The sequence below is a fragment of the Streptomyces sp. NPDC051822 genome, from assembly GCF_044452745.1.
Classification (GTDB): Bacteria; Actinomycetota; Actinomycetes; order Streptomycetales; family Streptomycetaceae; genus Streptomyces.
The window spans coordinates 1-114,485 of the sequence record NZ_JBITBZ010000011.1 but is presented as its reverse complement, the minus strand read 5'-3'; the positions used below and the strand labels follow the sequence as shown (position 1 = coordinate 114,485).

Here is a 114,485-nt window from a genome sequence, read left to right as displayed (position 1 = left end):
GGGCGCTCGTCATCGACGACATCACCCGCCTCAAACTGCACCGGGAAGCCGACCAGGACGTCCTCGACCTGATCCGCGAAATGATGAGCATGCCCGTCACGCTTATTCTCGTCGGCGTCGGCATCCCCACCTCCGGCCTGCTGCGCGAGGGCCGCCGCGACCCCCGGACCCTGGAGTGGATCTACCAGCCGATCAAGGACCGCGGCCGCAGCCCGAACGATCACGCCGCCGGCCAGCACGAACGGCGCTTCCAGATCGTCGACCTCGACCCGTTCCGCTACACCGATGGGGCGGAGATGGCCGCCTGGCTGGACCACCTGGCCCGCCTGGAAGGGCACCTGCGGTTACTGAACGACACCGAGGGGATGCTGACCGGCGGCAACATGCCCGAGTACCTGTTCCACCGCACCGGCGGCGTGGTCGGCGTACTGGAGAAGCTCATCCAGCACGGCTGCCGGCGGGCCATCGAGGACAAGAGCGAGCGGCTGACAAAGGAACTGTTCAACCAGTTCACCGTCACTCCCGGCGACATGCCCGACCTGGACGCGGAGTCCGGCGAGCAGCCCAAGATCCCCCCGCACAAGCCCAGCGACGGGAAGAAGAAACCGAAGGGCCGCAACACCGTCTTCGACGATGACGGGCCCGCCGCAGCCGGCGAGGCGGGCTGACACAGGTGACCGCCCGGCCGCTGGCCCGCGCTCTACGTCCGCTCCCCGAGGAATCACTGCCCGGCCTGCTCCTGCGACTGGCGTACCGCACGGAACGCTCACCCGCCAGGGTTGCCCACCTGTGCGGACTGATCCATCGCCACAACCGGCTCCCGGGCGAGTACCTGCTCGCGCTGCCCGACGATCGGATCGGGCCGTTTGCCACGGCTGCCCGCTTAAACGCGCAGGAGGCCAACGCCCTGACACTGTCGTCCTTTGCCGCCGTCTACCCGCCCCTGGCGTCGGCCCGGATGGACGGCAGCCGCAACACCACGGCCGTGCGGAAGTCATGGGCTGCCAGCATGTCCAGCCGATACTGCGCCGCCTGTCTCTCGGGGGACGGAAGCCCCGTCCAGACTCTCTACGGCGGTCCCTGGAAACTGCGCTGGCATCTGCCCGTCTCCTACGCCTGCCTCACCCACCGCACCCTGCTCTCCCACACCTGCCCGAACTGCGAGGAAACACCGAACCAGCCGACGAATACAGAGCGCCAAGGGCTGATCACTCATCGCACCATCAGCGGGTTGCACCCTGCCCAATGCCGGCGCCTGCTGCCTGAAGGCCACGGTGATCCGGCCGCTCCTTGCGCTACCCGCCTGGACCACAACCGCCGGGCCGAGCCCATACCCGAGGCCGACATGGCCCTGATGCTTGCCCTGCAGCACCGCATCGATCAGCGCCTGATGCCTGTCCGATCCAACGCCGATGCAGGCCACGCCGGCTCGGATCCCTGCTACTTTCCCGATCTCATCGTCGCTGCACATCTCATCCGGCTCAGCTGGCCGGACAGCGTGCCATACGCAGTCTCGACGTCAATGGCCGACCTGATCGACGGCCACGTCTCTTCCGCTGTCGCTCACCGCCGCACCCCTGAGCCCGGCCGGCGCACACCCACCGTCTGGGATGCACCCGAGGACCCAGCCCAGTGCGCCGCGGTGCTTCTTGCCGCCGACAACATCCTCGGCCGCGAGGAGCGTGATGACGCCGAGATGGCCGAACGCGTCCGGCCGCTCGCCGCGTCCGCGTTCGGCCGTCATCCAGCCAACACCGGCGCCGCATTGCGGCGCATGCACGTCTCCCCCTCGCTGGCGTGTGCCCTGCTGGGCCGCACCCAGGGGTTCTACCGTGCAGGTGGCCACCGGCACGCGCGACAGAGCCTTCCCTCTCGCGAGAGCCGCTTCCGGGTCGGGAATGTGCCGGCTCTCCTGCCGCAGGAGTGGCTCGCCGCCCACTTCGGCGACCTGTTGTCCCATTGGACGCACCTCACTGATTGGTGGGTACGGCACCTGCGGCGCGTTGCAGCACTCAAGCTCGCGGAGATGAGTGGCGGCGGCACCTGGCCCGACTGCGCGAACGCTCTCGGCATCCCGTGGAACACCGCACAGCAGTCCCTCAAAGTCATCAGGCAGGAGCTGAATTCACGGGAACTGTGGCCGGAGTTCGAACGGTCCGTCGAAAGCGTGGCCATCCACATGGACCAGCACACGGATCGCGTTCACTACGGGCGACGCCGAGAGCTCCTCTCGTCCTGGCAGATTCCGGCTGACGACTGGACCGAACTGTGCCGCGGCCTTCCGCGGTTCCGCCAAGGGGCCACCTCCCCCTCCCGTGACACCGCGACCGTGCTGATCTGGACCCATGTCACCCAGGGCGATCACCTTCACAGCCCTCTACTCGGCACCCTGAGGGAATCGGGCCGCAGCACCCAGCGCCTGGTCGCATCGATCAACCAACTCCGCACCCCAGCCAACCGCAAGGGCGGCAAGCAGGAGCTCCTGCACCGCCTCGGAACATACTCCGGCCTTCTGTCCGCCGCCTGCGACCAGCCGTCTGCCGCGCTGCACATCGCAGCCCCGGCGTCCAGGCGACGAGCAGCCGGACACACATCGGATGAGATCACGCTCCCACCGCCCCAGCTCCACGCTCCGCAAAACCCCGCCCCTACAGCGCCCAGGTTGCTGCCGTGACCGACATGAGCGACCGGCGTCGCCCACTTGCCCGAAGCCTCTCACCACTACCAGAAGAGTCCCTGTCCGGCTTCCTTCTCCGTCTCTCCCACAGGCTGGACCGACCACCGCTCCGCATCGCACAACGCCTCGGCCTCACCACGAGGCACCACCGGCTCCCCTACGCCCACCTTCACTCCCTGCCCGATGACCTGGTACTGCCTTTCGCTGCGATGACACACCTCACAGCCCAGGAGACTCAGGCACTGACACTGCGACGCTTTTCCACGACATACCCAGACCTGCTCACGATCCGAGCGGGCACGCATCGGGCCAGGGGACCGGCGACGGTCGGCTGGAATATGACACCGTCCAGCCGCTACTGCCCCCCATGCCTAATACTCCAGCCGTAGATCGTGACCTTGCTTGTGAACGGGACCGCTGCTGAGCGGCCTGCATACCCCGAGGTGGCCGTCCCGGCAGATCACTGGCTGGGGCGGGTGATGGTGATGTCGATGGCGCCGGCGTCCGGCCCCGGCGAGTCCACTGCGACACGCACGTTGCACTCGCCGCGGTCGCCCACTCGATGCACGAAGCGGGTCAGTTGCTCGACATCGCCGACTGCGATGCGGCCGTCAGGCAGCAGGAGGGAGCCGTCGAAGACGGTGGTGAAATCCGGGTCGGGCCCTTCGGCCTCCTGCGCTTGGGGCTGTGTGAAGAGACGCACTTTGATGAGTCCCCTCTGAGCTCGAACCCGAACAGCCACGTGGGTGTCGCAGCTGGCCGCGGGCGCAGACTCCAGAGCGAGGGAGACTGGAACCCAGTCGGTCGCTCCCAGGTGCAGCACCGGGTGATTCACGTAAATGTCGACTCCGGCGACCTGCATGGTGCTCCTCGTGCTCGCAATAGGTGCGGCCACCGTTGATCATCGGCGTGTGAAGACAAACAATCATGCGGTGGCCGCAGGTCACAGCGTAGACCCGGCCCGTTGGCAGGAAGCGTTCGAGGCCCTTATGGGTCGCATAGCCGGCCGGTTCGCCCGGGTTGAACCCCGGCGCCGGACCGGGCGGCTTGTGCTCGGGCTACTGTCGGATCTGCCGCGCAAGAACTGCTGGAGCATCGCCGAGTGGGCCGGGGAGGCCAGCCCGCACGGCATGCAGCATCTGCTGTCCCGGGCCGTCTGGGACGCCGACGCCGTCCGCGACGACGTGCGCGAATACGTCGTCGAACACCTCCACGACGAAGCAGCGGTGCTGGTCGTCGACGAGACCGGCGACGTGAAGAAGGGCACCCGCACTGTCGCCGTCCAGCGCCAGTACACCGGCACCGCTGGCAGGATCGAGAACGCCCAGGTCGCCGTCTATCTCGTCTACGCGGGCGAGCGGGGACACGCGGCGGTGGACCGGGAGTTGTACATCCCGCGCTCCTGGACGTGCGACCCGGACCGCTGCCGGGCAGCAGGGCTCGGCGAGGACACCGTCTTTGCGACCAAGCCGGAACTGGCCCGCACCATGATCGAACGGTTCCTTAACACCGGACACCGCGTCGAGTGGGTCACAGGTGACGAGGTCTACGGCGGCAACCCGACACTGCGGTCCGCACTGGAAGAGCGCGGCGTCGGCTACGTGCTCGCCGTCGCCTGCTCCCACGAAGTCACCACCGGTGCAGGGAAGTTCCGCGCGAATGCCCTGGCCGCGAAGGTGCCGAAGCGGGCCTGGCAGAAGCTGTCGGCAGGGGCTGGCGCCAAGGGACACCGCTTCTACGACTGGGCGGTCATCGACCTGGCCGACCCCCGCCCGGGCCGCCACCAGATGCTGATCCGCCGCAACCGCGGCACCGGCGAACTCGCCTACTACCGCTGCTTCTCACACCAGCCGGTTCCGCTGACCGAGCTGGTGCGGGTCGCCGGATCCAGATGGCGGGTGGAAGAGACCTTCCAGACCGAAAAGGGGCTGGCGGGACTCGATGAGCACCAGGTCCGCCGCTACCCCTCCTGGAGCCGCTGGGTCACCCTCGCCATGCTCGCCCACGCCTTCCTCACCGTCGTCCGTGCCGACGAACACACCCGCCGCCCCGGGCCGACTGACCTGGTCCCGCTGTCCTGCAACGAGATCCAGCGCCTGTTCATCACGCTCATCGTCCGACCGGTCCACGACACAGCCCACCGGCTCGGCTGGTCCGACTGGCGCCGCCGCCATCAAGCCCGCTCCCGCACCAGCCATTACCGACAACAAGCCGCATCCCAGACATGAAGATCACGATCTACAGCTGGAGTACTAAGCGGTAACGGCAGCCCCATCCAGAACACCCTCGGAGGCGCATGGCAACTGCGCTGGCACCTCCCCATCGTGTTCGCATGCACCCGGCACAAACTCCTCCTCGAGCACGAATGCCCGTCCTGCCTCCTTCCCCTCAACAACCCCGAGCGGCGGCGCGTCGCACTGATCAAGCAACCGAACATCGAAGGCTTGCACCCACTTCAGTGCCGAAACTCCGAAGTCCCGCCAGGCGACAACCCCACACCCAGCACCGGACCCGTCTGTGGTGCCCGCCTGGACCACATAAACAGCCACAGAAACTCACCCCTCACACCGGAAGACCTCCAACTGCTACTCGAACTCCAAAAGCGCATCGACGGACGACTGAATCCGCCTGCCAACAGCGCTAACACTTCCCCCACAGCCGACACCTACTTCCCCGACCTCATCACAGCCACACGCCTCATCAAATTCAGCTGGCCAACCGGGAACCGCCTTTTGCCCACCAGCACTCTGGCCGCGATCGTCGATGCACACATCGCACCGTTCCTCTCCACCTATTCACAGGACCGAAAGCAACAATCGCAGGAGTTCGGACCGCCCCGACGGATCCTGCAACATCCGGCGCACTACTCCTCGCCGCCGACAATCTCATCGCAGACCGCGACATGTGGACCCTCACCGAAAAGGTAGGCACCCTCTCCACCGAGACATACAGGCGTTCAAAGCCGTACGCGATTAGGATCGCCCAAGAACCAGGCATCTCCAAGGAATTCGCACGGGCAATGTCACCACGCGACCCAAATTCACGCAAAAACAATATTCTCTACCGAAAACTGCGGCACAACTACACCTTCACCATCGCCCAAGTCCCGGCATACCTGCCACGCTCCTGGTATCTTATGCACTTCGCAAAGCTCCGCGCACAGCTCCCCAACATCACATATCGTGACGACCGGCTCCTGCGTCGCGGAGCCACATTCCGGCTCGCAGAACTCGCGTCGGGGCAGACATGGTGGGATTGCGCAATGTCCCTGGGTGTCTCTCCAGGAGTGGGAGCCAACGCACAACGCATGCTCGGGCACAGACTCACCGACGCGCGGCTGTGGCCGCTCTTCACTCACATCGTCGAGGAAATCGCGGACGGCCTCGACGCCCAGAAGAACCGAATCGACTACGCCAACCGCCGACACAGAATGGGAAGCTGGTGCATGCCCGACACCGACCGCGACCGCCTCTTCGACAACCTCCACCGGCTCGAGCGCCTGCGGACCCAGATGGATCCGCGCTTCATGTCGATCGTCGTGTGGAGCGATGTCACGCGGGGTGAACCATCGCGGTCCCCCTTCGCGGTCGCGGTACGCAGCGCCGGCGGCTCCCAAGCCCTCACCACACTGATAGGCCACTTCCACGAGGCCAACCTCGGCCACGGCCAGCGATTCCGACTGCGGCAGCGCCTGGCTCTATATGCGACGTACCTGGCAAGGTCCTGCGACCAAGACGAGGAACTGTCCGTCGACACGGACGTCGTAGTAGCGCAAGAAGCGGACGCGTACAGCCCGAGGGCCCCCGACCCGCTTGCCTGAAGCTGCAGGTCAGCGCCCTCTGCCGTCAAAGCCCAGCGGGTACACGTCGTACTGACTGTCGGCAGCAGTCAGTGCCAACTATCCCACTTTTATGCCAACTAAAACGCCTCGTCACAATGCGCAGAGGGGTGGACAAGCAGCACGGCGCATATCTACTCTCCGACACACCTAGTCAACTAATTGAGTGAAGGCGTTGTCGTGCATCCGTTCCGCAAGGCGGTCGAGAACCGTGACGAGGCCGCCATCGAGGCGCTCCTCGCCCAGAACGTCGTGTTCACCAGTCCTGTCGCCTTCAAGCCGTACGCGGGCCGGGCGATCACCGCAGCCGTCCTGCGCGGGGTGATGCGGGTCTTCGAGGACTTCACCTACGTCCGCGAGATCGCGAACCCCGACGGCCGCGACCACGCCCTCGTCTTCACCGCCACCGTCGACGGGCGGCAGATCCAGGGCTGCGACTTCCTCCACTTCGACGAGGAGGGGAAGATCGACGACTTCACCGTCATGGTCCGGCCGCTCTCCGCCGCCAAGGCGCTCGCCGAGGCGATGGGCGCTCAGTTCGACCGGATCGCCGCCGAGGCCGCCGAGGCCGCGGAAGCTGCGGCGGTCAGACGGGAGGCATCAGATCGCTCTCGCTGAGGGTGTACGTCAGCGATGGGTAGATGAAGTCCGTTTCGCTGTTCTCGCGGCGCCGCAGTCGGTAGAACTCGCGCCTCTGCTCATCGTCGGCCGGAGTGAGGCGTGCACCCTGTGGGAGATACGCATGGCCGTCGCGAAACCGAACGAAGGTCTTCGACGTCCGGAAGGTCACGCCCAGCCAGGGGTTGTCCGCCGCCGGGACGGGCTTCTCCAAGACGATCTTGTGCCTGAGCCGACGATTCGATGCGACGGAAAACGCGACGATGCTGTTGTGGACGAGAGGGATCTCGAACCTCTCGCCGTCGGATCCCTTGGATTCGAACATGAGCTTCCTCGGCGGGCCCGCCTCGGGATGCTCGTAGCAGGAGAAGACGGCGATGAACGAACCGTCGGCCAGGTCGAGGGCTTGGTCGGAATGGCTGCCCATGGTGGTGTAGGCGTTCGTGTAGCTCTCGATGAGAGCGTTGTCGAACCCGACCGCAAGCGCCGCACGTTCTTGTACTTGTCGCGCCAGCCGTTCGTGTACCGCCCGGAAGCGCAGTGCGGGGCTGCCGTAGCGAGTGGTGGTACGCACGAGAGGCACACCGTCCGCCTCGTCGGTTCTGGTGAGTACGGCGCCTCGCCGGCCTTTACCCAGGTCTTCCCAGTGAGTGGCCGAGGACAGTTCCGCGAAGAGGTTCTCCTCGGTCGGCAAGGTGAAGGTGAGGACCTCGTCCGAGAACCTAGACTCGGGGCGCAACATAGTCTCCCGTGTTCATGCTGAAAAGAAACTTCCCGCCGTAGTCGATGAAGGACGAGGTCCTGTTCTCCTCGGCGTACAGTCTGCGCAGCTCGTCCATACCGTCCGAAGTGGGTGGCCCCAGCTCCACCGACTCTCCGGCCACTTTGAGGAACGTCTGGCCGCCCCTGTGAACGGCTTCGGTGCTCGAACAGCGCACCACGTATCCCAAGCGGGTCGGGAGCAGCTCGGCGGCCAGCGACGAGGGCCGGATTTCATGCGTGTACAGGCGATTGACGGACAGCGGCATGAAGAAGACGGACCCGGGATACAGAGTCAGCGTGAACTGCGCGGGGAGCGCGACCTCGTCGCGTTCTCCGGTCGACTCCTTGAGGCGGAAGTGGAGTCTGGTCAGCCCGCTGGCACTCTTCACGCCGTGGTCGAAGGGGTCTTCGGCCATGGGTCGCAGTCCGTCGAGCCGGTCGTAGAAGGTGCAGAAGGCCATGATGCCGTTGACGGGCATGTCCTTGGTCTTGTCGGCGTGCGCCGAGATCCTGGCCTTGGACTGCTTGCGCTCCGCCGTGGCCAAGGTGTTGCGGTAGATCTGGGCGAGGACGTGATTCAGCGGCGCCTGGTTCCGGAAGATGGCGGCGGCCTCGCGGTTCAGCGCCTCGACGATGGCCGTGTCGGTCGGACGGAAGTTCTCGGTCGGCCCCGAGAGGTTCGTCGAGCACCGGAGCAGGCGGAAGTGCAGTTCGTCACCGCTCTGTGTGACCGGCGTCAGATAGATTCCGCTGCGATGGGCCGTTCCGGGCTTGGTGGACTCCGTCAGGGACTGGAACTCGTGCTCCGAACTGATCCGTCCGAAGTGATCGGAGCCGAGTTCGAAAAAGCGGCGGTAGTACACGCCGACGCCGTGTACGCGAAGGGGGACTCGGCCCAGGTCGACGAGCGTCCAAGGGTCGCCGACGTCTGCGTGGTAACCGTGTGACAGTTCCCGCACCACGAACACCCGTGTGGCGTGCCGTAGTTGACGAACGCTGATGCCGGACGTATCGCCGCACAGGTAGACCGACTTCTGCGCGAGATCGGGCGAACCGGCAGCAAGCTCCTCCGGCGTGATCACGGACCCGAAGAAGTCCCGGACCAGGTCATCGTCTTGCAGCGTCGAAGGCGCAACCAGGATGTTGCTCGTAGCGTCGATGTCGGCTTCTGTCAGCTCTGTCGTATACATCTAGCGGTACCTGTCGTTCGCGGATCTGCGTGAGGCGTGCCGGCGCCACGCTCAGTTGCTCGTTGTGGCGAGCTTCGCCGCGAAGCCGAGGAACAGTGCTCCCGCCCCCGTCGTGAGGCCCGCCGACAGCTTACGGCGGCGGCGGAACTGTGCGGCGAGGTATGTACCGCCGAGGATCAACGCGGTCACGTACGCAACGCTGATGACTTGGTACACGAATGCGAGCAGCGCGAAGGACAGCCCCGGGTACGCGTGATGGGGGTCGACGAACTGTACGAAGAACGAGATGAAGAACAAGATCGCCTTCGGGTTCAGAACGGTGATCACCAACGAACGCCGGAACAGCCGCCCGCCCGTCGGCGAGTCGGGGGCGGCGGACGTGTCCTCCGCGGTCTTCTCGTCACGGCGTCGCCACATCGACCAGGCCGCCCGGATCATGCCCACCGCGATCCAGGTCAAGTAGCCGGCTCCGGCGTACTTCACGATGGCGAACAGCAGCTCGTTGGTCTGCAGCAGCGAAGCGAGCCCTGCCGCCGTCGCCACCATGAGGAGGGTCTCGCCCAGGAACACCCCTGCCGCGGCGCGATAGCCGGCCCTGACTCCGAGCCGTGCGGCGACCGACAGCGTGAACAGAGAACTCGGCCCCGGCAGCAGAATGATCAGCAGCGCGCCCACGGCATAGGTCAGCAGATTCTCCACTCCCAGCATTCCGGCACCCTTCTCTTTGCCCGCCGGGGCCCGGTCGACCGGCCGGGCCCCGGCGGTACCGCTATCCGACGTCGTTTCCCGTGCGCACGTGGTGCGCGCTCACCGTCTCATCCACCTCGCCGATGCGCTCCAGGGCGTACTTCTCGCTGATGTGGGTGAAGTCGTCCGCCCAGAAAGCGCCCAGCTCGTCGATGTCAAGCAGGTCCTGATCACCGAACCTACCTCGCCCAGCATCTGCCGGATCCCGGCGATGGTGCGGTCCAACGTCTCCGGCCCAGAGCGGCCAGATAGCTGTCGATCTCGGGCCGAGCGCGCCGCGGCCGAATCGAAGGCAGCTCTGTAAGGGGGCGGGGGACCGTGTCCGCCGGGGTGGCCTCAACCCCTGAGGTGCGAGGCGCCGTTGAGGTCGAGAATCGTGCCCGAGGACCACTCGGCGGCGGGGGAGGCGAGCCACAGCACCGCCGCCGCGATCTCCTCGGCGGAGCCCACCCGCCCGAACGGGCTCTGTGCCCGGATCGCCTCGCCCTCCGGCCCCGTGACCCGCGGTGCGACCCGTTCCGTCGCGAAGAACCCGGGCGCGACCGAGGCGACGGCGATCCCGTACGGAGCGAGCGACACCGCGAGCGACTGGCCCAGCGCGTGCACGGCGGCCTTCGTCGCTCCGTACGCCGGATGGTCCGGCTCACCCCGGAAGGCGCCACGGGAACCGATGTTCACGATCCGGCCGCCCCCGCCCTGGTCGATCATCCGCCGCGCCGCGAGATGGCTCAGATTGGCCGTCGCGAGCAGGTTCACGGCCACGTGCTGCTGCCACACCGCCGCCCACTCCTCGTACGGGGTCTCCGCGAGCGGGTGACGGATGTTCACCGCCGCGTTGTTCACCAGCACGTCGATCCCGCCGAGCGCCTCCGCCGCCGCGTCCACCACGGCCACCGCCCCCGCCGGCTCCGCGAGATCGCCGCCGACGAGGGTGTGCCCGCTGCCCTCCAGGGAGGCGAGCGTCGTACGGGCCTCCTGCTCGCGCGTACCGAAGTGGACGGCCACATGGTCGCCGTTGGACGCGAACGCCCGGGCGACCGCGCGACCGAGGCCTCGTGACGCGCCGCTGACGAGCACGCGCCGACCGGATGCCGTGACGTTCATGGAGGGTGCCTCTCGCTGATCGGAGTGATCGGAGTGATCGGAGTGATCGGTGGTGAACGGGCGTTGCGCCCCGCGGTGACGATACGGGCCCTGTTCCTCCGCCGTAGAGAGCGGTAGTGCTAGGCAACTAGGTAAATGGAGGAACCGGTGATTGAGTTTCACTTGAACACCCTGTCCGGCCTGCCCACGTACCAGCAGCTCGTACAGCAGGTCCGCACGCCCTGCGGCTCGGCCTGTTGCGCCGCTGATCGCCCGCGAGCTGGAGACCGGCACCCACTACCTCGTGTGGAACCAGGGCGTCACCCGCACCCACTGGGTGGCGGCCAAACTGGGCCTCGGCGCCGCGGCCGCCGTCACGGCCGCCGGAGTGGCCTCGCTCGCGGTGAGCCGGTGGAGCAGCCCCATCGACCGGGCCGTCAACGGCGGCGGCGCGACGGACACGTACTTCCCGCGGCTCGACCCGGTGGCCTTCGCCGCACGGGGTGTCGTCCCCATGGGCCATGCCGCCTTCGCCTTCGTCCTGGGCGTCGCCCTCGGCCTCGTCATCCGCCGGACCCTGCCCGCGATGGCCACCACGTTCGCCCTCTACACGGCCGTCCAGATCGCCGTGCCGATGTGGATCCGGTCCCAGCTGGCGGCCGTGGACCGCACCATTGTGCCGATCGAGCCCGGCGGCGCCCCGATCAGCATCCAGGACGGCGCCAAGGAGATCGTCGCGCACCTCGAAGAAGTGCCCGGGGCCTGGGTCACCTCCCAGCAGACGCTGGACGCCGCCGGCCGGCCGGCGCCCGTGCCGTCGTCCTTCGCCGACTGCCTGCGCACCGAGTCGGGTCCGCCCACCCTGCGGCAGGTCGAAGGCTGCGTCGCCGATCTCGGCGCCCTGGGCTACAAGCAGCAGGTGACGTACCAGCCCGCCGGCAACTTCTGGGCCCTTCAATGGGCCGAGACCGGGCTCTACTTCGGCCTCGCCCTGGCCCTGACCGGATTCTGTGCCCGGTGGATCCGCCGCCGGGTCACCTGACAGGCGTACGGACCAGGATCGCGGATCGGCATCACGGGCCGGCGGGTTCGCGGGTGCACGGGTGCATGGCGCGGCTTCAGGCGTAGCCTGGGCGGCATGAGGCAGGACGCCGATCCCGGGCTCTTCGGGCCCCGTTCCGTCACCTGGCAGGTGCACAGCGACCCCGTGATGTGGCTCGCGGGTATCCGGGCCCTCTGGCTGCAGGCGCTGCACCCCGTCGCCGTCCGCGGCGTCATGATCAACAGCGGTTTCCGGCAGGACCCCTGGGGCCGGCTCATGCGGACCGCGGACTTCGTCGGGACACTGAGTTACGGGACCGCCGAGGCAGCCGAGGCGGCCGGCGCCCGGGTGCGCCGGATCCACCGGCTGCTCGGCGTGGACGACCCCGAACTGCTCCTCTGGGTGCACTGCGCCGAGACCGACTCGTACCTCTCGGTCGCCCGCCGCTCCGGCATCCCGCTCACCGACGCCCAGGCCGACCGGTACGTCGACGAACACCGCACCTCGGCGCGGCTCGTCGGGCTCGACCCGGCCGCCGTTCCGGGCACCACCGCCGAACTCGCCGCCTACTTCGACGCCGTACGTCCCCGGCTCGCCGCCGGGCCCGATGCCCGCACCGTCGAGGAGTTCCTCCGCCGCCCGCCCGTCAAACCCGTCCTCGTACCGGCGCGCGAGGTGATCTGGCGGCGCGTCGCGGCGCTCGCGTACGACACGCTGCCCCCCTACGCCCACGCGCTCTACGGCCGCCCCGCCCCGCCGCCCGAGGACGTCACCCACCGGCTCCGCGCGACGGCCAACCTGCTGCGGTGCGTCCCCGCCCGCCTGCGGTGGCGGCTGCCGCCCCGGCACATCCTCCGCGCCATGGACCGGCTCGGGCCGCAGACGCGACCCGACCCGTACACGTACGCGTACCCCGCCCCGTACCCACTGTCCGAACCGGCGTCCATACTGGAGGAGCCGGGGAAGGCGCAGGAGAACGACGGGGGCGGCAGCACACGATGGGGGACTCCAGACTGATCCACGGCCGGTACCGGCTGCACGAGGTCATCGGTCGCGGCGGCATGGGCGAGGTGTGGCGCGCCACCGACGAGGCGCTCGGCCGCGGGGTCGCCGTGAAGTGCCTCAAACCGCTCGGGCCGCAGCAGGACCCCCAGATCCTCTCCGTGGTGCGCGAGCGGTTCCGGCGCGAGGCCCGGGTGGCCGCCGCGCTCCAGCACCGGGGCATCACCGTCGTGCACGACTTCGGCGAGTACGACGGCGTGCTCTTCCTCGTCATGGAGCTCCTGGAGGGGCACAACCTCAGTCAGCTCCTCGCCGACAACGCCCAGCACCCGCTGCCCGTCCATGACGTCGTCGAGATCGCCGACCAGGTCGCCGACGCCCTCGCCTACACCCACCGCCAGGGGATCGTGCACCGCGACCTGAAGCCCGCGAACATCATGCGGCTGCGCGACGGGACGGTGAAGATCTGCGACTTCGGAATAGCGCGCCTGGGCGCCGACATGGGCTTCACGTCCCGCCTCACCGGGACCGGCATCGCCATGGGCACGCCCCACTACATGTCGCCCGAGCAGATCGGCGGCGGCGACGTCGACCACCGCAGCGACCTCTACTCGCTGGGGTGCGTGCTGTACGAACTCGCCACCGGCGCCCCGCCCTTCGACATGGGTGACTCCTGGGCGATCCTCATCGGACACCGGGACACCGTGCCGCGCCCGCCACGCACCCACCGCGCCGAGCTGCCCGACTACTTCGACCGGATCGTGGTCGACCTGCTCGCCAAGGTGCCCGAGGAACGCCCTGTGGACGCGGGAGACCTGCGCCGCCGGATCTTCTCCGGGCGCGTCCCGCCGTCGCCGGTCGGGGGCGTTCCGGCGGCCCTCGCGGTGCCCGCGCCCGCCTGGATCCGGGGCATCACCGGCGGGCACCGGCCCGCCGACGCCGGCACCGGCCCGCGCACCGTGGCCCACGATCCCGCCGCGGCCGTGCTCACCACCGAGTGGACCACCTCGGGCCCGGCACCGGCAGGCCTCGAACCGGCAGCCATCGAGCCGGCAGGCCTCGAACCGAGCCGGCCCGCCCCGACCGACCCGTCCGCCGGAGGCCCCGCGCCGGCCGCTCCCTCCACGGAGCTGATCGCCGTGCTCGCCGGCCGGTACCGGGCCGGGATGGGCCTCGGCCGTCTCGGCCGCTGGGAGGAGGCCGAGTCCGTGCACCGCTCCGTCGCCGAACACCGCGCGGCAGCCCTCGGCGAGGACCACCCCGACACCCTGGCCAGCCACTACGAACTGGGCTTCGCCCTCGCCAGGCTCCACCGCCCGGCCGACGCCCTGGCCGTCTTCGACCGGGTCGCCGCCGCCCGCGCCCGCGTGCTCGGCGAGGACCATCCCGACACCCTGGCGGCCCGGCACGAGCGGGCGTACGCACTCGGGCGCCTCGGACGGCACCCCGAGGCGTACGAGGTGTACGTCACCGTGCTCGCCGCACGCGAGCGCACCGTGGGCCCCGACCACCCCGACACCCTGCTCTGCCGGCACAACCTGGCCTTCACGCTCGCCCGCCTCGGCCGCCTGGAGGAGTCGTACCGTACGGCGCACGAGGTCGCGCGGGCCCGGGCCCGGCTGCTCGGCGAGGACCATCCCGACACCCTCGTGACCCGGCACGAGGTGGCGTACACCCTGGGACGCCTGGGCCGGGCGGAGGAGGCACTCGCCGAGTACCGCGCGGTCGCCGATGCGCGCGCCGCCGCCCTCGGGCCCGAGCATCCGGACACCCTCGCCGCCCGCTACGAGACCGGAGTCTGCCTCGGCCGGCTCGGCCAGGCCGCCGACGCCCTGGCCGTCTGCCGTGACCTCGTCGCGGCCCGCACCCGCGCCCAGGGCGCCGACGGGCCCGAGACGCTGCGCGCCCGCCACGCCCTCGCCGTCAACCTCGGGCGGCTCGGCCGCTGGCCGGAGGCGCTCGACGAGTCCGAGCGCGTCCACGCCGACCGGAAGCGGGTCCTGGGGCCGGACCATCCGGAGACCCTGCTGAGCCGGCGTGAGACCGCGGTCGCCCTCGGCAGGCTCGGCCGCTGGGGAGAGGCGCTGGAGGCCCAGCGTGCCGTCGCGGCGACCCGTACCCGCCTCCTCGGCCCCGCCCACCCGGACACCCTCGCCGCTCTCGACGACGAGGCGCACTGTCTGGAGCGTCTCGGCCGCCACGCCGAAGCGGCCGCCCTCCTCCTGAGGGCGGCCACCCCGCCCGGCGCCTGACCGGGCCCCCGCAGGCCTGTCACGCCGAAGAGGTGTCCACGCCCGGTCGCGGAGTCCACGCCCGACGCGGTGTCTACGCGCGACGCAGTGCGGAGCGGCCCGCGTAGCGCGCCGAGTCGCCCAACTCCTCCTCGATCCTGATCAGTTGGTTGTACTTCGCCGTGCGGTCGGAGCGCGAGAGCGAGCCGGTCTTGATCTGACCGCAGCCGGTCGCCACGGCCAGGTCCGCGATGGTGGTGTCCTCCGTCTCGCCCGAGCGGTGCGACATGACGGCCGTCCAACCCGCCTGGCGGGCGGTGGCCACCGCGGCCAGCGCCTCCGTCAGGGTCCCGATCTGATTGACCTTGACCAGGACCGAGTTGCCGACGCCGGTGCGGATGCCCTCCCGCAGCAGCGTCTCGTCGGTGCAGAACACGTCGTCGCCGGTGAGCTGGCAGCGGTCGCCGACGCGGGCGGTCAGCTCGCGCCAGCCGTCCAGGTCGTTCTCCGCCATCGGGTCCTCGATGGAGACGATCGGGTAGGCGTCGATGAGCTTGGCCAGGTAGTCGGCGTGCTCGGAGGGAGTGCGGCGCACCCCCTCGCCCGCGTAGTCGTACACCCCGTCGCGGAAGAACTCCGACGTCGCCGGGTCCATGACCAGGCCGATGTCCGTGCCGGGGCGGTAGCCGGTGCGCTCGATGGCGGCCATCACGAAGTCGAGCGCCTCCTCGGCGGTCCGCAGCGCGGGGGCGAAGCCGCCCTCGTCGCCGACGCCCGTGGAGTGCCCGGCGGCCAGCAGGTCGCGGCGCAGGGTGTGGAAGACCTCGCTGCCCATGCGGACGGCCTCGGCGAAGGTGTCCGCGCCCACAGGCGCGATCATGAACTCCTGGAAGTCCAGCGGATTGTCGGCGTGGGCGCCGCCGTTGACGATGTTCATCATCGGCAGCGGCAGGAGGTGGGCGTCGGTTCCCCCGAGGTAGCGGTAGAGCGGCAGGCCGTGGGCCGCGGCGGCGGCCTTGGCGGAGGCGAGGGAGACGCCGAGGATCGCGTTGGCGCCGAGCCGGGACTTCGTGGCCGTGCCGTCGAGGGCGACGAGCGCGGCGTCGAGGCCCGCCTGGTCCGCCGCGGCACGGCCGCGGACGGATGCCGCGATCTCCCCGTTGACGTGGGCCACCGCGCGGTCGACGCCCTTGCCGTGCCAGCGCGCGGAGTCCCCGTCGCGCAGTTCCACGGCCTCCCGGGCGCCGGTGGAGGCGCCGGAGGGAACGGCCGCGCGTCCCAGTGAACCGTCCGCCAGGACGACGTCGACCTCGACCGTGGGGTTGCCCCGGCTGTCGATGATCCGGCGGGCGGTGACGCTCTTGATGGTGGCGTCGACCGTTCCGGCCGTGTTCCCGGAGTTCTCGGACATGGGAGGTCCTTCCCTTTGTCGTGTGCCGGACCCCGGCTGCGACCACGCTGGCGCTGAGCCCGACAACCGAAACCCTACAGCAATGCTGTTCAGTGTTGCTGTTCAGTATGGCTGTTCAGCATTGCTGTGCACTGTATGGGCACAGCGTTGCCGTGCAGGTCAGCTGCACCGCTCTGCCGGCCGACGGGCTAAAGTGCCCTATGCCCACCCCGGAAGCCGCCGCCATCGCCGCCGAACTGCGCACCGCGATGGGCAAGCTCACCCGACGCGTCAAGCACGAGGACCGCATCCCGCTGGGCCAGGTCGCCGTCCTGGGCGCACTCGACCGCCACGGCGCCATGACCACCAGCGACCTCGCCGCCGACCAGCAGGTGCGGCCCCAGTCGATGGCCCGGGCGGTGGGACTGCTCATGGAGCAGGACCTCATCACGCGCAGGGCGCACCCCACGGACGGCCGCAAGTCGCTGGTCGAGCTGTCCGACGCGGGCCGGGCCGCGCTCGAAGCGGAGCGCGGCCGCAGGGTCGGCTGGCTCGCACGGGCCATCGAGGCCGAACTGACCGCCGAAGAGCGGGCCTTGCTGGCGCAGAGCGCCGCCCTCCTGGAGCGGCTCGCCTCGCGCTAGCGGCCTTGCCCGCGATCCGCGCTCTTCCTCGCCCGGCGCCCCCGTGTGAGCATGAGCCATGACGCATCCCGCACCGCTCCACGGCGCCCCGGCCCCCGCCCGCTCCTACGACGCCGTCGTCGTCGGAGGCGGTCACAACGGACTCGTCGCCGCCGCCTACCTGGCCCGCGCGGGCCGTTCCGTGCTCGTCCTCGAGCGGCTCGGTTCCACCGGCGGGGCGGCCGTCTCCACCCGGCCCTTCGCCGGGGTCGACGCGCGGCTCTCCCGGTACTCGTACCTCGTCTCGCTCCTTCCCGAGAAGATCGTGCGCGAGCTGGGGCTGCGGTTCGCCGTGCGGAAGCGGTCCGTCTCCTCGTACACCCCGAAGGGCGACCGGGGCCTCCTCGTCGGCGGCGGCCCCGAGCGCACACGGGCCTCCTTCGCCGCGCTCACCGGATCCGACCGCGAGTACGAGGCCTGGCAGGCCTTCTACGCCCGCACCGGCCGGGCCGCCCGCCGCATCTTCCCCACCCTCACCGAGCCCCTCCCGACCCGCGCCGCACTGCGCGCCCGCGTCGACGACGCCGACACCTGGCGGATGCTCTTCGAGGAGCCCCTCGGCGTCACCGTCGAGCGGACCTTCACCGACGACCTCGTCCGCGGCGTCGTGCTCACCGACGCCCTCATCGGCACCTTCGCCGACGCCCACGACCCGACGCTCGTCCAGAACCGCTGCTTCCTCTACCACGTCATCGGCGGCGGTACCGGCGACTGGGACGTGCCCGTGGGCGGCATGGGCGCCCTCACCGACGCCCTCGCCGAAGCGGCCCGGGCCGCGGGCGCCGACCTGCGTACCGGCCACGAGGTCACCCGGATCGAGACCGACGGGCACCGCGCCGCGATCACCTACCGCACGGACGGCGGCGAGGGAACGGTCGAGGCGGGCCACGTCCTCGTCAACGCCTCGCCCAGCGACCTCGCCACCCTCCTCGGCGACACGCCCCCGCCCGCCCCGGAGGGCGCCCAGCTCAAGGTCAACATGCTGCTCACCCGGCTGCCGAAGCTCCGCGACCGCTCCGTCGACCCGCACGAGGCCTTCGCCGGCACCTTCCACATCGCCGAGGGGTACGGGCAGCTGGCCACCGCCCACGCCGAGGCCACCGCCGGCCGGCTGCCCTCCGCCCCGCCCTCCGAGATCTACTGCCACTCGCTCACCGACCCGACGATCCTGGGCCGGGACCTGGCCGCCACCGGCCACCAGACCCTCACCCTGTTCGGGCTCCACACCCCCGCCCGGCTGTTCACCGACGACAACGAGGCAACCAGGGCCGCGCTCCTCGCGGAGACCCTCGACCAGCTCGACGCCCACCTGGACGAGCCGATCGCCGACTGCCTCGCCCTCGACGCCGACGGCCGGCCCTGTATCGAGGCCAAGACCCCGCTCGACCTCGAACGCGAACTGCGCCTGCCCGGCGGCCACATCTTCCACCGCGACCTCTCCTTCCCGTACACGGACGACGGCCTCGGCGCGGAGGACGACGGCGGGGGCCGCTGGGGCGTCGGGACCCGGCACGCCAACGTGCTGCTGTGCGGAGCCGGCGCCGTCCGGGGCGGGGGAGTGAGCGGCATCCCCGGCCACAACGCGGCGATGGCGGCCCTCGGCCGGTGACCGCGAGCGCGCCTTCGCACGCGGCCTCTCCGTTCGGCCGTGTCGACTGCGCTCCGCCCCCGCCCGTGGTGTGAAGCTGATCTGCGAGCGCGCTTAAGAAATCCTCGATGGACCGCGAGCGCTCCGTACGGAAGATTCTCTTCCAGGGATCTTGGGCACACCGTCGTGCCCGCGCCCCCACATCACAGGACACGCACGTCGGGAGCCGTTGCATTGAAGGCGCTGGTCAAGCTGAAGTCGGAGCCGGGACTCTGGCTCACGGACGTGCCCGAGCCGGAGACCGGCCCCGGAGACGTACTCATCAAGGTCAAGCGGACCGGTATCTGCGGGACCGACCTGCACATCCGCTCCTGGGACGGCTGGGCGCAGAAGACGATCGCCACGCCGCTGACCATCGGCCACGAGTTCGTCGGCGAGGTCGTCTCCGTCGGCCGTGACGTCTCCGACATCGCCGTCGGCGACCTGGTCAGCGGCGAGGGCCACCTCGTCTGCGGCAAGTGCCGCAACTGTCTGGCCGGCCGCCGCCACCTCTGCCGCGCCACCGTCGGCCTCGGCGTCGGCCGGGACGGCGCCTTCGCCGAGTACGTGGCGCTGCCCGCCTCCAACGTGTGGGTGCACCGTGTCGCCGTCGACCTCGACGTCGCCGCGATCTTCGACCCGTTCGGCAACGCCGTGCACACGGCGCTCTCCTTCCCGCTCGTCGGCGAGGACGTCCTCGTCACGGGCGCGGGACCGATCGGCATCATGGCCGCCGCCGTCGCCAAGCACGCCGGCGCCCGCAGCGTCATGATCACCGACGTCAGCGAGGAGCGCCTCGCCCTGGCCCGCAAGACGGGCGTCACGCTCGCCCTCAACGTCGCCGAGCAGACCATCGCCGACGGCCAGCGGACCCTCGGGCTCAAGGAGGGCTTCGACGTCGGCCTGGAGATGTCCGGCAACCCGCACGCCATGCGGGACATGGTCGCCAACATGACCAACGGCGGCAGGATCGCCATGCTGGGCCTGCCCAGTGAGGACTTCGCCGTCGACTGGGCGAAGATCGTCACCTCCATGATCACCGTCAAGGGCATCTACGGCCGTGAGATGTTCGAGACCTGGTACGCGATGTCGGTGCTCCTGGAGGGCGGCCTCGACCTCGCCCCCGTCATCACCGGGCGCTACGCCTACACCGACTTCGAGGCCGCCTTCGACGACGCGGCCTCCGGCAAGAGCGGCAAGATCATCCTCGACTGGACTGCGGGAGCCTGACCCATGTTCGATTCCGTACGCGACGACATCCGTGCCACCCTCGAAGAGATCCGCCAGGCCGGGCTGCACAAGCCCGAGCGCGTGATCGGCACCCCCCAGTCGGCCACCGTCGCCGTCACCGCGGGCGGTCGTCCCGGCGAGGTGCTCAACTTCTGCGCCAACAACTACCTGGGCCTCGCCGACCACCCCGAGGTGATCGCCGCCGCCCACGAGGCGCTCGACCGCTGGGGCTACGGCATGGCCTCCGTCCGCTTCATCTGCGGCACGCAGGAGGTGCACAAGGAGCTGGAGGCGCGCCTCTCCTCCTTCCTCGGCCAGGAGGACACGATCCTCTACTCCTCCTGCTTCGACGCCAACGGCGGCGTCTTCGAGACGATCCTCGGCTCCGAGGACGCCGTCATCTCCGACGCGCTCAACCACGCGAGCATCATCGACGGCATCCGCCTCTCCAAGGCCCGCCGCTTCCGCTACGCCAACCGCGATATGGCCGACCTGGAGCAGCAGCTCAAGGAGGCCACCGAGGGCGGCGCCCGGCGCAAGCTCATCGTCACCGACGGCGTCTTCTCCATGGACGGCTACGTCGCCCCCCTCGACGAGATCTGCGACCTGGCCGAGCGCTACGACGCCATGGTGATGGTCGACGACTCGCACGCGGTCGGCTTCGTCGGCCCCGGCGGCCGCGGCACCCCCGAGCTGCACGGCGTCATGGACCGCGTCGACATCATCACCGGCACCCTCGGCAAGGCCCTCGGCGGCGCCTCGGGCGGCTACGTCGCCGCCCGCGCCGAGATCGTCGCCCTGCTGCGTCAGCGTTCCCGCCCGTACCTCTTCTCGAACACCCTCGCCCCGGTGATCGCCGCCGCGTCCCTCAAGGTCCTCGACCTCCTGGAGTCGGCCGGCGACCTGCGCGACCGGCTGCGCGCCAACACGGAGCTGTTCAGGACCCGTATGACGGCGGAGGGCTTCGACATCCTCCCCGGCGACCACGCCATCGCCCCCGTCATGATCGGCGACGCGTCCGAGGCGGGCCGCATGGCCGAGCTGCTCCTGGAGCGCGGCGTGTACGTGATCGGCTTCTCGTACCCGGTCGTGCCGCAGGGCCAGGCCCGGATCCGCGTCCAGCTCTCCGCCGCCCACTCCACGGACGACGTGAACCGTGCCGTGGACGCCTTCGTCGAGGCCCGCGCCGCCCTGCGTGGGTAGTCCGGGAATCCTGCGAGACTAGGGGCATGATCGAAGCGCGGCGGTTGCACATCCTCCGTGCGGTGGCCGACCACCGCACGGTCACGGCGGCGGCCGCCGCGCTCTATCTCACCCCCTCCGCCGTCTCCCAGCAGCTCGCCGCCCTGGAGCAGGAGACCGGTCACCGCCTGGTCGACCGCAGTGCGCGCGGCGCCCGCCTCACCCCGGCCGGCGAGATCCTGCTCAGCCACGCCAACGCCGTCCTCGCCCAGTTGGAGCGCGCCGAGTCCGAACTCGCCGCCTACAGCTCCGGCGCGGCCGGCACGGTCACGGTCGCCGCCTTCGCGACCGGCATCGGGCTCGTGGTCGCCCCGGCCCTCACGGCCCTGGCCCGTACCGCGCCCGGCATCCGGGTCCGCGTGCGGGACGCCGAGGGCGACGAGAGCCTGCTCATGGTCCTCGACCGGCAGGTCGACGTGGCCGTCGCGGTCGAGTACCGGGGTGCTCCGGGCGAGGACGACGCCCGCCTCACCCGGGTACCGCTCTACGCGGAGCCCTTCGACGCGGTCCTGCCGCCCGGCCACCCGCTCGCGCACCTGGAGCGGGTGGCGCTCGCGGACCTCGGCAAGGACACCTGGATCGGGCAGTCCACCGGCAACCCCTGTCACGACGTGACCGTCCTGGCCTGCGAATACGCCGGGTTCGCCCCCCGCTTCGCGCATGTGTCGGACGACTTCCGGGCCGTCGTCGCGCTGGCCTCAGCGTCTGCCGGTGTGGCCCTGGTGCCGCGCTCGGCGCTGCGCGGCATGGACCTCACCGATGTCGCGATCCGCCCCGTGGACGGCGTCGCCCCCACCCGCCGGGTCTTCGCGGCGGTACGGCGAGGGGCAGAGGACCATCCGCTGATCAGCACGCTGCTCGCGGAACTGCGCGCGGCGGCGGAACCGGAACGGGTGGAAGCGGGCTCCTGACGGAAGCGGGGTCCCGACTGAAGCGGGCTCCTGACGGAAGCGGGGTCCTGACTGAGGCCCGCCCGCCCTTCCGACGGGCAGTGGCAGGTCAGTCCGTCGAGGGGCTCCACCCCACCGTCTCGATCCGGGCCCCGTCCGCCGGCCGCGCCTCGTCGAAGAGCGGCCGCCCGGCCGCGTCCAGGAGCCGCATCCCGTCCACGTACACCCCGCGTCCGACGTACCGCCGGTCGGTCGTGTACCGCCAGCGCAGCCGTAGGGGGCCGGTGCCCCGCTCCGGCACCTCGGCCGTCAGCCGGTGCCAGACCCGGCCCGACCAGCCGCTCACCGCTCCCGACGGGTGCGGCAGCGGCTCCTGCCCCGCGCGTACGGTGTCGAACGGCACCGCCTCCCAGGTCGCCCCGCCGTCCGCGGAGGCCTCCAGCCGGGCGGCGTCCGCGGACGGCTCGGTGTCCCACCACAGGGCGCACTCGAACCGTGCCGCACCCGGCACCGGGGGCAGCGTGAGCGTGGCGGTGGTGCCGCTCTCCATGCCGGAGAACCAGGCCGTGCGGCCTCTGGCCGGCCGTACGGGCACGGCTCTCGCCAGCTGGTTCGCGGTGGCGACGCGCGGTGCGGAGCCGGAGCGCCAGGAACGCACGGGGTGCACGGAGTTGCCGAGGACGATCAGGAACGCGTTGGTCGTCGGGTCCAGGACGAGGCTGGTGCCGGTGAAGCCGGTGTGCCCGGCCGTCCGGGGCGTGGCCATGGCGCCCATGTACCAGTGCTGGTGGAGTTCGAAGCCGAGCCCGTGCTCGTCGCCGGGGAAGGCGGTGTTGAAGTCGGTGAACATCAGCTCCACCGAGGCGGGGGAGAGGATGCGGTCCCGGCCGTACGCCCCGCCGTTGAGGAGCGTACGGGCGAGGATCGCGAGGTCCCAGGCGCGGGAGAAGATCCCGGCGTGGCCCGCGACGCCGCCCAGGCTGTGGGCGTTCTCGTCGTGCACCTCGCCCCACACCATGCCCCGGTCGAGGCCGGACCACGGCGGTCGGGCGTCCTCGGTGGCGGCGATCCCCGGCCGCCAGGAGAGCGGCGGATTGAAACGCGTGCGGTGCATCCCGAGCGGAGCGGTGATCTCGTCGTGGAGCAGGACATCCAGACCGAGACCGGTGATCTCCTCCAGGACGAGCTGGAGCGTGATCAGGTTCAGGTCGGAGTAGAGATACGCGGAGCCCGGCGGGTTCGCCAGGGTCTCGTTCCAGAGCAGCCGCAGCTTCCCCTCCCGCGTCGGCTCCCGGTACAGCGGGATCCACGACCGGAACCCGGAGGTATGGGTGAGCAGCTGCCGGACGGTGACGGCGCCCTTCCCCCCGCCGCCGAACGCCGGCAGGTACGCGGTGACCCTCGCCTCAAGGTCGAGGCGCCCGCGCTCGATCTGCTGCACCGCCAGGATCGAGGTGAACAGCTTGGAGACCGACGCCAGATCGAAGACGGTGTCCTCGGTCATCGGGAGCTGCCGCTCCGGCGGCAGCTCGATCCCGGTGTCCGTCTTCTCGTCGTACGCCGCGTACCGCACGGCCGAGCCGATCGCCCGGTGCAGGGCGACGGTCCCGCCCCGCCCCGCGAGCAGGACGGCTCCCGCGTACCAGGGGTGGGCGGGGGAGGGCGCGAGGAACCCCTCCGCCTCCGTGACCAGCCTGTCCAGAGATGCGGAGAGCAGCCCGGCGCGCTCGGGCGAACCGCGCCGCAGCGTGGTCCGCCGCGCCGCGGCTCCCGGGCCGGCCCCGCCGCCCCCGGCCCCCTCGCCGGGGTGCCCCGCCCCTGCCCCCGCCCCCGGCCCCGGCTCCGGGGAGGCCGCGGCCCCCGGCACCGCTCCGATCACCAGCGCACCTCCCAGGGCCAGTACTCCGCCGCCGAACGCACGGCGGCTCAGACTTCCGTCTCGTGTCGCGTCCTCCGTCATGCCCACCCTCTCCCACCGGGGACCGCGGTGAAACGTCGACGTGCCGCCCAGGAGGAACGCACACACGAATCTGACGAGGCATCAGAAAACCTCTTCCCTCCGACGCGCCGCTGAGGCATCCTGCCGCCCATGAAGACGGAGCTGAGTCGCACCCTGGGGATCGAGCACGCCATCTTCGGCTTCACGCCCTTCCCCGCGGTGGCCGCCGCACTCACCAGAGCCGGCGGGTTCGGCGTCCTCGGCGCGGTCCGCTACACCGCCCCCGAGGACCTCGCCCGCGACCTCGACTGGATGCAGGAGCACACCGACGGGCTGCCCTACGGCCTCGACGTCGTGATGCCCGCGAAGAAGGTCGAGGCCCCGGGGAACCAAGCGCTGACGGAGGCCCAGGTCGAGGCCATGATCCCGGAGGGGCACCGGGCGTTCGTCCGCTCCACCCTCGCCAAGCACGGCGTGCCCGAGCTCGCCGAGGGCGAGGTCTCCGGCTGGCGCATCACCGGCTGGATGGAGCAGGTCGCCCGCAACCAGCTCGACGTGGCCTTCGACTACCCGATCAGACTCCTCGCCAACGCCCTCGGTTCACCGCCCCCCGACGTCGTCGCCCGCGCCCACGACCACGGCGTCCTCGTCGCCGCCCTCGCCGGCAGCGCCCGCCACGCCCGCCACCACGCCGAGGCCGGCATCGACATCGTCGTCGCCCAGGGCTACGAGGCCGGCGGCCACACCGGCGAGATCGCCTCCATGGTCCTCACCCCCGAGGTCGTCGACGCCGTGTCCCCGCTGCCCGTGCTCGCCGCCGGCGGCATCGGCAGCGGCGAGCAGATCGCCGCCGGACTCGCCCTCGGCGCCCAGGGCGTCTGGCTCGGCTCGATCTGGCTCACCACCACCGAGGCCGACCTGCACTCCCGCGCCCTCACAGCCAAGCTGCTCGCCGCGGGATCCGGCGACACCGTCCGCTCCCGCGCCCTGACCGGCAAGCCCGCCCGGCAGCTCCGTACCGAGTGGACCGACGCCTGGGACGACCCGGCGGGACCCGGCACGCTGCCCATGCCGCTCCAGGGACTCCTGGTCGCCGAAGCCGTCTCCCGCATCCAGAAGTACGAGATCGATCCGCTCCTCGGCACCCCCGTCGGACAGATCGTCGGCCGGATGAACGCGGAGCGCAGCGTCCAGCAGGTCGTGGACGAGCTCACCCGCGGCTTCGAGAAGGCCGTCGACCGCATCAACCGCATCGCGGGACGGAGCGACGCATGAGCAGTCAGGGAGCCCCCACGGGATTCTGGGCCCAGGCAGCCGCCGACCCCGGCCGTACCGTCCTGGTCGCACCCGACGGAGAGGAGTGGACCGCCGGACGGCTGCTCACCGAGGCGAACCGCCTCGTCCACGGGCTGCGCGCGGCGGGACTCGAACGCGGCGACGCCTTCGCCGTCGTCCTGCCCAACGGCCCCGAGTTCTTCGCGGCCCATCTCGCCGCCACCCAGGCCGGGTTCTACCTCGTCCCCGTCAACCACCACTTCGTCGGTCCCGAGATCGCCTGGATCGTCGCCGACTCGGGCGCCAAGGTCCTCCTCGCCCACGAGCGGTTCGCCGAGGCGGTCACCCTCGCCGCCGACGAGGCCGGACTCGCGCCCACCCACCGGTACGCGGTCGGCACGGTGCCCGGCTTCCGCCCGTACGCCGAACTCCTCGAAGGCCGGGACGGGTCCGCGCCCGCCGACCGCACCCTCGGCTGGGTCATGAACTACACCTCGGGCACCACCGGACGGCCCCGCGGCATCCGCCGCCCGCTCCCCGGAAAGCTGCCCGAGGAGACCCATCTCGGCGGCTTCCTCGGCATCTTCGGCATCCGGCCGGGCGACGGCGACGTCCACCTCGTCTGCTCGCCGCTCTACCACACGGCCGTGCTCCAGTTCGCCGCCGCCGCTCTGCACATCGGGCACCCCCTCGTCCTGATGGACCGGTGGACGCCCGAGGAGATGCTCCGCCTGATCGACCGGTACGCCTGCACCCACACCCATATGGTCCCCACCCAGTTCCACCGGCTCCTCTCCCTCTCCGAGGAGGTACGGGAGCGGTACGACGTCTCCTCGATGCGCCACGCCATCCACGGCGCCGCGCCCTGCCCCGAGCACGTGAAGCGGGCGATGATCGACTGGTGGGGCCGCTGTGTGGAGGAGTACTACGCGGCGAGCGAGGGCGGCGGCGCCTTCGCCACGGCCGAGGAGTGGCTGAAGAAGCCCGGCACAGTCGGCAGGGCCTGGCCCATCAGCGAACTCGCCGTCTTCGACGACGACGGCGTACGGCTGCCGCCCGGCGAACTCGGCACCGTCTACCTGAAGATGAACACCGGCGGGTTCCAGTACCACAAGGACGACGCGAAGACGGCGAAGAACCGCATCGGCGACTTCTTCACCGTCGGGGACCTGGGCGTCCTCGACGAGGACGGCTATCTCTTCCTCCGCGACCGCAAGATCGACATGATCATCTCCGGCGGCGTCAACATCTACCCGGCCGAGATCGAGGCGGCGCTGCTCGCCCACCCCGCCGTCGCGGACGCCGCCGCCTTCGGCATCCCGCACGCCGACTGGGGCGAGGAGGTCAAGGCGGTCGTCGAGGCGGCCGAGGGGCACGCGCCGGGGCCCGCGCTCGCCACCGAGATCCTGGCCCACTGCGCCGGACGCCTCGCGGGCTTCAAGCGCCCGAAGTCGGTCGACTTCGTCCCGGCCATGCCCCGCGACCCCAACGGCAAGCTGTACAAGCGCCGCCTCCGCGACCCGTACTGGGAGGGCAGGGAGCGTTCCGTCTGACGGAAGGCCACAGGGGCCGAAAGGGGCCGAAAGGGCGCTTTGTGGCAGGATGCGGATCATGAGTTCGAGTACGGCGTCGACGGCACGGCAGTGGACCACCTGGGGGCCGGTGGTGGCCGCGCTCGCGCTGGGGGCGGCCTGGGGGCGCGACCTCCCGGGGTTCGCCGTCGGCCTCATCGCGCTCTGTCTCATGGCCGCCGTCCTCGCCGCGGTCCACCACGCCGAGGTCATCGCCCACCGCGTCGGCGAACCCTTCGGCTCGCTCGTCCTCGCCGTGGCGGTCACCGTCATCGAGGTCGGACTCATCGTCACCCTGATGGCGGGCGGCGGCGAGAAGACCTCGACCTACGCGCGCGACACCGTCTTCGCCGCCGTCATGATCACCTGCAACGGCATCGTCGGCCTGTCCCTCCTCGTCGGCGCGCTCCGCACCCGCGTCGCGGTCTTCAACGCCGAGGGCTCCGGCGGCGCACTCGCCACCGTCTGCACCCTGGCCACGATGACCCTGGTCCTGCCCAGCTTCACCACGAGCCACCGTGGCCCCGAGTTCTCCTCGGCGCAGCTCGCCTTCGCCGCCGTCGCCTCCCTCTGCCTGTACGGAGTGTTCGTCGGCGTCCAGACCGTACGGCACCGGGACTACTTCCTCCCGGTGCCCCGGCCGGGACACGAGTCGGAGGAGGAGCACGCCGAGCCGCCGACCCGGCGGGAGGCGCTGATCAGCCTCGGACTCCTCCTCCTGGCCCTCGTCGCCGTCGTCGGCAACGCCAAGCTGATCTCGCCGACGATCGAGGACGGCGTCGAGTCGGCCGGCCTCCCCAAGGCGGTCGTCGGTGTCGTCATCGCCCTGATGGTGCTGCTGCCGGAGACCCTCGCCGCCGTCCGCGCGGCCCGCAGGGACCGGATGCAGACGAGCCTCAACCTCGCGTACGGCTCCGCGATCGCCAGTATCGGACTGACGGTTCCGGCGATCGCGCTCGCCTCGATCTGGCTGTCCGGGCCCCTTCTGCTCGGTCTCGGTCCGCTCCACATGGTGCTGCTCGTCCTCACCGCTGTGGTGAGCGCCCTGACCGTGGTGCCCGGACGGGCCACCCTCCTCCAGGGCGGCGTCCATCTCGCGATCTTCGCCGCCTTCGTCTTCCTGTCGTTCAGCCCCTGACGACCACCACCCGCAGGGCCGGCGAACGCAGGATGTCCCGCTCGCAGAACCGTGACGTCACCCAGCGCTCGCCCGCGTACAGCCGGGTCTGGTCGCTGTGGTGCGGTGACGCCGGGTTCGACGACTGCGAGTAGGAGAGCAGGGTGCGGGCCACCGGGCACCGGCCGCCGTCCCAGCCCACCGCCTGCACATGGCTGGTGCCGTGCGCGACCTCCACGTAGCCGCCGCCCGCCGCGCTCCACACGGGTTCGGTCTTGTTCCAGATGCCGAGCGACTCGGTGCCGCCGCTCACCGGGATCCGCTCCCCGTTCCGTACGACGAACTGGTGGGCCCCGAGCGGCGCGTCCAGCGGGATCCCGGCGGCCCGCAGCTCCGCCGCCGCGTCGGTCAGCGCCTTCGCGAACCCGGGCGCCGCCGTGTTCAGGGTGTGCGGGGTGCGGACCGGGTCGGCCGCCGAGAACGGCACCTTCCAATGGTCGGCCGGCTTCACCGTGCCGGTGAACCTCCGCCAGAAGCGGTCGAAGAGCAGCGCGCCCCGGCTGTCGGTGTTCACCGTCCGGTCCCAGGCCCCGATGACCCGGCAGACCTCCGGGTCCCCGGGCAGTGCGGTCGCGCAGGCCTTCGCCGCGTCGGCCGCCGCCATGTCACCGGCAGGCGCCCGGTTGGCGAACTGCTGGCGCTGGAGGTCGGCCACCGTCAGGCCCCCGCGCTCCGCCATCGCCGCCACGTCCTCCACGCCGCCCCTGGTACGGAGGGACCGCTGGGTCGCGATCGTGCCGAAGATCCGCTCGTACCCGGTGAGCGGCCGGTCGGCGTTGGTCAGCCACGCACTGTCGTTGGAGTTCCCCACGTACGGGGTGTCCCGCAGCACCGGCATCCGCGCGGGGCCGAACACCCCCGGCTGCACCGCGTCCGGGTCGGAGCCGAGTGCGCAGTCGGACCGTGCGCCGTCGAGCACCGCGACGCCGGAGGAGGGATAGGTGGCCCGGCCGAGCGGGGTGGAGCAGCGCTCGGCGAGTTCGTCGGTGATCCGGGGGAGCACCTGGGACTGGCTGAAGAACGAGTGCCCCGCCGAGTCGGCCGCGATCGTGTTGACCCAGGGCAGCCCCTGGGTACGGCGGAGGGTGTCGGCGACGTCCCGCGTCGAGCGCGCCTTCGCGAAGCCGAGCGCTGTGTCGGAGCCGCGCAGGTTGACCGCGTTGGGGTCGTTGAGCGCGTACGCGGTGGTCGCGGTCCACGGCAGCGGGAGCTGCGCGCCGAGTCCGGCGACGACCGGGCCGTACCGGGTCCACCACTGGGTACGGGTGACCGGGGCACCGTCCTTGACCGGCACGGTCACGGTGCGCGGGGTCATCCGCTCCGGCTTCCCGTCCACCAGGTACGAGGTCGGGTCGCCGGCGGCGAGCGTCAGCTGGTGCAGGTTGAGCGGCACTCCGGTGGCGACGGTGTGGCTCCAGGCGACCTTGTCGTTGAAGCCGATGTTCACGATGGTCGTGCCGAGGAGCGAGGCGCCGGAGACGTTCAGCTCGCCGGGAATGGTCTGCTGCGACTGCCAGAAGCGGCGCCCGCCCTGCCAGGGGTAGTGCGGGTTTCCGAGGAGCAGCCCGCGGCCGTTCGCCGTGGTCGCCCCGGAGAACGCGACGGCGTTCGAGCCCATGGTGGCGTTCTCGGCGGCGAAGAGTTCCCTGGCCGCCGCCGCGGCGGCGGCCGAATCGGGGGCACCTTCGGACGGAGCGGCCGACGGGGGGGAGGCCGGCGGCCGGGCGCCCGTGATGCCGTCGGCGGCCCGGCCCTGTCCGCCGAGCACCGAGACGGCGTGGCCGCGCCGGGCCACGTCGAGCGCGGTCACCGGACGCACCCAGTCGGCGCCCGCGCAGGCGGGATCCGATATGCGGTTCTTCCGCACCCAGGCGTTGTAACCGGCCGCCCAGCCGCGCATGAGTTCCTTGAGATCGCCGCTCGGGCCGGCCGGTGCCGGTGTCGCGAGGAGCTTCTCGACCGACCCGGCGTCCTTCACGCCGCGGAAGTACAGATCGCTGGAGAGGTTCGTTCCGGCGGAGGACAGCGAGCCGTCCGTGCCGGCGTCCGGGCCGAAGTACCGGGAGCGCTCGCCGTTCACGGTCACGAAGCCGTCCGCGAGCGTGCAGACCTGGTCGGCGGCCTGGGCCCAGCCCGTACCGAAGCCGAGGTTCGCGTAGTCCTTGGCCACGATGTGCGGAATGCCGTACTCGGTGTACCGGATGACGGCCGACAGGCCGCGGTCGGACGGGTGGTGCCCCCGGCCCCCGGAGTCGGCCACCGCCGCGCCGGGCAGCGAGGCCGTGACGACGGCGAGGGCCGTGCCGGACAGAGCCAGGAATTTCAGGCGGGTACGGAGGTGCAACGTGTCTCCCAACGGGCGGATGGGACGTGCGGGTCGGACCATGCACCCAGGTGCGCGTCCCCTTGTCAACATCCCGTTCGGTATCCGAGGTCCGGGCATCTGCGGCGCGCCGCACGGTACTTGACCGCTCACCCGGCGCCCACCGAGGATCACCGCATGGATCGACTCCTCAGCCGTGCCGTCGACGGTGTCCTGCGCATGAGCGCCCAGCGCGCCCCCGACCGGATCGCCGTCCGCTACGCCGACCGGACCTGGACGTACGCCGAACTCGACGAGGCCGTCACCACCGCGGCCGCCGTCCTGCGGGAGCCGCACCACGGCCTCGGGCTGCCCGACCGTGCCCGCGTCGCCACCTACGGCCACAACTCGGACGCCTACCTCATCGCGTTCCTCGCCTGCTCCCGGGCCGACCTGATCCACGTGCCGGTCAACCACCACCTGACCGGTGACGATCTCACGTACATCCTTGAGCAGTCCGACACCGCCCTCGTCCTCGCCGACCCCGGCCTCGCGGACCGCGTCCCGGACGGTTTCGCGGTCAGGGCGCTGCGGGACGCGCCCGGGTCACTCCTGGACGCGCTCGCCGAACCGGAGGAGTACGACACCGACCGCGACGCCCGCGAGTACGTCCAGCTGCTCTATACCTCGGGCACCACCGCCCTGCCCAAGGGCGCCATGATGACCCACCAGGCACTCGTCCACGAGTACGCCAGCGCCGTCGAGGCCCTCGACCTGAGCGAGGACGACCGGCCGGTGCACGCGCTGCCGCTCTACCACTCGGCGCAGATGCACGTCTTCCTGCTGCCCTACCTCGCCGTCGGCGCCGAGAACACGATCATCGACGGACCCGACCCGGCCGTCCTGTTCGAGCTGATCGAGGCGGGCCGCGCCGACAGCCTCTTCGCCCCGCCGACCGTCTGGATCGGCCTCGTCAACCACCCGGACTTCGAGGGCCGCGACCTGTCGGCGCTGCGCAAGGCCTACTACGGGGCCTCGGTCATGCCCGTGCCCGTCCTGGAGCGGCTGCGCGCCCGCCTGCCGGACCTCGCCTTCTACAACTGCTTCGGCCAGTCGGAGATCGGCCCGCTCGCCACCGTCCTCGGCCCCGACGAGCACGAGGGCCGGATGGACTCCTGCGGCCGTCCGGTCCGCCACGTCGAGGCCCGCGTCGTCGACGAGAACGGCGACGACGTCCCCGACGGCACCCCCGGCGAGATCGTCTACCGCTCGCCCCAACTGTGCGACGGCTACTGGCGAAAGCCCGACGAGACCAAGGCGGCCTTCCGCGGCGGCTGGTTCCGCTCCGGCGACCTCGCCGTCCGCGACGCCGAGGGCTACTACACGATCGTCGACCGCGTGAAGGACGTCATCAACTCCGGGGGAGTGCTCGTCGCCTCCCGCCAGGTCGAGGACGTGCTCTACACGCACGCCGGCGTCGCCGAGGTGGCCGTGATCGGCCTCCCGGACGACCGCTGGATCGAGGCGGTCACGGCCGTCGTCGTCCCCCGCGGCGAGGTCACCGAAGCCGAACTGCTCGCCCACGCCAGGGAGAACCTCCCCCACTTCAAGGCGCCCAAGCGCGTCCACTTCACCCCCGAACTGCCCCGCAACGCGAGCGGCAAGATCCTCAAGCGCGAACTCCGCGACCGGTTCTCCGGCGCGTCCGCTACTCCTCCCGCAGGTCCACGATCCGCTTGATCTTGCCCACCGAGCGCTCCAGCGTCTCGGGGTCGACCACCTCGACCCCGACCGAGACGCCGATCCCGTCCTTGACCGCCCCGGCGATCGTCCGCGCGGCCTCCGACCGCTCCTCGGCGGTCGCTCCCGCGCGGGCCTCCGCCCGTACCGTCAGGGCGTCGAGACGGCCCTCCCTGGTCAGCCGCAGCTGGAAGTGCGGGGCCACCGCCGGAGTGCGCAGGACGATCTCCTCGATCTGGGTCGGGAAGAGGTTCACCCCACGCAGGATGATCATGTCGTCGCTGCGGCCCGTGACCTTCTCCATCCGCCGGAACACCCGCGCGGTCCCCGGCAGCAGCCGGGTCAGATCCCGCGTCCGGTAGCGGATCACCGGCATGGCCTCCTTGGTGAGCGAGGTGAAGACGAGCTCCCCCTCCTCCCCGTCGGGCAGCACCTCGCCCGTGAACGGGTCCACGACCTCCGGGTAGAAGTGGTCCTCCCAGATGTGCAGTCCGTCCTTGGTCTCCACGCACTCCTGGGCCACCCCCGGACCGATCACCTCCGACAGGCCGTATATGTCGACCGCGTCGATCGCGAACGCCTCCTCGATCTCCTTCCGCATGGCCTCCGTCCACGGCTCGGCGCCGAAGACGCCCACCTTCAGGGAGGTCGACCGGGGATCCACGCCCTGCCGTTGGAACTCGTCGAGCAGCGTGAGCATGTACGAGGGGGTCACCATGATGATCTCGGGGCGGAAGTCCTGGATGAGCTGCACCTGCCGGGCCGTCATGCCTCCCGAGGCCGGGATCACCGTGCACCCGAGCCGCTCCGCCCCGTAGTGCGCGCCGAGCCCTCCGGTGAACAGGCCGTATCCGTAGGCGACATGGACCTTGTCCCCCGGGCGGGCCCCGGCGGCGCGCAGGGAGCGGGCCACCACGTCCGCCCACATGTCGAGATCGCCCTCGGTGTAGCCGACGACGGTCGGCCGGCCGGTGGTGCCGCTGGAGGCGTGGACGCGGCGGATGCGGGACTGGTCGACGGCGAACATGCCGAAGGGGTAGTGGTCGCGCAGGTCCGCCTTGGTGGTGAAGGGGAAGCGCGGCAGGTCCGCGAGCGTACGGCAGTCGTCCGGGGTCACCCCGGCCGCGTCGAAGGAGCGCCGGTGGAAGTCCACGTTCTCGTACGCGTGGCGCAGGGTCGCGCGCAGCCGTTCCAGCTGGAGCGCCGCCAGCTCCTCCCGGCCGAGCCGTTCGCCGCCGTCCAGCAGTTCCCTCATCGCGCACTCCTCCACGGTCGTAAAACGGACGACCGATCATTCGGTTGATCCGCTCCGGCTCAGTAAAACCGGAGCGCCCCGGGGGTTGGCAAGAGGGGGGAAGGAGTTTCTCCGCAACGCCGGACCGCCGGTCGAAGGCGGCCCGTCACCCCTTGGGGTGTCTTTCGGCCGGATTCGGACAGGGAGCACCTCCGCCGCGGGGAGGGCTGGAGCAGCAGAGGTCCGCCCGGTCCCGGTTCGGTCGCCCCGGCCCCGGCCGGCGGCCCGCCCGCGTGCCCCGACGAAAGCGAACGTCATGCCCCACCCGCACCGCCCCGCCGCAGCCGGCCCCGAGGAGGTGGCCCCGTGACCACCACGGCCACCACCGACGCCGACCTCCCCCAGGTCCACTTCTGGGCCGTCCCCGACCTCACCGGCCTCGACTTCGACCCGCTGCTCGCCAAGCTGCTGCACGAGGACCCCGTCACCCGGGTCCGTCTGCCGCACGGCGAAGGACACGCCTGGCTCGTCACCCGGTACGAGGACGTCAAGTTCGTCTCCGTCGACCCCCGCTTCAGCCGCCAGGCCGTCTGGGGCCGCTCCATCACCCGGGTCGCCCCCCACTTCATCCCGATGGAGGGGGCCGTCGGCTTCGCCGACCCGCCGGACCACACCCGGATGCGGCGCGTCGTCGCCCGCGCCTTCAGCGCCCGCGCCCTGCGCGCCCTGCGCGACCACGCCCAGGACGTCATGGACCGGCTCCTCGACCGCGTCGAGGAACACGGCCCGCCCGCCGACCTCATGGAACTGGTCAACCGGCCCTTCCCGCTCGCCATGGTCAGCGAACTCATGGGCGTACCCGAGGGCGACCAGCCGCTGATGGCCCGCTGGTCCGACACGATCATCTCCGCCGCGGCCGGCCGGGAGGCCAGCGAGCAGGCCAAGGCCGACATGGGCCGCTACTTCACCGAACTCGTCGGCCGCAACCACGGCACCGGCAAGGAGACGCTCGCCGCCGTCCTCGCCGACGCCGTCGACGACGAGACCCTCACCGAGCACGAGGCCGTCGGCCTCGCCGTCCTCATCCAGATCGGCGGCGCCCACGCCGTCCGCAACAACAGCGCCAACATGGTGTACGCGCTGCTCACCCACCCCGAGCACCTCGCCCGGCTGCGCGCCGAACCCGCCCTGGTCCCGCAGGCCGTCGACGAGCTCCTCCGCTACATCCCGCACCGCAACGCCGTCGGCCTCTCCCGGATCGCCCTGGAGGACGTCGAGGTCGGCGGGGTCACCATCCCGGCCGGCGAACCGGTCTACGTGTCCTACCTGACCGCCAACCGCGACCCCGCCGTCTTCCCCGACCCGGACCGGCTCGACTTCGACCGCGGCTACAACCCGCACGTCGCCTTCGGCCACGGACCCCACTACTGCCCGGGCTCCGCCCTCGCCCGCATCGAGTCGGAGATCCTCGTCGAGTCCCTGTGGACCCGCTTCCCCGACCTCCGCCTCGCGGTGCCCGAGGACCAGCTGCGCTGGCAGCGCGGAGCCCTCATCCGCGGCCCCGAGACTCTTCCGGTCACCTGGTGAGAGGAGTCCGCACACCGTGACAGTCACCGCGATCGGACCGAAGGGCGGCCTCGTCGTGCCGCCTGGCCACGGCAAGACCCTCACCACCGCCGCCCAGCACGTCACCTTCAAGGTGACCGGCGAGCACTCCCGTACCGCCTCCACCTTCGAGGTCGTCGTACCACCGGGCTTCGACGTCGGCGCCCACGCCCACGGACACAGCGAGGAACTCTTCTACGTCCTGGAGGGCGAACTCGACGTCCTCGCCTTCGAACCCCTCGTCCGCACCCGCGACAGCTGGCGGGAGTGGGAGTCGTCCTCCGGGCAGCGCGCCGTGCGGGCGACCCGCGGCACCCTGATCCTGGTGCCGCCCGGCTGCCCGCACGCCTTCGCCAACCCCACGGGCGAACCGGCACGCATGCTCTTCCAGGCGTCCCCGCCGCCGGACCACGAGCGGTACTTCGAGGAACTCATGGAGATCCTCGGCTCGGGCGGAGAGGTCGACCACGCGGCCGTCGAACGCCTCAGGATCCGCTACGACATCGACCAGATCACCCCGCTGCGGCACGACGCGGGAAGGACCGAGGGGACACCGGAACCCGCCAAGGCGGCCCGCACCCCCTGAGCCGCCGGCCGAAACCCCGTTGCCCGGCGTCCGGCCCGGTGCTGAAGTGACCCCCATGGAGAACCAGCACGTCCGTGACCTGTACGACCGCCAGATCCGCCGCGAGGCCCGCCCCGACGGGCCGGGCTGCCGGGTCGAGCGGGTCGGCGACGTCGTCCGCCAGACCGGACCCGCGCATGCCTGGAACGGCGTGCTCTGGTCCGGTCTCGACGCGTCCGGCGCCGACGGGGCCATCGCCGGCCAGATCGCCCACTACCGCGCCGCCGGTGTGTCCTTCGAGTGGAAGCTGTACGCGCACGACACCCCCGCCGACCTCGGCGACCGGCTCCTCGCCGCCGGCTTCACCGCCGAGGACCCCGAGACCCTGATGGCCGCCGAAGCCGCCTCGCTGTCCCTGGACGTACCGCTTCCCGAGGGCGTCGAACTCCGCGCGGTGACGGACGAGGCCGGTGTACGCCAGGTGGTCGAGGTCCACGAGCGCGCCTTCGGCACCGACAGCGGCCACATCGGCCGTCAACTCCTCGACCACCTCGCCGCCGACCCGGGCACGGTCACCGCCGTCATCGCCCTCGCGGCCGGCGAACCCGTCAGCGCGGCCCGCCTCGAACTCTGCCCCGGCACCGACTTCGCCGGCCTCTGGGGCGGCGGCACCGTCGAGAGCTGGCGGGGCCGCGGCCTCTACCGCGCCCTCGTGGCCCACCGCACCCGCATCGCGGCCGAGCGCGGCCACCGGTACGTCCAGGTCGACGCCGCCGACACCAGCCGCCCCATCCTCCAGCGCCTCGGCTTCCGCGTCCTCTCCACCACGACCCCGTACATGTACACGGTGTAGACCCGGCGCGGTTCCGGCCGGGTGGTCCCGCAACGGTAGGGTGCCGTCCGGCAACAGCAGAGGTCAGCGTGGGGAGACATGAGTTGATGAGTGGTCAGCAGTCGGGCCGGGGCGGTACGGGCGAGATCTTCCGACCGCTCGCGGCGGACGACCCCACCACGGTCGCGGGATACCGGCTGGCCGCCAAGCTGGGAGCCGGCGGCATGGGCAAGGTGTACCTCTCGTACACGCCGGGCGGCCGGCCCGTGGCGATCAAGCTCATCCGCCCCGAGTTCGGCGAGGACGCCGAGTTCCGCCGCCGTTTCGCCCAGGAGGTGCGCTCCGCGCAGCGCGTGCAGGGACTCTTCACCGCGCCCGTCATCGACGCCGACCCGGAAGGCGCCCAGCCCTGGCTGGCCACCGCCTACGTGCCCGGACCCTCGCTCGCCGACGCGGTCGTCGCGCACGGAGCGCTGCCCGTGGAGACGGTGCTGCTGCTCGTCGCCGGCATGGCCGAGGCCCTGCACGTCATCCACGGCGCGGGGATCGTCCACCGCGACCTCAAGCCGTCCAACGTGCTGCTCGCCTCCGACGGCCCCCGCGTCATCGACTTCGGCATCGCCCACGCCGCCGACGCGACCTCGCTCACCGGCAGCGGCGTCACCATCGGCACCCCGTCGTTCATGGCTCCCGAGCAGGCCGCAGGGCGCAGGGTGACCCCGGCCACGGACATCTTCGCGCTCGGCCAGGTCGCGGCGTACGCGGCGACCGGCCTCCCGGCGTTCGGTGAGGGAACCTCGCACGGCGTGCTGTACCGGATCGTGCACGAGGAACCCGACCTGAGCGCGGTACCGGAGCGCCTGAGCGACCTGGTCAGCCGGTGCCTCGCGAAGGACCCAGAAGCGCGGCCGACGCTCGCCGAGGTCATCCGGCTGTGCCAGGAGGCGAACGCGGCGACGGTGCTCCGACGGCCCGAGGACTGGCTGCCGGGCGCGGTCTCCGCCGAGATCACGGCACGGGCGGCGGCCCCCGCGCCCGCGCAGACACCGCCGCCTCCGACGACCGCGCCCACGGCAGGCCACCCGCCCACCGCGCCGTCGGGCCCGCCCGCCCCCGCGGCCGGTTACGCGCCCACCGCTCCCGGCGCGGCCTACGCGCCCACCGCTCCGGCCAACCCGGCCCCGCCGGCCGCCCCGCCGGGGGCGTACGGGCCTCCCGCGGGTCAGCAGCCGCCCCCGCAGGCCGGGCCGTACGGTCCGCCGCCGCAGCACGGGGCGCCGGTCCACGGAGGGCCGGTCGTCCACGGGGCGCCCGTCCATGGGGCGCCGGTCCACGGAGGGCCGGCCCACGCCTACCCGCCCGTGCAGGGACCCGCCCCCACCCCGTACCAGCACCTCGGCGCCCCCGGCCGGCAGCAGCCCGCTGCCGGGCAGGGCCGGGGCGGGCGGGGGATTCTCGTCGCCGTCGCCGCCGTGCTCGCCTTCGGCCTCGTGGGCGGTCTGACGGCCTACAGCCTGCTGAAGGACAAGGGGCAGGAGACCACGTCGAACGGCGACAACGCGAACGGCGGCAAGCAGACCGGCGGAGGGGGAGGCAGCACGCCGACCACCGGCGGCACCGCCCCGAGTGCGAAGCCCTCGACCGTCACCGACCCGAAGCCCGCCGACTACAAGGCCATCAACCTCACCGCGGGCTACCACCTGACGCTCGGCGACGAGAACGTGCGGCCGCAGAGCGGTGAGGACGGCGGCTACGAACTCTCCTACGACACCGGCGGCTACCTCGACGCCGAGAGCAGCGATGGCAGCCTGGTGCTTCTCGACCCGGGGCAGCAGGGCTCCCTCGCCGTGTGCCGCGCGGAGACCCGGTTCACCCAGGAGGTCTACGTGAACAAGCTGACCACGGGCCGGCAGGTCTGCGTCACGACCGGCAGCGGCCACCTGGGCCTCGTCACCGTCAAGGGCATCTCCCCGGAGGACTCGCCCAGCACGTATCTGACGCTCGACGTGACGGTCTGGCGCAACGCGGTGACCTCCTCGTAGGACGGGGGCGTCAGGACGTCCAGTGCGCGGGGCGCTCGAAACCCTCCGGGAGGCGGGTGGCGGCGTCCCCGCGCGCCGCGTTCAGCTGGGGCTGCGTCAGGAACAGGGCCCCCGTGAGGTCGGCCCCCGACAGATCGGCGTCCCTCAGGTCGGCGCCGATCAGATCGGCCAGGGACAGGTCCGCCCCCGTGAGGTCGGCGGCGATCAGGAGCGCGCCGCGCAGATCGGCGCCACGCAGCTTCGCCCCGCGCAGCCGCTTGCCGACCAGGTCGGCTCCGCGCCGGCTCTTCGGCTTCCCGCCGGCCGTGGCGCGGACCAGCTCGCTCGTCCGCAGCAGCAGCCGGTTCGCGTCGGCGCGCACCTCGGGGACGCGCAACTGCTCCAGCGTGTCCGCCGAAGCCCGGGTGAACTCCTCGACCCGGGCGAGCGTCAGCCGCAGCTCGGGGTGGACCGGCCGGGCCGCGGGCCGGTCCAGCGCCTCCGTCAGGTACCGCAGCAGCTCGTACAGCTGGCGCATCACGTAGAACACGTCGAACATCCGGCTCGCGGTCTCCGGCGCCTCGCGCCAGGACACGCCGCCGAAGGTCACCTGTGAGACCTGCTGGCCGGCGCCGAAGCAGTCGTACACCGTGCAGCCCTGGAAACCGGTGGTCCGCAGCCGGGTGTGGACACCGCAGCGGAAGTCCTCCTGGAGGTTCCGGCAGGGCTCGCCCGGGGCCTTGTTCACGGCGAAGTCGGCCGACTTCGCGAAGGGCAGCGCCACACAGCACAGGCCGAAACAGTTCGCGCAGTCGCCGCGCAGCGCGGGTTGCCGGGTCTCGGGCACGATGGAACGGTTCCTTCGCTGATCGGGGACGGTCCGCCCACCGTATCGCGCGCCCGGACAAACCGATTGCGAAGATCGTCCCGGCCCGGTCAGGATCGGTGTCATGCCGCAATTCACGACGTACGACGGGACCGAACTCGCCTACCGGATCCACGGGGAGGGAGAACCCCTGGTGTGCCTGGCGGGCGGGCCGATGCGCGACGCCGCCTACCTCGGCGACCTCGGGGGACTCGCCGCCCACCGGACCCTGATCCTGCTCGACGCCCGCGGCACCGGGGCGAGCGCCGAGCCCGCCGACCCCGCCACGTACCGCTGCGACCGGCAGGTCGGCGACGTCGAGGCGCTCGCCCCGGTGCCGCGGGCGAGCGCCGAGCCCGCCGACCCCGCCACGTACCGCTGCGACCGGCAGGTCGGCGACGTCGAGGCGCTCCGCGCCCACCTCGGCCTCGACCGGATCGACCTTCTCGGCCACTCCGCCGGCGGGAACCTGGCCACCCTCTACGCCGCCGCCCACCCCGAGCGGATCCGCTCTCTCGTCCTCGTCACCTCCGCGGGCCGCGCGGTCGGCGTCGAGACCACCGACGAGGAGTGGGACAAGGCCGTCGAGATCCTCGCGGACCAGCCCTGGTACCCAGAGGCCCGAGCAGCCCTCGACACGATCGGACCGGACACCCCGCTCCCGCACGTCCTGGAGATCGTCGCGCCCTTCGCCTACGGCCGATGGGACGAAGCCGCCCAGGAGCACGCCGCCGCAGTGCAGCACCAAATGCGCTGGGAGGCCGCCTCCGCCTACCACGGCGAAGGGGCGTACGACCCGGAGCCGACCCGCCACGCGCTCACCCGGCTCGCCGCGCCGGTCCTCGTCCTCGCGGGGGAGTACGACGCGGGTCCCACCCCCGCCAAGGCGGCCGAGGCGGCCTCCTGCTTCCCGCACGCCGAACTCGTCGTCCTGCCCGGCGCCGGACACTTCCCCTGGGTGGACGACGCGGACGCCTTCGTCCGCCCGGTCGCGGCCTTCCTCGACCCGGAGGTCCGTACGGTCACGGTGGACGGCGTACGCCTCGCCTACCGGGTACGGGGCTCCCACGACGCCCCACCGGTCGTCCTGGTCCACGGGCGCGGCGAGAACAGCACCACGTGGACGCACGTCGTGGAGGACCTCGCCGCCGATCACCGGGTGTACGCGGTCGACCTGCGCGGCCACGGACTCAGCGACCGGCCCGGCCACTACGGCTTCGACGTCTTCCGCGACGAACTCGGCGGCTTCCTCAAGGCCCTCGGCCTCACCGGCGCCACGGTCGTCGCCCACTCGATGGGCGCCGGGGCCGCCTGCCTGCTCGCCCAGCGGCAGCCCGGTCTGATCGGCCGGCTCGTCCTGGAGGAGCCGCCGGCCTTCGTCCCCCTCGACCCGCCGCGCCCGCCGGCCGTGCGCCCCGAGGGCCCGCTCGGCTTCGACTGGGGGATCGTCCCGTCCACCGACGCCCAGCTGAACGCCCCCGACCCCGGCTGGCACGCGGGCCTCCCCGCGATCACGGCCCCCACCCTCGTCCTCGCGGGCGGCCCGTCCAGTCATGTCCCCCAGGACCACGTGTCCTCGCTGGCCGCGCGCGTTCCCGACGCCCGCCTCGTCACGATCGAGGCGGGGCATCTCCTCCACACGGACCGGCCCGACGCGTTCCTCGCGGCGGTGCGGGAGTTCGGGCTCTAGGCCCCCGTACGGCCTTCCGTATCCGTATCCGTATCCGTATCCGTATCCGTATCCGTATCCGTATCCGTATCCGCGTCCACGGCCACCGAGCGGGCCCAGCGGTAGTCCGCCTTGCCGCTGGGGGAGCGCTGGATGCGGTCGGTCAGGACCAGCTGGCGGGGGACCTTGTACCCGGCGAGGCGGGGGCGGCAGTGCGTCTGGAGGGACTCCAGGTCCAGCGGCGGGGCGTCGGGGCGGAGCTGGACGACCGCGGCGACGTGGTTGCCCCAGCGGGCGTCGGGGACTCCGGCCACCAGCGCGTCGTACACGTCGGGGTGCGACTTCAGGGCCTGTTCGACCTCTTCCGGGTAGACCTTCTCGCCGCCCGTGTTGATGCACTGGGAGCCGCGCCCGAGGACGGTGACGACGCCCTCCCCGTCCACGGTGGCCATGTCCCCGAGGAGCACCCACCGCACCCCGTCCCGCTCGAAGAAGGTCTCGGCCGTCTTGACGGGGTCGTTGTAGTAGCCGAGCGGCACGTGGCCCCGCTGGGCGAGCCGGCCGACCTCGCCGGGGGCGACCGGGGCACGGGTCGCCGGATCGACCACCTGGGTGCGTTCGTTGACGTGCAGCCGGAAGCCCTTGGCGGGGCCGGAGTCGTCGGTCGCCCGGCCGTTGGAACCCGACTCGGTGGAACCGAAGTTGTTGAGGAGCAGGACGTTCGGCATCAGCTCCTGGAGCTGGCACCGGACGGTGTCGGACATGATCGCGCCGGACGAGGAGAGGCTGAACAGGGCGGAGAGGTCCGTGCCCTCGAGCGGCCCGCGCAGCGCGTCCACCAGGGGACGCAGCATCGCGTCGCCGACCAGGGAGATGCTGGAGACCTTCTCCTTCTCCAGGGTGCGCAGGACTTCCTCGGGGACGTACTTGCGGTGCAGGACGACCCGTTGGCCGTAGTGGAAGGCGATGAACGCGGTCAGGGTGGAGGTGCCGTGCATGAGGGGCGGTGCGGGGAAGAACGTGAGGCCGGCTCCGCCCGCCGCGACCCGCTCGGACAGTTCCTCGGGCCGTTTCACGGGCTCGCCCGAGGGGTCGCCCCCGAAGAGTCCCGCGAAGAACAGGTCCTCCTGGCGCCACAGGACGCCCTTGGGCATCCCGGTCGTGCCGCCGGTGTAGATGATGAAGAGGTCGTCGGCCGAGCGGGGGCCGAAGCCCCGCTCGGGCGAGCCGGATGCCTCCGCCTCGGCGTACGGCACGCAGTCGAGCGGCCCCGCCCCCTCGGGCGGGTTTCCCACGCGTATGAGGTGCCGCAGCTTCTCCGTCTGCGGCAGCGCCGCCGCGACCCGGTCGGTGAACTCGGCGTCGAAGACGAGTGCGGCCAGGTCGGCGTCGCGGTAGAGGTAGACCAACTCCTCTTCCACGTAGCGGTAGTTCACGTTCACCGGCACGATCCGCGCCTTGAGGCAGGCGAGGACGGTCTGCAGGTACTCGACTCCGTTGTAGAGGTGCAGCCCGAGGTGCTCGCCGGGCCGGATCCCCGCGTCCGTGAGGTGGTGGGCGATCCGGTTGGCGGCGGCGTCCAGCCGGGCGTAGGTGAGCCGTCGTTCCGCACCCGTGCCGGGATGGTCGACGTACACCAGCGCCTCGCGGTCGGGAACCACGTCGACGACCGATTCGAACAGGTCGGCAAGGTTGTACTCCACCGTTCCTCCTGACCCCGGTTCGCGCTGACTCGTACGGGTGCGCAGTGACTCGGCGGTCATTAGAGCGCCGACCGGCGGCAGGGGGAAGGGGGTGCGCAGAAGAATCTGACTGAGTGTCAGAAAACTCTTGAACTGGATCCCGCACTCCTGCAACCTGTTCCAGAACTGGAGACGGGAGACCCCCATGGGTGGCACCGAACACCTCGACGTGCGGCGCGAAGGCGCCACGCTCGTACTCACCTTGAACCGGCCCGAGGCCAAGAACGCCCTCTCGCTGCCGATGCTCGTCGGCCTCTACGACGGCTGGCTGGAGGCCGACGCCGACGAAGGCGTCCGCTCGGTCGTCCTGACCGGCGCGGGCGGCGCCTTCTGCGCCGGCATGGACCTCAAGGCCCTGGCAGGAAAGGGCATGGAGGGCGAGGGGTACCGGGACCGGCTGAAGGCCGACCCCGACCTGCACTGGAAGGCGATGCTGCGCCACCACCGCCCCCGCAAACCCGTCATCGCCGCCGTCGAGGGGTACTGCGTCGCCGGCGGCACCGAGATCCTCCAGGGCACCGACATCAGGGTCGCGGCGGCCTCCGCCACCTTCGGCCTCTTCGAGGTCCGGCGCGGCCTCTTCCCCATCGGCGGCTCCACCGTCCGGCTGCCCCGCCAGATCGCCCGTACCCACGCCCTCGAAATGCTGCTCACCGGCCGCCCGTACACCGCGGAGGAAGCCGCCCGCATCGGCCTCGTCGGACGGGTCGTCCCCGACGGCACCGCCCTGGACACGGCCCTCGACATCGCCGAGCGGATCAACGCGTGCGGGCCGCTCGCCGTCGAGGCGGTGAAGGCGTCCGTCTACGAGACGGCGGAGATGACCGAGACGGAGGGCCTCGCGGCCGAACTGAAGCGGGGGTGGCCGATCTTCGACACGGCGGACGCGAAGGAGGGGGCGAGGGCGTTCGCGGAGAAGCGGGCGGCGGTGTACCGGCGGGAGTGACCTGCCCCCACCCCACCCCTTCCCGAAACCGGGGGGCAAGCCCCCAGGCCCCGTACGGCCTTCGGCCGTGCCCTCGAACGCCGGGCGGGCTGGAATCGCCGCCGAATCCAGCCCCGCCGGCGTCTGAGGCGCGGGGTCTGGGGCGGAGCCCCGGTTCGGGAAGGGGCGGGGTGGGGAGAAGGCCCCGCGCAGCGGCCCCCGCCACCCACCCACACGCCCGCCAACGAAGGAGCCGGCCATGACAGCCGCCGCACCCCCGCCCGAGATCCTGCACGCTCCCCTCGTCGTCGAGTTCCCCTTCACCCGCTCCCTCGGCCCCGTCCAGTCCGCGTTCCTCACCGGACTGCGCGAGCGGACCGTGCTCGGTGTCCGCACCGAGGCGGGCGAGGTGCTCGTCCCGCCCGTCGAGTACGACCCCGCCACCGCCGCCGAGCTCCGCGACCTCGTCGAGGTCGGCGCCACCGGCACCGTCACCACCTGGGCCTGGAACCCCGAGCCCCGCCGCGGCCAGCCCCTGGCGACGCCCTTCGCCTGGGTCCTCGTCCGCCTCGACGGCGCCGACACCGCCCTCCTGCACGCCCTCGACGCACCTGGCCCCGAAGCCGTCCGCACCGGACTGCGGGTCCGGATCCGCTGGGCCGCCGAGCGGTCCGGCGCCATCACGGACATCGCCTGCTTCGAGCCGTACGACAGTGACGGCGGCGACAGTGACGGCGGCGACAGCGACGCCGCGCCCGAACCCACCCCGCACACGGGCGCGTTCGAGAACGCCGTCACCGGCATCGTCGCCCCCGCCCGCCTCGACTACACCTACAGCCCGGGCCGCGCCCAGACCCGCTATCTGCACGCGCTCACCGAGCGCCGTACCGTCGGCGAACGCTGCCCGTCCTGCGCCAAGGTGTACGTCCCGCCCCGCGGCGCCTGCCCCACCTGCGGCGTCGCCACCACCGACCAGGTCGAGGTCGGCCCCCGGGGCACCGTCACCACCTTCTGCATTGTCAACATCAAGGCGCGGAACGCCGAGATCGAGGTCCCGTACGTCTACGCCCACATCGCCCTCGACGGTGCGGGGCTCGCCCTCCACGGCCGGATCGCCGGCATCCCCTACGACCAGGTCCGGATGGGCCTGCGCGTCGAGCCCGTGTGGAGCGAGGACGGCCGCTACCCCGACCACTACCGGCCCGCCGGCGAACCCGACGCCGACTACGACACCTACAAGGAGCTGCTGTGACGCCGCACCGGCCCGGCCGCGAGGTGGCGATCGTCGCCTTCGCCCAGAGTGATCACCGCCGCCGCACCGACGACCTCTCCGAGGTCGAGATGGTCATGCCCGTCCTTCACGAGGTGCTCCGGCAGACCGGGCTCAGGACCTCCGACATCGGCTTCACCTGCTCCGGCTCCTCCGACTACCTCGCCGGCCGCGCCTTCTCCTTCACCATGGCCCTCGACGGCGTCGGCGCCTGGCCCCCGATCTCCGAGTCGCACGTCGAGACCGACGGCGCCTGGGCGCTGTACGAGGCCTGGGTGAAGCTCCTCACCGGCGAGGCCGACACCGCCCTCGTCTACGCCTACGGCAAGTCCTCGCCCGGCTCCGTCCGCGACGTCCTCACCCGCCAGCTCGACCCGTACTACCTCGCCCCGCTCTGGCCCGACTCCGTGGCCCTCGCCGCCCTCCAGGCACAGGCGCTCGTCGACGCGGGCGACACCGACGAACCCGCCCTCGCCGCCATCGCCGGCCGGAGCCGCGCCGACGCGGCGGCGAACCCGCACGCCCAGCTGCCCGGCGCCCGTCCCCAGGGCGAGTACGTCGTGCGGCCGCTCCGCACCGGCGACTGCCCGCCCATCGGCGACGGGGCCGCCGCCGTGATCCTCGCCGCCGGGGACCGGGCCCGCGAGCTGTGCGCCAGGCCCGCCTGGATCCGGGGCATGGACCACCGGATCGAGGCCCACTCGCTCGGCGTCCGCGACCTCACCGACTCGCCCTCCACCCGCCTCGCCGCCGAACGTGCCGGAGCCTTCGAGAGGCCCGTCGACACCGCCGAGCTCCACGCGCCCTTCACCTCGCAGGAGGTCGTCCTCGCCAAGGCCCTCGGCCTCGACGACACCGTCCGGATCAACCCCTCCGGCGGAGCCCTCGCCGCCAACCCCGTCATGGCCGCGGGCCTCATCAGGCTCGGCGAGGCCGCCGCCCGCGTCCACCGCGGCGACTCCGACCGCGCCCTCGCGCACGCCACCTCGGGCCCCTGCCTGCAGCAGAACCTCGTCGCCGTCCTGGAAGGGGAGAACCGTGCCTGAGGCTGTGACATCGAAAGAGTGCGTAGCCGTCGTCGGCATCGGCCAGACCAAGCACGTGGCCGCCCGCAGGGACGTGTCGATCGCCGGACTCGTCCGCGAGGCCGCCGTCCGCGCCCTCGCGGACGCCGAGCTGACCTGGGCGGACATCGACGCCGTCGTCATCGGCAAGGCCCCGGACTTCTTCGAGGGCGTGATGATGCCGGAGCTGTACCTCGCCGACGCGCTCGGCGCCGTCGGAAAGCCCATGCTCCGGGTGCACACGGCGGGCTCGGTCGGCGGCTCCACCGCGCTCGTCGCCGCCAACCTGGTCGCCGCCCGCGTCCACCGGACCGTCCTCACCCTCGCCTTCGAGAAGCAGTCCGAGTCCAACGCGATGTGGGGCCTCTCCCTGCCCGTCCCCTTCCAGCAGCCGCTGCTCGCCGGCGCCGGGGGCTTCTTCGCGCCGCACGTCCGGGCCTACATGCGCCGCACCGGCGCCCCGGACACCATCGGCTCCCTCGTCGCGTACAAGGACCGGCGCAACGCGCTTCTGAACCCGTACGCCCACCTGCACGAGCACGACCTCACCCTGGAGAAGGTGCAGGCCTCCCCGATGCTGTGGGACCCGATCCGCTACTCCGAGACCTGCCCGTCCTCCGACGGCGCCTGCGCGATGATCCTCACCGACCGTACGGGCGCGGCCCGTTCACCGCGTCCGCCCGCCTGGGTGCACGGCGGGGCGATGCGCAGCGAACCCACCCTCTTCGCCGGCAAGGACTTCGTCTCGCCGCAGGCGGGCCGGGACTGCGCCGCCGACGTCTACCGGCAGGCCGGTGTCACCGACCCCCGGCGGGAGATCGACGCCGTCGAGATGTACGTGCCGTTCTCCTGGTACGAGCCGATGTGGCTGGAGAACCTCGGCTTCGCCGAGGAGGGCGAGGGCTGGAAGCTCACCGAGGCGGGGGTGACCGAACTCGACGGGGACCTGCCCGTGAACCCCTCCGGCGGGGTCCTCTCCACCAACCCCATCGGAGCATCCGGCATGATCCGCTTCGCCGAGGCCGCCCTCCAGGTGCGCGGTGAGGCGGGCGAGCACCAGGTCGACGGCGCACGCAGGGCCCTCGGGCACGCCTACGGAGGCGGCGCGCAGTTCTTCTCCATGTGGCTCGTGGGGGACACCCCGCCCACGGCCTGAGCCGGAACCCGGACGACGGAGACGCGGTCACGTACGGTGAGATCGACCGCGGTGTACTCACTCACGGTGAACGTTCCGGTCGTCGCCGTCCGGAGTCGCCCGGCGCTCGCATCGCGCGCCGGGGCACGTACCATTGGCCGTATGTCCTTCCTCCGCCGCCGTAGCGCCGCCACACCCGCGGGCCCGGACTTCGACGTCCTGGCCATGGACCCGGGCGACTGGCCCGGCAATCTCGGCGCCGGTCTGCTGCCCGCCCCCGACGGCTCCTGCCAGGGCGTCTTCCTCCGCTACGACCTGTTCGGCGGCCGGGGCCCCGCGATGATCATCGGCAACCTGCCGGAGGGCTCCCCGGCGCGCGAGCTCGGGGACGCCCAGATCCCCTTCGAGGTGGCCCAGCTCCTCGCCGCCCTCGAGAACGACGAGCCGGTCGAGGTCCTCGACACCGAGGACATGCCCGTGATGCAGGGCGACAACCTCCTCATCGTCCGTCGGCTCAAGCTCTCCGAGAGCCGGATCTCCTGCGTCCAGTTCGACCGCAGCGACAACGTCCTGGTGACGATCGCCAGTTGGGACCGGCCGATCACCGACGACCTGTACGCGCTGCTCAAGCCGCTGCCCGCCGAGCTGTTCCAGCAGGGCTGACGGGGGAGCGGGGGCCGATGAGCGCACGCGTCGACAGCTGGGTCTGGGCGGTCCGCCTCACCAAGACCCGGTCCCAGGCCGCCGCGGCCTGCCGGGCCGGACACGTCAAGGTCAACGGCGAGCGGGCCAAGCCCGCCCAGCCGGTGAAGCCCGGCGACGAGGTCCGGATCTTCCACGGCGGCCGCGAGCGGATCGTCGAGGTCAAGGTCCTCCACGCCAAGCGGGTGGGCCCGCCGGTCGCCGTCGAGGCGTACGTGGACAACAGCCCGCCCCCGCCGCCGCGCGAGGAGGTGGCCGTCGCCGCCGTGCGTGACCGGGGCGCGGGCCGCCCGACCAAGCGCGACCGCCGCGAACTCGACGAACTGCGCGGCCGGCGCGCCTGACGCGAGCCTGGACGAGGCCGCCTCCGGGAGACTTCCGGAGGCGGCCTCCCGCGTGTCAGCGCGCCGCGGAGCCGATCAGCGAGGCCACCCGCGCCGCGGAGGTCCCGATCCCGGTCGGCCCCCGGCCGATCAACGGGGTCCCGCTGCCCTCGTGGACGTCCTCGGCGCGGTAACGCCGCACGCTCCGGTGCCAGTTGAGGATCCCCGCGAGCCAGTCCTCCAGCTCCCGCAGATACGCCTCGAAGGCCTCCCTGCCCTGCTGGTCGAGCGCGAAGTCCGCGTAGAGCAGCGGTACTTCGTTCTTCTTCAGGTGCTCGTACTGGCGCAGCCGGCCCCGCATCAGGTCGTCGACCATCGACACCGCCGTCGGGTAGTCGCAGTCGAAGAACTTCTGCAGCACCAGCACGCCGTTGTGCACCTCGCCCTCGACCTCGATCTCCTTCTGGTACGAGAAGAGGTCGTTGAGGAGCGTCGCGTAGTCCGCGACCGAGTGCTCGAGGGCGCGGACCGTGCCCGTCGCGTAGACCTCGGGCGGCAGCGCCTCCGTGTGCCGCAGCCGGCACAGCAGCATCGTCAGCTCGGAGCCGAAGGTGGTGCGGCGCATCTCGATGTAGTCCACCGGGTCGGGCACCCGGTGCTGCGCCTGGTTGTGCAGCTCCCACAGCCAGCTGTCCAGCATCGCGTCGAGGGCGACCCTGAGCTGGGACCGGGCATCAGGACCCATCGGGCCCGAGGTGCGGGCCCAGAGGTCGGCGAGGGAGACCTCCATGGGGTGGACGGCGTGCGTCCGCCCGGCCCCCGGATCGTCCACCGGCATACAGGACTTGAGCCGCTCCGTGAACCGCTTCGCGCCCGCCAGGTCGCGCGGCCGGCCGAAGACGAGGGGGTAGTAGTCGTCGCCGTACGTCCCCCAGGTGAGCCACTCGGCGCTGAGCTCCAGCTCCTCCAGGGTGGCGTCCGGGTCGAGCCCCGCCGAGCACAGCGCGAGGTCGAAGCCGTCCATCATCGGGCGGTCCCAGATGTCGTCGAGGAGCCCCATCCGCTCGGCCCAGTCCTCGGAGAGCCGCTTCGCCTCCCGGTGGTGCGGGCTGAGCGTCAGCGGGTACGGCAGGTCGAACTCCGGCAGCAGCGAGGGCCCGACGTGCTCATGCGGCACATGGGTGAGGGTGCGCAGCCGGGAGGCCGCGGGCCGGCCGAAGAGGGTGCGGATGTCGAGGGCGGAGGTGCCGATGACCCCGTCCAGGCGCGAGGGGCCCGCGACCATGCCCTCGTTCATGTACCGACTGGAGCGCATGTGCCACTCGTGACCGCCGGACTGCCAGTCCTGCAGGCCCTTCGCGTACGCCGCCACGGCCGCGCACTCCGCCGGGGTCAGGCCCTTCTCGGCGGCGAGCAGCGGCACCTCGGTCAGGGCCGTGTTCTCGAACTGCTGGAGCCGTGAGGTCAGCAGGTCGTTGACGGCGTTCGCCGCCTCCTGGGTCGTACAGCCGAGGAAGCGCTCCAGGACCAGGACGCCGTTGCTGTTCTCGCCCTCGTCCTCCACCTCGCGCTGGTACGAGAAGAGGTCGTTGCGCAGGTGGACGGCGTCGGAGAAGGCGTCCTTGAGCACCCGCAGCGGCCGCGAGTAGGCGACCTGGGTCGGCACCTCCGCGCCCGCCGCGTACTCGACGAGACCGGCCGACCAGGGCGCCCCGCCCACCTTGCGGCGCATCTCGATGTACTCGACGGGGTTGGCGACGCGCCCCTCGTTGATGTTGTCGAGCTCCCAGAGCGACTCGTAGAGCAGGTGCTCCGTCGCCTCCGCGAACCGCACCCGCCAGCCCTCCGACATCGAGGGGACGGTCCGCCGCCAGAGGTCGGCGAGGCCCGCCTCGACGGGGTTGACGGGCTCGGGCATGCCCGCCGCCGGGTCCGCCGGCATGAACAGCGGCAGCCGGTCCAGATACGTCTTGCCGCCCGCCCGGTCCTGGGTCCGCTTGAACACCTCCAGGAAGTGGTCGTCGAAGAAGAAGACCCAGGTGTACCAGTCCGTGACGAGGTTCAGGGCCTCCTCGTCGCAGTCGGGATGCGTGTACGCGCAGAGCAGCGCGTAGTCGTGGGAGTCGAGGTCGTGCTGCTCCCAGACCCCCGAGCCCTCCAGCATCCCCATCTCCCGCGCCCAGTCACGGGTGTGCGTGCGGGCGGCTTCCACGTGGGGATTGAGCCGCGCCGGATACGGAACATAGAAATCCGGCATAACGAAGGGCTGAGGCATGTGCGGAGAGGCCTTCCGGTGAGCGTGCGCTGTGTCCGGCCCACCTTTACCCGTCGCCCGTACGGCGCACGCGATCTCCTGAATAGTCCTATGAACGCCGAAGGGATGGCGTCGGACAGGCGATCCGGCACCACCCCGCACCTTTCGGCCACCCCACCGTCAGGACTGGGAAACCCGCACGTCAGCAGCCTTCACGAAGGCCACCCGATGGCCGAACTGGATCTGGTAGTACTCCTCCTGGCCGCGAACGACCCGATGGCCGCTGCTGTCGAACACGGGCGCGAAGTAGTACTCGCCCGGGGTCCTGTCGCCCACCACGTACCGCTGACCGGCGAGGAGCCGGTACGACAGCGGCGACACCGCCTGCACCGGAACACCCGCCGGGTATGCCGAGGCCTCCGGATAGGCCCGCCCGTACACCGGCACCGACGCCAGCCCCTCCCGGGGGGTCAGTACGAGACCCCGCGCGTTCACCGCGGTCGGCTCCTTCCCCGGGTTGTGGAACCACCCCCGCTGCCCGAGGTACCAGATCGCCGTCCAGTCGCCCCGGCGCTCCGCCACCGCGTAGCTCTGCCCCGTCGAGGCACGCGCCCCGGTGTCGTTGACCCCGGTGGTCGAGTCCTGCCCGCCCGGCCGCAGACCGATGTCCTTCACCAGGGGCGCGTCGGCGCTCGGCGCGGTGTGCAGACGCACCGCCCCGCTGCCGTGCGGCGCGCACACGACGCCCGCCGTCGCACAGCCCGTGTAGACCGGCCGGTGCGCGCCGTAGTCGGGCCTGATCGTCACCACGCCCGCGTCCGGACCCGCGCTCGGGGTGATCGGACGGCCGAGGAGCCGGAAGTAGTGCGCCCAGTCCCAGTACGGCCCCGGGTCCGTGTGCATGCCCCTGATGTTGGCCGTGACCGTACCGGGCACGTTGTCGTGCCCCAGGACGTGCTGGCGGTCGAGGGGGATGTCGTACCGTGCCGCGAGGTACCGCACGAGCCGGGCCGACGTCCGGTACATGGCCTCCGTGTACCAGGAGTCGGGCGAGGTGAGGAAGCCCTCGTGCTCGAGCCCCACCGACTTGGCGTTCACGAACCAGTTGCCCGCGTGCCAGGCCACGTCCTTCAGCGGCACGTGCTGGGCGATGTGTCCGTCGGAGGAGCGCAGCGAGTACTGCCAGGACACGTACGTCGGGTCCCGCACCAGGTCGAGCGTGGTGTTCCAGTCGGCCTCCGTGTCGTGGACCACGATGTAGTCGATCGACTGGGCGGAGGGCCGGTTCGCCTTGTCGTGGTTGCCGTAGTCGCCGTCGCCGAACTCCTCGTACGGCGCCGGCATCCACTCGCAGGCCACCGTGGGCGGACACTCCACGGGACCGGCGGCGGGCCGGCGCAGCCCGAGGGCGGCCACCTGCTCCGTGACCGGCGCCACCGCCGGATCGGCCTCGAGCGTCACCCGCTGCCCGCTGTCCGTCGTCCGGGACTCGCCACCGCGGATCACGTCGAACACGTCGTTCGCGTACGTCGCCGCCGTGGCCGAGTCGTCCGCGCCCGAGTACCGCGCCACCGCCCCGTACCAGTCCGCCGGGTCGACGCTCGCCGGGAGGCCCGCCTCCCGCTGCGCGGCGGCGAGCAGCGCCGCCCCGCCCTCGATGTTCGCCGCCGTGTCGGTCCGCAGCTCCTCGGCCGGGATGCCGGACACGGCGGAGGCCCGTTCCAGGGTCCGCAGCCGCGCGGGCAGCGCCGCCGCCGGGACCGCCTCCGCCCCGGAGCGTTCCGGGCGCTCGGAGCGCTCCGGGCGCGAGGAGTCGCCGCGCGGGTCCTCCGCACCCTCCGAGTGGTGCGGGACGGCGCCGGCGAGGGCCGTCACCGCGTCCGTCAGATGCATCGGCCCGTAGCCGCCGGTCACGCTCGGCGCACCGCCGTGGCCGTCCCAGCGCGACTGGAGGTACGAGACGGCGAGCAGCACGCTCTCGGGCACGCCGTGACGCGCGGCCGCCCGCGCGAACTGCGCCTGGAGCGAACCCGCGTCGGGCACCCCGGCGCCGGCCGGCGGGGCGGCGGAGAGCAGGGGGAGCAGCAGGGCGGCGGACGCGACGGCGCCCACCGACTTCGGCAGTCGACGCGAGGTCGTACGTCCGGGGGACGCGGAACGGAGCAAGGCAGCCTCCAGGGGCGGGGGGTGACACCGGGGCGTGCGGGACCGAACCCGTACAGGGGTATCGGCTCCCGGACGATCCGTCAATCACGCCCGCGCGCATGCAAGTTCCCACGTCAGAGCGGGAATGGAGGCCATATGGCGGAGTTTCACGCAGATGGGTCCCGGGCCTGGGACGCGTCAGTGGAGTGGACCATTGGGGCACGCCGCCACCAAGCCGGTGACGTACACGCGCTGAGACGGGGGCCGGTGCGCCGCGTCCCGGTGTGTCGGCACCGGGCGCACGGCCCACCCTCCCCCGTGTCACCGGTCGGGTCCGCCTTTCAGCGTGTCCCGACCGCCGCGCGCACGGCCCGCCGTGCCATGGCGCAGTCGTCGTGCAGCCGCCTCAGGAGCAGCCGCTGTTCCTCACCGGGAGCGAGCGCCCCCGTGGGTACCTGCACGGTTCCGGCCGGCGGTGCCTCCTTCATGGTGCGCTGCACCGCCGTCTCGTAGGTCCGGATCTCCCGCGTCAGCACGATCATCAGGTTCACCAGGAAGGCGTCTCGGGACGCCGGCCCGGCCTGCTGGGCGAGCTGACTGATCTGGCGCCGGGCCAGCGGCGCGTCGGCGAGCACCGCCCACAGCGTCGCCAGGTCGTAGCCGGGCAGGTACCAGCCCGCGTGCTCCCAGTCGACGAGCACCGGTCCCGCGGGGGAGAGGAGGATGTTGGAGAGCAGGGCGTCACCGTGACAGAACTGGCCCATGCCCTGACGGCCACCGGCCTGCGCCAGACCGTGCAGCAGCTTCTGCAGGTCGTCCCTGTCCCGGTCGGTGAAGAGCCCGAGCTCGTGGTAGCGCGCGATCCGCGTCCCGTAGTCCAGCGGGGCGTCGAAGGTGCCGGCCGGCGGCCGCCAGGCGTTGAGCCGGGCGACCGCGCCGAGCGCGGCCCGCACGTCGGCCCGCGGCGGCGCCTCGACGGGGTGGCGCGAGAGCGCCGCCGCCCGTCCGGGCATCCGCTCGATCACGAGCGTGCAGTTCTCCGGGTCCGCGGCGATCAGCCGCGGCGCCCGCACCGGCGGACGGTGCCGGACGAAGGAGCGGTAGGAAGCTATCTCGTGCCGGAACCGCTCGACCCACGCGGGGGAGTGGTCCAGTAAACACTTCGCGACCGCCGTGGTCCGCCCGGTCGTCCCGACGATCAGTACGGAACGCCCGCTGCGCCGCAGCACCTGCACCGGGTTGAACTCCGGGCAGATGCGGTGGACCGAGGCGATCGCCATCTTCAGCTGCGCCCCCTGGGGGCCGGACAGGTCGATTCTCCCGCTGATCGGCTGCGTTCCGGTGCCTCCCGTCCAACGCCTCGGCCTGACGGCCTGGGGGGCGGGGGCGAGGTACGGTCCGGCACCGGCCTGGACGATGCGGTGCTGCGGCCGGGGCGGGGCGGACACGGAGGACGATGCTGTGTACATGGAGGTGACAGATCCCTTCGTGCGCCGATGAGTTGCGTGCGTCGCCCCGCCCGCCCCCGGGTCCGCACCCTGGGGAATGAGGGCCGGTCGGCGGGGCGGGGTGGCGCGTTCCTACCTGACACCCGCGCGTGGGTGGCGGAACATCGGGCGCACCCTGGCGAACCCTGGCGAATAGTCGCCAGCCCTATGACACGGGGTTACTGTCAACTCAGCCGAGAACCTGGGGGCTTAGACGTGACCGGACAAACCAACACCCGCCTGGCAGACCTGTTCGGCCTGGCCGGCTGGTCCAAGGGCGAACTCGCGAGACTCGTCAACCGGCAGGCGGCGGCCATGGGCCACCCCCAGCTGGCGACCGACACCTCGCGGGTGCGGCGCTGGATCGACCGCGGTGAGATCCCGCGCGATCCCGTCCCCCGGGTGCTGGCAGCACTGTTCACCGAGCGACTCGGCCGTGTCGTGACCATCGAGGACCTCGGGTTCGTACGACACGGGCGCGCTGGAAGACGGCAGGACGTCAGGAAGACGGAGAACCCTGACGGGCTGCCCTGGGCACCCGATCGTACGGCGGCGGTCCTCACCGAATTCACGGGAATGGACCTCATGCTCAACCGACGCGGCCTGGTGGGCGCGGGTGCCGCGCTTGCCGCCGGCTCCGTACTCAGCAATGCCATGAACGACTGGCTGCAGACCGACCCCGCCCGCCCGGGCACCGCCCCACGGGCCACCGACCCCCTTCACGCCGACCCCGCCGGGTTCGACCGCTACGAGGCCGCCCCCATCGGGTCCCAGGAGATCGAGGCCCTGGAGCACTCGGTGGAGGTGTTCCGCCGCTGGGACGCCTCCCGGGGCGGCGGACTCCAGCGGAAGGCCGTGGTGGGCCAGCTCAACGAGGTGGGCGGCATGCTCGCCTACCGCCACGCCGACCACCTCCAGCGGCGCCTGTGGGGCGTCGCCGCCAACCTGGCCGTCCTGGCCGGCTGGATGTCGCACGACGTGGGCCTCGAACCCACCGCGCAGAAGTACTTCGTGATCGCCGCGCACGCGGCCCGCGAGGGCGGCGACCGGCCCCGGGCCGGCGAGGCTCTGTCCCGTGCCGCCCGGCAGATGGTGCACCTGGGCAGGCCCGACGACGCCCTCGACCTCATGAAGGTGGCCATCGACGGTTCCGGCGAGCGGGTGCTGCCCAGGACCCAGGCCATGTTCCACACCATCGAGGCCTGGGCGCAGGCCTCGATGGGCCGCGGGCAGGCCATGCGCCGCACCCTCGGCGAGGCCGAGGAACTGTTCGTGTCCGACCGGCGCGACGAGAAGACGCCGAGCTGGATGCAGAACTTCGACGAGGCCGACATGCACGGGATGCAGGCGCTCGCCTACCGCACCCTCGCGGATCACGACCCGACGGCGGCGGTTCCCGCCCAGCGTCACGCCAGGCTGGCGCTCGAGCTGCGACGCGACGGCCACGACCGCTCGAAGCTGTTCGACCACATCTCGCTCGCCTCGGCCTGCTTCATCGCCGACGACCCGGAGCAGGCCGACCGGTACGCCCGGCTCGCCCTGATGTCCATGGGGAAGACCTCGTCCCACCGGACCTGGGACCGGCTGCGGGAGATGTACCGGCTCACCGGGCAGTACGCCGGCTACACGAAGATCGAGCACCTGCGCGAGGAGATCGAGCTGGCACTTCCCACGTCCCCGGTCAACCGGCCGAGGACGGGGCAGGCCTGAAAGGGCCCCGACTCAGGGGCTCTTGGGGAAGTCCGCGGGCGTGTACGTCAGTCGATCGGCGAGCAGCCGTGACGAGCTGACGGCTGCCCGGTAGCCGTCGACTTCCCTTCCCGCAGCAGCGGTTCAGCGCCCGACCCGGGCGACCATCACGCAGGCGTCGTCCTCGCGGAGCTCCTCGCCGAACTCCTCGATCACCGCGCGCACACCGTCGTGGGCGTCCCGCGCCCCGGCAAGCCGCCGACCGAGGGCGAGCAGTCGTCGCGTACCCGCGTCGTCGCCCGTGCCGCCGCCTCGGGTCAGCCCGTCGGTGTGCAGGACGAGCACGTCGCCGGGGAGCAGTCGGGTCTCGGTCTCGCCGTACTCGGCACCTGTCGTGGCCCCGAGGAGGACGCCCTCGGGCCGCCGCAGCACGTGCCCCCTTCCGTCGCGGAACAGCAACGGGGCGGGGTGGCCGGCCTGCGCCCAGGTCAGTGTCTGGGCGACGGGGTCGTAACGGCAGCACATCGCGCTCCCGAGCGCGGGTTGGACGGAGGTGTCCAGGAGCTGGTTCAGATGGCCCATCAGCGCGGCGGGGCGGATCCCGGCGAAGGCCATGCCGCGCAGCGCGCCGAGGAGCATGGCCATGGAGGAGGTCGCGGCGACCCCGTGACCGGTCAGATCACCGACGGTGAGCAGCGCGTCCCCGTCGGGCAGGGCCAGCGCGTCGTACCAGTCGCCGCCGATGAGGCCGGTGCTGGCCGCGGGGAGGTAGTGGGCGGCCACGTCCAGCGGGGCGGGGCCGTCGTGGGCGAACCGGAGCGAGCCGCGCCACGGCGGGAGCACCGCCTCCTGGAGCTCGACGGCGACCCGTCGCTCGGTCTGCTCGACGCGGCGGCTGTGCTCCAGGTTGTCCACGCTCTCCCGGACGGCCCGCTGGCTGCGCCGCAGTTCGCTGACGTCGCGGAGGACGGCCCACATGGAGGCGGTGCAGCCGTCGGCGTCGAGGACGGGCTCGCCCGTCATGTGCACCGTGCGGACCCGTCCGTCGGTCCGCACGATCCGGAACTCGCCGTCGATCGGCTTCCCGTCGATCAGACAGTCCGTCACCATGGCCTGGAGGAGAGGCTGGTCCTCGGCGAAGACCATCGTGGGCATCTCGTCCAGCGACATCGGGCCGGCCTCGCGCGTACGTCCGAAGATCTGGAACAGCTCTTCGGACCAGCTGACCTCGTCGGTGAGCAGGTTCCACTCGGCGCTGCCGACGCGGGAGAGCAGCGAGCCGGTGGGGGCCGGGGGGACCTCGCCGTACGCGGTGCCGGGGTCGGTCGCCAGGGCGGAGCCGAGGACGGCTTCGTGGCCGGCCTGGTCCGTGGTGGCGGTCTCGTCAGGGACGCCCGCGCGGAGCTGCCCCAAGTGGGCGCCGAGGTCGTCGAGTTGGTGGACCGCGAGGTCGCAGAGGGCGCGCTGCCAGCGCTGCTGGGGGTCGTCGTCGTCCATCACGGCGTCCTGGCGCACGGCGACGAGCTCGCCGCGCAGGCGGCGGGTCTGCGAGATCAGCGCGTCCACCGCGCCCGGCTCCGGCTGCTGGGCGGGGCGATCCGCGAACAGGGGGGACGGCATGTCGTACTCCGATACAGGCGCGGCACGGCCAGGCCCGGGTGTGAAGGGGAGGCCCGCACACGACTGTTGCACAGCCCGGGACGGGCCGTAAGGGATTTGGCAACACTCGATCCGGTGGTGCTTCTGGCATATGCCAAAGGCCCAGCGATGAGCGGCCGGGGCACGACGCGTTACGGTGCCGGTGTGGTGAACGAGGACGGAATCGGCACGGTGGGCACACGCACGGCGGTCACGGGCGGGGCGGGTACGAGAACGGGGACGGGACCGGCGGGAACAGGGCGAACAGCAGTAACGGGCGCGACGTACGAGGCGGTTGAGGCACCGAATACGGGCCTGACGGATAGCCGGCCGGGCGTCGCGGGCACGGGTGTGAGGGGCGTGATGGGTGTGACGGATGTGGGGCACGTGAGGGGTGCGACGAGTGCGGCGGGCGTAACGGGTCTGCCGACAGCGGGTGTTGCCGCTGTGGCCGTCCCCGGAGCGTCGGCAGCCGGTCCTGCACCCGTCGCCGGGCCCGCCACGACCGGTACCGCTGCTGCCCGTACCGGCGCCACCGCTGTCGCCACCACCACCGGCACCGCCGTTCTGCTCGCGGCGGCGCCCGCCGGGCGGGGGCGCGTCATGGACGCCGCCTCCGTACTGCCGGCTCTCGCCGCCGTACCCCCCGGGGTCCTCACCGGCACCACCACCGCGACGGTCGTCGAACTCGCCGACCCGCTCGATCCGCAGACCGTGCTCACCCGGCTGCGCGCCGCGGCGGCGAGTCCCGGCCCGATGGTCCTCTGCCTCGCCGGTCAGCTCCATCTCGACCGCCGCCAGGGACTGCCCCACCTGGCGCTCGCCCGCACCACCCCGGCGACCCTCCGCTACACGGCACTGCCCTGGCACTGGCTCGCCGGCGAACTCGGAGTACGGCCCCCCGGCACCACGACGGTCGTCGCGGACCTCGCGGCGGACCCCGCCGTGTGGGAGCGCCTCGCCACCACACCCGACCTGCTGCACCTGGGGCCCGGGTCCCTCCTCTACGGCCGGGTGACCCCCGCCCCCCGCCGGGGCGAACCGATGATCCCCGCCTATCTGCGGTCCTGGGCGGAACTCTGGCGCTCCGGCGCCCGCCTCCCGTACGCCACGCTCCACGCGGAGTCCGCGGCCCACGCGGCCGCGACCGCACCGGAGGCGCGTCTCCTCGCGCCCGCCCCGGCCCACGCGCCGGCCGCGGACCAGGATCCGCACCCGGCCATCCTCGCCGCGGCCATGGCCGGACGGCACGGGGAGGCGGCGGCCGTCGCCGCCGCCTGGGAGCGCGAGGCGCTGCGCCGCCACGGGCCCCGGTCCGTGGAGGCCGTCCACTGGACGGAGGTACTGGCCGACCTCGCCCGCCTCGCCGGGGAACCCGCCCGCAGCTGCGAACTGTGGCTCACGGCCGCCGAGTCCCGGCTCGCGCTGGGGCTGCCGACGGACGACCCCGACGTCGAGGGAGCCGTGGACCGGGCCCACCACCAGTGGCAACTGATCGGCGACCCGCAGCGGGCCCGGGCCCTCGGTCCCGCACTCATCGCCCTGCGGCGCCGGGTACCGGGCCGCAGGCCCGGAGCACTGGCCGCCCTGACGCGACGCATGGCCGACTGAGCACGGCCGCCGACGGGCCCGGCGGCGTTCACCGTCGCGCGTGTGGACCGCCGCGAGGAAGCGCTCGGACCGCGCCTCAGCCGAGACCGCGATGGGCGGCCCACAGCGCCCCGGCACGGTCGGCGGCTTCGGCGACCAGGGCCGCCAGTTCGGGTTCGTCGGGGACGGGGAACGAGACGTACGCGCCCCGGCCGCCACCCACCGGCCGGCCGTAGGCCTTGACGGCGAGGTGACCGTCCGGGAGGAGCCGGATGTTGAGTGTGGTGAGGGTGAAGTCGTCACCGCGTCGCGTGTCCGTCCACCGGAGCGCCTCCGGGATCGTGACATTGATCGCCAGAGCGCTCACATCCAGGTCGCTGCTCATCGCCGGATGATCTCACGCGCGCCACCCGGACGACAGGCCCTGGCGAACGACAGGCCCTGGCGCCGACGGTCTTCAGCCAATGACACGCCCTAGCCGGGGAGGACGACCCGGATGCCGAACTCGTAGGTGCCCGTCGCCGTCGCGATCCCCATGAACAGCAGGGCGAAGTGCTCCTGGCCCCGGGCCGTGGCGATGCCGCCCAGGTCGAGCAGCGCGTCGTCGGACCAGCCGAGGTCGGCGACCAGGCCGCGTACCGTCTTCTTCGCCGCCGCGTCCTCGCCCGAGAGGAACACCGTGCCGGGGCCCTCAAGGGAATCCGGCGCGACCATCACCTTGCGGTCGATCGTGCAGAGCGTCTTCACCACCCGCGCGTCGGGGAACGCCTCCTGGATCTCCTCGCCCAGGCTGACGAGCGGATGCGAGAGCGATCCGTCCTCCAGGAAGCCGACGCCGACGTCGAGGATGATCTTCCCGGCGAGCGCGGGGGCCCCGATCGTGCGGAGCAGGGCCACGGAGGCCGTGCCGGGCGTGGCGTTCACCAGCACCTCGGCGTGCGCGGCGGCGCCCGCCGAGCCGTCGATCCGTACTCCCTCCGCGGTGAGCTCCCGAAGCCTCGTCCGCAGCTCCTCGTCGTCGGGCCGCCGCGAGCCGATGACCACGTCGTGGCCAGCCCGCGCCCACGCCGACGCGAGTGCCTGTCCTACATGTCCTGTGCCGAGAATTCCGATTCGCATGACGCTCATCGTGGCCGTCCGGGTGCCCACTCCGCCTCGGCCCCGGAACCGAACCCGCGTCGGCCGATGGATCTAGGACCGGCGAGGGGTACGGAGCAACGCTCTCGACCGCGCCCCGGCCCGGTGGGCGGGGCGCGGCCTGAGATGATCGGCGGCGTGGCCATCCCCCCGCACCCCGCCCCGGTTCCGAACCCGGCCCCGGTTCCGAACCCGGCCCCGGTTCCGGCCCCGGCCCCGGTTCCGGCCCCGGTTCCGGTCCCGGAACCAGTCGTCTCCGTCGGGTCGCTCACCACCGGGCGTCTGCGCCTGCGGCCCGTACGGGACTCCGACCTGGACGCCGTGACCCGGCTGTGGACCGACCCCGACGTACGGCGCCACCTCGGCGGCCCCGTCATCGAGTCCGTCGTCCGTATCCGGCGCAGCCGGATCGTCGGGGCGCCCGGCGTCCACGCCGTGGTCCGGGCGGCGGACGGCGTCGTGCTCGGCCTGGTCACGGTGGAGCCGGGCGCACGGGACGGGGAGACGGAACTGTCGTACCAGTTCCTGCCCGAGCACTGGGGGAGGGGCTACGCGCGGGAGGCGGTCGGCGCCGTCCTCGCGCGGACCCTGGAAAACGCGCCGAGCGTCGTCGCGGTCACCCAGGAGGAGAACCACCGCTCCCGCCGGCTCCTGGAGGCCGTCGGCCTGGAGTACGCCGAGTCCTTCGTGGAGTGGGACGCCCACCAGGTGCTCTACCGGCGCCGCCGGGCCTGAGGCGCACGCCTCCCGACCGGTGGCGCCCCGCCTGCGCCGCGGGTGCGTCAGCGAGGTGTCCTGCCCGCCCGCAGCGCCGCCAGCGCCCGTTCGAGGCGGGCCGTCCTGGTCTTCGCCGTGCGGGCCTGCAGCAGGCCGAGGATCACCAGGTAGCGGTCGGTCTTCCCGAGGGCCTCGAAGGCCCCGGCGGCCTGCGGATCCGCCGCCAGGGCCGCCGTGAGGTCGTCCGGCACGGTCGCGTCCTTCTGCGAGGGGTACGCGGCCTCCCACCGCCCGTCGGCCCGCGCCGCCCGCACCTCCGCGAGGCCCGGCTCGCGCATCCGGCCGGCGGCGGTGAGGGCCTCGACCTGCCGGACGTTGACCTGGGACCAGAGGCTGCGCGGCCGGCGCGGGGTGATCTTCTGGAGGTAGGACCGCTCGTCGAGGGCCTTCCGCTTGCCGGTGATCCAGCCGTAGATCAGCGTGCCGTCCAGGATCTCGTCGGCGTTCGGCGAGGCGAGGTCCGAGCCCTTGCGGGCGAGCAGCAGCCAGATGCCGGGGGTGTCCCCGTGGTGCCGCTCCAGCCAGGCCTCCAGCTCCTTCCCGTCGGCGAACGCCATGACCGCGAGCCCCTCGACCGTCTCCACCCGGAGATCCCCCTCGTCCCAGCCGCCGACACCCCCGGCGACTCCGGCGGGCGTTCTGGCATGAACAAGATATTGACAGCGGCCTGAAGCCGGTCGTAACTTGCGTGCAACACCGTACTAACGCGCGTTACTAAAGCGCGTAACCACAGTCGAACCAGCCGAGGGAGGGCCGTCATGGCGACCGACAGGGGCCGCAGCGCCCGCAGTGTCACCATGAGCGACGTCGCCCGCCGGGCGGGCGTCTCGCGCACGGCCGTCTCCTTCGTCCTCAACGACCGCCCGGGCGCGGCCATCCCCGACGAGACCCGGGGGCGCATCCTGGCCGCGATCGACGAGCTCGGCTACCGGCCCAACGCGGGGGCCCGCGCCCTCGCCGCCCAGCGCAGCGAGTGGTACGGACTGATCACCGAGATCGTCACCGCGCCCTTCGCCGTCGACGTCATCAAGGGCGCCCAGGACCGTGCCTGGCTCGACCGCAAGTTCCTGCTGATCGCCGCGAGCGAGGGCGACCGGGACCAGGAGGCCGCCGCCCTCGACAAACTCCTCGAACAGCGGGTCGAGGGACTGCTCTACGCCACGACCTGGCACCGTGCGGTCACCCTCCCCAAGGCCGCCCGCGAAGTCCCCACCGTCCTCGTCAACTGCTACGACGCCGAGGGCGAACTGCCCTCCGTCGTCCCCGACGAGGTCACCGGCGGCCACCGCGCCGCCCGCCACCTCGTCCAGGCGGGCCACGAGCGCATCGGCTTCATCAACCTCGACCCCGACATCCCCGCCGCCCTCGGCCGGCGCGAGGGGTACGAGCGGGCGCTGCGCGAGGCCGGAATCCCCCTGGACACGTCGCTGGTCGTCTCCGGCCACGCGACCGCCGACGGCGGCTACTCGGCCGCCTGCGAACTGCTCGACCGCGCCGACCGGCCGACCGCGCTCTTCTGCGGCAACGACCGGATGGCGATGGGCGCGTACGACGCCATCAAGGAACGTGGGCTGCGGATCCCGGACGACGTGGCCGTGGTGGGCTACGACAACCAGGAACTCATCGCCGCCTATCTGCGGCCCAAGCTGACCACGCTCGCCCTGCCGTTCGAGGCGATGGGCGCCAAGGGCGTGGACATGCTGGCCGCTCTCGCAGCGGGGCAGCCGCTCGACACCCTCAGGGTGACGGTCGACTGCCCGCTGCTCGAACGCTCGTCGGTCTGACCGCGAATCAGCTCCGTCGAGTCATCTCGTCCCGTCTTCGTCAGGTGTGTTGAAGAGAGGAAAGAGCCACCATTATGACACCCTCCCCTTCCCGTGGCCGAGCCCCACGGCGGCTCCGGCCCGCCCTCGTGGCGGGCGCCGTGTCCGCCGCCCTGCTCCTGACCGGCTGCTCCGGCGGCGCGGGAGCGGCCGGAGCCGGGGACACCTCCGGCGACCAGCTGCTCACCGTGCCCCGTGAGGACATGGGCACCTTCACGCGGAACTTCAACCCGTTCTCCCCGAAGGCCGCGCCCATGACCAAGGAGGCGGTCTACGAGCCGCTCATGGTCCACAACCCGGCCGACGGCAAGGACACGCCCTGGCTCGCCACCGCGTGGGCCCAGGCCCCCGACGGGAAGTCCGTCACCTTCACCCTCCGCGAGGGCGTGAAGTGGTCCGACGGTCAGCCCTTCGGCGCTGCCGACGTCGTCCACACCTTCGAGCTGCACAAGAAGCTCCTGGGCGGCTACGAGTACCTGCGCGAGGTCACCGCCGACACCCCGCAGAAGGTCACCTTCCACTTCACCAAGCCGTTCTCGCCGTCCCTCTACGAGATCGGCGGGCACTACATCGTGCCGAAGCACATCTGGTCGAAGATCGCCGACCCGGCCAGGGACACCAACGCCACGCCCGTCGGCACCGGCCCGTACACCCAGGTCGCACACTTCCAGAGCCAGTCGTACGAGCTCCGCAGGAACCCCTCGTACTGGCAGCCGGCGAAGCAGCGGATCGCGGGCATACGCATGCTCGCCTTCTCCGGCAACGACAGCGCCAACCTCGCCTTCACCAACGGCGAGGCCGACTGGACCCAGGCGTTCGTCCCCGACATCCAGAAGTCGTTCGTGGCGAAGAACCCGAAGACGAACCACTACTGGTTCCCCACCACGGGCGCCATGATCAACTGGCAGCTGAACACCGCCAAGGCACCCTTCGACGACCCGGCCCTGCGCAAGGCGCTCAGCCGGGCCGTCGACCGCGAGAAGATCGCCGATGTCGCCATGAACGGCTACAGCACCCCCGCCGACTGCACCGGTCTCTCGAACGCCTACGACACCTGGCGCGACAAGGCGGTCGCCGCCTCCTGCGACTGGACCACCCACGACACCGAAGCCGCCGCCGAGGCCCTCGACGCCGCCGGCTACGCACTCGGCGCCGACGGCAGGCGCACCCAGAAGAACGGCAGGCCGCTCACCCTCGACATCTCCGTCGGCTCGGCCTCCTCCGACTGGATCTCGGTCGCCAACATCATCAAGCAGAACCTCGCCGAGGTCGGCGTCACCGCCACCGTGAAGTCCCCGGACTGGTCGGCCGTCGTCTCCTCGTACGAGACGGGCACCTTCGACAGCGGCATCGTGTGGAGCAACAACGGCGCCACACCGTACGAGTTCTACCGCGGCGCCATGGCCACCACCATGGTCAAGCCCGTCGGCACCAAGGCCACCGAGAACTACCACCGCTACGGCGACCCGAAGGCCGACAAGCTCATCGACGCCCTCGCCGCCACCAGCGACCCGAAGGTCCAGCGGGCCAGGGCGAGCGAACTCCAGAAGCTGTTCGCCGCCGCCGCCCCCGTCGTCCCCCTCTTCCCCGGACCCGAGTGGGGCGCGTACACCGACGCCCGGTTCACCGGCTGGCCGACGAAGGACAACCCGTACGCGACCCTGTCCAACCGGTCCGTCACGACTGTCCTGGTGCTCACCTCCCTCCAGCCCGTCAAGGGCTAGGGCGCGCCTAGCCGATCAGGCCGGGCTCGCGGCGTCTGGTGCCGCTCCCTGATCCGGCCTGACCGACAAGACACCCCCTAGTCCCCCCACAAGGCGGCCCTCCGGCCCGCGCGAGGGCCGCCCCCGTACCCCGACAGGGAGAAGTGCAGTGCGTCTCGTCCTGCGCAACCTGGGGTTCTACCTGATCGCCTTCTGGGCCTCCGTCACCCTCAATTTCCTGCTGCCGCGCTTCATGCCGGGGGACCCCGTCTCCCGCATGTTCGCCCAGGCCCAGGGGACGATGCAGCCCGATCAGATCGCCCAGTTGCAGAAACTCTTCGGTCTCGACGACCGCCCGCTGTGGCGCCAGTACGTCGACTACCTCCACAGCGTCGCCACCGGCGACCTCGGCATCTCCATCTCACGCTTCCCGACCCCCGTCTCCGAGGTCATCGGCTCCCAGATCGGCTGGACCCTCCTCCTCGGTCTCACCGCCCTGGTCGTCGCCGCCCTCGTCGGCAACCTCCTCGGCGTCCTCGCCGCCTGGCGGCGGGGCGGGATCCTCGACTCCGCGCTCCCGCCGCTGCTGATCTTCGTCGGCTCGTTCCCGTACTTCTGGCTGGCCATGGGCGCCCTCTACCTCTTCGGCGTCACCCTCGGCTGGTTCCCGCTCCGGCACGCGTACGACGTCGGCCTCGAACCCGGCTTCGACGCCGTGTTCCTCGGCAACGTCGCCACCCACCTCGTCCTGCCCGCCCTCACCATCGTGCTCGTCTCCATCGGCGGCTGGATGCTCGGCATGAGGAACACGATGATCGCCACCGCCGCCGAGGACTACATCACCATGGCCGAGGCGAAGGGGCTCAGCCCCGCCCGGATCATGTTCCGGTACGCCGCCCGCAACGCCCTGCTGCCGTCCGTCACCAACTTCGGCATGGCCCTCGGCTTCATGGTCGGCGGCGCCCTCCTCACCGAGGTCGTCTTCGCCTACCCCGGCATCGGCTACCAGCTCCTCGCCTCCGTCCAGGCCCTCGACTACCCGCTGATGCAGGGCATCTTCCTCACCATCACCGCGGCCGTCCTGCTCGCCAACTTCGTCGTCGACCTCATCCACGTCCGGCTCGACCCGCGCGTCCGCGTCCGCTGAGGAGGGACCACCGACATGCCCGTCCTCGACACCCCGGACACCGCCACCGCCGTGTCCCACGACCCGCCCACCCGCCCCCCGGGCGCCTCGCGCCCGGCCCGCCAGGGCCTCGGCCGCCGGCTGCTCGCCGACCGCAAGGCCCGCGCCGGGCTCCTGCTGCTCGCCGCCTTCGCCCTGGTCGGCCTGCTCGCCCCGGTCCTCGCCCCCGGCGACCCGTCCCTCATCACCGGCCTCGGCGCCACCCCGCCCTCCGCCGACCACTGGCTCGGCACCACCGCCAAGGGGCAGGACGTCCTCGCCCTCACCCTCTGGGGCACCCGCAGCTCGCTGCTCGTCGGCTTCACCGTCGGCATCGCCGCCACCCTGGTCGCCCTGCTCGTCGGCCTCGCCTCCGCCTATCTCGGCAAGCTCGTCGACGACCTGCTGACCCTCGTCACCAACGTCTTCCTGCTGCTGCCGGGACTGCCGCTGCTCGTGATCCTGGCCGCGTTCCTGCCGCCGGGCACCACCACCGTCGTGCTCGTCCTCACCATCACCGGCTGGGCCGGCTCCGCCCGCGTCCTGCGCGCCCAGGCCGCCTCGATCCGCGGCAAGGACTTCGTCGCCGCCGCCGTGGTCACGGGCGAGCGGCCCCTGCGGATCATGTTCCGGGAGATCCTGCCGAACATGGCGTCCGTGGTGATGACCACCCTGCTCGGCTGCGTCATCTTCGGCATCGGAGCCCAGGCCGGCCTGGAGTTCCTCGGCCTCGGCGACGCCTCCGTCGTCAGCTGGGGCACCAACCTCTACTGGGCCGGCAACGACGGCGCCCTGCTGACCGGCGCCTGGTGGGCGTTCGTCCCCTCCGGCCTGGCCATCGCCCTCGTCGCCTTCGCGCTCGCCCTGGTCAACTACGCGGTCGACGAGATCACCAACCCGCGGCTCCGGTCCCGGCGAAGGAGGAAGAGTTGAGTACCGGAAGCACCAGCCCCGTCCTCGACGTACGCGGACTGCGGGTCGAGTACCGCGGCGACGGCCGCAGTGTCGTCGGCGCCGACGACGTGTCGTTCACCATCGGCGCCGGAGAGATCTTCGGACTCGCCGGCGAGTCCGGCTGCGGCAAGTCGACCGTCGCCAACGCCGTCATGCGACTCCTCAAGCCACCGGCCGAGATCACCGCGGGCTCGGTCACCTTCGGGGACCGGGACGTGCTCGCCATGGACGCCCGCGAACTCCGCGCCTTCCGCTGGCGCGAGATCGCGATGGTCTTCCAGTCCGCGATGAACTCCCTCAACCCCGTCCTCACCGTCGGCGAACAGATCGGCGACATCCTCACCACCCACGAGAAGCTGCGGAAGCGAGCCGCCCGCGAACGCGCCGCGGAACTCCTCGCCCTCGTCGGCATCGCCCCCGACCGGCTGAAGGCCTACCCGCACCAGCTCTCCGGCGGCATGCGCCAGCGCGTCGTCATCGCCATGGCCGTCGCCCTGAAACCGACCCTGCTCATCATGGACGAGCCGACGACCGCGCTCGACGTCGTCGTCCAGCAGGAGATCATGGCCCAGATCCGCGAACTCCAGCGCGCACTCGGCTTCTCCGTCCTCTTCATCACCCACGACATGTCCCTGATGGTCGAACTCTCCGACCGCATGGGCGTGATGTACGGCGGACGCCTCGTCGAGGTCGCCGGCGCGGAGGAACTGTTCGCACGGCCCCTCCACCCGTACACCGAGGCCCTGATGAACGCCTTCCCGCCGCTGACCGGGCCCCGCAGGGAACTCACCGGCCTCTTCGACGCCCCGCGCACCGCCGACAGCTGCGGCTTCCACGCCCACTGCCCCGACGACCGCCGCGACTGCTCCACGCACATCCCCGACCTGCGCGAGATCACCCCCGGCCGGTGGGCCGCCCTCACCCCCGCCGGAGGCACCACCCCATGACACTCCTCCAGATCAGGAACCTCACCAAGGACTTCCCCGTCGGCTCCGTCTTCTCCCGGCGCCGCGTCCGGGCCGTCAACGGCGTCGACCTCGACCTCGACCCTGGCCGCGTCACCGCCCTCGTCGGTGAGTCGGGCAGCGGCAAGTCCACCCTCGCCCGCTGCCTCGCCCGCCTCGAACGCCCCACCTCCGGGCAGATCCTCCTCGACGGCGAGGACGTCCTGCGCGCCGAACGCCGCCGCGCCTCCCGTACGTACCGGAGCACGGTCCAGATGGTGTTCCAGGACCCCTTCGGCTCCCTCAACCCCGTCCACCGCATCGACCACTTCCTCGTCCGCGCCCTCCTCCTGCACGGCCACCCCGCCGACCGGGACCGGCTCGCCGCCCTCATGGACGAGGTCGGCCTCACCGCCGACATGCTCGACGCGTACCCGCACGAGCTCTCCGGCGGACAGCGGCAGCGCGTCGCCGTCGCACGCGCCCTCGCCGTCGGACCGAGCGTCCTCCTCGCCGACGAGCCGACCTCCATGCTCGACGTGTCCGTCCGGGTCGGCGTGCTCAACCTGCTGCGCAGGCTCCGCGACGAACGCGGCCTCTCCATGCTGTACATCACCCACGACCTGGGCTCGGCCCGCTACCTCGCCGACACCACCGCCGTGATGTTCGCGGGCCAACTCGTCGAGGGCGGCGACTCGCTCGCCGTCATGGACGCCCCCGCCCACCCCTACACCCGGCTGCTGCTCTCCGCCGTCCCCGACCCCGCCCGGCGCACCGGCTACGACAAGGCCGAACGGGCCAGGCTGCGCGCCGCCGTCCTCGCGCCCGACTCCTGCCCGTACGACGACGGCACCTGCAGCTCCACCACCCCCGTACGCCACACCGTGGGCGAGGACGCCGGCCGGCCGCACTGGGTGCGCTGCCACCTGTACGCGCCCGCCCACGACATCGCCCACCGCGTGCTCCAGAGCGCGGACTCACCGGAAGCCGAGACCACCGCCGCATGACCCACGAACTGATCGCCGCCCCCCTCACGGGGGAAGACCTCGCCGAGCGCGCCTTCCGCGACCCGCACCGGCCCCGCTTCCACTTCACCTCGCCCGGCGGCTGGCTCAACGACCCCAACGGGCTCAGCCACTGGAACGGCGTCTACCACCTCTTCTACCAGTACAACCCGCTCGCCCCTGCCCACCACCGCATCCACTGGGGCCACGCCACCAGCACCGACCTCGTCACCTGGACCGACGAACCCGTCGCCCTGGTCCCCGGCACCACGGGACCCGACCGCGACGGCTGCTGGTCAGGCGTCCTCGTCGACGACGGGGGAGTGCCCACCCTCGTCTACTCCGGCCGGCACGGCGAGCGCGAACTGCCCTGCGTCGCCACCGGCAGCCCCGACCTGCGCCACTGGACGAAGGACCCCGGCAACCCGGTGATCCCCGCGCCGCCCACCGGCGTCGACGTCACCGCGTACCGCGACCACTGCGTCTGGCGCGAAGGCCCCGTCTGGCGCCAGCTCGTCGGCGCCGGCGTCCGGGGCCGGGGCGGCACCGCCTTCCTGTACGAGTCCGAGGACCTGCGCCACTGGCGGTACATCGGCCCGCTCCTCACCGGCGACGCGGCCCACGGCACCCCGGCCGACCCCTACTGGACCGGCACCATGTGGGAGTGCGTCGACCTCTTCCGCGTCGGCGACGCCGACGTGCTCGCCTTCTCCGCCTGGGACGAGGGCGCGACGCTCCACCCGCTGTACTGGACGGGCCGCTACACCGGGGACCGCTTCGAACCGACCGCCCTGCACCGCCTCGACTACGGCCGCGACTACTTCTACGCCCCGCAGTCGACCCAGGACGCGCACGGCCGCCGAATCATGTTCGGCTGGCTCCAGGAGGGCCGGGGCGAGGAGGCCACCGCCCGGGCCGGGTGGTCCGGGGTCATGTCCCTGCCGCGCCTCGTGACCCTGGGCGCCGACGGCGCGCTCGTCCAGACCCCCGTGCCCGAACTGGAGAGGCTGCGCCGCGACCACGTGGCCGTCGGCCCCTTCGAGGCGGGCGCCGACAGCCCCCTCGACGCGATCCGGGGCGACCAGCTCGACCTGGAGGCGACGCTCCGGCTCGCACCGGGCGCCGCGGTACGCCTCGCCGTCCGGGAGACCCCCGACGGCGCCGAACGGACCGTCGTCGAGATCAGCCGCGACACCGCCGGCCCCTCGGGCGCCCTCCGCCTCCACCGCGAGGAAAGCAGCCTCGACCCGGACGTCGACACCACACCCCGCCACGGTGAGCTGACCTTCGCCGCGGACGGCACGGTCGAACTCCGCGTCCTCGTGGACCACTCCGCACTGGAGATCTTCGCCAACGGGCGCGCCCTGACCGCCCGCGTCTACCCGACCCGCCCCGACGAGGCGACGGGAGTCTCCCTCACCGCCGCGGGCAGCGCGACCGTCGACCGACTCGACGCCTGGCACATGGCGCTCGTCACGACGGGCCCCCGCCCGCTCTGGCCCTAGGGGGTGTCTTGCCGATCAGGCCGGGCTCGCGGCGTGATCGGCAAGACACCCCCAAGAGCCTGCTTCCCCCGCCGGTGCCGGAGCGAGTCCGGCACCGGCTCCCCCCCGTCTCGTACAGGCGCCACCCCACCGCCGAGGAGGCCCCCATGCGTATCCCCGACGTCCCGCTCCACCGCCGCACCCTGCTCCAGGCCGGCGGCCTCGCGCTCCTCCCCGCCCTCGTCTCCCGCACCGCCGAAGCCACGACCCCGGCCCGCCGTCGCCCGGCGGCACCCCCCGAGGCCCTCACGTCACCCGTCCCCGACCCCCTGCCGTACAGCGGCAGTTGGCAGCGCACCCCGGACGGCGGCCGACGCGCCGCCGCCACAGCCGGGACCGCGCTCGCGATGTCCGAGCACCGGATCGGCGCGCGCGCCGGATACTCCGCCCGCGTCGAGGCCGACCCGGCCACCCCGCACGCCCGGGGCGGGCTCGTCCTGCGGGCCGCGCCGGACGGCTCCACCGGGTACGCGGCCGTCCTCGAACCGGCCACCGGCCGGGTCGCCCTGCTCGACCTCGCGAGCGGCGAGACCCTCGCCACCGCCACGGGCAGGCCCGGCACCACCCTGGAGGTCGTCGCCGACGGGCCGGCCCTCACCCTCCACGTCGACGGAAGCCAGGCCCTCGCCGTCGAGGACCACCGCCACGCCTCCGGCCACGTGGGACTGCTCGTCACCGACGGCACGGTCGTCTTCGGGCCGCCCCGGAGCTGGTCCTTCACCACCGACCTCAGCGGCTGGACGACCAGCGGCGGGGGCACCTGGACGCCCACCCCGCTGGGCCTCCTCGCCGTCGCCCCCGGCGGCACCAACATCCGTACGACGGCCGCCGAAGAGGCGTACGACACCTCCGTCCAGGCGGACCTCCTCGTCCACGACCCCTACGCCGTCGCGGCCCTCCTGGTCCGCTCCGACGCCACCGGCACCCGCGGCTACGCCGTCGAGGCCGACCCGAACCTGGGCCGGCTGCGTCTCTACCGGATCGACGGCGACGTCACCCTCGGCACCCACTCAGCCCCGACAGAGCCCGGCACCGTCCACCGGCTGCGTGTCGAGGCCGAGGGCCGCCGCCTCCGGGTGTACCGGCAGAGCGACTTCCTCCGCCCCGACGGCTACGACCCCGTCATCGACACCGAGGACCCAGCCCCCGACCCGCATCTCTCCGGTCGCCCGGGGCTCCTCGCCTACAACGGACGCGTCGCCTTCGAGAACGTCACCGCCGCCGGACCACGCTCCGAACTCCCCGGCGCGGCAACGGAGTCCGGCACCTGGACCCGTGACCTCAAGGGCCTGCGTGGCCACGACGGTCTCCGTACCGCGCCCGCCCCCGACGGTGCCGACCTCGTCGTCTCCGCCGACGTGCGGCTCGCGGGCGCGCACGCCGCCGGACTCCTCGTACGCGGCCACGAGATCCTCCTCGACACCGCCACCGGCACGGTCACGCTCCTCGACCACGCGCGCCGCACCCGCCTCGCCACCGCGCCCCCGCCGGTCCGCCCGCTCCGTACCGGCACGTCGTTCCGCATCGAAGTGCATCTGCTCCAGGGCGAGTTCAGTGTGTTCGTCGACGGAGTGCCCGCCCTGCGTGTCCCGGCGACCGCCACCGGAGCCACGGTCGGGCTCGTCGCGGCCGGCGGCACCGCGTACTTCGACGAGATGTACGCCGCCGACGTCCGTGACCACTTCACGGAGCCCCTCCGGCCCGCCGTCCACCACTCCCCGCGCACCGGCCGGGGCAGCGACCCCAACGGTCTCGTCCACTTCGACGGCGAGTACCACCTCTTCCACCAGGACGAGGGCCGCTGGGCGCACGCCGTCTCCACGGACCTCCTCCACTGGCGCGGCCTCCCGGACGCCCTCGGCTGGAACGAGCACGGCCACTGCTGGTCCGGCTCCGCCGTCGTCGACGCCCACGACGCCTCCGGCCTCTTCGGCGGCGCCCCCGGCCTGATCGCGTACTACACGAGCTTCCACCCGGACAGGACCGGCGGGAACCAGTCGGTCCGCGCCGCCTACAGCACGGACCGGGGCCGCTCCTGGCAGTGGTACGGCGGCCCCGAACCCCTCGTCGGCAACCCGGGAGGACCGGACGGCGGCTGGGACTTCCGCGACCCCAAGGTCGTCAGGGACGACGCCCACGACCAGTGGGTCATGGTGGTCTCCGGCGGCGACCACCTGCGCTTCCTCACCTCCCGCGACCTCCTCCACTGGACCCTCACCAGCTCCTTCGGCTACGGGGAGTGGGCGGCCGGCGGGGGTGTCTGGGAGTGCCCCGACCTCTTCCCGCTGCCCGTCGACGGCGACCCGGCACGCACCGTCTGGGTCCTCACCCTCAGCACCGGCGCCGTCCGCGCCACCGACGGCTCCACCGCCCGCTACCTCACCGGCAGCTGGGACGGCACCTCCTTCACCGCCCACCAGGCCCCGGGACCGGCCCCGCGCAGCGACCACGGCCGCGACTTCTACGCCGCCATCACCTTCGCCGGCATGCCCGACGGGCGCCGCGTCTGGCTCGGCTGGACCACGAACTGGGACTACCCGTTCAGCGTGCCCACCCACCCGTGGAACGGCCAGCACAGCATCCCCCGCGAACTCACCCTCGCCGCAGGACCGGACGGCCCCGTCCTGCGCCAGCGGCCCGTCGCCGAACTGGCCTCCCTGCGGACCGGCACGACGATACGCGGAGACCTCACGGTTGGACCCGGCACGCCCGACCCCTGCGCGGGCCTGACCGGCACCACGTACGAGATCGAGGCCGAGCTCGTGTTCCCCGCGACCGGCGCAGCCACGCGGTGCGCCTTCCACCTGCGGGCGAAGGACGGCCGGGCCACCCTCGTCGGCTACGACCCCGCGCGCGAACGCCTCTTCGTCGACCGCACCGAATCCGGCCGCACCGACTTCACCCGCTACTTCGCGGGCAGCACCGAGGCCCCGCTCGCCGCCGTGACCGCCGCCGACGGCAGCAGGAGCATCAGGCTCCGGATCCTCGTCGACGCCGGCTCCGTCGAGGTGTTCGGCGGCGCGGGCGAGGCCGTCGTCACCAGCCTGATCGTGCCCGACGCGGACGCCGAAGGCATCGCCTTCACCGCCGAGGGCGGCACGGTCCGGATCGCCGAACTCGCCTTCCACCGGCTCGCCTCCACCTGCCGCCTCACCGACGCGCTCGCGGCCCCGCCGACCGTCCCGCCGCCGGGGGAGTTCCGGACCGACCTCGGCACCCTCACCACCGTCCCCGCCGGGCGTTGGGAAGCCACCGGCGCCGGGCACACCGGCACCTTCGACCGCGACAGCGACGCGATGTCCACCCGCCGCTTCGCCGACCTCGAACTCACCGGCCTGCTCAGGCTCGGCGGCCCCGGCGACACCCGGGGCGCCGCCTCCCTGCTGTGGCGGGCCACGGCCGACGGCGCCGACGGCTACCTCCTCAACGTCGACCCCGACCTGCGGGCCGTCCGGCTCGTCGTACGCCGGGGCGGCTCCTTCGACGACGCGACCGCCCTCGCCCGGGTCCCCGCCCTCGTACGGCACGGAGTCACCTACCATCTCCGGATCGTCCACCGGGGCACCCGGATCGAGGTCTTCCTCGATGGGAGCCGGATCATCGACCACACCGACACGGCCGCCACCTACGCCGCCGGCCACGTCGGACTGAACGTCTTCGGCGGCCGGGCCGGCTACCAGGACACCTACGCCAAGGAGCTCTGACCCATGTCCTTCCTGGTGATCGGCGAGTGCGTCGCCGACATCGTCCGCGCCCCGGCGGGCTCCGGCGCCGCCGACCGGGTCCACCCCGGCGGCAGCCCCGCCAACGTCGCCTACGGCCTCGCCCGCCTCGGCCGTGACGTCACCCTGCTCACCCAGCTCGCCGACGACCCCGCCGGGCGGCTGATCGCCGACCACCTCAAGGGCGCGGGCGTACGGGTGGAGAGCGGCGGCGTCCCCGCGCGCACCCCGTCGGCGGTCGTCGGTCTCGACGTCCACGGCCAGGCCGCGTACACCTTCGACATCGCCTGGACACTGGAGGCGGACCCGGCCACGCTCGGCCCCGGCTTCGTCCCCGCCCACGTCCACATTGGCTCGATCGCGGCCGTCACCGCGCCCGGCTCGGCGGCCGTCCTCGCCGTGACCGAACGGCTCCGCGACCGGGCCACGGTCAGCTACGACCCGAACGTGCGGCCCGAGCTGATGGGCGACCACGCCGACGCGGTCCGGCGCGTCGAGCACTGTGTCGCCCTCAGTGACCTGGTGAAGGCCAGCGACGAGGACCTCGCCTGGCTGTACCCGGGGGAGAGTCCGCACACGGTCGCCGCCCGCTGGCTCGCCCTCGGCCCCGCCGTCGTCCTCGTCACCCGGGGCGCCGCCGGGTCGCTCGCCCTCACCCGGCGGGAGACGGCCACCGCGGACGCGCCGCCGGTCTCCGTCGTGGACACGGTCGGCGCGGGCGACTCCTTCATGTCCGCCGTCCTCGACACCCTCGCCGGGCGGGGCCGGGAAGACCTCGGCGCGCTCGGCGCCGCAGACCTCGCGGGGCTGCTGCGAAGGGCCGGCGCCGCGGCGGCCGTGACCGTCTCCCGGGCGGGCGCCCAGCCGCCCGACCGGGCCGAACTGGACGCGGCCCGGCAGGGGTTCGCCGTCACGTCCGGGCGTGAGTGGTGATGTCGGAGGCGAACTGCTCGACCATCGCGGGGGTGACCGTCGGACGGCATTCCCCGATGGCCTCCAGATAGTCCGCGGTGCTCGCCCCGGGCACCGGTCCCTCGCCGCCCCGCCCACCGACCGCGAGCAGATCACGCTCGAAGGAGGCCTGGGCGGCGATCCGGGCCGCGTGCTCGATGTCGGCGGGCGTGAACAGCTCGCTCGCCAGCACCAGTTCGTCGATGTCGACGTCCGCGCGGCCGTCCGTGTACCGGGCCCAGATCGCCGCCCGCGCCGCCTTGTCCGGCGTACCGATCGGAATGAGGTAGTCGAAGCGTCCGGGGCGCAGGAAGGCCGGGTCGAGGGAGCGGATCGAGTTGGTCGCGCAGACGAGCAGCCGCTCGTCCCGCTCCCGGAAGCCCGGTATCAGCTTGAGGAGTTCGTTCGTCACCCCGTGCATGCCACCGGGCTGCGCGGGTTCCGAGCGCACCGGGGCGATCTCCTCGACCTCGTCGATGAAGACGAGGACCCGCTCCAGTTCGGCGATCCGCGCGAACGCCGACCGCAGGGCGGCGGCGAGGTTCCCTTCGTCGGCGAGGCGGGACGGCAGGATCTCCACGAACGGCCAGCCCAGACGGGAGGCGATGCCGCGGGCGAACGTCGTCTTGCCGGTCCCCGGCGGGCCGAACAGACAGACCGCGCGCGGCGGCCGGACCCCGTGGCGCCCGGCCCGCTCCGGCTCGGCCAGCGGCAGCACCACCCGGCGCTCGATCAGGTCCTTCTCCCGCTCCATCCCGGCGACCTTGGCCCACAGGTCGCCGGGGAGCAGCCGGCCGCCCAGGTCGTCGAGGAGCCCGGCGGCGGGCCCGTGCAGGGGTTCCACCTTCTCGAAGTACGCGACGGCCGGCCGGCGGGTGTACCCGGCGTTCAGGAGGCCTTCGCCGAGGAGCTCCTCCTCCGGCAGGACGTAGGCGATCCGCCCGACCCGGGCGGCGACGAGCCGTCGCTCCAGCTCCACGAGGAGGGCGCTGGCCAGGCCCCGGCCGCGCCAGGCGGAGGAGATCGCGATCCGCATGACCCAGGCCCGCTCGCCGGACACACAGGCGAGCGCGGCGCCGATGGGCGCGCCCTGGTGGACGGCGACCACGGCCGGCTGGCGGGTGGTGAGGGCTCCGATGCACTCGGCCAGGGAGAAGACGGACTCCTGCCCGAGCTCCGCGGTCGTGTCGATCAGATGGACGACGGAGGCGAGATCGCTCTCGCGGTAGTCGTGGATGTGCCAGCTCACCGGTGGTGCCGCCCCTCGTTGGTGCCGTTGCGGCGAGGCTAGGCGCGCGGCCGGATCCCGGTCGTGCGCCATCCTGCACAAGGAGGGGCGGGCGAACGCGCCGTACCGGCTCTGTACGGGCCCGACGAGCACGCCTTACCGGCTGTACGGGCCCGACGAGCACGCCGTACCGGTCCGTAAGGGCCCGGCGAGCGCCGTACCGGCTCCGCGTGGTTCCGGGTACGGCAGTGAACGGCGGCGCCTCCCAGGGGAGGTGCCGCCGTTCCGGGAGAGGATCAGCAGGTCACGCCCTTCGCTTGCTCATGAGCAGTCCGCCGGCCGTGAGGGAGAACAGGCAGACGCACGCGCCGGTGATCACGTTGCTGAGAACGGTGCCTGTGTCGGGGCTCTGTCCGACCACCCACGGGGCGATGATCAGCCACGCGCCCATCAGCAGAACGACGAAGTTCAGGTCCTGCGACCGCTCCGGAGCCATCGACATGCACAGGCCGAGGATCGCGAGGGCGACGCCGACGACCAGGTTCGTGATGGCGAGTGCGGGCTGGGTCGCGGAGAAGTGGACCGTCCACGCGGAGATCGCGGCGTAGACGCCGGCGAGGATCACGAGCTCCTCGACGGCCGTGACCCCTCGGGTCTGGAGCACACGGGCGTACCTGTCCCGCATTTCGGTGGCGTCAGGGTGTCCAGCGATGTCACCACGACGGTGAGAGACGTCGGACATACGACTCGCCTCCTTCTGGCGTCTTGCCGTCTGACAGCAGGTGCGGCGAAGGATGCCGCTGTTTCATTGTGCTCTTATATATCCTTTATGTGTAGATCTGCCCCCTATGGGATGCCCACAAATTTGGGACGGCGGATGTGCGGAGAACCGCCAAGCGACGACGACGGTCATGCCGGGTGGCCGACGGCATCCCGGCGTAGCCTGGAAGTGGACTCGGGGACCCACCTCTCCACCGCCGGGAGTGGATGATGGCCGGCATCGTACGCAAGAGCTTCGACGAAGCGGACGAGACCCGTCCCTTCGAGAACGGCAAGGGCAGGCTCGACCTGCTCACCAGTGGAGGCGGCTCGGTCGGGCGCGCCGTGTTCGAGCCGGGCTGGAAGTGGTCCGAGCACGTCAAGCCGATCGCGGGCACCGACAGCTGTCAGTCGTCGCACGTCGGTTACGTGGTCAGCGGTCGGCTGAACGTCGTCATGGACGACGGCGAATCGGCGGAGTTCGGGGCAGGCGACTTCATGGAAGTCACGCCCGGCCACGACGCCTGGGTCGTCGGCGACGACGCCTGCGTCGTCCTCGACTGGACCGGCTTCGGCGACTACGCGAAGGCGGCCGGCGGCTGACGCGCCGGTCGGTCGGCCGTCGGTCCGTCGATCGGCGGTCGACCGTCGGTCGGTCATGGGTCGGTAGGCCGGGGAAATCCCGCGCCGACCGACGCACCCCCGGGCACAATGCCTCGCATGACGTACCACCAGGAGCACCGAGCGCCCCTCTCGCACGCACCCGCGACACAGGCCGCCGAGCCGGACCCCGAGGTCGCCGAGGCCGTCGCGGGCGAACTGCGCCTCCTGGACCCGTCCGTGCGCCTCTCCCGGCCGCTCGCCGCCGAGCTGCTCGACCCCGAGTTCACCGAGGTCGGCGCCTCCGGCCGACGCTGGACGTACGAGGAGATGCTCGCCGACCTGCCCGGGATGGCGGGCAGCGTCGAGGACGGAACGCACTACGAGCCGGAGGCCGTCACCGGGGTCCTCCTCGCCCCCGGTCTCGTCCACCTCACCTACGAGACGCTCCGCGACGGCCACCGCGCCCGGCGCAGCTCGCTCTGGCGCCGCACGCCCGGCGCGCCCGACGGCTCGGCCATGCGGATGTACTACCACCAGGCAACGCCCGTACCCGGGGCGGACGTTCAGCCGTAGGCGTCCGTGACGCAGTCGACCGCGCACCGCCAGTGCTCGTACCGGCGGCGCAGCGCCGCCGCCGCGTGCGGACGCTCCACCTCGGAGTACCCGTAACGCTCCCGCGTCGTCCGCACCACGGCCTCGACGGTGACGATCGCCGGTTCGCCCTCGCCGGCGTACCGGCGGGCCGTCGCGATCACGTGGTCGGCGGCCCGCTGCAGATCACGCGCGTACTCCCGCTGGGCCGCGGACCGGGCCCGCGAGGCCGCGAACGGCCGCACCGCACGCCCCTTCCAGACCACCCCGGCGACCACGAGCCCCACCCCGAGCAGCCCCACGAACACCCCCACCACGGCATCGAGGTTCCACTCCATCACCGGCCGCCTTCCCCCTGAACCCGCCGTCCACGCCCCCGTCTTCCGAGTCTAGGGCGCCCGGCGGGGCTCACGGGGCCGGGCCCAGGCGGGAGTCCAGATGTCGGTGTCTTGGCCGGCGGACGAGGAGCCGGCGAGGTGGGACCGGAGGGTGGCGAGTGCCGGGTGCGGGTTGTCCACGGCCCACAGCAGGGAGTGCGGATACACCGGTGTCGGCCCGTGCACCGCGACGCGCCGCAGATCGTGGCCCTCGGGCCAGACGAGACGGGTCTGCCCGCCCACGAAGGTGGCGAGTTCGGGGGAGTCCGCGACGGTGTCGAACAGCGCCTCGGTCCCGAAGTCCGGACCCGTCACCTCGATGGTGAGCCCGAACGCGGCGGCGAGGTCGGCGTAGTAGGCGGCCCACTCGGTGCCGCTGACGATGCCCGGAATCCAGATCCGGTGCCCGACGAGCCGCCCGGGCGTCACGACCCGAGCGCCCGCGAGCGCGTGACCGGGACCGGTCAGGAGCTGGAGCGGCTCGTCCAGGACCGGAACGGTCTCGACGCCCTCGGGCAGCCGCAGGCCGGGCATGGTGACCGCCCGGAAGGACGCGTCGATCGTGCCCGCCCGGAGCGCGGCGACGGCCGCCTCGGCGTCGAACAGGGTCACGACGTCGAGCTCGATCTCGGGGAACGCCCGGTGGAACGCCCGCAGCAGCGCCGCGGGCGCGAGCCGCCTGCCGATCACGTCCACGCGCAGCGCCCGCCCACCGGGCCGCACCGAGGCCACGGCACGGGCCTCGGCATCGACCAGGGCGCGCGCGTGCGGCAGGAAGGCCTGCCCGTCGATCGTCACCTCCGCACCGCGCGGAGTGCGGGTCAGCAAACGCACGCCGAGCTCCTTCTCCAGCGCGGCGATCCGCTTGGAGACGGCCTGCTGGGTGATCGCCAGCTCGTCGGCCGCCTGACCGAACCGGCCCGAGTCCACGACGGCGAGAAAGGTGCGTACGGCTGCGAGATCCACACCACGAGCCTAGGGGTGTCTCGCAGATCAGGCCGGGGCCGGCTCGCGACAACCGGTGGTTGTGCCGTGCCCGGCTCCGGTTGTTTGATCCGGGCGTCCTCGACTCGCTTTGATGGCGACGGCGCCGCGCGGCGGTGCGGCCGGACGGTGAGAGGGGTACGGGAGTGGCGGCGAGGGTGGAGGTGTCCCCCGGCAGGGACACCGGGCGGACGTCCCTCGGGCGCGACTTCGAGTGGCTGTGGGCGGCGTACGCGGTCGGCACCCTGGGCACCTGGGTCGCCTTCCACGCCCTCCCGCTGCTCGCGATCACCGTCCTCCACAAGGGCACCGCAGAGGTGGCCGCGCTCGCCGCCGTCGGGGCCGCCGTGGGCGCGGTGGTCGCCGCCCCGCTCGGCCCCTGGGTGGAGTTCCGCCGCAAGCGGTCCGTGATGGTCGCGATGGACCTCGTACGGTGCGCCGCCCTACTGAGCGTCGTCGCCGCGTACGCCCTCGGCCGGCTCGGCTTCACCCAGCTCCTGGTCGTCTCGGTCCTCGTCGCGGCGGCCGACATCACCTTCGGCGCGGCCTCCGGGGCCCACCTGAAGGCGCTCCTACGACCGGAGGACCTGCTCGTCGCCCAGGCCAGGCTCGAATCCACGACCTGGACCGCCACCGTGCTCGGGCCGCCCCTCGGCGGCGGCCTCGCCGCGCTGCTCGGTCCGGTGGCGACGGTGGCGGCCGACGCCGTGAGCTACCTGCTGTCCGCGGCCGGCATCCGCGCGATCCGGAGCCCGGAGGCCCGGCCGGGCGGCGCGGACCGGCCCCGCGTGAGGGCCCGTGACCTGGTCGAGGGGTGGCGTCACCTCCTCACCCACCCCGTGCTGCGCCCGTTGTTCCTCAACGCCGTCCTGGCCAACGGGCTGATCATGGCGACCGCACCCCTCCTCGCCGTCCTCATGCTCGGTCCGCTCGGCTTCGCCCCCTGGCAGTACGGTCTCGTCTTCGCCGTGCCCTGCGTCGGCGGGCTCATCGGCTCACGGCTCGCCCGGCGGCTCGTCGTCCGGTTCGGCCGGCGCCGGGTGCTGCTCACCTCGGGACTGCTGCGGGTGTGCTGGCCCGTCGGGCTCGTCCTCATCCACCCGGGCCTCTCCGGGCTGCTGCTCGTGATGGGCGTCGAACTCGCGCTCATCACCTGCTCGGGGATCTTCAACCCGGTGCTCGCCACCCACCGGCTCGAACTGACCGACGCCGGCCGGGTCGTCCGCACGCTGACCGCCTGGTCCGTCACCGCGAAGGCCGCCGTGGCGGCCCTGACAGCCCTGTTCGGGCTCCTCGCCACGGTGACCGGGCCCCGGGCGGCGCTTGCCGCGGCCGGCGTCCTGCTGCTGGCGACCCCGGTGCTGCTCCCGTGGAAGAAGGTCGGCGAGGCGGAGGACGGGTTGACTCATTGACACGTGTAAGTCGTCGATGTCACGCTCCTTCCCCCGCCGGCCCGCCCGTGCGCCCCGCGACCCCGATCAGAAGGAGCAACGCTCCATGAGCACCACCGGTCCCACCGTCGTCACCACCCGAGGACCTGTCCGCGGCGAGCGCCGCGCCGACGGCAGCCTCCGCTTCCTGGGCATCCCGTACGCCCAGGCTCCCGTCGGCGACCTGCGGTTCGCCGCTCCCGCGCCGCCGGAGCCTTGGTCGGAGCCGCTGGACGCGACCGCGTACGGGCCGACCGCGCAGCGCCGCCCCTTCGCCGAGGTCACCACCATCCCGGAGCCCTCCGTCCCGGGCGCCGGGGTCCTCAACCTCAACGTCTTCACCCCCGAAGCCGACCCCGCAGCCGCCCTGCCCGTCCTCGTCTGGATCCACGGCGGCGGCTACGTCGCGGGCTCGGCGGCCAGCCCCTGGTACGACGGGGCCGCGTTCAACCGGGACGGCGTGCTCCTCGTCTCGATCGGCTACCGGCTCGGCATCGAGGGCTTCCTGCACCTGGAGGACGCCCCCGACAACCGGGGCGTCCGGGACTGGGTCGCCGCCCTCGAATGGGTCCGGGACAACATCGCGGCTTTCGGCGGCGACCCCGCCAAGGTCACCGTCGCCGGACAGTCGGCGGGCGGCGGCGCCGTCCAGACACTCCTCGCCGTCCCCGCCGCCCGCGGCCTCTTCCGCGGCGCGCTGTCCGTCTCCGGCGCGCTCCCGCGCCCCGACGGCCCCGAGGTCGCCCGCGCCGCCTCCCGGCTGCTCACCTCCCGCACCGGCGTACCGGCCACCGCCGCCGCCCTCCGCGACCTCGGCGACGACGAGCTCCTCGCGCTCCAGGACCGCCTGTCCGAGCCCGGCCCGGACCGCGAAGGCCTGCCCCCGCTGCTCGCCCTCGCGCCCTTCGCCGACGGCGAGCTGATCCCGCTGCCGGCCCTGGAGGCGCTCACGACGGGCGGGGCGGGCGCCGACGTACCACTGATGCTCGGCTGCACCGAGCACGAGTTCACGATGTTCCCCGGGCCCGGCCCGGAGGGTCCGCCGCTGCCCGTTCTCCTCGGGGGCCTCGGCCTCGACGCCGCCGGGGCCGCCGCCTTCACCGAGGCGTACGCGGAAGTCGGCGCCGAGCGGCTCTTCGGCCAGGCGCTGACCGACGTGACCTTCCGCGCCCCCAACGTCGCCGTCGCCGACGCCCGCGCCGTACTCGGACGTCCCACCTGGCTCTACGAGTTCACCTGGCGGTCACCGGCCATGGGGCTCGCCTTCCACTGCCTGGACCTGCCGTTCGCCTTCGACCTCCTCGACGCCGAGGGAGTCCGGGCCGCGGCGGGGGAGGCGCCGCCGCAGGACCTCGCCGACGCCCTGCACCGGGCCTGGGTCGCCTTCGTGACCCACCAGGACCCCGGCGCCGACTGGCCGCGCTACACGGACGAGGGGCGCGCCACGATGATCTGGGACACCGAACCCAGGATCGCGGCGGACCCGCTGGAGCGGGTCCGCAGGCTCTGGCTCGGCTGAGGCGACCGGCCGAAAGCGCCGAGGTTCAGCCTTCGAAGCCGACCGAGCCGTCCGGCAGGATCGCCTCCACGCGCGCGCCGTGCTCCACGGTCCGGCTCACCGTGCAGAACTTCTCGTGCGTCAGGCGCACCCCGCGGGCGAACACCTCGGCCGCCCGCGGGTTGTTGTCCGGCAGGTCGAACTCGTAACTGACCCTGATCCGGCCCACCCGGCCGTCGTCGTCGGGGCCGGACACCGACTCCACCACGATCCGCAGATCGTCGTGGTCGACGGCCCGCGCGGTCCGGTCCACGACGAGACCGCCACAGCCGCCCATCGCCGCGAGCAGCAACTCGACCGGGGTGAACGAGGGCTGCGCGTCGGCGTCGTCCGCCGCGGCCATCCGGACCTCCGCGCCCCGGTCGTTGCGGGCGGTCCAGTTCCGGTACCCGGTGCGGACGGTCTCGATGCGGTAGTCGGCCATGGCGGCGGTGCTCCTTCGTCGTCGGGTGTGCTCCCCGTACGGTACGTTCGCCGACTCGCGCGACCCCGGCGCACCCGCCACGCTGACAGGGGCCTCGCCCGCTCAGGACACCTGAGTAGCCCTGTACGCACACCTGAGTACGCCGACCGATACGCCGCCGCCCCGCCCGCTGGTGGAATGGGGCCATGACCTCCTCCGCCCGGCGCACCCGCCCCCTCCGGCACGTCACCACCACCGGCACGGCCCTCGCCGTGGCCCTCGGGCCGGTCGTGGTCGGCGCCCTGCTCGCCAGGTCGGTGGGCGGTGACCCGATGGTGTCCGTCAACGCCCTGATCGCGGGCGGCGGTCAGCGGGCCAGGATCTCCCGTGCCCAGCTGCGTGCCGGAGCGCGCCGGCGCCGGACGGGAGCGGCGCGCCGCCGGACGGGAGCGGCGCGGCGCCGTCCGGTGAACGGCTTCCGGCGGTCCATCAAATGAGCGATGATCCTCGCATCCGGGATACCCCGCAGTAGCAAGCCGGGACCACGTCGAAAGGGCACACCGAATGGCGAGGCGTCACCCCGCGCGCGACGACCACCCCACGAGCGGCACCACAGACGGAGCCGCGCGGCCGGACGGCGGTGACGGCCCCGGCATCGCCCGGCGGCGCTTCCTCGGGTACGTCCTCGCCGCGCCCACCCTCACCGTCGCCGCCCAGTTCGGCGCCGAGGCCCTCGCGCCCCGGGAGGCCGCCGCGGCGGCCCCGGCGCTCGTCCCCTCACTGCCCGGTCCTGCCGAACTCCTCGACCTCAACGAGCTGCTGACCCTCGCGGCCCTGCCCACCAGCCACCTCATCACCATCCGCCTCGACGCCGACGGCACGGCCCGTTTCGCCCTGCCACGCGCCGAGGTGGGCCAGGGCGTCACCACCTCCAGCGCCATGATCGTCGCCGAGGAACTCGACCTGCCCCTCGACAAGGTCGTGGTGACGCTCGCCGACGCCCGGCCCGAGCTGCTCTTCAACCAGCTCACCGGCGGCTCCAACACCACGTACTCCACCTACACCCCGCTCCGCGTCGCCGCGGCCGTCGCCCGGGGCCGTCTCCTGCACGCCGCCTCCCTCGTCCTCGGGGAGGCCGTCACCACCCTCACCACGAAGGCGGGAGCCGTCCTCTCCCCGACGGGCGCGCTGCTCGGGTACGGCGAACTCGCCGAACGGGCCGCCGCCGTCACCGACACGGCGGTCGAGGTGACCCTCAAGGACCCCGCCCGTTTCCGGGTCATCGGCACCGGGCAGCGCCGCGTCGACGCGCTCGAAGCCGTCACGGGCCGCAAGAAGTTCGCGATGGACCTGCAGGTCCCTGACGCCCTGCCCACCATGGTCTGCCGGCCGCCGACCATCAACGGCACCGTCCGCTCCGTGGCCAACCTCGCCGAGGTCCGGGCCATGCCCGGCGTCACCGACGTCGTCACCGTCTCCACCGGCGTCGCCGTCCGCGGCCGTACGTTCGGCCAGTGCGTCGACGCCGTCCGCGCCCTCCGGGTCGACTGGGGGCCCGGTACGGCCGAGGGCGCCTCCGACGCGACCGTCCTCGAAAAGCTCCGACGGGCCGAACTCCCCCTGGTGGTACCGGCGCTGCCGCTCCTCACCAAGGCCGTCGACGCCCGCTTCACCTTCCACTTCGCGAGCAACGCGGCCCTGGAGACCAACTGCGCGATCGCCGACGTCCGGGAGGACTCCGCGGAGATCTGGGCCTCGCTCAAGGCGCCCATCGTCGCCCAGGAACAGATCGCCCTCAAGCTCGGCCTGCCGCCCACCGCCGTCCGCGTCCATGTCACAGAGGGCGGCGGCTCCTTCGGCCGCAAGCTGTTCTCCGACGCCGCCCACGAGGCCGTCGAGATCTCCAGGGCACTCGGCAAGCCCGTCAAACTGATGTGGCACCGCACCGACGACTTCCGCCAGGGCCGTACGCACCCCATGTCCACCTCACGGGTGCGCGCCACGTACGCGCTCGGCGAGGTCCTCACGTACGAGCAGCGCCACACCTCCGTCGCCACCGACTTCGGGCACGGCATCGGAGAGGTCCTCACGGCGGAGGCCGCCCGGCTGCCGGTGGCCGACGCCGCCTTCTCCCAGACGATGTTCGAGCTCACCCAGATCAGCCCGTACCACCTCGGCGTCACCACCCAGCTCCTCGCCGAGACCGACAAGGGCTTCAACACCGGGTCCATGCGCAACATCTACTCCCCGAACGTCCGCTGCGCGCAGGAACTCGTGATGGACGAACTGGCCCGCCGCATGGGCCAGGACGGGTACGCGCTGCGCCGCCGCCTCGTGAAGGACCCGCGGGCCCGCGCCGTCCTCGACAAGGTCGCCGAGGTGGGGGAGTGGGGCCGCGCCATGCCCGCCGGCACGGCCCAGGGCATCGCCGTCCACACCGAGTACCACTCCGCCGTCGCGGTCCTCGCCGAGATCGACTGCCGCCCCGAGACCACCGGGCGGAAGATCCCCGGCGCGTACACCGGCCCGCGCGTGACCAAGGTCGTCTGCGCCGTCGACGTCGGTCTCGCCGTCAACCCGCGCGGCCTGGAGGCGCAGATGATGGGCGGCATCGCCGACGGCATCGCCGTCACCCTGACCTCGGGACTCCACCTGCGCGACGGGCACTTCCTCGAAGGCAGCTGGGACCAGTACTTCTACACCCGGCAGTGGAACTCCCCGCCCGAGCTCGAGATCATCGTGATGCCCCCGACCGGTGACAAGCCGGGCGGCGCCGGCGAACTGGCGGTCGCCGGCGCCATGGCGGCCGTCGCCTGCGCCTACGGCCGGGCCACCGGCACGATGCCGACGGTCTTCCCCGTCAACCACGCCGAGCCGCTCGCCTTCACCCCCCTGCCGACCGTCCCGCCCGTCCCCGCCTCCCCGACCGACGGCCGCGACCGCGCCCTGTAGAGACCTGGAGCACCCGTGCCGCAGCACACCTTCATCCTGAACGGCAAGGCCGTCACCGCCGACGTCGAGGGCGACGTCCGGCTCCTGTGGGTCCTCCGGGACGTCCTCGGCGTCACCGGTCCCAAGTACGGCTGCGGGGTCGGCGTCTGCCGGGCCTGTACGAGCCACCTCAACGGGAAGGCGTTCACCCCCTGCGCCGTGCCCGTCGAGGACCTGGACCCGACCGACGAGGTCACCACCATCGAGGGCCTCCCGGACACCGTGGGAGGCGCACTCCACCCGATGCAGGAGGCCTGGCTCGACCTCGACGTCGCCCAGTGCGGCTACTGCCAGCCGGGCCAGATCATGACCGCCGTGGCGGAGGTCCGCCGGGCCAGGGAGGCGGGCCGCGAGATCACCGAGGCCGACCTCGACACGATCCGCAACATCTGCCGCTGCGGCACCTACCACCGCATCCGGCAGGCGGTCCTGGAAGGCGCCCGCCGGATGGACTGAGCCCGGTCGCCCACGCTTTACCGGACGCGGTTGGTATCGCAGAGAACGGTGAAGAGCCGCTTTGCCTCGGGGAAAGATGGTGGGCGAAGCGTTGGTCCTTGAGCTGCTTGAGCGTCCCGCTTCTTTCGGCGAAGGTGAAGGAGTCCGGGGCTCATCACCCGGGTGGCGTTGGCCTCCGCTTCTCGTTCGTAGCGGTCGGAAGGGTCGGAGATGCTGAGTCCGCTGCCGTTGTCGGTACCGGAGACGGGGCCTTGGCGTTGCTGGATGACGTGGGTGAGTTCGTGGGCGAGGGTGTGTTTGTCGCCTCCGCCGTCGCCGAGGACGACGTCGGTGCCAGAGGTGTAGGCGCGGGCACCGATCTCGGCGGCGGAGGCGCGTGCGGCGCCGCCGCTGTGGATGCGGACGTCGGAGAAGTCGGCGCCGAGGCGGGATTCCATCTCCTCGCGGAGCGGGGTTTCTAGAGGGCGCCCATCACCGGCGAGGACGTCATGGACGGCGGAACGCTGCACGGCCGGCCGGTCGTCGACGTCCTGCTGGTGGCCGCAGCCGGCACCGTGCTGGTGCTGTTCCGGCCGTTCCCGCGCTTCCCGCTGAACGGGCGGCGGGGCGTAGGGGTAGCCGGAGTCCATGGCCAACCACCCGACAGCGGCGGCCCGTTCCGCCGTGCCTCCCGCCACCGCCCCCTCCGCCACGGACCCCTCCGCCACGGACCGGCCCGCCCCCTCGGGGCGGCTGCCCCTCGCCGCCCTGCTCGCCCTCGCCACCGCCGTCTTCGTCACCAGCCTCACCGAGACCCTCCCCGCCGGCGTCCTGCCCGCCATGAGCGCGGACCTCGGCGTCGGCGAGGCCGCCATGGGCCAGTCCGTCACCGCCTACGCCCTCGGCACGGCCCTCACCGCCGTACCCCTGGCCGCGCGCACCGCGGCATGGCGCCGCAAACGCCTGCTGCTCACCTCGGTCGCCGGATTCGCCGCCGCCAACACCGTCACCGCCCTCTCCTCCTCGTACGCCCTCACCATGGGAGCCCGGTTCCTCGCCGGGGTCGCCGCGGGCCTGGCCTGGGCTCTGCTCGCCGGATACGCGCGCCGGATCGCCCCGCCGCACCTCCAGGGCAGGGCCGTCGCCGTCGCGATGACCGGCGTCCCGCTCGCGCTCTCCCTCGGCGTACCGGCCGGCACCTTCCTCGGCGAGGCCGCGGGCTGGCGCACCGCCTTCACCGCCATGACCCTCATCGCCGTCGCACTCCTCTGCTGGATCGCGCTCGCCGTCCCCGACCTTCCCGGCGAGGCACGCGGCGGGCGCGCCCCGGTCGCCCGGACCCTGAAGGTGCCCGGCGTCCTTCCGGTCCTCGCCGTCACCTTCACCCTCGTCCTCGCCCACACCGTCCTCTACACCGACGTCGCCGCCTACCTCGGCCGTCTCGGCCTGGCCGGCTCCACGCGGGCTCCGCACCCTGACCCTCGCGGGAACGATCCTGTTCGCCGTCGCGCCCGCCCTGCTGGCCTTCCCGGCCGGCGGTACCGCGCTCGTCGTGACGGCCGCCGTCCTCTGGGGGTTCGGCTGGGGCGGCGCGCCCACCCTGTTGCAGACCGCCGTCGCCGACGCGGGCGGGGACGACGCCGACACCGCCCAGACGATGCTGGTCAGCCTCTGGAACGCGGCCATGGCGGCGGGCGGCCTCGCGGGCGGTCTCCTGCTGGACGGCCTCGGCGCGGGCGCCCTGTCCTGGACCGTGCTCGGCCTGCTCCTGCCGGTGGTGGCCGTCGTCGCGGGCGCCCGTGCACACGGCTTCCCCGCGCGTCGGTGAGCCCCGCCCGGCCGTGCCGGCGCACGCACGAAGGCCCCCACCGCGCCGAGGCGGTGGGGGCCTTCGTGTGTCCGAGCGGCCGGTCAGGCGGCCGGCGGGATCCGGGACGGGCGTCCCGCGCCGCGCGTGAGCACGTAGCCGCCGACGCCCGCGAGGGCCGCGAGCACACCGCCCGCCGCGGTCCAGAGCCAGCGGTCCGACCACCAGCCCGAGGACCAGCCGTCCTCCGGGGCCGCGGCCTCGACGGCCGAGGGCCGGCCGGCGTCGTTGTCTGCCTCCGCCTGGTCGGCGGTCGTCGCCCCGGGCACGAGCGGCGCGGCGAGCGCGCCGTCGGTGGCGTAGGCGCCGCCCTTGTCGACGGTGCTCACCCCGATCCGGGCGTCGAAGGGCTGACCGAGGTCGTCGTCCGGCAGCGAGGTGACGGTGAGCCGCACGTAGTAGCTGCCGGGCAGCGGGTCGTTCGACCAGGCGTCGGCCGAGGCGCGGACCGGGCGCAGTACACAGGCGAGCCGCACGGTCGCGGCCTCCTTCGCCGCCGTACGGGACTGGGTGCCGTACATGCACGGCTGGCGCCGCCGCAGCCCGTCGTACACGTCGATCCGCCAGGTGGCGGACCCGTGCCGCAGGGCCGCGTCGGGCAGGGTGACGGTGGCGTTCACGGTGGGCCGCTGCCCGGTGTCCGCGGGGAACACCCAGTACAGGTAGTCACCCGTGGCCGCCTGCGCGGACGCCTGCTGACCCGGGAGGAACCTCGCCGCGGTGCGGAAGGTGGTCCCCGCCTCCGTCGGCCCGGCGCTCGCGCTCGGGTCGGCGGAGGGCGTGGGGGAGTCGGCCGTCGCGCCCGGCGCGGCGAGCCCGAGGAGAGCGGCGCCCACGAGGGCGGCCGTGGCGAGCGTGCGTACGGTACGCATCAGTGGGTCCTCCAGACAGCGAAGCGCCAGCGGGACAGCCAGCCCCAGAGCAGACCGGCGAGGAAGCCGACGAGCACCAGGCCGGCGAGCAGCCACCAGCCGCGGCCGAGACCGAAGGAGGCCACGTCGGAAGCGGCCGACGGGCCGTCGACCACGTCGACCGTCAGCTCGATCGGCATGCCCGGCGTCGTCTTGACCGACGGGGGAGCCGAGAACGAGTTGCTGACCTGGAGGCAGACGGTCTCGGCGGCCGGCTTCGCGTCGTCGGGCCCGTCGTCGAGATCCGGCTTCGGGTAGCGCAGACCCGTCGAGATCACGTCGGTGCGTCCGTCGCCGGCCTCGGAGCCGCGGACGATCTCCCGGCCGTGCAGGGTGACGGCGCGCAGCAGCACCCCGTAGTCGTTGTGGACGGCCCGGTCGGCCGCCACGCTGACGGAGGCGCGCAGTTCCTGGCCCGGCAGCAGATCCACCCGGTACCACCGGTGCTGGCCGAAGGACTCGCGGTCGGTGTACAGACCGGGCTTGAGCTGCGGCGCGTCGGCGCAGCGCACGGCGCCCTCGGTGGCCACCGGCGTGACGACCGGGTCGGCGGCGCGGTCGACCAGCTGACGGACCCGTCGGGAGAGGTCCTCGGTGCGGTGGACGGAGGTGTACGTGCCTCCGGTGGCCTCCGCGATGCAGGTGAGCTGCTGCCGGGTCCTGGCGTCCGGCACCAGGCCCAGGGTGTCGATGACGAGGTGGATGCCCTTCGCCGCGATCTCCCGCGCCACCTGGCACGGGTCGAGCGGGGCGCAGGTGTCCTCGCCGTCCGTGATGAGCACGATCCTGCGGGTGGCGTCGCCGCCCTCCAGGTCCTTGGCCGCGCCGAGCAGGGCCGGGCCGATCGGTGTCCAGCCCGTGGGGGCCAGGGTCGCGACGGCGGTCTTCGCCTCCGTCCGGTCGAGCGGGCCGACCGGGTACAGCTGCCGGGTGTCCTTGCAGCCCCGCTGGCGGTCCTGCCCCGGGTAGTCGGCGCCCAGGGTGCGTATCCCGAGCTGGACCTCCTCAGGCACCGCGTCGAGGACCTCGTTGAAGGCCTGCTTGGCCGCGGACATGCGCGACTTGCCGTCGATGTCCTTGGCCCGCATGGAGCCGCTGACGTCGAGGACCAGCTCGACCTTGGGGGATTCCTTCGCCACCGGCTCGTCGGCGGCCGCGCTCGACGGCAGGAGCGCGACGCTCAGGGCGGCGAGCAGCGCGCAGGCCCCGGTCGCGAGCCGTTTTCTCGTGATCATCGCCGGATCGTATTGATGATCCTCCGACAATCCAAAACGGAGGCGACGTCAGAGGCTGCCGCGCCGCCGGTCGTTCACCGGTGCTCGGGGGCGGGGAGGCCCGGCGGCCGGCGTCCCGGGCGGCGCGCACGCTGCCGGCCGCGCCGGAGCGACGCTTCGAAGATCTTGGAGGCGTGCTGTCGGTGGCTGCTTCTACTGTTGCCTCATGGGGAACTATTTTCAGACCGTCGTCGACCTCGACGCCACGCATGCGGACGCCCACACCCTGGCGGCCGGCGGACTCGACTGGCTGGTCAGGGAGGGGATCGTTCGGGCCGAGCTCACCGACTGTGTTCTCGGGGCGCCGTCGGGGCATCCGCCCGGCCCCTCCTGGGCCAAGGCGGTGGGGCAGGAGGACTGGGAGCCCACCGAGGGACTCAGGATCGAGACCAGCCGCACCGTATTCACCTGCGGTCAGGGCGAACCCATGTTCGCGATGTGCCCCCATTGTGCCGGGCGGGCGGATTTCTACACCGACCGGCTGGAGGAGATCGAGGGCGTGTGGGAGCCCTTCGGTGAGGCCATCGAAGCCTGGAGCGACACAGGCAGCGCGGCAGTCGCCTGCCCGCGTTGTCGGCGCCCTGGTGACCTGACTGCGTGGACGTGGTCGGATGGGTACTTCGCCTTCGGGTACCTCGGTTTCGTGTTCTGGGACTGGCCCGACTTCAGCCCCGGGTTCCTCGAAGGTCTCTCCCGCGCGCTCGGGGGGCACCGCACGGTTCTCGTGGAAGGCAAACTCTGAGGGAGACGGGGGAGGGCCTGGGTGTTGCGGTAACGGCTCATTGACCGATCCACTTTGGATCGCATTCATCATTGAATCGTGCGCGAGCTGCGCAGAATTCTGCCGACTTGCGATCAGGATTGCGGAGTGCTGCCCTGTAATAGGCAGGGGGTAAAGGGCGAAATGATCCGGGCCCGAATGAGTGGCGTTCAGCCGAAGTAGGGGGGCAACGCGTCGTGTGACGACGGGATGTCCCGCGCTGCGACCCGCTACCGGAGGTTCACGATGGCACAGGTCTCTTCTGCCCGCGTTCCACTACGCCAGATCATGGCCGTGCTCCTGACGGCCGCCCTGACGCTCTCCCTCTCGGTGGTGCTCACCGTCACCTCGACGAAAGAAGCAGCCGCATTGTGTTCCGCCAGCCCGTTCAACGGAAAGTGGCGCTCGTCCGACGCGAGGCTGAAGCGTATCGACGTATGGCAGGGACAGGACTGCCACCTGTACGCCAGAGCCTGGTCCGTCTGCGAGCACGACTCGTCGCGTATCTGCAGCTGGGGAAACAGGAGAATGGGAGACAGCCCCGAGCCGAACTTCCAGTTCGTCGGATACAACTGGAACAACGCCGATGAGGTGCTGCACCTGCGGATGAAGGACAGGTCTCAGATCTCGGTGTGGGACAGCACCGACTATCACAACGGTAAGAAGGTCAGCTTCACGGTCACGATGTACAAGAGCCGTTGAGCCCGCGAAGGGCGGCAACCCCGCCCGCGCCGCTACCGGACGAGGCCCCCTGCCACGACAGGTGGGGGGCCTCGCGGTCTCGCATGCGGCACGTGGGACGTTCTTACCTCCGTCCCTGACCCGCACTCAACGGTGCTCCGGGTTCTCGAAGTCGAAGCGGCAGCCGGCGTCCCACTCGGAGCGCTGGTTGCCGTACGCGGGGATCCCGCCCGCGTCCTTGAGTATCCGTGCCAGGTGGAGCTGGTTCCAGGTCATGAAGGTGGTGTTGCGGTTGGTGAAGTCGTTGTCCGGCCCGCCCGAGCCGGGGTCGAGGTAGGACGGTCCCGGGCCGGCCGGGCCGACCCAGCCCGCGTCGGCCTGCGGCGGAATGACGTACCCGAGGTGCTGGAGGCTGTAGAGGATGTTCATCGCGCAGTGCTTGGCGCCGTCCTCGTTGCCGGTGATCAGGCAGCCGCCCACGCGCCCGTAGTAGGCGTACTGACCGCGCTCGTTCAGGATCGACGAGCAGGCGTACAGGCGCTCGATCACCTTCTTCATGACTGAGGAGTTGTCTCCCAGCCACACAGGTCCGGCCAAGGTGAGGATGTCCGCGGCCATCACCTTCGAGTAGATGACGGGCCACTCGTCGGTCTCCCACCCATGCTCGGTCATGTCCGGCCACACACCGGTCGCGAGGTCGATGTCCACCGCCCGCAGCACCTCGACCTCGACCCCCTGGCGCTCCATGATGCCGGTGCTGATGTCGATCAGCCCCTGAGTGTGGCTGCGCTCCGGCGACCGCTTGAGGGTGCAGTTGATCACCAGCGCGCGGAGATCACGGTAGGACGAGCCGGCGTCGGTCATCGATGCATTCCCTTGCGAACGAGTGGGCGGCAGGACGAACCACCACGCCGGCTGCCGACGTCGATGGGCCTCCGGGTTGGTCCGGCCGAAAATCCCGTCCACTGTCTCGCCTCGTCGAGCGGAACGACCGAACGCCGCGCCAACGGCAGCGAAGTCCACCCCCGATCACCCGCGTGGCCCGCACCGATGACAGGCGTCTCCGACTCAGATCGGTGGAGCACTCCTGGCACCCAACTGACCCGCGGCTCTGGCCGGCGGTTCACCCATGAGATCGGCAACGCGACTTCCGCGTTGTGGTGGAACCTCGTGCGCCGCACGGACGAGGAAATCCGCGAGGCCTGGATGACGACGGACCGCTCCGGTGACGTCAAGGGCTACGAGGGCGACCGGCTGGCCGCACCGGAGGTCCCGGCGACCCAGCTGAAGGCGCGGGGTCGGGTGCGCTGACTCGGGGTTTGCTGCGCGGCCGAAGGGGAGTCGGGGCTTCGGACCTCGCCGAGGGCGGCAGGTTCAGCTTCACCCGCGACCAGTACGACCGCCCCTACGAGATGTCCGCGACCGTCACCTGCGACATGCTTGACGAAGGCACGGAGGCACGCGCATCACTTCGGCCGGCGCGCTTCCTCGGCGGCTCCAGCGACACCCTCTTCACCGTCACACAGCACGAACAACCCCGGAGATGTGGGACCGGGAACAGGCCACACGGTGGACGCGGCCCGCCGCGACCACAGCTGTGGTGCTCCGTTCCCCAGGGGCCCGAGTCTCAGCGCCTCGGAGCCGAGCTGCGCACCACGGTGACCGCTGTCCTCGGCGCCGACTCGGTCGTCGCCGGCCACACCGGCAACCGGCTCTCCCGGCCGAAGGATCAAGCGATTTCGGCCTGATCCGCACGGCGGATGCGGTGATTACACAGTGCCCGCGTGGCGGTCGGACTTCCGCATCTACCCTTGTACTGCTGCCTGTTGATGCGACAGATCAGGGCAGCAGAAGGAGGGGAACTCGTGCCCGAGGAGGACGCGAAGGCCGCACTGGCGGCGAAGCGGATCGCGGAGCTGGAAGCCGAGCTGGTGAAGTTCTCGTCGATGCTCGCGGCCCTCAGCGACGTGCCGGAAAGCCCAGGCCACCGGTATGCGGACGAACGCATCAAGGAGATCGTGGGGGAGCTCGATGCGCTGAGGTCGCCGGCTGAAAAGCCGGAGGCGGAGAAAGACGGCCCGCCCCTGCACACCGTGCTGCTGGTGATCGGGCTGATCATCGGGGTGTACGGGCTCGCACAGCACGCCTGGACGGCAGTGCTGATTGGTGTGGCGCTGGTGGGTGCCTCGCAGCTCGCGAAGCGCAAGGAAGCCGGCACCAGCACCAGCGACTGACCGCGGGCACCGCTCAGACGGCCGCCGGAAAGCGGTCGCGGCAGCCGCCGGGGCACAGACCACTGGCGCGAAGCCGTGAAGCACCAAGATCTATCCCTGCCCGATTGTGCAAGGACCGTCCTGTTCACCGGGGGAACAGGACGGCGGGGGTAAGCCCCCGGCACCGCCAGCGACGGGCCGTTGAGTCGCCTTGCAAGGTGCGGCCGCCGAGACGGCGAGCGGACGTACTCGGGGGCGATGTCCCACAGGAAGACGAGGCCGATGACGACGAGGAGCACCTTGTCCCACTTCCGCCGCCGGGAGAGGGGGTGCGCCGCCGAGGCGCCGCTGGCGGTCACTCTGTTCGGTAGGTCGTCCACGGCGGGCGGCACGTTGGATCGGGAGCCCTGCTGCTCGCACCAGGACGCTCTGCGGGCTGCGAATCGCGGCCGCGGTCGCCCGAATTGTCATCCGGGCGACCGCCAGAAGACGACGTGGAGCAAAAGCCTCTGCTGCGGCGTGCGACTGACGCTTTGAACAAGCTCGGGGCCGGCCAGAAGCCGGGAGCGATTGGTGTGATTGCCGCTGTCGTGGTCGGAGGCTTCATCGCGGTAGCTCGACAGCTCCAGCCTCTCAAAACCCCTGCTCGGGCCGGGGCTCGGGGTGTCCGCCCTGGTGTGTTTCTCCGAACTCGACCGCGACGTACTCCCGAGAGGGGAACATCAACGGCTTGACGCGTGCACCGGATGCATGGATCTCTTCGACGGTGTCCAGGGTCAGCCCACATGTGAAGCATTTCAGGGACCGGGGAACCATCAAGAGCGCGTTGGGTGATTCAGCCTGCTCGTCGAAGAAGACCGATGCCTTGCTCGTGCACGCGGGACACTCGGTTCCTGCAAGCCGTAGGACAACCCTTCGGCCATCATCGCGTGTGACGGGGAGCTGCTCGTCGTACGGGGTCATCGGAGCCCGCAGGACGAGGTCTCTGGCCTGCTCAGGAAGACCCTCGAAACGATCGTTGAACCTGTGGAGCGCCTGGCTGATGCGGACTCGTACATCTCGGTGCACCTTGGATGCAGCCTGGTCGATCGCCACGCGCGCCGGTTCAGTCCACCGTTCCCAGAAGGGCTTCAGGGGGTGACCCATTTCTTCATGGAGAGTCGCGACGGTTGCTGCAAGTGTTGAGAGCAGCGCCTTGCCCTGATCGCCGGACGCCGCGTGAGCGACACCGTTACGGAGATCGATGAGGAGGTCCAGCTGACGGTCAACCGGGAGGATCCCCAGGGTGCGCAGGCGGGCTATGGCCTCTGAGGCGCCGATCGTGCGGACCTTGTTCGCGGTGTGGTGCCCGCCAAGATGGAAGAGCATCTCGGCGCTGCCCTTCATCTCAGCGATGTAAATCGGGTTCTTCGAAACAAGGACTGCCTTGCACAGCAGCTCGATGGCAACTCCGGCATGAAGCGCGAACTCGCCGTAGTCGCCTCGACCGTGGTCATCCATCGCCCTGTGGGCAACCTTCTTGGCGCCGTTCAGGAAACTTTCGAAGGAGAGGGATTCGTCCATGCGAGGACGGTAGCGTTGCTTGTAGGACAGGTGCGATCGATTTGACCTACAGGGGCGTGAGATTGACGTCGAGACCTTCGGCAAGCGCCAGGGCCGTCATCAGCCTCGCGTGGAATCGCAGCAGGGAGCGGCCAGTCGATCGGCTCGTCTGGTTCCCCCATGGGCTGCAGGGATGGCAGCGTCTCGTAGGGCGTCAGCCCGTACTCGGCCCCGGGCGCGCGGAGGATCTGCACCAACGTGCATCTGATCCGCAGCGTGCCGATCCACGCAAGGCCGCCGAGCTCGGCCGTTCCGTATCCCTGACAGAGCGTGTCCACCCGAGGCGCGGAGTCGTCTGGAGGGTAGCTTCCGTGCCCAAGTCGCCAGGGACCCCTGCCTCGCCAAGTCGAGGGTGCACGGCAGTCCTCGGATCAGTTCCGGCAGGAACTCCCTGTGGGCATAGGCCGACCACCCCGACTCGCTGACGAGGAGGAATCGCCGTGAGCTTTGAGGAGCGCCAGAAGACGTAGGGGTCCACGGATTGGCCGGGAGCGAGTACGGGCTACCAGCTCACCGCGCGAGGGCTCCAGAAGGGCGCGAAGTGCGCCCGCGCCCTCGGCGGGGAGGGCGACACTGGGCGACCTTCGTGCGGGCCTCGGCCGTCCGGCCGTTCAACCTGTCGATCGCCTCGCTAACCTGCCGGGGAGGCCGGTCACCGTCGAGCAGGTCCTCCACCAGATCCTTCTTGCGCTGATCCCGCACGTATCAGTCCTCTGCGGCCAGGCGCCGTACCTCGGCCAGCGCCTCGCTCACCGCTGCCGGGATGTCCGTCACCGGGAACCGCGCGTGCCGCACCGTGCCGTCACGGTCGATGACCAGCACGGTCCGTTTCAGTCGCAGCAGTTGCCCGGCTCGGAAGGTAGGCAGGCGCAGGGCGGCGGCGAGGCGGAGGTCGACGTCGGAGAGGAGAGTGAAGGGGATGCCTTCCTGATTCGCGAACACGCGCTGTTCGTCGGGGCGTTGGGTGCTGACGCCGTGCACTTCCGCGCCCGCGGCGCGGAAGTCCTCGTAGGCGTCCCGAAAGAGCCGGTTCTCCAGCGTGCAGCCGACGGTGCCGGGGATGCCTGACCAGCCCTCCGGCAGGGGGCTGGGGCTCCCGGTCGCCGGATAGCAGAACAGGACGGTGGCCACGCCGCCGGCCACCGGGTCGACCGGCGCGCCGTCCCGGTGACCGGGCAGCCGCAGGCGCGGCAGTCGCCGGCCCGTCAGGTCCGCGACGCGCCGTGCCTCCGCGCTCGTCTCGTCGGCGGTGCCGCTGAGCGAGCCGTCGCCGAGGAGCCAGCGGTCGGCCCAGTCCTGCATCGACAGCAGGACCGGCAGCAGCCCCCGGCCGCTCTCGGTCAGCCGGTACTCGTGCCGCGTCGGCCGCTTCTGGTACGGGACCTTCTCCAGCACCCCCGTCTCCACCAGGTGCGCCAGGCGCTCGGTGAGCACCTTCCGGGAGATGCCCAGCTCCTCCTGGAGCGCGTCGAACCTGTGGTGCCCCCGGGCGGTCTCCCGGATCAGGAGCAGGCTCCACCAGTCGCCGACCACCGACGCGGCCTGCGCGATCGCGCAGGCGGCGTCCCGCTCGGGAACCGACCTCATCACTGCGTCTCCACTTCTGCGCGCACGGCGGCCGCTCGTCGGGACCATCTTGCGCCACGAGGTCGGTTCCGGATAGAAACTGACCTGGAACGAGTGAGTTCCCAAAAGAGACTAACAAGACCCGGGGGTGGGCGCCGTATGAGCGGAACACAAGCGATCCAGGAACACGACCGGCGCGACGACGAACGGGAGACCGCATCGCTGGGCGTCTTCTGGCGCTTCTGGGCCGCCGCCACCGTCAGCGGCGCGGGCACCGCCGTCACCGCCCTCGCCCTTCCGCTCGTCGCCCTCACCGTCCTCGACACCACCGCCTTCGAGGTCGCCCTGCTCGTCGCCGCCGGGCAGGTCTCGTGGCTGCTGCTCAGCCTCCCGGCGGGCGTCCTCGCGCAGCGCGTGCCGCTGCGCCGACTCCAGGTCACGCTCGACCTCGTACGGTTCGCGGCGCTCGGATCGCTGCCGCTCGCCTGGTGGATCGGTACGCTCACGTATCCGCACCTGCTGTTCGCGGCGCTCGTCACCGGCTCGGCGACCGTGCTGTTCGACATCGGCAACTCGACCTTCCTGCCCGCCGTCGTCCCGGCCCAGCAGCTGGCCGCCCGTAACAGCGTCATGTCGGGCACGCACGCCGTCACCGACACCGGCGGCCCCTCCCTCGGCGGCGTCCTGATCGGCGCGACAGGCCCGGTCGGCGCGCTCGTCGTGGACGCCGCCAGCTACCTGGCCTCCGCCGTGCTCCTGCGCACCCTCCCCGAGAGCCGCCCCGCGCCCCGCACCAGCGAGAGCGCGCTGCGGCTGATGCGCGAGGGGTGGCGGTACGTCACCAAGCACCCGGTCATGCGCCCCTGCATGATCTGGGCGACCGCCGCCAACTTCCTCAACGCGGCCCTCGTCGCCCTCACCCCCCTCTACCTGGTCCGCGTGGCCGGCCTCGACTCCGTGCAGCTCGGTCTCGTCCTCGCCATGGACGGGGTCGGCGCGCTCGCCGGCGCCGCCGTCGCGGTGCGCGTGACCACGCGCATCGGCACCGCGCGGGGCGTCATCGTGGCCGATCTGGCCGGCGGCGCGCTGCTCCTGCTCGCCCCGCTGACCACGTCGGCGGGGGACGCGTACTGGTTCGCCCTGGGCAACGCCGGCTTCGCCTTCGGCACCGTCATCGGCTCGATCACCACCCGCACCTACCGGCAGACGCAGTCGCCCCCGGAACTGCTGTCCCGCGTGATGGCCACGGTCCGCTTCGTCTCCTGGGGTGCGCTGCCGCTCGGCGCCCTCACCGCCGGCCTCCTCGCCACCCACGTCGGCGCCCACACCGCGCTCTGGACCGTCTGCGCCGGTGCCCTCCTGCCCCCGCTCTACCTCTTCTCCACCAAGGTGGGCCGCCATCGCGACCTCATCTGACGCCCTGGAGCCACGGCACCGTCAGATTGCTGACCACGTGCGCGTTCCGGCGACGGCGTACGGTCCGCGGGTGTCGGCGTCGCACCTGGAGCGCTGGTATCGCACAGTGCTTGGTGCCGCCTTCGTTGCCGGAGATCAGACAGCCGCCCACGCGACCGTAGTACGCGTACTGGCCATGCGAGTCGTCTCCCAGCCAGACAGGCCGCGGCCACGCCCCGGTCGCGAAGTCGAGCTCGACGGGCCGCACGAGCGAGGTCGCCACACCCCGCCCCTCCATGACGGCCCGGCTCCGTTCGACGAGCCCTCGGTGTCGCTGCCCTCGGGGGAACGCTTGAGCGTGCAGTTCAGAGAGAGCGCGCTGAGATCGTCGTACCGGTGAGGGGGTAGTGCGGGCGCGGCCATCGACGGACTCTCCTCGCGAACGGTGGCGTGCCCTCAAGGGGACCGTCCCCAGCCCGCTCACCCCCGTGCCCCGGCCCCCGGGTCACCCGGAGCGGCCGAACGTATGAGCCCCCGCCCCGCAGCGCCGGAAACGCCCTGGTTAGAGTGGTGGGAGCCCGCGCCGCCGCACCCGGTTCGGGCGAGAGACCGGGCCGGCTGTCGACCACAGGGTCCCGTACGACCAGGGGAGCGCCGACGGCTCAAGGCCGCCGGACACCCCGTGCCCGAGCCCGCCCGCTCTCCGCCCTCGTCCGGCCACACGGCCGCCTGCCCCGGAAACACCCCGCCACATGGACACCGACACCGCCCAGCGCCCCGAACCCGCTCCGACCACCGGCATCCCCGAGGTCCGGCGTCCCCGCAGGTCCAGGATCAGCGGCCGGGCACCGGCCCGGCCCACGCCCGCCGCCGCCGTCCACAACGTCAGTGCCGCCACGGCCGCCCTCCTCGGGCTCGTCGCCATCGGCGCCGCCCTCCACGAGCCCGTACTGATACCGCCGCTCGCCGCCAGCGCCGCCCTCGTGCACTGCGCGCCCGCGCTCCCGCTCGCCCAGCCCAGGAGCGTGGTCGTCGGACACCTCCTCGGCGCCGCCGCGGGCTACGCGGTGGGGGCCGCCGCGCACGGCAGCGCGTGGGCCGCCGCGCTCGCCGCCGGTCTCACTCTCGCCCTGACGACGTTTGCCAGGACCCCGCACTCGCCCGCCTGCGCGACCGCCGTCGTCATCGTCCTCCAGGCGCCCGAACCGGGCAGGTTCGTGCCGCTGCTGTTCGGGTCCACGATCCTGCTCGTCCTGACCGCCTTCGCCGCGTCCCGCGTCCGGCGCGGAGCACCGAGGTACCCCGCCTACTGGTGGTGAACGGGGCGGCGGTCGAGCGTCACCGTCGCGTGGATGGTCTTGCCGCCGGGGTGGCGGTCCACGGTCACCTCACGGCACAGGCGCAGCACGATCGGCCAGCCGTAGCCGCCCGCCCGCAGCTCGTCACGCAGCTCGTAGAGCGGCGCCTCCCCGCTGGTGTCGGACACGGACACCGTCACACGGTCGCTCCCGACGCCGATCCCGAAGGCGGCGATCCCGCCACCGTGGCGGAGCGCGTTCGTCACCAGTTCCGAGGTGACGAGGAGCAGGTCGTCGACCTGCGCAGGCCGCGCGGGGCCGAGAGCCGCGAGCGTGTGCCGGAGGAGCTGCCGTGCCTGCGCCGGCGTCCGGACCGGGGACGATCCCCCGCCCCCTGCGCCGCCGCGCGAGGTCGTGCCGGCCGCCCGGGACCGGGTACCGCTCCGGGTGTTCATCACAGTCCCCTTCTTCCTGATTCGTCAACAGGTGCCCTTTTTCGCCTGCCCGTTCGAGCCGGAGTGATGCGTTCCCGCGCCGTGGAAGGTGCTTGACACGGCGGTGGAGTGCCCCGGGAATGCGGGGGTACGAGAACCGGGACCGCTGAACGGACCCTGAGCAGGAGGAGGTTGTCCCGTGCGGATCGAGCCGGCCGAGGCGATGACGACGTACGTGACCGACGGTACGTGTGAGGACCTGCCCGTTCTCGAAGCCCCACACGAGCTGCCACCTCACGACGCGCGTGCGCTGTCCAAGGTGTTCTTCCGCGAACTGGCGGCGCGGGAGGAGGGGACGGAGGAGCACCAGTACGTCCGGAACACGCTGATCGAGATGAACATGACGCTGGTGCGGTACGCGGCGAGGCGGTTCCGCGCGCGCGGCGACGAGATGGAGGACATCGTCCAGGTCGGCATGGTCGGTCTGATCAAGGCGATCGACCGCTTCGACCTGTCGCGCGAGGTGGAGTTCGCCACCTTCGCCGTGCCGTACATCCTGGGCGAGATCAAGCGGTTCTTCCGTGACGCCACCTGGGCGGTGCACGTTCCGCGCCGCCTCCAGGAGGCGCGGGTCGAGCTGGCGAAGGCGACCGACGAACTCAGCTCGCAGCTCGGCAGGGCCCCGAGGGTCGCGGAGCTCGCCCCCGTCATGGACCTGTCCGAGGAGGAGGTGATCGAGGCACAGGTGGCCGCCAACGGCTACAACACGACGTCCCTCGACGCCCCCGTCACCGGCGGTGACAGCGACGAGGACGACGCGGCCCTGGCCGACGTCATCGGCCAGGACGACCCGGCCCTCGAACTCTTCGAGGACTTCCACACCCTCGCCCCGCTCGTGGAGGCCCTCGACGAGCGCGACCGCCTCCTGCTGCACCTCCGCTTCGTCGAGGAGATGACGCAGACCCAGATCGGCGAGCGCCTCGGCGTCTCCCAGATGCACGTCTCACGACTGCTCGCGCGGAGCCTGAACCGCCTGCGGGACGGCATGGCCGTCGCCGGGACCGACGGCTGACCACGGCTGAGTGAGCGCTGAGCGGGGGCGCACGGCCCGGTCGCCGGGTCGTGCGCCCCCGCTCAGCGCTCACTCGGTGGATCTCAGCGGACCGAACCGAGGAACGCGCGGGTGCGCTCCTCGGCGGGCGAGTCGAGCAGCTCGGCGGCCGGTCCCGACTCGACGACCCGGCCCCGGTCGAACATCAGGATCCGGTCCGAGACGTCCCGCGCGAAGCCCATCTCGTGCGTCACGCACAGCAGGGTGATGTCGGTCCGGTGGGCGACGTCCCGCAGCACGTCGAGCACCTCCGCCACCAGCTCCGGGTCCAGCGCGGACGTCACCTCGTCCAGGAGCAGGATCTCGGGCCGCATCGCGAGCGCGCGGGCGATGGCCACCCGCTGCTGCTGGCCGCCGGAGAGCCGCGTCGGCTTGGCGTCGACCTTGCCGGCGAGCCCCACCAGGTCGAGCAGCTCCCGGGCCCTGCGCCCGGCCTCGTCCCGGCTCTCGCCCAGGACGTGGACCGGCGCCTCCACCACGTTCTCCAGGACGCTCATGTGCGGGAACAGGTTGAACTGCTGGAAGACCATGCCGATCCGGCGCCGCCGCGCCGCCAGATGACGCTCGCTCGCCGGCACCAGCTTCCCGCCCGCGCGGCCCGGCATGTGGGAGAAGGGCTGCCCGGCCACGTGGATGACGCCGTCGGTCACCCGCTCCAGCGTCATCAGGAGCCGCAGGATCGTGGTCTTCCCCGACCCGCTCGGACCGATCAGCGTCACGCGTTCACCGCGGGCCACCTCCAGATCGAGGCCGTCGAGCACGGTCTGGTCCCCGTACCGCTTCGTGACGCGGTCGAAGCGGACCGCCAGGTCCTCAGTGGGCAAGGCGTGCCTCCAGTCGTCGTATCAGCACGGACGTCGGCCAGCTCGCCAGCAGGAAGACGGCGGCGGCCAGGGTGAAGCTCTCCAGATAGGCGAAGTGGGTGCTGCCGAAGGTGTTCGCCTCGTGGACCATCTCCTGCACCGTGATCACCGAGAGCAGCGGCGTCTCCTTGAACATGGAGACCGCGTAGTTGCCCAGGGGCGGCAGCACGTTGCGGACGGCCTGCGGCAGCACCACCGCCCGCCACACCCGCCGGCGCGGCAGCGACAGCGCCGTGCAGGCCTCCCACTGCGCCCGGGGTACGGAGTCGATGCCCGTCCGGTACACCTCGGAGAGGTACGTGGCGTAGTGCACGCCGAGGACCAGGACCCCGAGCGTCGGCGCGTCGAGCCCCGGCACCAGCACCCAGGCCGCGAACAACTGCACCAGGAGCGGCGTCGACCGGACGAACCCGGCCGCCCCGCGCAACGGCAGCGCCAGCCACCGCGGACCGGCCCGCTGCACGAGGGCGAGCGCGAGACCGAGCACCATCGCGACGGCGAACGCCAGCACGGTCGCGACCAGGGTGACGCCGAACCCCTCCAGGACGACCGGCAGAGCGGCCCAAGCCGCCTCCCCGTCCCACATCACACGGTCCTTTCCTGCCCGAGACGGGCCTCAGGGCCCGTCTTCCGGATCATGTCGGGCTCGCGGCGGCCGGCGCCGCGCCTCGCCGCGTTGTCGTCCCTCGCCATGGCTCCGCCATGACTCCCTCCTCCGCCTTGCGATCCACGGCGCCGGCCGCCGCTCCCTGATCCGACCTGATCCGAAAGACGGGCCCTCGCAGCCCGCTCCAAGGCGTTCATCAGCAGGCTCAATACGACGGCCATGCCGAAGTAGACCCCCAGGAGCAGCAGGTACGAGGCCGCCGTCGCGCCCGTCGCCGAGCGCAACTGGTCGATCTGGAAGGTGAGGTCGGGGACCGTGACCAGGGAGAGCAGCGGCGTCGCCTTCAGGAGCTGGATCAGCAGGTTCTTGAACGGCGCGACCATCAGGGCGTGCGCCTGCGGCAGGACGACCCGCCGCAGGCGCAGCACCGGCCCCATGCCGAGCGCGACGGCCGCCTCGGTCTGGGCCCGGGGCACCGCCGCCACCGCGCCCCGCACGACCTCGGAGCCGTACGCCCCGAAGTTGAGACCGAGCGCGAGCACGGCGCAGGCCAGCGGTTCGAGCCGGAACCCGACCATCGGCAGCGCGAAGAACAGCCAGAAGAGCTGCACGTACAGCGAGGTCCCCCGGAAGAACTCCACGACGACCCGCGCCGCTCCGCGCACCGGCCGGCGCGCGGAGCGGGACAGCAGTCCCAGGGTGTACGCGAGGAGCAGGGCGAGCGCGGCCCCGAGCACCGTCGCCTCCACCGTGACGAGGAGCCCCTCGGCGAGCCGGGGCAGCGCGCGGCGCAGCTCGGTGAGGAAGTCAGTCACCGGGGCCGCCCCTCAGCCGGCGCACAGGTCGGCCGTCCGCAGCGAACGGGGCGGTACCTCGCGCTCGGTGAAGCCGTAGCGCCCGATGAGCCCGACGAACCGGTCGGGGGCGCCGGTTATCTTCACGAGCTCCTTGTTGAAGGCGTCCCGCAGACCGGTCGCCCCGGGCCGGAACACGGCGGCGCCCGCGCCGAGCCGGCGCTTGCCGTCGATCTCGGGGACGAAGGCCTCGGTCACCTCCACCGCGGCGCCCCGGTTCGTCCTGGCCAGCCAGCGCAGCGAGATGGCGGTCAGGGCGAAGGCGTCGATCCGGCCCGCGAGGAGGGCGTCGAGGCCGTCCTGCTGCTTGGCCAGCGCCTTCACCGAACCGTCGGGGACGCCCGCCGCCTTGGCGTAGGACGTCTCGACCGCGGCGGTCAGCACTCCTACGGTGGCGCCCTTCGCGGCGCAGGACCGCAGGTCGCTCACCCCCTTCGGATTGCCCTTGCGGACCATCAGGGCGGTGGGGGAGACGAACTCCGGCTCGGAGAAGATCACCTTGGCGCAGCGCTCGGGCGTGATCGACATGCCCGCGCTCACGACGTCGAACCGGTCCGCGAGGAGCCCGGGGATCAGCGCGCCGAACTCGGTCAGCGTCGGGCGCAGCTCGCGCACGCCGAGCGCCGTGAAGACCTCGCGGTGCAGCGTCGGGGCCTCGCCGGCGAGTTCGGCGCCGTCCTGGAACCCGTACGGCGCCTCACCGGCGAACCCGACCCGTACGAAGCCCTGCTTCCGCAGGCGCGCCAGGAGCGCGCCGTCGTCCCCGGGCGCCCCCGTCCCGGCCTGGGTGCGGGTGCACGCGGCCAGCGGGCCCGCCGTGAGCGCGAGTCCGCCGAGGAGCGCCGTCCGGCTCATGAAGCGGCGCCTGCCGAACGCTGCCTGACCGGTCATGCGCTGTCCCACGGGCGCGCGGCGACGAAGGACGGCCGCCGGACCGGGGCGGCGAAGGGCGCCTCGGGCTGGTTCTCCACGCTGTTGAAGACGAGGAACACGTTGCTCCGGGGGTACGGGGTGATGTTGTCGCCCGAGCCGTGCAGGGCGTTGCAGTCGAACCAGGTGGCCGAGCCCGCCGGGCCCGTGAAGTGGCGGATGCCGCAGGCGTCGGCGAACGTGGTGAGCGCCTCGTGGGACGGCGTGCCGGCGTCCTGCATCCGGAGCGACTTCTTGTAGTTGTCCTCCGGCGTGGCCCCCGCGCAGCCCAGGAACGTGCGATGCGAGCCCGGCATGATCATCAGACTGCCGTTGGTGGTGTGGTTCGGGGTGAGCGCGATCGACACCGACACCGTCCGCATCCTCGGCAGACCGTCCTCGGCGTGCCAGGTCTCGAAGTCGGAGTGCCAGTAGAAGCCGCTGGCGCCGAAGCCGGGCTTGACGTTGACCCGCGACTGGTGGACGTAGACGTCCGAGCCGAGGATCTGGCGGGCGCGCCCCACGATCCGCGGATCCTCGGCCAGCCGGCCGAAGACCTCGCTGATCCGGTGGACCTCGAAGAGGGAACGGATCTCCTGGGAGCGGGGTTCGACGACCGCCCGCTCGTCCGCCCGCATGGCCGGGTCGGAGACGAGCCGGTCCAGTTCCGCCCGGAGCGTGTCGACCTCTTCGGCGGTGACGATCTCGTCCACCGTGACGAAGCCGTCGCGGTCGTACTCCTCCAGTTCACGGGCCCAGAAGGGGCCCGCCGTGCCGGGCTCGGACCACACGACGGGGTCCTTGCGGCCGATCAGCTCCTCCTCGGAGCCACGGGTGGGGTAGAGGTCGACGGGACGGGTGGGTGCGGAGGCCATGAGGGAGCGTGCCTTCCTTTCTCGTACGGGTGCGTTCGTCCGGTGGTGTGCCGTGCTTCAGGCGTCGTGCCCGACGGGCCCGTCGGGCTCGGTCAGCAGGGGGTAGACGCCGTTCTCGTCGTGGTCCTCGCGGCCCGTGACGGGCGGGTTGAAGACGCACAGGCAGCGGAAGTCCTGCTTGACCCTGAGGGTGTGGCGCTCGTGTCCGTCGAGGAGGTACATCGTTCCGGGCACGATCGTGTAGGTCCTGCCCGTCTCCAGGTCGGTGAGCTCGGCCTCGCCGGCCGTGCAGACCACGGCCTCGACGTGGTGCGCGTACCACATGGAGGTCTCGGTGCCGGCGTACAGGACCGTCTCGTGGAGGGAGAAGCCGACCCGCTCACGGGCCAGGACGATCCGCTTGCTCTCCCAGGTGCCCGAGGCGGCCCTCACGTGCCGCTCGGTGTTCTCGAGCTCGTCGAAGGTACGGACGATCATGGGTGTTGCCTTTCGGATCCGGGTGGAAAGGGGGGCGGTGGCTCAGGCGGTGTGGCGGACGGAACGGGCCAGGATGCCGAGCCCCTCGTCGAGCTCGTCGTCCGTCGCCGTCAGCGGCGGCAGCAGCTTGACCACCTCGCCGTTCGGACCCGAGGTCTCCACGAGCAGACCGGTCTCGAAGGCGCGCCGGCACACGGCCTCCGCGCGCTCCCCGTCGGCGAACTCCAGGCCCCACACGAGGCCACGGCCGCGGACCGCCAGGCCCATGCGCCCGTCGTCCGCGCACAGGTCGAGGAGGGCGCTCTCCACCCGGTCGGCCCGGCCCAGGGTGCGCTCGCGCAGGACGCCGTCGCGCCAGTACGCGTCCAGGGCGGCCGTGGCGGTGACGAAGGCCGGGTTGTTGCCGCGGAAGGTGCCGTTGTGCTCACCGGGCTGCCACACGTCGAGCTCCGGCCGGAACAGGCAGAGGGCCATGGGCAGGCCGTAGCCGCTGATGGACTTGGACAGGGTGACGATGTCGGGCGTGATGCCCGCCTCCTCGAAGGAGAAGAAGTCGCCGGTGCGTCCGCAGCCCATCTGGATGTCGTCGACGATGAGGAGCATGTCGTGCCGGCGGCACAGGTCCGCGAGCCCGCGCAGCCACGCGGCCCGCGCGACGTTGATGCCGCCCTCGCCCTGGACGGTCTCGACGATCACGGCCGCGGGGTGGTCGAGGCCGGAGCCCGCGTCGTCGAGGAGCCGCTCGAACCAGAGGAAGTCGGTGAGCTGTCCGTCGAGGTAGTCGTCGAAGGGCATCCGGATCGCGTGGTGCAGCGGGACGCCCGCGCCGGCGCGCTTGGCGGCGTTGCCGGTGACCGCGAGCGAGCCGAGCGACATCCCGTGGAAGGCGTTGGTGAAGGACACGACGGTCTGGCGCCCGGTGACCTTGCGGGCGAGTTTCAGGGCGGCTTCCACGGCGTTGGTGCCGGTGGGGCCGGGGAACATCACCTTGTAGGGCAGCGAGCGGGGTTCGAGGACCGTCTCGTGGAAGGTCTCGAGGAAGTCGCGTTTCGCGGTCGTCGACATGTCGAGGCCGTGGGTGACCCCGTCGTCGGCGAGGTAGTCGAGCAGCGCCCGCTTGAGCGCGGGGTTGTTGTGGCCGTAGTTGAGCGAGCCCGCGCCGGCGAAGAAGTCGAGGTACGGACGCCCCTGCTCGTCGTACAGCCTGCTGCCGGTGGCGCGTTCGAAGACGACGGGCCAGGCGCGGCAGTAGCTGCGGACCTCCGACTCCAGGGTCTCGAAGACGGAGGGGGTCCCGAGGGCGGTGGGGGCGGCGATGTCGATCAGGGTCACGAAGTCTCTTCTCCAGAGGTGGTTCGGGTGCGTGGTGGGCGCGGACGAGGGCTCAGGACGCCGGGGCACCGAGGGGGCCGATGCTGTACAGCACCTCGGACTCGTGCCCCGAGGAGGGGAACGTGGCCGAGGGGAACAGCACCTCCTGCGTCAGGTCCGCGCCGTGTCGACGCGCGTAGGACCGGAACAGCCGGTCGGACGCGAGGTTCCCGGGGGTGACGGTGGCCTCGACACGGCTGACTCCGTGCTCGGCGGCCACGCGTGCGGACAGGGCGTCGAGCAGGGCCCCGGCTACCCCGCTTCCGCGGTGCGAACCCTCGACGGCGACCTGCCAGACGAAGAGCGTCCCCGGCGCGTCGGGGCGCAGATAGCCGGTGACGAAGCCGATCGGGCGTCCGGAGGGGTCACGGGCGACGGCGGTCGTGTCGGCGAAGTCGCGGCACCACAGCAGATAGCTGTACGGGGAGTTGAGGTCGAGTTCCCCCGAGCCACGGGCGATCCGCCAGAGGTCGGCGCCGTCCGCGATCGTCGGGAGTGTCGTCAGGGCTGTGGTCATGGGCGCCGAAGCTACCGAGTGGATCTCGGAACTTCCTGGGGCTGGACCCTTGTCCGGCACATGGTGATCGTGATAGGTGCGCCGACGGCCTCGGTGCCGGGAATGCAGGCTTCGCCGCATGACAAAGGGTGACGAAAGGGGGTGAAATGACCGTTTATAACGGGTGGATAACTCCTGATGGGTGGCCCGTCGTGCACGCGAAGAGCGTGAGAAGATCTGCGATTTCACGTTTGAAGGCGGTGGGAGCGGTCAGGCGTAGAGGCCCTCCGAACGCGCCGGAGCCGGGCCGGGTGCTGCGAGCCCGGCCCGGCTCCGTTCGGTCCTGCGGTGGTGCGGTGGTGCGGTGGTGCGGTGGTGCGGTCGTGCGGGTGTGAGGACTACCAGATCGCCTCGACCCACTCGGGGTGGTCGATGAACGGGTTCCGGTTGCCCTGGTAGGTGCCGTAGATGATGTCGTTACGGCGTTCCTCGAAGGCGCTCGGCGGGTCCTGCTGGTTCCACTGCTTCAGGATCGAGAGGCGGCCGTGCCAGGGGACGCTGCCGTTGGACGTCGACTCGTTGGGCTCCAGGTCGGCCCAGGCGTCGTCACCCTCGTACCGGACGGCCATGTAGAGGATCATCCGGGCCACGTCGCCCTTGTCGGCGTTGCGCGGTTCGAAGGAGTTGGAGTCGGTGTAGCTGCCGGTCGCGCCGCTGACCGCGCTGCCGCCGAAGTCCCAGTCCTTGTTGCCGCGGATGCTGTTGACCTGGACGTCGCAGGCGCGCAGGTGGTGCAGGTCGGTGCCGGGGCCGGCCGAGGTGCCGAAGCTGCCGTGGGACTGCGCCCACACGTGCTCGCGGTTCCAGTCGCCCACGTCGCCGCCGTTGAGGGACTTGCTGCGCGAGACGCCGCTGTACAGCAGGACCACGTTGGCGGTGTTGTTGGGGTCCTGGTCGGTGACCTTGAGGGCGTTCCAGACCGCGTCGTACGAGATCTTGCTCTGGCTGCTGATGATCGTGTGCAGCGAGGACTTCAGGCTCGTGCCGGTCTTGCCTATCGCGTTCTTGTAGTACGTGCTGTCGTACGCGGTGGTCGTGGCGCTCGCGGGAGTCGCGGTGACCGCGGGGAGCGTGATGCCGACGAGGGTCGCGGCGACGGCCGCCGCCCACACCTTCCATCTGCCGATCCGCACAACGGACATGGGGGGCCCTTTCCCGGGGACGGTACGCGCGGGGCGGCGGGAGCCGGCTCAAGGATCCCGCTGTCTACGCGTGTTGACTTCGTGTCACCGGGAGGGTGGCACACGTCAGGTACCTGTCATGTAACGGGGAGGAGGCTGTTCCGTGACGTTCTCGCATATGGAGCCAACGGGCGGAGCCCGAGGCTGGTCCGAAGGCGGGCTCAGGCGCCCCGGGCCCCGCCCACCGGCATCCCCTTCGGCTCCTTGATCCGCTTCATGATGATCTGCGAGTTGACCTCGGTGACCCCGGCCAGCGTCGTCAGACGCTCGATCCACAGCCGCTCGTACGCCGCGAGGTCGGCCACCGCGATCCGGAGCAGGCACCCGGGGCTCCCGAACAGGCGGTACGCCTCGATGACGTCCGGCACGTCCTGGAGCGCCGCCTCGAAGGCCTCCACCGTCTCCCGGTCCCGACGCACCTCCACCGAGACCAGGACCTCGAACCCGCGGCCCACCGCCTCCGGGTCGATGATCGCCCGGTAGCCCTGGATCACCCCGTCCTGCTCCAGCTGGCGCACCCGCCGCAGGCAGGGGGACGGACTGAGCCCCACCCGCTGGGCCAGCTCCTGGTTGCTCAGGCGCCCGTCTTCCTGAAGCTCGCGCAAGATATGCAGATCGATTCGGTCCATGGCGCAATTATCTACCACGAAGAAACATTTCCTCAGCCGATTTCGCAATCGTCTTGCGCGCCTCCTGCCCTATCGTTGCCGGGCAGGGAGATCTGGGTACGGAGTAAGGACGGCAGGCATGAAGCGGACGAACGACGGGGGAGCGCGCCGGATCGTCGTCATCAGCACCGGCGGCACGATCGCGAGCCGCTGGCAGGGCACCGGCTACGCGGCCGACGCCTCCGGCAGCGACGTCCTGGCCACCGCCCCCCTCCCCGAGGGCGTCACCGTCGAGGTCGTCGACCTGTTCAACGTCAACAGCTCGCGCATGACCGCGGCCCATCAGCTGACGCTCCTGCGCACCGTCCACGAGACCCTCGCCGACCCCGGCGTCGACGGCATCGTGATCACCCACGGCACCGACACCCTGGAGGAGACCGCCTTCCTCCTGGACCTGCACCACACCGACGTCCGCCCGGTGGTCCTCACCGGCGCCCAGCGCCCCTTCGGCACCGGCGACGGTGACGGCCCCGGCAACATGTACGACGCGCTCCAGGTCGCCGCCACCGTCAGCGACCTCGGCGTCCTCGTCGTCTTCGACGGCCGCGTCCACGCGGCCCGCGGCACCGTCAAGAGCCAGACGCTCGCCGCCGACGCCTTCTCCGACCCCTCCGCCGAGCGCCTCGGCCGCGTCGGCTTCTCCCGCGTCGACATCGAACGGCAGCCGGAGCGCCCCATGCCGCTGCCGCTCCCCGCCGCCGCGCACACGGCGGTCCCCGGTGCCACCGGCCCCGACGCCGTCGTGCTGCCCCGGGTCGACATCGTCACCCACCACTCCGACGGCGACCCGTTCCTGCTGAACGCGGCCGTCGCCGCCGGCGCCCGCGGCATCGTCCTCGAAGCCACCGGCGCGGGCAACGCGACCCCCGAGATCGCCGCCGCCGTGGCCGACGCCGTCGCCCAGGGCGTCCTCGTCGCCGTGAGCACCCGCGTGCCCGCCGGGCCGCTCGCCGAGATCTACACCGGCGGCGGAGCCGTCGACCTCGTCGCCGCCGGGGCGCTGCTGACCGGCACCCTGCGTGCCGCCCAGGCCCGGATAGCCGTCCTCGCCACGCTCCTTGCCGAGGGCGGCGCGGTTACGGGCGACCCGGCCCGGAGCACGGCCCTCCTGCGCCGCCTCCTCGAAGGACCGGTCCGCGTGGAGCCGGCCCTCGCCACCGGCGGCTCCCGCTCGGCCTCGGCGGTCGCCGCCCGCGCGTAGCGCCGGTCCAGCCGGGCCACGGCCGGGCAGGCCCGTCCCGGCGCACCCCAGAACCCCGGCTCGCGGGCGGCGCCCTCCCGCCCGCCCGCGAGCCGGAGCCAACCCCTTCCCGCGGTTTCCCGGGACCGAGCGAGTACTTCCACGCGGTCACACCGCCTGGTGACAACTCCCGGTCACATCGACCGGTCACCATTTCCTGGCCACACCGCCCGGTCACTTTCCTGGCCACACCGCCCGGGCACCCCGACTGCCGTACGGCCCCGCCGCCCGGCCGCCTCGCCGTGCCCACGGCACCGACCTTCTCTCGTACGGCACGCACCCTCCCCTCCCCTCCCCAAGGACCGCATTCATGCTTCCCGCCCCGGCCCCGCACCCCGCTCCCGTCCGCCGCGAGCACGATCTGCTCGGTGACCGGGACGTCCCCGCCGACGCCTACTGGGGCGTCCACACCCTGCGCGCCACCGAGAACTTCACCGTCACCGGTACGCCGATCTCCGTCTACCCGCTGCTCATCGACGCGCTCGCCGCCGTCAAGGAGGCCGCGGCCCGCGCCAACGAGGAACTCGGCCTGCTCCCCGCCGACAAGGCCGACGCCATCGCCGGTGCCTGCCGGGAGATCCGTACGGGGCGCCTCCACGACCAGTTCGTCGTCGACGTGATCCAGGGCGGCGCCGGCACGTCCACCAACATGAACGCCAACGAGGTCGTCGCCAACCGCGCCCTGGAGCTCCTCGGCCACGCCAAGGGCGACTACGGCCGCCTCCACCCCAACGAGGACGTCAACCTCGGCCAGTCGACGAACGACGTCTACCCGACCGCGATCCGCATCGCGGCCATCGGGGCGGCCCGCGAACTCCTGAAGGCGATGGCCGTGCTCCAGGACGCCTTCGCCGCCAAGGCGCTGGAGTTCCGCGAGGTCGTGAAGATGGGCCGCACCCAGCTCCAGGACGCGGTGCCCATGACGCTGGGCCAGGAGTTCTCCACGTACGCCGTGATGCTGGAGGAGGACCGCAGCCGGCTCGCGGAGGCCGTCGAGCTCATCCACGAGATCAACCTCGGGGCCACCGCCATCGGCACCGGCCTCAACGCCGCCCCCGGCTACGCCGAGACCGCCCGCCGCAACCTCGCCGGACTGACCGGCCTGCCGCTCGTGACCTCCGCCAACCTGATCGAGGCCACCCAGGACTGCGGCGCCTTCGTGCAGCTCTCCGGAGTGCTCAAGCGCATCGCGGTGAAGCTCTCCAAGACCTGCAACGACCTGCGGCTGCTGTCCTCGGGCCCGCGCGCGGGGCTCAACGAGATCAACCTGCCGCCGGTGCAGGCCGGTTCCAGCATCATGCCCGGCAAGGTCAACCCGGTGATCCCCGAGGTCGTCAACCAGGTCGCCTTCGAGGTGATCGGCAACGACATCACCATCACCATGGCCGCCGAGGCTGGGCAGCTCCAGCTCAACGCCTTCGAACCGGTCATCTTCCACGCCCTGTCGAAGAGCCTCCTCTCCCTGCGCGCGGCCTGCCTGACCCTCGCCGAGCGCTGCGTCAGCGGCATCACCGCCAACACCGAGGCGCTCCGGGCGGCCGTCGAGAACTCCATCGGCCTGGCCACCGCCCTCAACCCGCACCTCGGCTACATCGCCGCCACGGCCATCGCGCAGGAGGCGCTCGCCACCGGGCGCGGAGTCGTCGAACTCACCCTGGAGAAGGGGCTGCTGCCCGCCCACCGGCTCGCCGAGCTGCTCACCCCCGAGCGCCTCACCGGCGCGCCTGGGCCGTCCGTGGCCCGATGAAGTTACCCGTCGGTTTCGCGTGACTTCCCCGACGCACGACAGTAGAACATGTTCCCATTCGCTCACGAGTGAGGAACATCACATGAGTGAACACCCCTTGTCCGCAAAGGGAACCGGCGGCGTCAGCCGTCGCCGGTTCCTCGCGGGAACAGGTTCTCTTCTCGGCGCCGCGGCGCTCGCCGGCCAGACCGTCCCCGCCCATGCCGACACCGGCCTCACCGCCATCCCGCACAGCCCCCTCCCCGCCGGCGCGCACGTCCGTGCCCTCGTCATCGGCACCGGCTACGGCGGCTCGGTCGCCGCCCTCCGCCTCGCCCGCGCGGGCGTCGCCGTCCACATGGTCGAGATGGGCATGGCCTGGGACACCCCGGGGGCCGACGGCAAGATCTTCGCCAACACCACCACGCCCGACTACCGCTCCTTCTGGCTGCGGACCCGCACCAAGCAGCCGCTGAGCAACTTCCTCGGCTTCCCGCTCGACAAGGACGTCCCCCGCCACACCGGCATCCTCGACGCCGAGGACTTCGCCGGCATCACCGTCTACCAGGGCCGGGGCGTCGGCGGCGGATCCCTCGTCAACGGCGGCATGGCCGTCACACCGCGCCGCGAGAACTTCGCCGCCATCCTCCCCACCGTCGACGCGGGGGAGATGTACTCCACGTACTACCCCCGCGCCAACGCCGGACTCGGCGTCACCGCCGTGGACCCGGCCTGGTGGGAGAGCGCCGCCTGCTACCAGTACGCCCGCGTCGGCCGCAAGCACGCCCAGCGGTCCGGCTTCCCCTTCGTGTTCGTCCCGAACGTCTACGACTGGGAGTACATGAAGCAGGAGGCCGCCGGGGCCGTACCGAAGTCGGCCCTCGACGGCGAGGTCATCTACGGCAACAACCACGGCAAGAAGACCCTCCAGAAGACCTACCTCGCCCAGGCCGCCGCCACCGGTCGCGTCAGCGTCTCGGTGCTCCACAAGGTCACCTCCGTCACCCCGAGGCCCGGCGGGGGCTACACGGTGGCCGTCGACCAGATCGACACCACGGGCGTCACCCTGGCGAGCAAGACCGTCACCGCCGACAAGGTCTTCTTCGCCGCAGGCAGCGTCGGGACGAGCAAGCTCCTCACCCGTCTGAAGGCCACCGGCGCGCTCCCCGCCCTCAACGGCGAGATCGGCAAGGGCTGGGGCGACAACGGCAACGTCATGTGCGGGCGGGCCAACCACATGTGGGACCCGACCGGGAAGCTGCAGTCGGCCATGCCCACCGCCGGCATCGACAACTGGGACGCGGGCGGCGCCTTCGCCGAGGTCGCCCCGCTGCCCACCGGCATCGAGACCTACGCCTCCTTCTACCTCTCGATCACCAAGACCCCCCACCGGGCCGAGTTCACCTGGAACCCGGCCACCGGCAAGGTCGACCTGAGCTGGGACCGGGCCTGGAAGCAGACCTCCATCGACGCCGCCAAGACGATCTTCGACAAGATCAACTCCAAGGAGGGCACGATCTACCGCACCGACCTCTTCGGCGCGTACAAGATCTGGGGCGACCACCTCACGTACCACCCGCTCGGCGGCGCGGTCCTGGGCAAGGCGACCGACAGCCACGGCCGGCTCCACGGCTACACCGGTCTGTACGTCATCGACGGCGCCCTGATCCCCGGCAACGCCAGCGTCAACCCGTTCGTCACCATCACTGCGCTCGCCGAACGCAACATCGAACGGATCGTCGCCGAGGACTTCTGAGGGCGAGAAGGAAGGGCCGGCCGGTGTCCCGGCCGGCCCTTCCGCACACGACTAGGGGGTGTCTTGCCGATCAGGCCGGGCTCGCGGGGTCTGGTGCCGCGCCTCGCCGCGTTGTCGTCGGTTGCCATGGCTCCGCCATGGCGCCCTCCTCCGCCTTGCGATCCACGGCACCAGACCCCGCTCCCTGATCCGGCCT

98 protein-coding genes and 2 pseudogenes (1 of these 100 running past the window's edge) are annotated in these 114,485 nt (G+C 72.0%); 59 read left to right on the top strand and 41 right to left on the bottom strand.

Features of this window, described 5'->3' with window-relative positions; translation table 11 throughout:
- The 3 genes in view from ACIA8N_RS28850 to ACIA8N_RS28840 are tightly spaced (at most 5 nt apart) and all read left to right on the top strand, a layout consistent with a single transcriptional unit that may run on beyond the window.
- Positions 1-668 carry the 3' portion of an AAA family ATPase gene (locus tag ACIA8N_RS28850; RefSeq protein WP_365781312.1) on the top strand. The gene continues 586 nt to the left of window position 1, outside the view, so only the last 668 of its 1,254 coding nucleotides appear in the window; the start codon falls outside the window, past its left edge; it ends in the stop codon at positions 666-668.
- A gap of 5 nt (positions 669-673) precedes the next feature.
- Complete coding sequence (locus tag ACIA8N_RS28845; protein WP_365781314.1) at positions 674-2,674, top strand: TniQ family protein; 2,001 nt, start codon at positions 674-676, stop codon at positions 2,672-2,674.
- A gap of 5 nt (positions 2,675-2,679) precedes the next feature.
- Positions 2,680-3,066, top strand: coding sequence for a TniQ family protein (locus ACIA8N_RS28840; protein WP_365781427.1), 387 nt, complete (start codon positions 2,680-2,682; stop codon positions 3,064-3,066).
- Between the two features lie 71 nt (positions 3,067-3,137).
- Here ACIA8N_RS28840 and ACIA8N_RS28835 read toward each other — a convergent pair whose 3' ends face one another.
- Positions 3,138-3,539, bottom strand: a complete 402-nt coding sequence (locus ACIA8N_RS28835; protein ID WP_365781316.1) for a hypothetical protein — start codon at positions 3,537-3,539, stop codon at positions 3,138-3,140.
- A gap of 127 nt (positions 3,540-3,666) precedes the next feature.
- Here ACIA8N_RS28835 and ACIA8N_RS28830 point away from each other — a divergent pair, with 127 nt between their 5' ends.
- The 3 genes from ACIA8N_RS28830 (at position 3,667) to ACIA8N_RS28820 (ending at position 7,133) form a co-directional block, all read left to right on the top strand.
- The gene (locus ACIA8N_RS28830) at positions 3,667-4,905 is read left to right on the top strand and encodes an IS701 family transposase (RefSeq protein WP_365781429.1); all 1,239 of its coding nucleotides are present in this window, start codon (positions 3,667-3,669) and stop codon (positions 4,903-4,905) included.
- A 674-nt stretch (positions 4,906-5,579) separates the two neighbouring features.
- Positions 5,580-6,497 carry a hypothetical protein gene (locus ACIA8N_RS28825; RefSeq protein WP_365781318.1) on the top strand — a complete coding sequence of 306 codons (918 nt, stop codon included), beginning with the start codon at positions 5,580-5,582 and terminating at the stop codon, positions 6,495-6,497.
- A 198-nt stretch (positions 6,498-6,695) separates the two neighbouring features.
- The gene (locus tag ACIA8N_RS28820) at positions 6,696-7,133 is read left to right on the top strand and encodes a nuclear transport factor 2 family protein (protein ID WP_365781320.1); all 438 of its coding nucleotides are present in this window, start codon (positions 6,696-6,698) and stop codon (positions 7,131-7,133) included.
- Here the strand turns inward: ACIA8N_RS28820 and ACIA8N_RS28815 are convergent.
- The 4 genes from ACIA8N_RS28815 to ACIA8N_RS28800 form a co-directional block, all read right to left on the bottom strand.
- A complete protein-coding gene (locus ACIA8N_RS28815) occupies positions 7,102-7,872 on the bottom strand; it encodes a hypothetical protein (protein WP_365781322.1) in 771 nt (256 codons plus the stop codon). The genes ACIA8N_RS28820 and ACIA8N_RS28815 overlap by 32 nt on opposite strands.
- Positions 7,856-9,085, bottom strand: coding sequence for a hypothetical protein (locus ACIA8N_RS28810; RefSeq protein ID WP_365781324.1), 1,230 nt, complete (start codon positions 9,083-9,085; stop codon positions 7,856-7,858). The genes ACIA8N_RS28815 and ACIA8N_RS28810 overlap by 17 nt, the downstream gene beginning before the upstream one ends.
- A gap of 51 nt (positions 9,086-9,136) precedes the next feature.
- Positions 9,137-9,793, bottom strand: coding sequence for a leucine efflux protein LeuE (leuE, locus tag ACIA8N_RS28805; protein WP_365781326.1), 657 nt, complete (start codon positions 9,791-9,793; stop codon positions 9,137-9,139).
- Between the two features lie 375 nt (positions 9,794-10,168).
- A complete protein-coding gene (locus tag ACIA8N_RS28800) occupies positions 10,169-10,936 on the bottom strand; it encodes an SDR family oxidoreductase (RefSeq protein ID WP_365781328.1) in 768 nt (255 codons plus the stop codon).
- A gap of 283 nt (positions 10,937-11,219) precedes the next feature.
- On the opposite strand from ACIA8N_RS28800, the gene ACIA8N_RS28795 reads away from it, so the two are divergent.
- From ACIA8N_RS28795 to ACIA8N_RS28785, 3 genes are all read left to right on the top strand, one after another.
- A complete protein-coding gene (locus tag ACIA8N_RS28795) occupies positions 11,220-11,957 on the top strand; it encodes a transporter (protein WP_365781330.1) in 738 nt (245 codons plus the stop codon).
- Between the two features lie 96 nt (positions 11,958-12,053).
- Entirely contained in the window at positions 12,054-12,974 is a 921-nt protein-coding gene (locus tag ACIA8N_RS28790) for an oxygenase MpaB family protein (RefSeq protein ID WP_365781332.1), read from the top strand.
- Complete coding sequence (locus ACIA8N_RS28785) at positions 12,956-15,211, top strand: serine/threonine-protein kinase (RefSeq protein WP_365781334.1); 2,256 nt, start codon at positions 12,956-12,958, stop codon at positions 15,209-15,211. The genes ACIA8N_RS28790 and ACIA8N_RS28785 overlap by 19 nt, the downstream gene beginning before the upstream one ends.
- Before the next feature lie 73 nt (positions 15,212-15,284).
- Here ACIA8N_RS28785 and eno read toward each other — a convergent pair whose 3' ends face one another.
- Positions 15,285-16,601: a phosphopyruvate hydratase gene (eno, locus tag ACIA8N_RS28780; protein ID WP_365781336.1), complete on the bottom strand. Its 1,317-nt coding sequence runs from the start codon at positions 16,599-16,601 to the stop codon at positions 15,285-15,287.
- A 200-nt stretch (positions 16,602-16,801) separates the two neighbouring features.
- On the opposite strand from eno, the gene ACIA8N_RS28775 reads away from it, so the two are divergent.
- The 5 genes from ACIA8N_RS28775 (at position 16,802) to ACIA8N_RS28755 (ending at position 22,273) form a co-directional block, all read left to right on the top strand.
- Positions 16,802-17,224 (top strand): MarR family transcriptional regulator, encoded by a 423-nt coding sequence (locus tag ACIA8N_RS28775; protein WP_365781338.1) that lies wholly within the window; start codon positions 16,802-16,804, stop codon positions 17,222-17,224.
- Between the two features lie 58 nt (positions 17,225-17,282).
- Positions 17,283-18,872: an NAD(P)/FAD-dependent oxidoreductase gene (locus ACIA8N_RS28770; protein ID WP_365781341.1), complete on the top strand. Its 1,590-nt coding sequence runs from the start codon at positions 17,283-17,285 to the stop codon at positions 18,870-18,872.
- 213 nt (positions 18,873-19,085) lie between these two features.
- Positions 19,086-20,120, top strand: coding sequence for an L-threonine 3-dehydrogenase (tdh, locus tag ACIA8N_RS28765; protein ID WP_365781343.1), 1,035 nt, complete (start codon positions 19,086-19,088; stop codon positions 20,118-20,120).
- Positions 20,121-20,123: 3 nt separating this feature from the next.
- Positions 20,124-21,323 carry a glycine C-acetyltransferase gene (locus ACIA8N_RS28760; protein WP_365781345.1) on the top strand — a complete coding sequence of 400 codons (1,200 nt, stop codon included), beginning with the start codon at positions 20,124-20,126 and terminating at the stop codon, positions 21,321-21,323.
- 26 nt (positions 21,324-21,349) lie between these two features.
- Complete coding sequence (locus ACIA8N_RS28755; RefSeq protein WP_365781347.1) at positions 21,350-22,273, top strand: LysR family transcriptional regulator; 924 nt, start codon at positions 21,350-21,352, stop codon at positions 22,271-22,273.
- Between the two features lie 88 nt (positions 22,274-22,361).
- Here ACIA8N_RS28755 and ACIA8N_RS28750 read toward each other — a convergent pair whose 3' ends face one another.
- Positions 22,362-24,212, bottom strand: coding sequence for a serine hydrolase (locus tag ACIA8N_RS28750; RefSeq protein ID WP_365781349.1), 1,851 nt, complete (start codon positions 24,210-24,212; stop codon positions 22,362-22,364).
- Between the two features lie 129 nt (positions 24,213-24,341).
- Between ACIA8N_RS28750 and ACIA8N_RS28745 the strand changes: the two genes are divergently transcribed.
- Genes ACIA8N_RS28745 through ACIA8N_RS28735 form a run of 3 tightly spaced genes read left to right on the top strand, consistent with a single transcriptional unit; the run spans position 24,342 to position 28,175 of the window.
- Positions 24,342-25,466 (top strand): nitronate monooxygenase family protein, encoded by a 1,125-nt coding sequence (locus tag ACIA8N_RS28745; protein WP_365781351.1) that lies wholly within the window; start codon positions 24,342-24,344, stop codon positions 25,464-25,466.
- Complete coding sequence (locus ACIA8N_RS28740; RefSeq protein WP_365781353.1) at positions 25,463-27,019, top strand: acyl-CoA synthetase; 1,557 nt, start codon at positions 25,463-25,465, stop codon at positions 27,017-27,019. The genes ACIA8N_RS28745 and ACIA8N_RS28740 overlap by 4 nt, the downstream gene beginning before the upstream one ends.
- 58 nt (positions 27,020-27,077) lie before the next feature.
- Positions 27,078-28,175, top strand: coding sequence for an ionic transporter y4hA (locus tag ACIA8N_RS28735; protein WP_365781357.1), 1,098 nt, complete (start codon positions 27,078-27,080; stop codon positions 28,173-28,175).
- On the opposite strand, the gene ACIA8N_RS28730 is transcribed toward ACIA8N_RS28735, so the two are convergent.
- A complete protein-coding gene (locus tag ACIA8N_RS28730; RefSeq protein ID WP_365781431.1) occupies positions 28,165-30,558 on the bottom strand; it encodes a penicillin acylase family protein in 2,394 nt (797 codons plus the stop codon). The genes ACIA8N_RS28735 and ACIA8N_RS28730 overlap by 11 nt on opposite strands.
- A gap of 156 nt (positions 30,559-30,714) precedes the next feature.
- On the opposite strand from ACIA8N_RS28730, the gene ACIA8N_RS28725 reads away from it, so the two are divergent.
- Positions 30,715-32,256, top strand: a complete 1,542-nt coding sequence (locus ACIA8N_RS28725) for a fatty acyl-CoA synthetase (protein ID WP_365781359.1) — start codon at positions 30,715-30,717, stop codon at positions 32,254-32,256.
- Here the strand turns inward: ACIA8N_RS28725 and paaK are convergent.
- Positions 32,225-33,511, bottom strand: a complete 1,287-nt coding sequence (gene paaK / locus ACIA8N_RS28720) for a phenylacetate--CoA ligase PaaK (protein ID WP_365781361.1) — start codon at positions 33,509-33,511, stop codon at positions 32,225-32,227. The genes ACIA8N_RS28725 and paaK overlap by 32 nt on opposite strands.
- A gap of 345 nt (positions 33,512-33,856) precedes the next feature.
- Here paaK and ACIA8N_RS28715 point away from each other — a divergent pair, with 345 nt between their 5' ends.
- From ACIA8N_RS28715 to ACIA8N_RS28700, 4 genes are all read left to right on the top strand, one after another.
- The gene (locus tag ACIA8N_RS28715) at positions 33,857-35,077 is read left to right on the top strand and encodes a cytochrome P450 (RefSeq protein ID WP_365781363.1); all 1,221 of its coding nucleotides are present in this window, start codon (positions 33,857-33,859) and stop codon (positions 35,075-35,077) included.
- Between the two features lie 16 nt (positions 35,078-35,093).
- Positions 35,094-35,681 carry a cupin domain-containing protein gene (locus tag ACIA8N_RS28710; RefSeq protein ID WP_365781365.1) on the top strand — a complete coding sequence of 196 codons (588 nt, stop codon included), beginning with the start codon at positions 35,094-35,096 and terminating at the stop codon, positions 35,679-35,681.
- 55 nt (positions 35,682-35,736) lie between these two features.
- On the top strand, positions 35,737-36,513 hold the full coding sequence (locus ACIA8N_RS28705) for a GNAT family N-acetyltransferase (RefSeq protein ID WP_365781367.1): 777 nt from the start codon (positions 35,737-35,739) through the stop codon (positions 36,511-36,513).
- Between the two features lie 86 nt (positions 36,514-36,599).
- The gene (locus ACIA8N_RS28700; protein ID WP_365781369.1) at positions 36,600-38,534 is read left to right on the top strand and encodes a serine/threonine-protein kinase; all 1,935 of its coding nucleotides are present in this window, start codon (positions 36,600-36,602) and stop codon (positions 38,532-38,534) included.
- 10 nt (positions 38,535-38,544) lie between these two features.
- Here ACIA8N_RS28700 and ACIA8N_RS28695 read toward each other — a convergent pair whose 3' ends face one another.
- Positions 38,545-39,360 carry a pentapeptide repeat-containing protein gene (locus ACIA8N_RS28695; RefSeq protein WP_365781371.1) on the bottom strand — a complete coding sequence of 272 codons (816 nt, stop codon included), beginning with the start codon at positions 39,358-39,360 and terminating at the stop codon, positions 38,545-38,547.
- A gap of 103 nt (positions 39,361-39,463) precedes the next feature.
- Between ACIA8N_RS28695 and ACIA8N_RS28690 the strand changes: the two genes are divergently transcribed.
- On the top strand, positions 39,464-41,068 hold the full coding sequence (locus ACIA8N_RS28690) for an alpha/beta fold hydrolase (protein ID WP_399416817.1): 1,605 nt from the start codon (positions 39,464-39,466) through the stop codon (positions 41,066-41,068).
- On the opposite strand, the gene ACIA8N_RS28685 is transcribed toward ACIA8N_RS28690, so the two are convergent.
- A complete protein-coding gene (locus tag ACIA8N_RS28685; RefSeq protein ID WP_365781375.1) occupies positions 41,065-42,750 on the bottom strand; it encodes an acyl-CoA synthetase in 1,686 nt (561 codons plus the stop codon). The genes ACIA8N_RS28690 and ACIA8N_RS28685 overlap by 4 nt on opposite strands.
- A gap of 184 nt (positions 42,751-42,934) precedes the next feature.
- Here ACIA8N_RS28685 and ACIA8N_RS28680 point away from each other — a divergent pair, with 184 nt between their 5' ends.
- The 6 genes from ACIA8N_RS28680 (at position 42,935) to ACIA8N_RS28655 (ending at position 48,229) form a co-directional block, all read left to right on the top strand.
- Complete coding sequence (locus tag ACIA8N_RS28680; RefSeq protein ID WP_365781377.1) at positions 42,935-43,735, top strand: crotonase/enoyl-CoA hydratase family protein; 801 nt, start codon at positions 42,935-42,937, stop codon at positions 43,733-43,735.
- A gap of 238 nt (positions 43,736-43,973) precedes the next feature.
- Positions 43,974-44,966 (top strand): OB-fold domain-containing protein, encoded by a 993-nt coding sequence (locus tag ACIA8N_RS28675; protein ID WP_365781379.1) that lies wholly within the window; start codon positions 43,974-43,976, stop codon positions 44,964-44,966.
- The gene (locus tag ACIA8N_RS28670) at positions 44,963-46,030 is read left to right on the top strand and encodes a thiolase domain-containing protein (RefSeq protein ID WP_030205689.1); all 1,068 of its coding nucleotides are present in this window, start codon (positions 44,963-44,965) and stop codon (positions 46,028-46,030) included. Before ACIA8N_RS28675 ends, ACIA8N_RS28670 begins: the two co-directional genes overlap by 4 nt.
- A 4-nt stretch (positions 46,031-46,034) precedes the next feature.
- The gene (locus ACIA8N_RS28665) at positions 46,035-47,204 is read left to right on the top strand and encodes a thiolase domain-containing protein (RefSeq protein WP_365781381.1); all 1,170 of its coding nucleotides are present in this window, start codon (positions 46,035-46,037) and stop codon (positions 47,202-47,204) included.
- Between the two features lie 141 nt (positions 47,205-47,345).
- On the top strand, positions 47,346-47,846 hold the full coding sequence (locus ACIA8N_RS28660; RefSeq protein ID WP_365781383.1) for a hypothetical protein: 501 nt from the start codon (positions 47,346-47,348) through the stop codon (positions 47,844-47,846).
- A gap of 17 nt (positions 47,847-47,863) precedes the next feature.
- A complete protein-coding gene (locus tag ACIA8N_RS28655; protein WP_365781386.1) occupies positions 47,864-48,229 on the top strand; it encodes an RNA-binding S4 domain-containing protein in 366 nt (121 codons plus the stop codon).
- A 55-nt stretch (positions 48,230-48,284) separates the two neighbouring features.
- On the opposite strand, the gene ACIA8N_RS28650 is transcribed toward ACIA8N_RS28655, so the two are convergent.
- The 3 genes from ACIA8N_RS28650 to ACIA8N_RS28640 all read right to left on the bottom strand — a co-directional run bounded on the left by ACIA8N_RS28650 (position 48,285) and on the right by ACIA8N_RS28640 (position 54,076).
- Positions 48,285-50,483: a germacradienol/geosmin synthase gene (locus ACIA8N_RS28650; protein WP_365781388.1), complete on the bottom strand. Its 2,199-nt coding sequence runs from the start codon at positions 50,481-50,483 to the stop codon at positions 48,285-48,287.
- 159 nt (positions 50,484-50,642) lie between these two features.
- Positions 50,643-52,574, bottom strand: a complete 1,932-nt coding sequence (locus ACIA8N_RS28645) for an N-acetylmuramoyl-L-alanine amidase (RefSeq protein ID WP_365781433.1) — start codon at positions 52,572-52,574, stop codon at positions 50,643-50,645.
- A gap of 374 nt (positions 52,575-52,948) precedes the next feature.
- On the bottom strand, positions 52,949-54,076 hold the full coding sequence (locus ACIA8N_RS28640) for an aminoglycoside phosphotransferase family protein (RefSeq protein ID WP_365781391.1): 1,128 nt from the start codon (positions 54,074-54,076) through the stop codon (positions 52,949-52,951).
- A gap of 234 nt (positions 54,077-54,310) precedes the next feature.
- On the opposite strand from ACIA8N_RS28640, the gene ACIA8N_RS28635 reads away from it, so the two are divergent.
- The gene (locus tag ACIA8N_RS28635; RefSeq protein WP_365781393.1) at positions 54,311-55,804 is read left to right on the top strand and encodes a hypothetical protein; all 1,494 of its coding nucleotides are present in this window, start codon (positions 54,311-54,313) and stop codon (positions 55,802-55,804) included.
- Positions 55,805-55,927: 123 nt separating this feature from the next.
- Here the strand turns inward: ACIA8N_RS28635 and ACIA8N_RS28630 are convergent, their stop codons facing one another.
- Entirely contained in the window at positions 55,928-57,403 is a 1,476-nt protein-coding gene (locus ACIA8N_RS28630) for a SpoIIE family protein phosphatase (protein ID WP_365781395.1), read from the bottom strand.
- A 465-nt stretch (positions 57,404-57,868) separates the two neighbouring features.
- On the opposite strand from ACIA8N_RS28630, the gene ACIA8N_RS28625 reads away from it, so the two are divergent.
- Positions 57,869-59,032, top strand: a complete 1,164-nt coding sequence (locus tag ACIA8N_RS28625) for a hypothetical protein (RefSeq protein ID WP_365781397.1) — start codon at positions 57,869-57,871, stop codon at positions 59,030-59,032.
- 76 nt (positions 59,033-59,108) lie between these two features.
- Here ACIA8N_RS28625 and ACIA8N_RS28620 read toward each other — a convergent pair whose 3' ends face one another.
- A complete protein-coding gene (locus ACIA8N_RS28620) occupies positions 59,109-59,396 on the bottom strand; it encodes a hypothetical protein (RefSeq protein WP_365781399.1) in 288 nt (95 codons plus the stop codon).
- An 89-nt stretch (positions 59,397-59,485) separates the two neighbouring features.
- Entirely contained in the window at positions 59,486-60,139 is a 654-nt protein-coding gene (locus ACIA8N_RS28615) for an NADPH-dependent F420 reductase (RefSeq protein WP_399416816.1), read from the bottom strand.
- Between the two features lie 147 nt (positions 60,140-60,286).
- On the opposite strand from ACIA8N_RS28615, the gene ACIA8N_RS28610 reads away from it, so the two are divergent.
- Positions 60,287-60,883, top strand: a complete 597-nt coding sequence (locus ACIA8N_RS28610; protein ID WP_365781403.1) for a GNAT family N-acetyltransferase — start codon at positions 60,287-60,289, stop codon at positions 60,881-60,883.
- A gap of 47 nt (positions 60,884-60,930) precedes the next feature.
- On the opposite strand, the gene ACIA8N_RS28605 is transcribed toward ACIA8N_RS28610, so the two are convergent.
- Positions 60,931-61,482, bottom strand: a complete 552-nt coding sequence (locus ACIA8N_RS28605) for a YdeI/OmpD-associated family protein (protein ID WP_365781435.1) — start codon at positions 61,480-61,482, stop codon at positions 60,931-60,933.
- A 201-nt stretch (positions 61,483-61,683) separates the two neighbouring features.
- On the opposite strand from ACIA8N_RS28605, the gene ACIA8N_RS28600 reads away from it, so the two are divergent.
- The 9 genes from ACIA8N_RS28600 to ACIA8N_RS28560 all read left to right on the top strand — a co-directional run bounded on the left by ACIA8N_RS28600 (position 61,684) and on the right by ACIA8N_RS28560 (position 74,717).
- A complete protein-coding gene (locus ACIA8N_RS28600) occupies positions 61,684-62,709 on the top strand; it encodes a LacI family DNA-binding transcriptional regulator (protein ID WP_365781405.1) in 1,026 nt (341 codons plus the stop codon).
- A gap of 140 nt (positions 62,710-62,849) precedes the next feature.
- Entirely contained in the window at positions 62,850-64,472 is a 1,623-nt protein-coding gene (locus tag ACIA8N_RS28595) for an ABC transporter substrate-binding protein (protein WP_399416815.1), read from the top strand.
- A 148-nt stretch (positions 64,473-64,620) separates the two neighbouring features.
- A complete protein-coding gene (locus ACIA8N_RS28590; protein ID WP_365781409.1) occupies positions 64,621-65,598 on the top strand; it encodes an ABC transporter permease in 978 nt (325 codons plus the stop codon).
- A 15-nt stretch (positions 65,599-65,613) separates the two neighbouring features.
- On the top strand, positions 65,614-66,549 hold the full coding sequence (locus ACIA8N_RS28585) for an ABC transporter permease (protein WP_365781411.1): 936 nt from the start codon (positions 65,614-65,616) through the stop codon (positions 66,547-66,549).
- Positions 66,546-67,517 (top strand): ABC transporter ATP-binding protein, encoded by a 972-nt coding sequence (locus ACIA8N_RS28580; RefSeq protein WP_365781413.1) that lies wholly within the window; start codon positions 66,546-66,548, stop codon positions 67,515-67,517. Before ACIA8N_RS28585 ends, ACIA8N_RS28580 begins: the two co-directional genes overlap by 4 nt.
- Entirely contained in the window at positions 67,514-68,521 is a 1,008-nt protein-coding gene (locus ACIA8N_RS28575; protein ID WP_365781415.1) for an ABC transporter ATP-binding protein, read from the top strand. The genes ACIA8N_RS28580 and ACIA8N_RS28575 overlap by 4 nt, the downstream gene beginning before the upstream one ends.
- Positions 68,518-70,023, top strand: coding sequence for a glycoside hydrolase family 32 protein (locus ACIA8N_RS28570; RefSeq protein ID WP_365781417.1), 1,506 nt, complete (start codon positions 68,518-68,520; stop codon positions 70,021-70,023). The genes ACIA8N_RS28575 and ACIA8N_RS28570 overlap by 4 nt, the downstream gene beginning before the upstream one ends.
- A gap of 146 nt (positions 70,024-70,169) precedes the next feature.
- Positions 70,170-73,766: a glycoside hydrolase family 32 protein gene (locus ACIA8N_RS28565; RefSeq protein ID WP_365787461.1), complete on the top strand. Its 3,597-nt coding sequence runs from the start codon at positions 70,170-70,172 to the stop codon at positions 73,764-73,766.
- 3 nt (positions 73,767-73,769) lie between these two features.
- A complete protein-coding gene (locus ACIA8N_RS28560; RefSeq protein ID WP_365787463.1) occupies positions 73,770-74,717 on the top strand; it encodes a carbohydrate kinase in 948 nt (315 codons plus the stop codon).
- Here ACIA8N_RS28560 and ACIA8N_RS28555 read toward each other — a convergent pair.
- Both ACIA8N_RS28555 and ACIA8N_RS28550 read right to left on the bottom strand, forming a co-directional pair.
- The gene (locus ACIA8N_RS28555; RefSeq protein WP_365787465.1) at positions 74,695-75,984 is read right to left on the bottom strand and encodes a bifunctional GNAT family N-acetyltransferase/ATP-binding protein; all 1,290 of its coding nucleotides are present in this window, start codon (positions 75,982-75,984) and stop codon (positions 74,695-74,697) included. The genes ACIA8N_RS28560 and ACIA8N_RS28555 overlap by 23 nt on opposite strands.
- A gap of 283 nt (positions 75,985-76,267) precedes the next feature.
- The gene (locus ACIA8N_RS28550) at positions 76,268-76,705 is read right to left on the bottom strand and encodes an SPW repeat protein (protein WP_365787467.1); all 438 of its coding nucleotides are present in this window, start codon (positions 76,703-76,705) and stop codon (positions 76,268-76,270) included.
- A gap of 248 nt (positions 76,706-76,953) precedes the next feature.
- Between ACIA8N_RS28550 and ACIA8N_RS28545 the strand changes: the two genes are divergently transcribed.
- A complete protein-coding gene (locus ACIA8N_RS28545; protein WP_365787469.1) occupies positions 76,954-77,325 on the top strand; it encodes a cupin domain-containing protein in 372 nt (123 codons plus the stop codon).
- Between the two features lie 117 nt (positions 77,326-77,442).
- On the top strand, positions 77,443-77,898 hold the full coding sequence (locus ACIA8N_RS28540; protein WP_365787471.1) for a nuclear transport factor 2 family protein: 456 nt from the start codon (positions 77,443-77,445) through the stop codon (positions 77,896-77,898).
- Here the strand turns inward: ACIA8N_RS28540 and ACIA8N_RS28535 are convergent.
- Positions 77,889-78,254, bottom strand: a complete 366-nt coding sequence (locus ACIA8N_RS28535) for a hypothetical protein (RefSeq protein WP_365787473.1) — start codon at positions 78,252-78,254, stop codon at positions 77,889-77,891. The two genes, ACIA8N_RS28540 and ACIA8N_RS28535, sit on opposite strands and share 10 nt — an antisense overlap.
- A gap of 51 nt (positions 78,255-78,305) precedes the next feature.
- A complete protein-coding gene (locus tag ACIA8N_RS28530; RefSeq protein WP_365787475.1) occupies positions 78,306-79,259 on the bottom strand; it encodes a LysR family transcriptional regulator in 954 nt (317 codons plus the stop codon).
- 164 nt (positions 79,260-79,423) lie between these two features.
- On the opposite strand from ACIA8N_RS28530, the gene ACIA8N_RS28525 reads away from it, so the two are divergent.
- Together ACIA8N_RS28525 and ACIA8N_RS28520 are read left to right on the top strand one after the other, a co-directional pair.
- The gene (locus ACIA8N_RS28525; RefSeq protein WP_365787477.1) at positions 79,424-80,689 is read left to right on the top strand and encodes an MFS transporter; all 1,266 of its coding nucleotides are present in this window, start codon (positions 79,424-79,426) and stop codon (positions 80,687-80,689) included.
- 85 nt (positions 80,690-80,774) lie between these two features.
- On the top strand, positions 80,775-82,226 hold the full coding sequence (locus tag ACIA8N_RS28520) for a carboxylesterase family protein (RefSeq protein WP_365787479.1): 1,452 nt from the start codon (positions 80,775-80,777) through the stop codon (positions 82,224-82,226).
- Positions 82,227-82,251: 25 nt separating this feature from the next.
- Here ACIA8N_RS28520 and ACIA8N_RS28515 read toward each other — a convergent pair whose 3' ends face one another.
- Entirely contained in the window at positions 82,252-82,689 is a 438-nt protein-coding gene (locus tag ACIA8N_RS28515; protein WP_365787481.1) for an OsmC family protein, read from the bottom strand.
- 185 nt (positions 82,690-82,874) lie between these two features.
- Here ACIA8N_RS28515 and ACIA8N_RS28510 point away from each other — a divergent pair, with 185 nt between their 5' ends.
- The 3 genes from ACIA8N_RS28510 (at position 82,875) to ACIA8N_RS28500 (ending at position 86,115) form a co-directional block, all read left to right on the top strand.
- Positions 82,875-83,165, top strand: a complete 291-nt coding sequence (locus tag ACIA8N_RS28510; protein WP_365787483.1) for a hypothetical protein — start codon at positions 82,875-82,877, stop codon at positions 83,163-83,165.
- A 67-nt stretch (positions 83,166-83,232) separates the two neighbouring features.
- The gene (locus ACIA8N_RS28505; protein WP_365787485.1) at positions 83,233-85,620 is read left to right on the top strand and encodes a molybdopterin cofactor-binding domain-containing protein; all 2,388 of its coding nucleotides are present in this window, start codon (positions 83,233-83,235) and stop codon (positions 85,618-85,620) included.
- A gap of 15 nt (positions 85,621-85,635) precedes the next feature.
- A complete protein-coding gene (locus ACIA8N_RS28500; protein WP_365787487.1) occupies positions 85,636-86,115 on the top strand; it encodes a (2Fe-2S)-binding protein in 480 nt (159 codons plus the stop codon).
- A 17-nt stretch (positions 86,116-86,132) separates the two neighbouring features.
- Here the strand turns inward: ACIA8N_RS28500 and ACIA8N_RS28495 are convergent, their stop codons facing one another.
- On the bottom strand, positions 86,133-86,903 hold the full coding sequence (locus tag ACIA8N_RS28495; RefSeq protein ID WP_399416814.1) for a DUF4157 domain-containing protein: 771 nt from the start codon (positions 86,901-86,903) through the stop codon (positions 86,133-86,135).
- On the opposite strand from ACIA8N_RS28495, the pseudogene ACIA8N_RS28490 reads away from it, so the two are divergent.
- Positions 86,848-87,922: pseudogene (locus ACIA8N_RS28490) on the top strand (MFS transporter). The gene ACIA8N_RS28495 and the pseudogene ACIA8N_RS28490 overlap by 56 nt on opposite strands.
- A gap of 83 nt (positions 87,923-88,005) precedes the next feature.
- Here the strand turns inward: ACIA8N_RS28490 and ACIA8N_RS28485 are convergent.
- Both ACIA8N_RS28485 and ACIA8N_RS28480 read right to left on the bottom strand, forming a co-directional pair.
- Complete coding sequence (locus ACIA8N_RS28485) at positions 88,006-88,833, bottom strand: hypothetical protein (protein ID WP_365787489.1); 828 nt, start codon at positions 88,831-88,833, stop codon at positions 88,006-88,008.
- Positions 88,833-90,107, bottom strand: coding sequence for a VWA domain-containing protein (locus ACIA8N_RS28480; RefSeq protein WP_365787490.1), 1,275 nt, complete (start codon positions 90,105-90,107; stop codon positions 88,833-88,835). The genes ACIA8N_RS28485 and ACIA8N_RS28480 overlap by 1 nt, the downstream gene beginning before the upstream one ends.
- 205 nt (positions 90,108-90,312) lie before the next feature.
- Here ACIA8N_RS28480 and ACIA8N_RS28475 point away from each other — a divergent pair, with 205 nt between their 5' ends.
- Positions 90,313-90,888 (top strand): hypothetical protein, encoded by a 576-nt coding sequence (locus tag ACIA8N_RS28475; protein ID WP_365787492.1) that lies wholly within the window; start codon positions 90,313-90,315, stop codon positions 90,886-90,888.
- A 264-nt stretch (positions 90,889-91,152) separates the two neighbouring features.
- Positions 91,153-91,608, top strand: a complete 456-nt coding sequence (locus ACIA8N_RS28470; RefSeq protein ID WP_365787494.1) for a hypothetical protein — start codon at positions 91,153-91,155, stop codon at positions 91,606-91,608.
- 126 nt (positions 91,609-91,734) lie between these two features.
- On the opposite strand, the gene ACIA8N_RS28465 is transcribed toward ACIA8N_RS28470, so the two are convergent.
- Positions 91,735-92,451: a flavodoxin family protein gene (locus ACIA8N_RS28465; RefSeq protein ID WP_365787496.1), complete on the bottom strand. Its 717-nt coding sequence runs from the start codon at positions 92,449-92,451 to the stop codon at positions 91,735-91,737.
- 306 nt (positions 92,452-92,757) lie between these two features.
- On the opposite strand from ACIA8N_RS28465, the gene ACIA8N_RS28460 reads away from it, so the two are divergent.
- Positions 92,758-92,898, top strand: a complete 141-nt coding sequence (locus ACIA8N_RS28460) for a pirin (RefSeq protein WP_365787498.1) — start codon at positions 92,758-92,760, stop codon at positions 92,896-92,898.
- A 554-nt stretch (positions 92,899-93,452) separates the two neighbouring features.
- The gene (locus ACIA8N_RS28455) at positions 93,453-93,821 is read left to right on the top strand and encodes a hypothetical protein (RefSeq protein WP_365787500.1); all 369 of its coding nucleotides are present in this window, start codon (positions 93,453-93,455) and stop codon (positions 93,819-93,821) included.
- 612 nt (positions 93,822-94,433) lie between these two features.
- Here ACIA8N_RS28455 and ACIA8N_RS28450 read toward each other — a convergent pair.
- Both ACIA8N_RS28450 and ACIA8N_RS28445 read right to left on the bottom strand, forming a co-directional pair.
- The gene (locus ACIA8N_RS28450; protein ID WP_365787502.1) at positions 94,434-95,363 is read right to left on the bottom strand and encodes a hypothetical protein; all 930 of its coding nucleotides are present in this window, start codon (positions 95,361-95,363) and stop codon (positions 94,434-94,436) included.
- A 744-nt stretch (positions 95,364-96,107) separates the two neighbouring features.
- Positions 96,108-96,989, bottom strand: a complete 882-nt coding sequence (locus ACIA8N_RS28445) for a winged helix-turn-helix transcriptional regulator (protein WP_365787504.1) — start codon at positions 96,987-96,989, stop codon at positions 96,108-96,110.
- 138 nt (positions 96,990-97,127) lie between these two features.
- Between ACIA8N_RS28445 and ACIA8N_RS28440 the strand changes: the two genes are divergently transcribed.
- Positions 97,128-98,384 (top strand): MFS transporter, encoded by a 1,257-nt coding sequence (locus tag ACIA8N_RS28440; protein WP_365787506.1) that lies wholly within the window; start codon positions 97,128-97,130, stop codon positions 98,382-98,384.
- Positions 98,385-98,472: 88 nt separating this feature from the next.
- Here the strand turns inward: ACIA8N_RS28440 and ACIA8N_RS28435 are convergent.
- A pseudogene (locus ACIA8N_RS28435) lies at positions 98,473-98,786 on the bottom strand (flavodoxin family protein); the annotation flags it as partial.
- Positions 98,787-99,115: 329 nt separating this feature from the next.
- Between ACIA8N_RS28435 and ACIA8N_RS28430 the strand changes: the two are divergent.
- Entirely contained in the window at positions 99,116-99,682 is a 567-nt protein-coding gene (locus tag ACIA8N_RS28430) for an HPP family protein (protein WP_365787508.1), read from the top strand.
- Here the strand turns inward: ACIA8N_RS28430 and ACIA8N_RS28425 are convergent.
- A complete protein-coding gene (locus ACIA8N_RS28425) occupies positions 99,670-100,116 on the bottom strand; it encodes an ATP-binding protein (RefSeq protein ID WP_365787510.1) in 447 nt (148 codons plus the stop codon). The two genes, ACIA8N_RS28430 and ACIA8N_RS28425, sit on opposite strands and share 13 nt — an antisense overlap.
- Before the next feature lie 202 nt (positions 100,117-100,318).
- Here ACIA8N_RS28425 and ACIA8N_RS28420 point away from each other — a divergent pair, with 202 nt between their 5' ends.
- Positions 100,319-101,167: an RNA polymerase sigma factor SigF gene (locus ACIA8N_RS28420; protein ID WP_365787512.1), complete on the top strand. Its 849-nt coding sequence runs from the start codon at positions 100,319-100,321 to the stop codon at positions 101,165-101,167.
- A gap of 83 nt (positions 101,168-101,250) precedes the next feature.
- On the opposite strand, the gene ehuA is transcribed toward ACIA8N_RS28420, so the two are convergent.
- The 10 genes from ehuA to ACIA8N_RS28370 form a co-directional block, all read right to left on the bottom strand.
- On the bottom strand, positions 101,251-102,030 hold the full coding sequence (gene ehuA / locus ACIA8N_RS28415) for an ectoine/hydroxyectoine ABC transporter ATP-binding protein EhuA (RefSeq protein WP_365787837.1): 780 nt from the start codon (positions 102,028-102,030) through the stop codon (positions 101,251-101,253).
- Positions 102,020-102,655, bottom strand: coding sequence for an ectoine/hydroxyectoine ABC transporter permease subunit EhuD (gene ehuD, locus ACIA8N_RS28410; protein WP_365787839.1), 636 nt, complete (start codon positions 102,653-102,655; stop codon positions 102,020-102,022). Before ehuD ends, ehuA begins: the two co-directional genes overlap by 11 nt.
- Positions 102,655-103,491: an ectoine/hydroxyectoine ABC transporter permease subunit EhuC gene (gene ehuC, locus ACIA8N_RS28405; protein WP_365787841.1), complete on the bottom strand. Its 837-nt coding sequence runs from the start codon at positions 103,489-103,491 to the stop codon at positions 102,655-102,657. The genes ehuD and ehuC overlap by 1 nt, the downstream gene beginning before the upstream one ends.
- Positions 103,492-103,503: 12 nt before the next feature.
- Positions 103,504-104,421: an ectoine/hydroxyectoine ABC transporter substrate-binding protein EhuB gene (gene ehuB / locus ACIA8N_RS28400; protein ID WP_365787843.1), complete on the bottom strand. Its 918-nt coding sequence runs from the start codon at positions 104,419-104,421 to the stop codon at positions 103,504-103,506.
- The gene (gene thpD / locus ACIA8N_RS28395; RefSeq protein ID WP_365787845.1) at positions 104,418-105,314 is read right to left on the bottom strand and encodes an ectoine hydroxylase; all 897 of its coding nucleotides are present in this window, start codon (positions 105,312-105,314) and stop codon (positions 104,418-104,420) included. Before thpD ends, ehuB begins: the two co-directional genes overlap by 4 nt.
- A 57-nt stretch (positions 105,315-105,371) precedes the next feature.
- Positions 105,372-105,791, bottom strand: coding sequence for an ectoine synthase (locus ACIA8N_RS28390; RefSeq protein ID WP_365787847.1), 420 nt, complete (start codon positions 105,789-105,791; stop codon positions 105,372-105,374).
- A 42-nt stretch (positions 105,792-105,833) separates the two neighbouring features.
- The gene (gene ectB, locus ACIA8N_RS28385) at positions 105,834-107,123 is read right to left on the bottom strand and encodes a diaminobutyrate--2-oxoglutarate transaminase (protein ID WP_399416813.1); all 1,290 of its coding nucleotides are present in this window, start codon (positions 107,121-107,123) and stop codon (positions 105,834-105,836) included.
- Between the two features lie 52 nt (positions 107,124-107,175).
- Positions 107,176-107,679: a diaminobutyrate acetyltransferase gene (ectA, locus tag ACIA8N_RS28380; protein WP_365787849.1), complete on the bottom strand. Its 504-nt coding sequence runs from the start codon at positions 107,677-107,679 to the stop codon at positions 107,176-107,178.
- A gap of 377 nt (positions 107,680-108,056) precedes the next feature.
- Positions 108,057-108,860, bottom strand: coding sequence for an endonuclease (locus ACIA8N_RS28375; RefSeq protein WP_365787851.1), 804 nt, complete (start codon positions 108,858-108,860; stop codon positions 108,057-108,059).
- A gap of 200 nt (positions 108,861-109,060) precedes the next feature.
- Positions 109,061-109,528: an Lrp/AsnC family transcriptional regulator gene (locus ACIA8N_RS28370; RefSeq protein WP_365787853.1), complete on the bottom strand. Its 468-nt coding sequence runs from the start codon at positions 109,526-109,528 to the stop codon at positions 109,061-109,063.
- A gap of 118 nt (positions 109,529-109,646) precedes the next feature.
- Here ACIA8N_RS28370 and ACIA8N_RS28365 point away from each other — a divergent pair, with 118 nt between their 5' ends.
- From ACIA8N_RS28365 to ACIA8N_RS28355, 3 genes are all read left to right on the top strand, one after another.
- The gene (locus ACIA8N_RS28365) at positions 109,647-110,768 is read left to right on the top strand and encodes an asparaginase (RefSeq protein WP_365787855.1); all 1,122 of its coding nucleotides are present in this window, start codon (positions 109,647-109,649) and stop codon (positions 110,766-110,768) included.
- Positions 110,769-111,117: 349 nt separating this feature from the next.
- Entirely contained in the window at positions 111,118-112,554 is a 1,437-nt protein-coding gene (locus ACIA8N_RS28360) for an aspartate ammonia-lyase (RefSeq protein ID WP_365787941.1), read from the top strand.
- Positions 112,555-112,636: 82 nt separating this feature from the next.
- Positions 112,637-114,289, top strand: a complete 1,653-nt coding sequence (locus ACIA8N_RS28355) for a GMC oxidoreductase (RefSeq protein WP_365787942.1) — start codon at positions 112,637-112,639, stop codon at positions 114,287-114,289.
- Positions 114,290-114,485: the final 196 nt, after the last annotated feature.

Excerpts from the sequence above, each read along its gene's own strand:
- ACIA8N_RS28840 (WP_365781427.1), top strand. The coding sequence starts at position 2,680 with ATGAGCGACCGGCGTCGCCCACTTGCCCGAAGCCTCTCACCACTACCA.
- ACIA8N_RS28835 (WP_365781316.1), bottom strand. The coding sequence starts at position 3,539 with ATGCAGGTCGCCGGAGTCGACATTTACGTGAATCACCCGGTGCTGCAC.
- ACIA8N_RS28830 (WP_365781429.1), top strand. The coding sequence starts at position 3,667 with ATGGGTCGCATAGCCGGCCGGTTCGCCCGGGTTGAACCCCGGCGCCGG.
- ACIA8N_RS28825 (WP_365781318.1), top strand. The coding sequence starts at position 5,580 with ATGTGGACCCTCACCGAAAAGGTAGGCACCCTCTCCACCGAGACATAC.
- ACIA8N_RS28810 (WP_365781324.1), bottom strand. The coding sequence starts at position 9,085 with ATGTATACGACAGAGCTGACAGAAGCCGACATCGACGCTACGAGCAAC.
- leuE (WP_365781326.1), bottom strand. The coding sequence starts at position 9,793 with ATGCTGGGAGTGGAGAATCTGCTGACCTATGCCGTGGGCGCGCTGCTG.
- ACIA8N_RS28800 (WP_365781328.1), bottom strand. The coding sequence starts at position 10,936 with ATGAACGTCACGGCATCCGGTCGGCGCGTGCTCGTCAGCGGCGCGTCA.
- ACIA8N_RS28790 (WP_365781332.1), top strand. The coding sequence starts at position 12,054 with ATGAGGCAGGACGCCGATCCCGGGCTCTTCGGGCCCCGTTCCGTCACC.
- ACIA8N_RS28785 (WP_365781334.1), top strand. The coding sequence starts at position 12,956 with ATGGGGGACTCCAGACTGATCCACGGCCGGTACCGGCTGCACGAGGTC.
- eno (WP_365781336.1), bottom strand. The coding sequence starts at position 16,601 with ATGTCCGAGAACTCCGGGAACACGGCCGGAACGGTCGACGCCACCATC.
- ACIA8N_RS28775 (WP_365781338.1), top strand. The coding sequence starts at position 16,802 with ATGCCCACCCCGGAAGCCGCCGCCATCGCCGCCGAACTGCGCACCGCG.
- ACIA8N_RS28770 (WP_365781341.1), top strand. The coding sequence starts at position 17,283 with ATGACGCATCCCGCACCGCTCCACGGCGCCCCGGCCCCCGCCCGCTCC.
- ACIA8N_RS28760 (WP_365781345.1), top strand. The coding sequence starts at position 20,124 with ATGTTCGATTCCGTACGCGACGACATCCGTGCCACCCTCGAAGAGATC.
- ACIA8N_RS28755 (WP_365781347.1), top strand. The coding sequence starts at position 21,350 with ATGATCGAAGCGCGGCGGTTGCACATCCTCCGTGCGGTGGCCGACCAC.
- ACIA8N_RS28750 (WP_365781349.1), bottom strand. The coding sequence starts at position 24,212 with ATGACGGAGGACGCGACACGAGACGGAAGTCTGAGCCGCCGTGCGTTC.
- ACIA8N_RS28745 (WP_365781351.1), top strand. The coding sequence starts at position 24,342 with ATGAAGACGGAGCTGAGTCGCACCCTGGGGATCGAGCACGCCATCTTC.
- ACIA8N_RS28740 (WP_365781353.1), top strand. The coding sequence starts at position 25,463 with ATGAGCAGTCAGGGAGCCCCCACGGGATTCTGGGCCCAGGCAGCCGCC.
- ACIA8N_RS28735 (WP_365781357.1), top strand. The coding sequence starts at position 27,078 with ATGAGTTCGAGTACGGCGTCGACGGCACGGCAGTGGACCACCTGGGGG.
- ACIA8N_RS28725 (WP_365781359.1), top strand. The coding sequence starts at position 30,715 with ATGGATCGACTCCTCAGCCGTGCCGTCGACGGTGTCCTGCGCATGAGC.
- paaK (WP_365781361.1), bottom strand. The coding sequence starts at position 33,511 with ATGAGGGAACTGCTGGACGGCGGCGAACGGCTCGGCCGGGAGGAGCTG.
- ACIA8N_RS28705 (WP_365781367.1), top strand. The coding sequence starts at position 35,737 with ATGGAGAACCAGCACGTCCGTGACCTGTACGACCGCCAGATCCGCCGC.
- ACIA8N_RS28700 (WP_365781369.1), top strand. The coding sequence starts at position 36,600 with ATGAGTGGTCAGCAGTCGGGCCGGGGCGGTACGGGCGAGATCTTCCGA.
- ACIA8N_RS28690 (WP_399416817.1), top strand. The coding sequence starts at position 39,464 with ATGCCGCAATTCACGACGTACGACGGGACCGAACTCGCCTACCGGATC.
- ACIA8N_RS28680 (WP_365781377.1), top strand. The coding sequence starts at position 42,935 with ATGGGTGGCACCGAACACCTCGACGTGCGGCGCGAAGGCGCCACGCTC.
- ACIA8N_RS28675 (WP_365781379.1), top strand. The coding sequence starts at position 43,974 with ATGACAGCCGCCGCACCCCCGCCCGAGATCCTGCACGCTCCCCTCGTC.
- ACIA8N_RS28660 (WP_365781383.1), top strand. The coding sequence starts at position 47,346 with ATGTCCTTCCTCCGCCGCCGTAGCGCCGCCACACCCGCGGGCCCGGAC.
- ACIA8N_RS28655 (WP_365781386.1), top strand. The coding sequence starts at position 47,864 with ATGAGCGCACGCGTCGACAGCTGGGTCTGGGCGGTCCGCCTCACCAAG.
- ACIA8N_RS28650 (WP_365781388.1), bottom strand. The coding sequence starts at position 50,483 with ATGCCTCAGCCCTTCGTTATGCCGGATTTCTATGTTCCGTATCCGGCG.
- ACIA8N_RS28640 (WP_365781391.1), bottom strand. The coding sequence starts at position 54,076 with ATGTACACAGCATCGTCCTCCGTGTCCGCCCCGCCCCGGCCGCAGCAC.
- ACIA8N_RS28630 (WP_365781395.1), bottom strand. The coding sequence starts at position 57,403 with ATGCCGTCCCCCCTGTTCGCGGATCGCCCCGCCCAGCAGCCGGAGCCG.
- ACIA8N_RS28620 (WP_365781399.1), bottom strand. The coding sequence starts at position 59,396 with ATGAGCAGCGACCTGGATGTGAGCGCTCTGGCGATCAATGTCACGATC.
- ACIA8N_RS28615 (WP_399416816.1), bottom strand. The coding sequence starts at position 60,139 with ATGAGCGTCATGCGAATCGGAATTCTCGGCACAGGACATGTAGGACAG.
- ACIA8N_RS28605 (WP_365781435.1), bottom strand. The coding sequence starts at position 61,482 with ATGGCGTTCGCCGACGGGAAGGAGCTGGAGGCCTGGCTGGAGCGGCAC.
- ACIA8N_RS28600 (WP_365781405.1), top strand. The coding sequence starts at position 61,684 with ATGGCGACCGACAGGGGCCGCAGCGCCCGCAGTGTCACCATGAGCGAC.
- ACIA8N_RS28585 (WP_365781411.1), top strand. The coding sequence starts at position 65,614 with ATGCCCGTCCTCGACACCCCGGACACCGCCACCGCCGTGTCCCACGAC.
- ACIA8N_RS28575 (WP_365781415.1), top strand. The coding sequence starts at position 67,514 with ATGACACTCCTCCAGATCAGGAACCTCACCAAGGACTTCCCCGTCGGC.
- ACIA8N_RS28570 (WP_365781417.1), top strand. The coding sequence starts at position 68,518 with ATGACCCACGAACTGATCGCCGCCCCCCTCACGGGGGAAGACCTCGCC.
- ACIA8N_RS28565 (WP_365787461.1), top strand. The coding sequence starts at position 70,170 with ATGCGTATCCCCGACGTCCCGCTCCACCGCCGCACCCTGCTCCAGGCC.
- ACIA8N_RS28560 (WP_365787463.1), top strand. The coding sequence starts at position 73,770 with ATGTCCTTCCTGGTGATCGGCGAGTGCGTCGCCGACATCGTCCGCGCC.
- ACIA8N_RS28550 (WP_365787467.1), bottom strand. The coding sequence starts at position 76,705 with ATGTCCGACGTCTCTCACCGTCGTGGTGACATCGCTGGACACCCTGAC.
- ACIA8N_RS28545 (WP_365787469.1), top strand. The coding sequence starts at position 76,954 with ATGGCCGGCATCGTACGCAAGAGCTTCGACGAAGCGGACGAGACCCGT.
- ACIA8N_RS28540 (WP_365787471.1), top strand. The coding sequence starts at position 77,443 with ATGACGTACCACCAGGAGCACCGAGCGCCCCTCTCGCACGCACCCGCG.
- ACIA8N_RS28535 (WP_365787473.1), bottom strand. The coding sequence starts at position 78,254 with ATGGAGTGGAACCTCGATGCCGTGGTGGGGGTGTTCGTGGGGCTGCTC.
- ACIA8N_RS28520 (WP_365787479.1), top strand. The coding sequence starts at position 80,775 with ATGAGCACCACCGGTCCCACCGTCGTCACCACCCGAGGACCTGTCCGC.
- ACIA8N_RS28515 (WP_365787481.1), bottom strand. The coding sequence starts at position 82,689 with ATGGCCGACTACCGCATCGAGACCGTCCGCACCGGGTACCGGAACTGG.
- ACIA8N_RS28510 (WP_365787483.1), top strand. The coding sequence starts at position 82,875 with ATGACCTCCTCCGCCCGGCGCACCCGCCCCCTCCGGCACGTCACCACC.
- ACIA8N_RS28505 (WP_365787485.1), top strand. The coding sequence starts at position 83,233 with ATGGCGAGGCGTCACCCCGCGCGCGACGACCACCCCACGAGCGGCACC.
- ACIA8N_RS28485 (WP_365787489.1), bottom strand. The coding sequence starts at position 88,833 with ATGCGTACCGTACGCACGCTCGCCACGGCCGCCCTCGTGGGCGCCGCT.
- ACIA8N_RS28480 (WP_365787490.1), bottom strand. The coding sequence starts at position 90,107 with ATGATCACGAGAAAACGGCTCGCGACCGGGGCCTGCGCGCTGCTCGCC.
- ACIA8N_RS28475 (WP_365787492.1), top strand. The coding sequence starts at position 90,313 with ATGGGGAACTATTTTCAGACCGTCGTCGACCTCGACGCCACGCATGCG.
- ACIA8N_RS28470 (WP_365787494.1), top strand. The coding sequence starts at position 91,153 with ATGGCACAGGTCTCTTCTGCCCGCGTTCCACTACGCCAGATCATGGCC.
- ACIA8N_RS28465 (WP_365787496.1), bottom strand. The coding sequence starts at position 92,451 with ATGACCGACGCCGGCTCGTCCTACCGTGATCTCCGCGCGCTGGTGATC.
- ACIA8N_RS28450 (WP_365787502.1), bottom strand. The coding sequence starts at position 95,363 with ATGGACGAATCCCTCTCCTTCGAAAGTTTCCTGAACGGCGCCAAGAAG.
- ACIA8N_RS28445 (WP_365787504.1), bottom strand. The coding sequence starts at position 96,989 with ATGAGGTCGGTTCCCGAGCGGGACGCCGCCTGCGCGATCGCGCAGGCC.
- ACIA8N_RS28440 (WP_365787506.1), top strand. The coding sequence starts at position 97,128 with ATGAGCGGAACACAAGCGATCCAGGAACACGACCGGCGCGACGACGAA.
- ACIA8N_RS28430 (WP_365787508.1), top strand. The coding sequence starts at position 99,116 with ATGGACACCGACACCGCCCAGCGCCCCGAACCCGCTCCGACCACCGGC.
- ACIA8N_RS28425 (WP_365787510.1), bottom strand. The coding sequence starts at position 100,116 with ATGAACACCCGGAGCGGTACCCGGTCCCGGGCGGCCGGCACGACCTCG.
- ACIA8N_RS28420 (WP_365787512.1), top strand. The coding sequence starts at position 100,319 with ATGACGACGTACGTGACCGACGGTACGTGTGAGGACCTGCCCGTTCTC.
- ehuD (WP_365787839.1), bottom strand. The coding sequence starts at position 102,655 with ATGTGGGACGGGGAGGCGGCTTGGGCCGCTCTGCCGGTCGTCCTGGAG.
- ehuB (WP_365787843.1), bottom strand. The coding sequence starts at position 104,421 with ATGACCGGTCAGGCAGCGTTCGGCAGGCGCCGCTTCATGAGCCGGACG.
- thpD (WP_365787845.1), bottom strand. The coding sequence starts at position 105,314 with ATGGCCTCCGCACCCACCCGTCCCGTCGACCTCTACCCCACCCGTGGC.
- ACIA8N_RS28390 (WP_365787847.1), bottom strand. The coding sequence starts at position 105,791 with ATGATCGTCCGTACCTTCGACGAGCTCGAGAACACCGAGCGGCACGTG.
- ectA (WP_365787849.1), bottom strand. The coding sequence starts at position 107,679 with ATGACCACAGCCCTGACGACACTCCCGACGATCGCGGACGGCGCCGAC.
- ACIA8N_RS28375 (WP_365787851.1), bottom strand. The coding sequence starts at position 108,860 with ATGTCCGTTGTGCGGATCGGCAGATGGAAGGTGTGGGCGGCGGCCGTC.
- ACIA8N_RS28370 (WP_365787853.1), bottom strand. The coding sequence starts at position 109,528 with ATGGACCGAATCGATCTGCATATCTTGCGCGAGCTTCAGGAAGACGGG.
- ACIA8N_RS28365 (WP_365787855.1), top strand. The coding sequence starts at position 109,647 with ATGAAGCGGACGAACGACGGGGGAGCGCGCCGGATCGTCGTCATCAGC.
- ACIA8N_RS28360 (WP_365787941.1), top strand. The coding sequence starts at position 111,118 with ATGCTTCCCGCCCCGGCCCCGCACCCCGCTCCCGTCCGCCGCGAGCAC.
- ACIA8N_RS28355 (WP_365787942.1), top strand. The coding sequence starts at position 112,637 with ATGAGTGAACACCCCTTGTCCGCAAAGGGAACCGGCGGCGTCAGCCGT.